Source organism: Pseudodesulfovibrio sp. zrk46 (assembly GCF_012516435.1).
Classification (GTDB): Bacteria; Desulfobacterota; Desulfovibrionia; order Desulfovibrionales; family Desulfovibrionaceae; genus Pseudodesulfovibrio.
Genome location: NZ_CP051216.1, coordinates 2,630,199 through 2,745,541, shown reverse-complemented (window position 1 = coordinate 2,745,541; position 115,343 = coordinate 2,630,199). Strand labels below are relative to the sequence as shown.

101 protein-coding genes and 1 pseudogene (2 of these 102 cut by a window edge) are annotated in these 115,343 nt (G+C 54.4%); 52 read left to right on the top strand and 50 right to left on the bottom strand.

Going from position 1 to position 115,343, the window contains the following annotated elements:
* Together HFN16_RS12420 and HFN16_RS12415 are read right to left on the bottom strand one after the other, a co-directional pair.
* On the bottom strand, positions 1-87 hold the 5' portion of the coding sequence (locus HFN16_RS12420; protein WP_168891059.1) for a transporter substrate-binding domain-containing protein. Its footprint begins 807 nt before the window's first position; 87 of the gene's 894 nt are visible here — the first part of the coding sequence; its start codon is at positions 85-87; the stop codon falls past the left edge of the window.
* Positions 88-275: 188 nt separating this feature from the next.
* Positions 276-1,535 (bottom strand): glutamate-5-semialdehyde dehydrogenase, encoded by a 1,260-nt coding sequence (locus HFN16_RS12415; protein WP_168891058.1) that lies wholly within the window; start codon positions 1,533-1,535, stop codon positions 276-278.
* A gap of 334 nt (positions 1,536-1,869) precedes the next feature.
* Between HFN16_RS12415 and HFN16_RS12410 the strand changes: the two genes are divergently transcribed.
* The 6 genes from HFN16_RS12410 to HFN16_RS12385 all read left to right on the top strand — a co-directional run bounded on the left by HFN16_RS12410 (position 1,870) and on the right by HFN16_RS12385 (position 10,366).
* The gene (locus tag HFN16_RS12410) at positions 1,870-2,523 is read left to right on the top strand and encodes a transcriptional regulator (RefSeq protein ID WP_168891057.1); all 654 of its coding nucleotides are present in this window, start codon (positions 1,870-1,872) and stop codon (positions 2,521-2,523) included.
* A gap of 124 nt (positions 2,524-2,647) precedes the next feature.
* Positions 2,648-4,483, top strand: coding sequence for an indolepyruvate ferredoxin oxidoreductase subunit alpha (gene iorA, locus HFN16_RS12405; protein WP_168891056.1), 1,836 nt, complete (start codon positions 2,648-2,650; stop codon positions 4,481-4,483).
* A gap of 1 nt (position 4,484) precedes the next feature.
* Complete coding sequence (locus HFN16_RS12400) at positions 4,485-5,081, top strand: indolepyruvate oxidoreductase subunit beta (protein WP_168891055.1); 597 nt, start codon at positions 4,485-4,487, stop codon at positions 5,079-5,081.
* Positions 5,082-5,096: 15 nt separating this feature from the next.
* Positions 5,097-6,674: a sigma 54-interacting transcriptional regulator gene (locus HFN16_RS12395; protein WP_168891054.1), complete on the top strand. Its 1,578-nt coding sequence runs from the start codon at positions 5,097-5,099 to the stop codon at positions 6,672-6,674.
* Between the two features lie 98 nt (positions 6,675-6,772).
* Positions 6,773-8,419: a glycosyltransferase gene (locus tag HFN16_RS12390; RefSeq protein WP_247648331.1), complete on the top strand. Its 1,647-nt coding sequence runs from the start codon at positions 6,773-6,775 to the stop codon at positions 8,417-8,419.
* Between the two features lie 132 nt (positions 8,420-8,551).
* Positions 8,552-10,366 carry a methyl-accepting chemotaxis protein gene (locus tag HFN16_RS12385; protein ID WP_168891053.1) on the top strand — a complete coding sequence of 605 codons (1,815 nt, stop codon included), beginning with the start codon at positions 8,552-8,554 and terminating at the stop codon, positions 10,364-10,366.
* A 73-nt stretch (positions 10,367-10,439) separates the two neighbouring features.
* Here the strand turns inward: HFN16_RS12385 and HFN16_RS12380 are convergent, their stop codons facing one another.
* Positions 10,440-10,988: a hypothetical protein gene (locus HFN16_RS12380; protein WP_168891052.1), complete on the bottom strand. Its 549-nt coding sequence runs from the start codon at positions 10,986-10,988 to the stop codon at positions 10,440-10,442.
* Positions 10,989-11,136: 148 nt separating this feature from the next.
* A complete protein-coding gene (locus HFN16_RS12375) occupies positions 11,137-12,741 on the bottom strand; it encodes a glycosyltransferase (protein WP_168891051.1) in 1,605 nt (534 codons plus the stop codon).
* Between the two features lie 83 nt (positions 12,742-12,824).
* Between HFN16_RS12375 and HFN16_RS12370 the strand changes: the two genes are divergently transcribed.
* Both HFN16_RS12370 and HFN16_RS12365 read left to right on the top strand, forming a co-directional pair.
* The gene (locus HFN16_RS12370) at positions 12,825-14,519 is read left to right on the top strand and encodes a glycosyltransferase family 2 protein (protein WP_168891050.1); all 1,695 of its coding nucleotides are present in this window, start codon (positions 12,825-12,827) and stop codon (positions 14,517-14,519) included.
* 41 nt (positions 14,520-14,560) lie between these two features.
* Positions 14,561-14,884: a hypothetical protein gene (locus tag HFN16_RS12365; RefSeq protein ID WP_168891049.1), complete on the top strand. Its 324-nt coding sequence runs from the start codon at positions 14,561-14,563 to the stop codon at positions 14,882-14,884.
* 474 nt (positions 14,885-15,358) lie between these two features.
* Here HFN16_RS12365 and HFN16_RS12360 read toward each other — a convergent pair whose 3' ends face one another.
* The gene (locus HFN16_RS12360; protein ID WP_168891048.1) at positions 15,359-17,416 is read right to left on the bottom strand and encodes a ribonucleoside triphosphate reductase; all 2,058 of its coding nucleotides are present in this window, start codon (positions 17,414-17,416) and stop codon (positions 15,359-15,361) included.
* Positions 17,364-18,047: an anaerobic ribonucleoside-triphosphate reductase activating protein gene (locus tag HFN16_RS12355; protein ID WP_168891047.1), complete on the bottom strand. Its 684-nt coding sequence runs from the start codon at positions 18,045-18,047 to the stop codon at positions 17,364-17,366. Before HFN16_RS12355 ends, HFN16_RS12360 begins: the two co-directional genes overlap by 53 nt.
* Before the next feature lie 912 nt (positions 18,048-18,959).
* Between HFN16_RS12355 and HFN16_RS12350 the strand changes: the two genes are divergently transcribed.
* Complete coding sequence (locus tag HFN16_RS12350; protein ID WP_247648330.1) at positions 18,960-20,144, top strand: metallophosphoesterase; 1,185 nt, start codon at positions 18,960-18,962, stop codon at positions 20,142-20,144.
* Between the two features lie 83 nt (positions 20,145-20,227).
* On the opposite strand, the gene argC is transcribed toward HFN16_RS12350, so the two are convergent.
* Positions 20,228-21,283 carry an N-acetyl-gamma-glutamyl-phosphate reductase gene (gene argC, locus HFN16_RS12345; protein WP_168891045.1) on the bottom strand — a complete coding sequence of 352 codons (1,056 nt, stop codon included), beginning with the start codon at positions 21,281-21,283 and terminating at the stop codon, positions 20,228-20,230.
* A gap of 49 nt (positions 21,284-21,332) precedes the next feature.
* Positions 21,333-21,620, bottom strand: a complete 288-nt coding sequence (locus tag HFN16_RS12340) for a DUF1844 domain-containing protein (RefSeq protein WP_168891044.1) — start codon at positions 21,618-21,620, stop codon at positions 21,333-21,335.
* Between the two features lie 364 nt (positions 21,621-21,984).
* Between HFN16_RS12340 and HFN16_RS12335 the strand changes: the two genes are divergently transcribed.
* The 3 genes from HFN16_RS12335 (at position 21,985) to HFN16_RS12325 (ending at position 27,093) form a co-directional block, all read left to right on the top strand.
* Positions 21,985-23,058: an efflux RND transporter periplasmic adaptor subunit gene (locus HFN16_RS12335; RefSeq protein WP_168891043.1), complete on the top strand. Its 1,074-nt coding sequence runs from the start codon at positions 21,985-21,987 to the stop codon at positions 23,056-23,058.
* A gap of 3 nt (positions 23,059-23,061) precedes the next feature.
* Positions 23,062-26,193, top strand: a complete 3,132-nt coding sequence (locus HFN16_RS12330; protein WP_168891042.1) for a multidrug efflux RND transporter permease subunit — start codon at positions 23,062-23,064, stop codon at positions 26,191-26,193.
* Positions 26,194-26,310: 117 nt separating this feature from the next.
* Entirely contained in the window at positions 26,311-27,093 is a 783-nt protein-coding gene (locus HFN16_RS12325) for a transporter substrate-binding domain-containing protein (RefSeq protein WP_168891041.1), read from the top strand.
* 84 nt (positions 27,094-27,177) lie between these two features.
* On the opposite strand, the gene HFN16_RS12320 is transcribed toward HFN16_RS12325, so the two are convergent.
* The 6 genes from HFN16_RS12320 to HFN16_RS12295 all read right to left on the bottom strand — a co-directional run bounded on the left by HFN16_RS12320 (position 27,178) and on the right by HFN16_RS12295 (position 36,371).
* A complete protein-coding gene (locus HFN16_RS12320) occupies positions 27,178-29,262 on the bottom strand; it encodes an HD domain-containing phosphohydrolase (RefSeq protein WP_168891040.1) in 2,085 nt (694 codons plus the stop codon).
* 55 nt (positions 29,263-29,317) lie between these two features.
* Positions 29,318-30,034 (bottom strand): transglutaminase-like cysteine peptidase, encoded by a 717-nt coding sequence (locus HFN16_RS12315; RefSeq protein ID WP_168891039.1) that lies wholly within the window; start codon positions 30,032-30,034, stop codon positions 29,318-29,320.
* A gap of 7 nt (positions 30,035-30,041) precedes the next feature.
* Positions 30,042-31,370 carry an HlyD family type I secretion periplasmic adaptor subunit gene (locus HFN16_RS12310; protein ID WP_168891038.1) on the bottom strand — a complete coding sequence of 443 codons (1,329 nt, stop codon included), beginning with the start codon at positions 31,368-31,370 and terminating at the stop codon, positions 30,042-30,044.
* Between the two features lie 7 nt (positions 31,371-31,377).
* The gene (locus HFN16_RS12305; RefSeq protein WP_247648329.1) at positions 31,378-33,921 is read right to left on the bottom strand and encodes a type I secretion system permease/ATPase; all 2,544 of its coding nucleotides are present in this window, start codon (positions 33,919-33,921) and stop codon (positions 31,378-31,380) included.
* Positions 33,922-34,170: 249 nt separating this feature from the next.
* Entirely contained in the window at positions 34,171-35,178 is a 1,008-nt protein-coding gene (locus HFN16_RS12300; protein ID WP_168891037.1) for a zinc-dependent alcohol dehydrogenase family protein, read from the bottom strand.
* A gap of 53 nt (positions 35,179-35,231) precedes the next feature.
* Entirely contained in the window at positions 35,232-36,371 is a 1,140-nt protein-coding gene (locus HFN16_RS12295) for a GAK system CofD-like protein (RefSeq protein WP_247648328.1), read from the bottom strand.
* 453 nt (positions 36,372-36,824) lie between these two features.
* On the opposite strand from HFN16_RS12295, the gene HFN16_RS12290 reads away from it, so the two are divergent.
* Positions 36,825-38,129: a (Fe-S)-binding protein gene (locus HFN16_RS12290; protein ID WP_168891035.1), complete on the top strand. Its 1,305-nt coding sequence runs from the start codon at positions 36,825-36,827 to the stop codon at positions 38,127-38,129.
* Positions 38,130-38,406: 277 nt separating this feature from the next.
* Complete coding sequence (locus HFN16_RS12285) at positions 38,407-39,549, top strand: iron-containing alcohol dehydrogenase (protein WP_168891034.1); 1,143 nt, start codon at positions 38,407-38,409, stop codon at positions 39,547-39,549.
* A gap of 74 nt (positions 39,550-39,623) precedes the next feature.
* Here HFN16_RS12285 and HFN16_RS12280 read toward each other — a convergent pair whose 3' ends face one another.
* From HFN16_RS12280 to glpA, 6 genes are all read right to left on the bottom strand, one after another.
* A complete protein-coding gene (locus tag HFN16_RS12280; protein WP_168891033.1) occupies positions 39,624-40,751 on the bottom strand; it encodes an acyltransferase family protein in 1,128 nt (375 codons plus the stop codon).
* A gap of 327 nt (positions 40,752-41,078) precedes the next feature.
* Positions 41,079-42,590, bottom strand: coding sequence for a glycerol kinase GlpK (gene glpK / locus HFN16_RS12275; RefSeq protein ID WP_168891032.1), 1,512 nt, complete (start codon positions 42,588-42,590; stop codon positions 41,079-41,081).
* 69 nt (positions 42,591-42,659) lie between these two features.
* Complete coding sequence (locus tag HFN16_RS12270) at positions 42,660-43,517, bottom strand: CoB--CoM heterodisulfide reductase iron-sulfur subunit B family protein (protein WP_168891031.1); 858 nt, start codon at positions 43,515-43,517, stop codon at positions 42,660-42,662.
* Entirely contained in the window at positions 43,517-45,115 is a 1,599-nt protein-coding gene (locus HFN16_RS12265) for a 4Fe-4S dicluster domain-containing protein (RefSeq protein WP_168891030.1), read from the bottom strand. Before HFN16_RS12265 ends, HFN16_RS12270 begins: the two co-directional genes overlap by 1 nt.
* 31 nt (positions 45,116-45,146) lie before the next feature.
* Positions 45,147-46,412 carry a glycerol-3-phosphate dehydrogenase subunit GlpB gene (glpB, locus tag HFN16_RS12260; RefSeq protein ID WP_168891029.1) on the bottom strand — a complete coding sequence of 422 codons (1,266 nt, stop codon included), beginning with the start codon at positions 46,410-46,412 and terminating at the stop codon, positions 45,147-45,149.
* Complete coding sequence (glpA, locus tag HFN16_RS12255) at positions 46,412-47,992, bottom strand: anaerobic glycerol-3-phosphate dehydrogenase subunit GlpA (protein ID WP_168891028.1); 1,581 nt, start codon at positions 47,990-47,992, stop codon at positions 46,412-46,414. Before glpA ends, glpB begins: the two co-directional genes overlap by 1 nt.
* Positions 47,993-48,251: 259 nt before the next feature.
* Here glpA and HFN16_RS12250 point away from each other — a divergent pair, with 259 nt between their 5' ends.
* The 8 genes from HFN16_RS12250 to HFN16_RS12215 all read left to right on the top strand — a co-directional run bounded on the left by HFN16_RS12250 (position 48,252) and on the right by HFN16_RS12215 (position 56,589).
* Complete coding sequence (locus tag HFN16_RS12250) at positions 48,252-49,085, top strand: DeoR/GlpR family transcriptional regulator (protein WP_168891027.1); 834 nt, start codon at positions 48,252-48,254, stop codon at positions 49,083-49,085.
* Between the two features lie 113 nt (positions 49,086-49,198).
* Positions 49,199-50,278: an ABC transporter ATP-binding protein gene (locus HFN16_RS12245; protein ID WP_168891026.1), complete on the top strand. Its 1,080-nt coding sequence runs from the start codon at positions 49,199-49,201 to the stop codon at positions 50,276-50,278.
* Between the two features lie 12 nt (positions 50,279-50,290).
* Positions 50,291-51,376, top strand: a complete 1,086-nt coding sequence (locus HFN16_RS12240; RefSeq protein WP_168891025.1) for an ABC transporter ATP-binding protein — start codon at positions 50,291-50,293, stop codon at positions 51,374-51,376.
* A 12-nt stretch (positions 51,377-51,388) separates the two neighbouring features.
* Positions 51,389-52,258: a sugar ABC transporter permease gene (locus tag HFN16_RS12235; protein WP_168891024.1), complete on the top strand. Its 870-nt coding sequence runs from the start codon at positions 51,389-51,391 to the stop codon at positions 52,256-52,258.
* Between the two features lie 6 nt (positions 52,259-52,264).
* On the top strand, positions 52,265-53,062 hold the full coding sequence (locus tag HFN16_RS12230) for a carbohydrate ABC transporter permease (RefSeq protein WP_348771086.1): 798 nt from the start codon (positions 52,265-52,267) through the stop codon (positions 53,060-53,062).
* A 15-nt stretch (positions 53,063-53,077) separates the two neighbouring features.
* Complete coding sequence (locus tag HFN16_RS12225) at positions 53,078-53,356, top strand: DUF2160 domain-containing protein (RefSeq protein ID WP_168891022.1); 279 nt, start codon at positions 53,078-53,080, stop codon at positions 53,354-53,356.
* 109 nt (positions 53,357-53,465) lie between these two features.
* A complete protein-coding gene (locus tag HFN16_RS12220) occupies positions 53,466-55,202 on the top strand; it encodes an ABC transporter substrate-binding protein (protein WP_168891021.1) in 1,737 nt (578 codons plus the stop codon).
* Positions 55,203-55,302: 100 nt separating this feature from the next.
* Entirely contained in the window at positions 55,303-56,589 is a 1,287-nt protein-coding gene (locus HFN16_RS12215; protein ID WP_168891020.1) for a 4Fe-4S dicluster domain-containing protein, read from the top strand.
* Between the two features lie 79 nt (positions 56,590-56,668).
* On the opposite strand, the gene HFN16_RS12210 is transcribed toward HFN16_RS12215, so the two are convergent.
* The 4 genes from HFN16_RS12210 to HFN16_RS12195 form a co-directional block, all read right to left on the bottom strand.
* Positions 56,669-59,767: an efflux RND transporter permease subunit gene (locus tag HFN16_RS12210; RefSeq protein ID WP_168891019.1), complete on the bottom strand. Its 3,099-nt coding sequence runs from the start codon at positions 59,765-59,767 to the stop codon at positions 56,669-56,671.
* Positions 59,768-59,770: 3 nt separating this feature from the next.
* Entirely contained in the window at positions 59,771-60,856 is a 1,086-nt protein-coding gene (locus HFN16_RS12205; protein ID WP_168891018.1) for an efflux RND transporter periplasmic adaptor subunit, read from the bottom strand.
* Positions 60,856-61,539 carry a CerR family C-terminal domain-containing protein gene (locus HFN16_RS12200; RefSeq protein WP_168891017.1) on the bottom strand — a complete coding sequence of 228 codons (684 nt, stop codon included), beginning with the start codon at positions 61,537-61,539 and terminating at the stop codon, positions 60,856-60,858. The genes HFN16_RS12205 and HFN16_RS12200 overlap by 1 nt, the downstream gene beginning before the upstream one ends.
* A 204-nt stretch (positions 61,540-61,743) precedes the next feature.
* Entirely contained in the window at positions 61,744-62,358 is a 615-nt protein-coding gene (locus HFN16_RS12195) for a flavodoxin family protein (protein WP_168891016.1), read from the bottom strand.
* Between the two features lie 153 nt (positions 62,359-62,511).
* Here HFN16_RS12195 and HFN16_RS12190 point away from each other — a divergent pair, with 153 nt between their 5' ends.
* Both HFN16_RS12190 and HFN16_RS12185 read left to right on the top strand, forming a co-directional pair.
* Positions 62,512-63,420: a LysR family transcriptional regulator gene (locus HFN16_RS12190; protein WP_168891015.1), complete on the top strand. Its 909-nt coding sequence runs from the start codon at positions 62,512-62,514 to the stop codon at positions 63,418-63,420.
* Between the two features lie 88 nt (positions 63,421-63,508).
* Positions 63,509-65,806 carry a GAF domain-containing protein gene (locus HFN16_RS12185; protein ID WP_168891014.1) on the top strand — a complete coding sequence of 766 codons (2,298 nt, stop codon included), beginning with the start codon at positions 63,509-63,511 and terminating at the stop codon, positions 65,804-65,806.
* Here HFN16_RS12185 and HFN16_RS12180 read toward each other — a convergent pair.
* The 11 genes from HFN16_RS12180 to HFN16_RS12130 all read right to left on the bottom strand — a co-directional run bounded on the left by HFN16_RS12180 (position 65,803) and on the right by HFN16_RS12130 (position 75,730).
* Positions 65,803-66,123, bottom strand: coding sequence for an MGMT family protein (locus HFN16_RS12180; RefSeq protein ID WP_168891013.1), 321 nt, complete (start codon positions 66,121-66,123; stop codon positions 65,803-65,805). The genes HFN16_RS12185 and HFN16_RS12180 overlap by 4 nt on opposite strands.
* 63 nt (positions 66,124-66,186) lie before the next feature.
* Positions 66,187-66,471, bottom strand: a complete 285-nt coding sequence (locus HFN16_RS12175) for a ribbon-helix-helix domain-containing protein (RefSeq protein WP_168891012.1) — start codon at positions 66,469-66,471, stop codon at positions 66,187-66,189.
* A gap of 34 nt (positions 66,472-66,505) precedes the next feature.
* Positions 66,506-67,069 (bottom strand): DJ-1/PfpI family protein, encoded by a 564-nt coding sequence (locus HFN16_RS12170; protein ID WP_168891011.1) that lies wholly within the window; start codon positions 67,067-67,069, stop codon positions 66,506-66,508.
* A 140-nt stretch (positions 67,070-67,209) separates the two neighbouring features.
* Entirely contained in the window at positions 67,210-68,442 is a 1,233-nt protein-coding gene (locus HFN16_RS12165) for an NAD(P)-dependent oxidoreductase (protein WP_168891010.1), read from the bottom strand.
* 352 nt (positions 68,443-68,794) lie between these two features.
* Positions 68,795-69,799 (bottom strand): substrate-binding domain-containing protein, encoded by a 1,005-nt coding sequence (locus HFN16_RS12160; protein WP_168891009.1) that lies wholly within the window; start codon positions 69,797-69,799, stop codon positions 68,795-68,797.
* A 6-nt stretch (positions 69,800-69,805) separates the two neighbouring features.
* A complete protein-coding gene (gene rbsK / locus HFN16_RS12155) occupies positions 69,806-70,726 on the bottom strand; it encodes a ribokinase (protein WP_168891008.1) in 921 nt (306 codons plus the stop codon).
* Between the two features lie 261 nt (positions 70,727-70,987).
* Entirely contained in the window at positions 70,988-71,863 is an 876-nt protein-coding gene (rbsB, locus tag HFN16_RS12150) for a ribose ABC transporter substrate-binding protein RbsB (protein WP_168891007.1), read from the bottom strand.
* 24 nt (positions 71,864-71,887) lie between these two features.
* The gene (gene rbsC, locus HFN16_RS12145) at positions 71,888-72,859 is read right to left on the bottom strand and encodes a ribose ABC transporter permease (RefSeq protein WP_168891006.1); all 972 of its coding nucleotides are present in this window, start codon (positions 72,857-72,859) and stop codon (positions 71,888-71,890) included.
* Positions 72,856-74,358 (bottom strand): ribose ABC transporter ATP-binding protein RbsA, encoded by a 1,503-nt coding sequence (rbsA, locus tag HFN16_RS12140; protein WP_168891005.1) that lies wholly within the window; start codon positions 74,356-74,358, stop codon positions 72,856-72,858. The genes rbsC and rbsA overlap by 4 nt, the downstream gene beginning before the upstream one ends.
* Positions 74,359-74,368: 10 nt before the next feature.
* Complete coding sequence (gene rbsD / locus HFN16_RS12135; protein ID WP_168891004.1) at positions 74,369-74,788, bottom strand: D-ribose pyranase; 420 nt, start codon at positions 74,786-74,788, stop codon at positions 74,369-74,371.
* Positions 74,789-75,049: 261 nt separating this feature from the next.
* Positions 75,050-75,730, bottom strand: coding sequence for an outer membrane protein (locus HFN16_RS12130; protein WP_168891003.1), 681 nt, complete (start codon positions 75,728-75,730; stop codon positions 75,050-75,052).
* Positions 75,731-76,091: 361 nt separating this feature from the next.
* On the opposite strand from HFN16_RS12130, the gene HFN16_RS12125 reads away from it, so the two are divergent.
* The 3 genes from HFN16_RS12125 to HFN16_RS12115 all read left to right on the top strand — a co-directional run bounded on the left by HFN16_RS12125 (position 76,092) and on the right by HFN16_RS12115 (position 80,810).
* On the top strand, positions 76,092-77,537 hold the full coding sequence (locus HFN16_RS12125; protein WP_168891002.1) for a DNA-3-methyladenine glycosylase 2: 1,446 nt from the start codon (positions 76,092-76,094) through the stop codon (positions 77,535-77,537).
* A complete protein-coding gene (locus HFN16_RS12120; RefSeq protein ID WP_168891001.1) occupies positions 77,537-78,016 on the top strand; it encodes a methylated-DNA--[protein]-cysteine S-methyltransferase in 480 nt (159 codons plus the stop codon). The genes HFN16_RS12125 and HFN16_RS12120 overlap by 1 nt, the downstream gene beginning before the upstream one ends.
* A 289-nt stretch (positions 78,017-78,305) precedes the next feature.
* Entirely contained in the window at positions 78,306-80,810 is a 2,505-nt protein-coding gene (locus HFN16_RS12115; RefSeq protein ID WP_168891000.1) for a bacteriohemerythrin, read from the top strand.
* A gap of 271 nt (positions 80,811-81,081) precedes the next feature.
* On the opposite strand, the gene HFN16_RS12110 is transcribed toward HFN16_RS12115, so the two are convergent.
* Positions 81,082-81,363 (bottom strand): ArsC/Spx/MgsR family protein, encoded by a 282-nt coding sequence (locus HFN16_RS12110; protein WP_210772192.1) that lies wholly within the window; start codon positions 81,361-81,363, stop codon positions 81,082-81,084.
* Positions 81,364-81,609: 246 nt separating this feature from the next.
* Here HFN16_RS12110 and HFN16_RS12105 point away from each other — a divergent pair, with 246 nt between their 5' ends.
* The 6 genes from HFN16_RS12105 to panF all read left to right on the top strand — a co-directional run bounded on the left by HFN16_RS12105 (position 81,610) and on the right by panF (position 85,979).
* Positions 81,610-82,182 (top strand): TetR/AcrR family transcriptional regulator, encoded by a 573-nt coding sequence (locus tag HFN16_RS12105; RefSeq protein ID WP_168890998.1) that lies wholly within the window; start codon positions 81,610-81,612, stop codon positions 82,180-82,182.
* On the top strand, positions 82,179-82,559 hold the full coding sequence (locus HFN16_RS12100) for a DUF6463 family protein (RefSeq protein ID WP_168890997.1): 381 nt from the start codon (positions 82,179-82,181) through the stop codon (positions 82,557-82,559). The genes HFN16_RS12105 and HFN16_RS12100 overlap by 4 nt, the downstream gene beginning before the upstream one ends.
* Positions 82,560-82,641: 82 nt before the next feature.
* Complete coding sequence (locus HFN16_RS12095; RefSeq protein WP_168890996.1) at positions 82,642-83,079, top strand: YqaA family protein; 438 nt, start codon at positions 82,642-82,644, stop codon at positions 83,077-83,079.
* Positions 83,080-83,147: 68 nt separating this feature from the next.
* The gene (locus HFN16_RS12090; protein ID WP_168890995.1) at positions 83,148-84,044 is read left to right on the top strand and encodes a phosphatidylserine decarboxylase; all 897 of its coding nucleotides are present in this window, start codon (positions 83,148-83,150) and stop codon (positions 84,042-84,044) included.
* Positions 84,045-84,219: 175 nt separating this feature from the next.
* Entirely contained in the window at positions 84,220-84,516 is a 297-nt protein-coding gene (locus HFN16_RS12085; protein ID WP_168890994.1) for a YhdT family protein, read from the top strand.
* A complete protein-coding gene (gene panF / locus HFN16_RS12080; protein WP_168890993.1) occupies positions 84,513-85,979 on the top strand; it encodes a sodium/pantothenate symporter in 1,467 nt (488 codons plus the stop codon). Before HFN16_RS12085 ends, panF begins: the two co-directional genes overlap by 4 nt.
* A gap of 78 nt (positions 85,980-86,057) precedes the next feature.
* Here the strand turns inward: panF and HFN16_RS12075 are convergent, their stop codons facing one another.
* Both HFN16_RS12075 and HFN16_RS12070 read right to left on the bottom strand, forming a co-directional pair.
* Positions 86,058-86,768, bottom strand: a complete 711-nt coding sequence (locus tag HFN16_RS12075) for an HAD family hydrolase (RefSeq protein ID WP_168890992.1) — start codon at positions 86,766-86,768, stop codon at positions 86,058-86,060.
* A gap of 82 nt (positions 86,769-86,850) precedes the next feature.
* Positions 86,851-87,795, bottom strand: coding sequence for a LysR family transcriptional regulator (locus HFN16_RS12070; RefSeq protein ID WP_168890991.1), 945 nt, complete (start codon positions 87,793-87,795; stop codon positions 86,851-86,853).
* A gap of 124 nt (positions 87,796-87,919) precedes the next feature.
* Between HFN16_RS12070 and HFN16_RS12065 the strand changes: the two genes are divergently transcribed.
* Both HFN16_RS12065 and HFN16_RS12060 read left to right on the top strand, forming a co-directional pair.
* Positions 87,920-88,618, top strand: a complete 699-nt coding sequence (locus tag HFN16_RS12065) for a 5'-methylthioadenosine/adenosylhomocysteine nucleosidase (RefSeq protein ID WP_168890990.1) — start codon at positions 87,920-87,922, stop codon at positions 88,616-88,618.
* 8 nt (positions 88,619-88,626) lie between these two features.
* Complete coding sequence (locus tag HFN16_RS12060; protein ID WP_168890989.1) at positions 88,627-89,106, top strand: S-ribosylhomocysteine lyase; 480 nt, start codon at positions 88,627-88,629, stop codon at positions 89,104-89,106.
* Positions 89,107-89,118: 12 nt separating this feature from the next.
* Here the strand turns inward: HFN16_RS12060 and HFN16_RS12055 are convergent, their stop codons facing one another.
* The 9 genes from HFN16_RS12055 to HFN16_RS12015 all read right to left on the bottom strand — a co-directional run bounded on the left by HFN16_RS12055 (position 89,119) and on the right by HFN16_RS12015 (position 99,069).
* On the bottom strand, positions 89,119-90,114 hold the full coding sequence (locus HFN16_RS12055) for a diguanylate cyclase (RefSeq protein ID WP_168890988.1): 996 nt from the start codon (positions 90,112-90,114) through the stop codon (positions 89,119-89,121).
* Positions 90,114-90,704, bottom strand: coding sequence for a chemotaxis protein CheB (locus tag HFN16_RS12050; RefSeq protein ID WP_168890987.1), 591 nt, complete (start codon positions 90,702-90,704; stop codon positions 90,114-90,116). The genes HFN16_RS12055 and HFN16_RS12050 overlap by 1 nt, the downstream gene beginning before the upstream one ends.
* A gap of 2 nt (positions 90,705-90,706) precedes the next feature.
* A complete protein-coding gene (locus HFN16_RS12045) occupies positions 90,707-91,540 on the bottom strand; it encodes a protein-glutamate O-methyltransferase CheR (RefSeq protein WP_168890986.1) in 834 nt (277 codons plus the stop codon).
* Position 91,541: 1 nt separating this feature from the next.
* Positions 91,542-95,741 carry a response regulator gene (locus HFN16_RS12040; RefSeq protein WP_168890985.1) on the bottom strand — a complete coding sequence of 1,400 codons (4,200 nt, stop codon included), beginning with the start codon at positions 95,739-95,741 and terminating at the stop codon, positions 91,542-91,544.
* Between the two features lie 317 nt (positions 95,742-96,058).
* Positions 96,059-96,211, bottom strand: a complete 153-nt coding sequence (locus tag HFN16_RS12035; RefSeq protein WP_168890984.1) for a hypothetical protein — start codon at positions 96,209-96,211, stop codon at positions 96,059-96,061.
* Between the two features lie 96 nt (positions 96,212-96,307).
* Complete coding sequence (locus HFN16_RS12030) at positions 96,308-96,574, bottom strand: RNA-binding protein (protein ID WP_168890983.1); 267 nt, start codon at positions 96,572-96,574, stop codon at positions 96,308-96,310.
* A gap of 91 nt (positions 96,575-96,665) precedes the next feature.
* A complete protein-coding gene (locus HFN16_RS12025; protein WP_168890982.1) occupies positions 96,666-97,895 on the bottom strand; it encodes a DEAD/DEAH box helicase in 1,230 nt (409 codons plus the stop codon).
* A gap of 230 nt (positions 97,896-98,125) precedes the next feature.
* Positions 98,126-98,491: a cupin domain-containing protein gene (locus HFN16_RS12020; RefSeq protein WP_168890981.1), complete on the bottom strand. Its 366-nt coding sequence runs from the start codon at positions 98,489-98,491 to the stop codon at positions 98,126-98,128.
* Positions 98,491-99,069, bottom strand: coding sequence for a TetR/AcrR family transcriptional regulator (locus HFN16_RS12015; protein ID WP_247648327.1), 579 nt, complete (start codon positions 99,067-99,069; stop codon positions 98,491-98,493). Before HFN16_RS12015 ends, HFN16_RS12020 begins: the two co-directional genes overlap by 1 nt.
* A 146-nt stretch (positions 99,070-99,215) precedes the next feature.
* On the opposite strand from HFN16_RS12015, the gene HFN16_RS12010 reads away from it, so the two are divergent.
* Positions 99,216-99,998 carry an EFR1 family ferrodoxin gene (locus HFN16_RS12010; RefSeq protein ID WP_247648326.1) on the top strand — a complete coding sequence of 261 codons (783 nt, stop codon included), beginning with the start codon at positions 99,216-99,218 and terminating at the stop codon, positions 99,996-99,998.
* A 93-nt stretch (positions 99,999-100,091) separates the two neighbouring features.
* Here the strand turns inward: HFN16_RS12010 and HFN16_RS12005 are convergent, their stop codons facing one another.
* The 3 genes from HFN16_RS12005 to HFN16_RS11995 form a co-directional block, all read right to left on the bottom strand.
* A complete protein-coding gene (locus HFN16_RS12005; RefSeq protein WP_168890978.1) occupies positions 100,092-100,940 on the bottom strand; it encodes a GyrI-like domain-containing protein in 849 nt (282 codons plus the stop codon).
* A 242-nt stretch (positions 100,941-101,182) separates the two neighbouring features.
* Positions 101,183-101,449 (bottom strand): hypothetical protein, encoded by a 267-nt coding sequence (locus tag HFN16_RS12000; protein WP_168890977.1) that lies wholly within the window; start codon positions 101,447-101,449, stop codon positions 101,183-101,185.
* Entirely contained in the window at positions 101,450-102,529 is a 1,080-nt protein-coding gene (locus HFN16_RS11995) for a hypothetical protein (protein ID WP_168890976.1), read from the bottom strand.
* Positions 102,530-103,170: 641 nt separating this feature from the next.
* Between HFN16_RS11995 and HFN16_RS18920 the strand changes: the two are divergent.
* The 16 genes and pseudogenes from HFN16_RS18920 to HFN16_RS11920 form a co-directional block, all read left to right on the top strand.
* Positions 103,171-103,374, top strand: a pseudogene (locus HFN16_RS18920) (BMC domain-containing protein); the annotation flags it as partial.
* 126 nt (positions 103,375-103,500) lie between these two features.
* A complete protein-coding gene (locus HFN16_RS18915; RefSeq protein WP_247648503.1) occupies positions 103,501-103,785 on the top strand; it encodes a BMC domain-containing protein in 285 nt (94 codons plus the stop codon).
* Positions 103,786-103,833: 48 nt separating this feature from the next.
* A complete protein-coding gene (locus HFN16_RS11985) occupies positions 103,834-105,336 on the top strand; it encodes an aldehyde dehydrogenase family protein (RefSeq protein WP_168890974.1) in 1,503 nt (500 codons plus the stop codon).
* Between the two features lie 30 nt (positions 105,337-105,366).
* Positions 105,367-107,907 carry a choline trimethylamine-lyase gene (gene cutC / locus HFN16_RS11980; RefSeq protein ID WP_168890973.1) on the top strand — a complete coding sequence of 847 codons (2,541 nt, stop codon included), beginning with the start codon at positions 105,367-105,369 and terminating at the stop codon, positions 107,905-107,907.
* Between the two features lie 61 nt (positions 107,908-107,968).
* Positions 107,969-108,898: a choline TMA-lyase-activating enzyme gene (cutD, locus tag HFN16_RS11975; protein ID WP_168890972.1), complete on the top strand. Its 930-nt coding sequence runs from the start codon at positions 107,969-107,971 to the stop codon at positions 108,896-108,898.
* 44 nt (positions 108,899-108,942) lie between these two features.
* Positions 108,943-109,551 (top strand): BMC domain-containing protein, encoded by a 609-nt coding sequence (locus tag HFN16_RS19000; protein ID WP_168890971.1) that lies wholly within the window; start codon positions 108,943-108,945, stop codon positions 109,549-109,551.
* A gap of 4 nt (positions 109,552-109,555) precedes the next feature.
* Positions 109,556-110,995: an acetaldehyde dehydrogenase (acetylating) gene (locus HFN16_RS11965; RefSeq protein WP_168890970.1), complete on the top strand. Its 1,440-nt coding sequence runs from the start codon at positions 109,556-109,558 to the stop codon at positions 110,993-110,995.
* Between the two features lie 62 nt (positions 110,996-111,057).
* Entirely contained in the window at positions 111,058-111,336 is a 279-nt protein-coding gene (locus HFN16_RS11960) for a BMC domain-containing protein (RefSeq protein ID WP_168890969.1), read from the top strand.
* Positions 111,337-111,484: 148 nt separating this feature from the next.
* The gene (locus HFN16_RS11955) at positions 111,485-112,159 is read left to right on the top strand and encodes a phosphate propanoyltransferase (protein WP_168890968.1); all 675 of its coding nucleotides are present in this window, start codon (positions 111,485-111,487) and stop codon (positions 112,157-112,159) included.
* Positions 112,160-112,171: 12 nt separating this feature from the next.
* Complete coding sequence (gene eutJ / locus HFN16_RS11950) at positions 112,172-112,990, top strand: ethanolamine utilization protein EutJ (protein WP_168890967.1); 819 nt, start codon at positions 112,172-112,174, stop codon at positions 112,988-112,990.
* 13 nt (positions 112,991-113,003) lie between these two features.
* Complete coding sequence (locus tag HFN16_RS11945) at positions 113,004-113,600, top strand: hypothetical protein (RefSeq protein ID WP_168890966.1); 597 nt, start codon at positions 113,004-113,006, stop codon at positions 113,598-113,600.
* A 12-nt stretch (positions 113,601-113,612) separates the two neighbouring features.
* Entirely contained in the window at positions 113,613-113,879 is a 267-nt protein-coding gene (locus HFN16_RS11940) for a EutN/CcmL family microcompartment protein (protein WP_168890965.1), read from the top strand.
* Between the two features lie 17 nt (positions 113,880-113,896).
* A complete protein-coding gene (locus HFN16_RS11935; RefSeq protein ID WP_168890964.1) occupies positions 113,897-114,445 on the top strand; it encodes a BMC domain-containing protein in 549 nt (182 codons plus the stop codon).
* Between the two features lie 3 nt (positions 114,446-114,448).
* On the top strand, positions 114,449-114,766 hold the full coding sequence (locus HFN16_RS11930; RefSeq protein ID WP_168890963.1) for a hypothetical protein: 318 nt from the start codon (positions 114,449-114,451) through the stop codon (positions 114,764-114,766).
* Positions 114,767-114,788: 22 nt separating this feature from the next.
* Positions 114,789-115,061 carry a BMC domain-containing protein gene (locus HFN16_RS11925; protein WP_282097912.1) on the top strand — a complete coding sequence of 91 codons (273 nt, stop codon included), beginning with the start codon at positions 114,789-114,791 and terminating at the stop codon, positions 115,059-115,061.
* 106 nt (positions 115,062-115,167) lie between these two features.
* A protein-coding gene (locus HFN16_RS11920; RefSeq protein WP_168890961.1) for a 1-propanol dehydrogenase PduQ crosses the window boundary here: on the top strand, positions 115,168-115,343 show its beginning. 934 nt of this gene lie beyond the right edge of the window; the window shows 176 of its 1,110 coding nt (coding positions 1-176); the start codon lies at positions 115,168-115,170; its stop codon lies off the right edge, out of view.

Genomic DNA, 115,343 nt, shown 5'->3' with positions numbered 1-115,343 from the left:
ATGGGCCTTTGTAACCATAGCTACACAAATGGAAAGACTCAAAGCAATACGCAGAATCCACATATAGCAACCTTTATCTATTTTCATTTGAATCATACTCATGTAAAGAAATACTCGATAGAATTCATATATAAAATCTTTCATAGTAGTGAAAAACTACATCTGTAAAGTATATATTATAGACTTACATTCAATATGCCTACACTCATCCCGCATTATCTCACAAAAAAAGGCCGCTCCTAGGAGCGGCCTTTAATGTATTCCAGCTAGTTAGTTTATTCGCGAATCTGGCCTTCACCCAGTAATACGAACTTGGCGCTGGTAAGCTCCTTGATACCCATAGGGCCGTAAGCATGCAGCTTGGAGGTGGAGATACCGATCTCAGCGCCGAGGCCGAGCTGGCCGCCGTCATTGAAACGGGTGGTGGCGTTGGAAACCACGAGGGAAGCATCCACTTCGCGGATGAAGCGCATGCAGTGCTCATAGTTCTCCGACAGGATGGACTCGGTGTGGTTGGAGCCGTGCTCGGCGATGAAGTCCATGGCCTCGTCCAGGGAATCCACAACTTTGACTGCCATCACCAGATCGAGGAACTCGAAGCCCCAATCAAGCGGAGAGGCGGCTTCAGCGTACTCACCCATGAGAGGCAGGGAGCGATCACACGCCTTGAACTTCACGCCCTTGGCCCCGAGGGTGTCGGCCACCTTGGGGAGCAGGACGCTGGCCACGTCCTTATGAACCAGCAGGCACTCCAGCGCGTTGCAACCGCTGGGGTACTGCATCTTGGCGTTCTCAATGATGAGAACGGCCTTGGTAATATCGCAGGAAGCATCGGCAAAAATGTGACACACACCCTTGTAGTGCTTGAGCACAGGCATGGTGGCCTGCTCGGTGACGGCACGAATGAGGCCTTCACCACCGCGCGGGATAACCACGTCGATGTAATCAGCCAGTTTGAGCATCTCGCTCACGGCTTCTCGGTCCGTGGTCGGCGGCACCTGCACGGCACCCTTGGGCAGACCGGCCTTTTCCAGTGCCTTGTGCATCAGTTCAGCCAGACACTTATTAGAATGAAATGCTTCGGAACCACCGCGAAGGATAACGGCGTTACCTGCCTTGAGGCAGAGGATACCGGCATCAACAGTGGCGTTCGGACGAGATTCATAAATCATGGCGACGACGCCGAGGGGAACACGCATGCGGCCTACAAGCATGCCATTGGGACGCTTGACCATGGACTCGATCTCACCAACAGGATCGGCCATGGCTGCCACTTCACGGCAACCCTGAATCATGGAGTTCAGTACCTTTTCACTGATGGTCAGACGCTGTACGCGGGCCTTGTCCAGCCCACGCTCGGCTGCGGCATCGAGATCCAGCTTGTTGGCTGCGGCAATAGTTTCTGCCTCGGATTCAAGCATCTCAGCCAGAAAAATGAGGGCATCCTGTTTGGCTTTGCCAGAAGCTTTTGCCAATTCTCGGGCCGCATCTTTGGCCTGCTTTCCCATGTCGATCATCTGCTCACGTATATTCATAATCTCTCTCCTTGAAATCGTTGCTATTTCAGCCGCCGAATATTATTCATTTCCGACAGGAACATTGTGCTAAACCGGGGCGGGGGAAAAAGTCAAACAGCTCCGTGACGCATTTTCTTCTCTTTTGGGACTTTAGCCCCGCATTTTTACACATTTTGTCATTTCCCAACAATACTCATTTAGAAAATGCAGCGGTTTTGTCGAAATCCCTACTTCCATACAAAAATTGTTTTGACCTTTTTTACAATTTTGCTTATCTAGCGCTTTGCGCTGGCGGGCCTTATTTCCCGGCCCGCAGCACTGTATATACACCTTATGGAGGACAAGAAAAGCAATGGCTGAAAATAAGACCACTGAACAGGCTACTCTGGACGATATCGAATCTCACGTTCCGGAGCAGCTCCATCCCATCCTCGAAGCCGCTTTCAAACACCAGAAGCAGATTATCGTCGGTGTGGTCGCCATCATTGCCGTGGCTGCCATCTACGCAGGAATGACCTCTTACAACAAGAAGGCCATGGCTTCTGCTCAAGCTGAACTCGGCGCCATCCTCATCAAGGACTCCGGCAGCGACAAGATCGCCAAGCTGGAAGCTCTGCTGGGCAATGCTCCCTCCGGTGCCAAACCAGCCGTCCTGTTGGAACTGGCACAGGCCAGCATGACCAACAATGAATTCGAGAAGGCTGCCGGCTACTGGAACCAGCTGTCCGGTGAAGCCGACGCCGACCTCAAGGTTGTTGCCCGTCTCGGTAAGGCCAAGAGCCTGACTCTGGCTGGCAAGCCTGGTGAAGCGGTCACCATCCTGAAAGATCTGGCCGGCACTGTTGCCACTGCCTTCACCATTCCCGTAAACCGTCAGCTCGCCGTGGCTGCCGAAGCTGCTGGCGACACCGGCACCGCACTCACCGCATACAAGAAACTGGCCGACAGCCAGATTCCTGACAAGCCGTTCATTGACTACAAGGTTGCTCAGCTCGAAGCCAAGTAACCTTCATCATAGTGGATATTAGACAGTTCCTGCGGCATCCGAAGGGTGCCGCAGGTTTCGTCGTAACAGCGCAACCGGTCAAAAACACACGACCGGCTGTGCAGACCTAGAGAGAGAATACCATATGGCAAATCCGCTCTTGGCCGACAATCCCGGCGAAACCCACCTCCTGCTCGGCAATGAAGCTATTGTCCGTGGAGCAGTAGAGGCGGGCATTCAGGTTGTGACCTGCTACCCGGGTACCCCGTCATCCGAAGTTCCCGACACGTTTTACCGCATCTCACCTGAGGGCAAGTATTACTTCGAGTACTCCGTCAACGAGAAAGTCGCCCTGGAAGTCGCAGGCGGCGCCACCCTTTCCGGCGCCATGACCCTCTGCACGATGAAGCACGTCGGCGTCAACGTCGCCGCTGACCCCCTGCTCACCCTCTGCTACACCGGCGCTCCCGGTGGCCTGGTTCTGCTTTCCGCAGACGACCCGGGCTGCCACTCCAGCCAGAATGAGCAGGACAACCGCTACTACGCCCGCATCGCCGGTCTGCCCGTTTTCGAGCCCGCAACGGCTCAGGAAGCCAAGGACATGACCCGCGACGCTCTGCTCCTTGCCAAGAAGCACGGCGCCCCCATCCTGCTCCGCACCACCACTCGCGTGAACCACCTTCGCGGCGCAGTGGAATTCGGTCCTGCACCGGATCCGGGCAAGCCCGAAGGCTTCAAGCGCGATCCCTCCCATTTCGTACCCATCCCGGCTTTTGCGCGCCCCATGCACGTTCGCCTGATGGAACGTATGGAAGCCATGCGCAAGGAAGCTGAACACTCCGTATACAACACCGTTTCCGGTGAAGGCGATTTCGGTATCGTCTGCTCCGGCATCAGCCGCGCATACGTGGCCGACGCACTGGAGAACGCAGGCCTGACCGGCAAGGTCAAGGTCCTGGAACTTGGCTTCTCTCACCCGATGCCCGAGAACCTCTGCCTCGACTTCATCAAGTCTGTGTCCAAGGTACTGGTCATCGAAGAGCTGGAGCCCATCGTCGAGAACGAACTGCGCGTGCTTGCTCAGAAAGAGAAGCTGGACGTGGAAATCCTCGGCAAGGACGTTCTGCCCCGCAATGGTGAATTCAATGTCACCATGGTGGAAAACGCCATCCGCGAACAGTCCGGCCTCGCTGCTGTGGAAGCCTGCGACTGCAAGCTGCCCGAACTGCCCATGCGTCCGCCGAACCTCTGCGCCGGCTGCCCGCACCGTGGCACCTATTTCGCTGCCAAGAAGGTCTTCGGCGACGACGCCGTTTACTCTTCCGACATCGGCTGCTACACCCTCGGTCTCCTGCCCCCGCTGCAGGCTGCCGACTTCCTGCTCTGCATGGGTTCCTCCATCTCCGCAGGCGGCGGCGCCTCCAAGGCTGCCGACCAGACCGTCGTGGCCTTCATCGGTGACTCCACCTTCTTCCACTCCGGCCTGACCGGTATCGCCAACGCAGTCTTCAACGAACATGACGTGCTGGTCGTTGTCCTCGACAACCGCACCACCGCCATGACCGGCCACCAGCCGCACCCCGGCGTGGACAAGACCGTCATCGGCGACAACGATCATCCGCTGGACATCGAATCCGCTGTTCGCGGACTCGGCGTCACCGAGATCATCGAGGTCAATCCCTTCAACCAGAAGAAGACCCTGGCTGCTTTCGAAGACCTCAAGGCCAAGAAGGGCGTTCGCGTGCTCATCGCCAAGGAACCCTGCCCGCTCTACTCCCGCCGCGTTTACAAGAAGGTTGCCCCGCAGGTTGCCTACGTGGCCGAGTCCTGCACCGGCAGGTTCGAATGTCTGGACAAGCTGGCCTGTCCCGCCATGTACAAGGAAGGCGACAAGGCAGCAGTGAACCCGATCCTCTGCAACGGCTGCATGCTCTGCCTGCAGGTCTGCGGTCACATCAAAGCAAAGAAGAGGGGCAGCTAATATGAGCGATACCAAGAAAATCCGCATCTTCATGACCGGCGTAGGCGGCCAGGGAACCCTGACCGCCACCACCCTGCTCGCAAAGACCGTGCTGAGCCAGGGACTGCCCGTCACTTCCGGCGAAATCCACGGCATGGCCCAGCGCGGCGGTGTCGTCGAATCCACCGTTCTCATCGGCTGCAAGTCGCCCAAAATCGGGCACGGCGAAGCCGACATCCTGCTCGGATTCGAGCCCATGGAAACCATGCGCGCACTGCCCTACCTCAAGCAGGGCGGCCTCGTGGTCTCCTCCATCGAATTCATGCCCCCGCTCTCCGTAGCCATGGGCAAACAGGAATGCCCGTCCATCGAGGACATCAAGAAGGCTGTCTCTGCCTGCACCGACAAGGCCTACTACATGGCCTCCCAGACCATCGGTTTGGAAGCTGGTGCTGTTCAGGCTGGCAACATCGCCATGCTGGCTGCTCTTTGCGCCGCTGGCGAACTGCCCTTCGGCCCCGAAGCCCTCGAAGCGACCATCAAGGCGAATCTCCCCGAGAAGATTCAGGCCGTTAACCTCAAAGCCCTGGAGCTTGGCGTCAAGGCACTCGACGCCTAAGCAGCACAAGGAAAAATGGCAAACAATACACAGGACACCTCCGATCTCACCTATCTGGTCACACTCAAGACCATTCAAGAGACGCTGAAGCGGGATACACCGCTTGAGGAGTCGCTGAACGCACTATTGAAGATCCTGGCTCAGGATATGGAATACGTGCGGGCGTTCATGGTCATCATGGATCCCAAGACCGAGAACCTCAAACTCTCGCTCACGTACTCTCCGACCCAGATTGAGGATGTGACGTACTCGCCCGGACGCGGTGTCATCGGACGCGTGTTCGACTCCGGCGAATCCATCACCATTCCCCGACTGTCTGACGACCAGGAATTCCTCAACAAGGCCTTTGGCCGCAGCGAGGAAGAGCTGCGCAAACTCGGCTTCATCTGCGTACCGGTCATCAACCGTCGTGCAGAAGATCAGGAAGTCATCGGTGCACTCTCCGTAGACGTCCCCCTGATTCCGGCGGACGATCTGGCAGCACACTGCCAGTTCCTCGAAGTCGTGGCAGGCATTATCGCCGGTCACGTTGCCCAGTTGCAGGAAGAAATGGCCGCTCAGGACCATCTCTTTACTCAGGGCATGCTGGCAGGTGGCGCCGACGCTACACCGCCCAAGGACTTCGTGGCTGCATCCAAGGCCATGCGCCTTGTCCTGCGCCAGTCCCGCCAGGTCGCCCCCAGCCGTGCCACCGCACTTCTGCGTGGTGAATCTGGTACTGGTAAGGAACTCCTGGCCGAGGCCATCCACAACTCCAGCCCGCGTGCCGACAAGCCGCTCATCAAGCTCAACTGCGCGGCTCTGCCGTCCGAGTTGATTGAGTCCGAGCTTTTCGGTCACCAGAAGGGAGCCTTTACCGGCGCCTTCCAGAACAAGCGCGGTCTCTTTGAGGTTGCTGATCAGGGAACCCTCTTCCTTGATGAAATCGGCGAACTCTCCATGGATGCACAGGCCAAGGTACTGCGCGCCATTCAGGAAAAGGAAATCCAGCGTGTGGGCTCCGAGCAGTCCATCACCGTTGATGTCCGCCTCATCTGCGCCACCCACCAGCCTCTCGAGGAGTTGCTGGAAAAAGGCAAGTTCCGCGAGGACCTGTACTACCGCATTAACGTCTTCCCCATCTTCATTCCGCCCCTCAAGGAACGTCGCGAGGACATCCTGCCCTTGGCAGAACATTTCCTCACCGAGTTCTCCGAGGAGTATGGCAAGGAAGTGAAGCGCATCTCCACGCCCGCCATCGAGCTGCTGGTCATGTACCACTGGCCCGGCAACGTGCGTGAACTCAAGAACTGCATGGAACGTGCGGTCCTCCTCTGCGAAGAGCAGGTCATCCGCACCTACCATCTGCCGCCCACCCTGCAGTCTGCCGAATCCTCGGCCACCGGCACCAACCTTTCCTTTGGTGAAGCCGTGGCCAAGTTCGAACAGGAGCTGCTGGTGGATTCGCTCAAAAAGACTGGCGGCAACATGCTCCAGTCCGCGCGCGATCTCCGCGTCTCGTACCGAATCGTCAACTACAAGGTGAAGAAGTACAATATCGACGTAAAGAAGTTCTCCCAAGCCAAGAAGAAGTCGAAGAAGAAAGAAATGTAATATTAAAGCGGGGCCCAACGGCCCCGCTTTTTTTTTGCTTTCAATCGCCCCGTGTCACTCAAATCGGGTTCCTCACTGCTGCCTATTCTGGTATGAGCATGTCTATGTCCAACGCCTCCAGATTGACGCAGCAAATCATCACCCTTGTCCGGAATTCAGGCTACCTCGCTCCTGACCACGCAATGGCAGTGGCTGGAAACATCCTTGAAGCACAGCCCCTGCCGGACGCTTTCGCCCACCTCGCTCCCGCGCTCATTCGCCACGCCGCCATTTTTGATCCCTTTGACCGGGAAAAGATCAGGCTGGCAGAAGATGTAAACAGCCGAATCGCGCACCAGCCGTTTACAGAATGGCTACAAGTAGCGAAACGCCTGGTGGAACAGGAGCCGGTACCGGAACTCATTCCATTTCCCAATAACGAGACCGCTCAGGCATCGGAATATGTCGAGTACATGCGGCAGCAGTCAGCCAACGACAACCGTCTGCCAGTGTTACTGCACTTGTGGCAAACCGGCGCACGAGACGAATTGCTGGAAGGCATTCGGATCATGGCAGCCTCGCCCGCTGGCTTGTTGGCCGGGCCAACCATGGCATGGGGAGCATATTCGGCAGGAGAAAATGAACTTGCCCAAATGCTGTTGGACGAGAGCGTTACCAATTTCCTTTCGCACAATCTTCGCGCTCGCTTCGCGATGGATGCAGGAGATACCGATGCGGCAAGGGAGCACTTACATGCCTCTCTTGAAGCTGAACCGTTCCAGCCAGCAATCATCGAGCAACTGGCAGCGCTGCATGAAGCCGATAACACGACACCACCGGGCCAAGACACCCACATATGCCTGTACACATGGAACAAGCCGGAATTACTGACCAACACGCTGGCCAGCTTGGCAGCGACCAATATCGGCGACGCCCACATTACCGTTCTCAACAACGGCACGACTGTCTGCACTGCTGACGAGTTGGAAGACTTGGTGCGCAAGCGAGTTCCTGACCTTCCCATTCACTGGATACACCTGCCCATCAATATCGGCGCACCCGCCGCCCGCAATTGGCTGCTCGCCCTGCCTGAGGTCCGCGCTGCACGATACGTAGCCTTTCTGGATGATGATGTACTGCTACCCACCGATTGGCTCACTCGCTACATCAACACACTTTCGGCCCATCCCGAAGCTGCAGCCGTTGGCCCCAAATGCGTCAATCAGGGAGTTCGTACTATCCAGTATGCTTTCCGCGGGTTCGATGAGATCGGTGAAAGCAAGATTCGTTTCACTGCCAACGCCCCAACTCTCATGGATATGGGCCAATTCAATGGACGCCGCCCTTGTCTGACTGTGATGGGCTGTTGTCACCTCTTTCATATGGAAAGGATGAGCTCACTGAATGTCCCTGCCTTTGACATTCGTTTCTCCCCGTCACAGGTGGACGACATCGAGCACGACCTTCAGGTCTGGAAGGCTGGCGGACAAGTCGTCTATGACGGGGGCGTTGAGGTCATTCATCTACAAGATACCGGCAAGGCCAAGAGTCGGGCCGCGCTTGGGCAGGCCTACGCCAACCATTACAAGATGGAAGCCAAATTCGATCTGGCTGAGCTTGAACAGATGGCCCAAGCCGTAAAAAAGGCGGACCACACTCATTTTGTTTCCTCATTTAAATCAATTCGCTCTTCCATATACGGAGCCGCGCGCGTTTTCTGGGACACAATGGGCATCCACTCCCAACAACTACAGAAGCCCTTTTAAAAGAAGTTGACATCTGCAATCATTTTTTCTTGCCGACAAACCTGCCATTGAATATGGTAAAAATTATCAGATAGTGATATATTTTACGAAATTGGGTTATGACTTCAAACGTTTTTCCGCGAGGTACATTTCATGTTGCGAAATGTTTCAATAGGCAACCGGATCATTTTTCTCATCACATCTATTGTCATTTTTACACTTATTACCGGAGCCGCTCTTCTCTGGAACACATTGACCGTCAAGGACATCGGTATCCAAAAGGTCAATGAGCTGATGTTGGAAGGTCAGAAAGCCAAGCTCAAAGTGGCGTCCGACAGCATTGCCACTTCTCTGTCAAAAATCATCGCCGACGCACAGACTGAAACAGAACGTATTGAAATCATCCGTAAGGCGCTGAACGACATTCGTTTCGAGGAAGACGATTCCGGCTACTATTTCGTCTTTGAAGGGACGAAAACCATTGCCCACGCAGCAAAACCCTCACTACACGGCAAGGATCTCGGCAGCCTCAAAGACAAAAACGGTGTCTTCATGATTCGAGAGCTCTCGGATATTGCCCACAAAGGCGGCGGATTCGTCCAATACATTTGGGCCAAGCCTGAAGCAGGCGACCAGCCGAAGCTCAGCTATGCAACTCTCATCCCCGGGACCAATTACACTCTGGGCACAGGCGTATACATCGACAACATCGCGCACGAAGAAGCGCTTATATCCACAGCAATTGACGCCACCGTTCGACACAACACCCTTGTTATCCTTGGAGGGCTCACAGCCGCACTGTTAGGACTTATCCTGCCGTTAAGCCTCTACATCGTTCGCAGCATTACGCGCCCCATCTCCGAAGCAACCAACGCTGCGAAAGAAATCGCGGACGGCAATTATGACGTTGAACTGGACGCCCGCGGCAAAGACGAAGCTGCAATGCTCGAAAAAGCACTCAACACCATGGCCACCACCCTCCGCGACAATATCAAAGAGATCTCCGCCAAAACCAAGGAAGCGGAAGAGAAGGCGCAGGCCGCAGAAAAAGCCATGGCAGAGGCAGATGAAGCCAGAGCCGAAGCAGATCAGGCTCGCAAGACAGGAACTCGACAGGCTGCAGAACGGATCCAAACCGTTGTAGACAAAGTTCAGTCCGCGTCAGAGATGATATCCAGTCAGGCTCGAATCATCGACGAAGGCACGACTATCCAGCGCGACCGCGTTCAGGGTACCGCCACGGCAATGGAAGAAATGAACGCCACGGTTCTGGAGGTCGCACGCAATGCCTCCGAGGCTTCAGCCATGGGAAATGAGGCAAAAGACAAGGCAATCGCAGGTGCTGAGATTGTCAGCCGTTCCGTTGGAGCCATGAATACCACATACAAGGCTGCAGAAGGTCTTCAAGATGGCATGAACCGTCTTGGCGAACAGACAGAAGCCATCGGCAAGGTCATGAATGTGATCACGGATATCGCAGACCAAACCAACCTCCTCGCCTTGAACGCTGCCATCGAAGCCGCTCGTGCCGGCGAGGCTGGTCGAGGCTTTGCAGTGGTCGCCGACGAAGTCCGCAAACTGGCGGAAAAGACCATGCAAGCCACCAAGGAAGTTGGTGATTCCATCGCTGCGGTACAGCAAGTAGCTCATCAGAACATCACCGGCATGGGGAAAGCGTTGTCCGACTTGACCTCTGCCGCAGACCTCTCCAATCAATCCGGAGAAGTCTTGAAGGAAATTGTTCAGGGAGTCGAAGAATCAGCTATCCAGATTCATAGCATTGCCACGGCTGCCGAAGAGCAGTCTGCTGCTTCCGAAGAAATCAATATGGCGATTGATGAGATCAACTCCATCTCAGCAGAAACGTCCCAGGGAGTAACCGAAGCTGTAAACGCCCTCCGAGAATTGGCTTCACAAACAGAAGAACTCCAGGCTGTCATCGACAACCTGATCCGGGACGCGCAATAACGCCCAGCGATTAAACAATAAAAAAGGCGGCCAGAGGAATCTGGTCGCCTTTTTATTTCGTATAGCTGTAAGCTTACTTGAAGGAACGAGCGAAAAGCTCTTCAAGAGCCTTTTTGCCGTTGGCTTCGAGGAAACGGGTACCGGTGCCAGTGAAGTGCTGGCTAGTGATGACCGGAGCTTCAACATCAATCCACTTGCCGTGTTCCCACTTAAACCAACCGTCTTTGACTTGGCCGAAGACGTAAAGCTCCTTGTTGCAAATCTTGGCAAATTCAGCACCCCAACCGGTGCCGCCCTTGACGGTACCGTCTTCGAGAATAGTACCAACAACAAAGATCTGATCGCCGGATTCAATCTGATGCATAATGGTCTGCAGGACCTTGCGCATTTTTTCGGCGTTGGTGAACTTACGGTTCAGGAGTTTGGCCACGTAGGTCAGGCTGACATCCTTGCGGGTCAATTCTTCATCGGTAAGGACACGAACGCCGCGAGTGCGCTCGATGCGGTGACCTTCAAAGGTGTAGTTAACTTCGGACAGACCGTGGTACTCGGCGAGTTTGCCGAATTGGCTCTCGGCGCCCTGAGCGCCGCCGCTGAACAGAGTGAACATAGAATTGGGCATTTATCTCTCCTTAAAATGTGGTCTCGAAATGTGATTCGCGGCCTAAGTGGGACTCATACTGCACTACTCACGCGAACCGAGCAATGGCATCTGCATTATTTTTTCCCAAAAAGCCAGCCCTTAGTCGTTATAAATTTGCAAATATCCGCTATTTGAGCGCATCACGCTTGCTCAAATAATCGGCCAACAACACCTTATCCATAACTGAGGCCATGGCCTCGAATTCCTGTGCCGTGTACTTGGTCATGAGCTTGTGCATATTAGCTGCTGCCCCGACGGATTCCGGCTTTCCGGCATCACTTGCCGCGCCAGACTTGCGCTTGTGCCGAATGGCAAGGTGGCCGGTGTAGACGGCATGTCCCCCACCAAGCACCATCCGAAGATCACGCTCCAGATCGTCATACTGTGTGGGCGAAAAGCGTAAATCAAAATCGCCATTTTCCATAAGGCGGTCAGTTCGGAACAGATGAACACACCCTGTCACCGAAGTACAGGGGCGGATGTAATCTGACTGCCCAAAATCGCCATCTTGCAGCATGATGGTAGACATGAGCACCTGCTGCCGCTCCTCGCCATCAGGCGTCATGTTGTGTTCGCCACATTGCATCCGTGCTGGACCATCGTAGTTCACGACCTTGCAACCCCACACCCCGGCATCGGGATAAAACTCGGTTGCCGCGCCAAGCCGGGACAACCAATCCTCAGGCAGGGAAATATCGTCATCAATGTATGCCACGTAATCGGCAGCCTGCGTTTCCGGCAAAGCCTTGAGCCAATTGCGTGCAGCAGGAGCACCGACATTGACCGGCATGGTCACGGCCGCTGCCCTGTCGGAGCCGAACTTGTCAATGAACTGCCTAATGACCTCAGGCGTCCGGTCCTGACTGCCGTTGTCCAGAATGCGGACATGGACATCGCCAAGATCAGAACGTACCAAGGAATCCAACGTCTCGGCCAGGTCGTCCGCCTTGTTCCAACTATACCCAAGCACCATGGTTCGGCCTTGCGGCTGTTCAAGCCTGATATCGCGCTCGTTGACGAGATCGAACAGTCGAAGCCAGAGATTCACATTCCACGGACGAGCCTCAGCGCAACTACGCAACAACTTCGCGGCACTTTCACTGTCATGGATTCTTGCCCGGCCAGCGGCTTCGCGCATGAGAACCGTTGGTAAAGCCAACGAACAAGAAGCGTATAGATCGGCCGCCCTTTCAAATTCGCCCTGACCAAACAGGCAATTGGCAATAACATAACGATAAAGCGGAGCTTCCTGCTCGCTCGATGGCATGCCTTCCACCACTCGCATCAAGGGACGCCAGCTGCCGTTGATACGACAATGCTCATAGATTTGGTGAAGCCAGAAAGCATTCCCCTGCTCGCCTCGCATCCGCTCCATGAGATACGCCAATTGCTCTTTGGGCCCCTGCTCCATGGCAGCCTGCGCCTCGGGCGTCACTTCCGGTCGCCAATGCATGAGTAGAGATTTGATGATGGGTAAGAGTTCCGGCGAGACAGGAGGCAGTTTTTCCATGCTTCCAGCCAGAGCTGCGGCGCAATTGCCGTCCAATGGGTTTTCACCCCATGCGGTCAGGAGTGCATCCTGCGCGATGTGCGAGAAGACATCGCCCGGGCTACTACTATATGTAAGGGCCAACGCGGCAGAGGCATGCAGATGCGGTCTACCGGAAAAGCCAAGCAGCAACCTGCGTTGGAGGTCTTCGGGCAACGTAACGAGATCAAAGGAAGGGTTCATGATATCCAACTATGCGGCAACTGAAGGAAAGTCAATAAAGGCCACTTTCACGGGGTCGGTTTTTCTGCTAGCTTTCAGCCATCATGAATGAACTGAACTTCACCCAAGTCCTTCCTGCCTGTGCTGGCATTCAGCCCGAATTCAAGAACCGTTTTTCCGGCTGGCCGCTGGGTATGGGGCAACCCGACAATCTCGCCGCCATGCTCAAGGGACTCAACCTGCTCGGAAAAGAACATCCCGGTTGTCGCGCTGCGGCAGTAGGAATGTCACTTTGGGGATTTCAGTCGCATCCATTGAACCCAAACATGCCTCACTGGGCGGCCAATTCATATGGTAATGGTCTCACCACATCGCCAAAGCTGAAGGCGCTCATATTACGCCTGACAGCCGCACTGGCAACTGTTGAGCTTGATCCAGAGCATATGGACACATGGTACGCACTAGCCCGCCAGGATGATCGTTCTCTCATTCTGCGGTTTCTTACTGTCATGCTTAGCCAGCCGACAAATGGCATCGCTTGGCTCGCTCACTGCTGGCAGGATCTAATCCATCTGGGCAAACCAGAGATTCCCAAGGCCGCTTTGGACATGGTCTCATGGGATGAAACAACGCTCGAAATCAAGGAACGGATGCACGCGGAATGGGCCTTTCATTGTCTGCCTGCGGAAGAGGCTTTACCCGTTGTTCAATCCCTCAACGAGGAATGCTGGGGGCTATGGCGTGCCTACGCCGGGGCAGAACTCCTGCAACGAATGGGCAAGAAAGGTGCAGCCAAGGGCGTGCTTGCCACTCTTTGGAAAGCGATTCCGTGGCATATCAATCTCACGCTCAAGCTCTACGATCTGTTCCACCCTGTTCAACTGGCTGATGACACGGACACACAAGGCGTAGCGATCCTTGCCTACTCATGGAACAAGGCTGACCTGCTTGCTGACACCCTCGCCAGTCTGGCGGACAGCGACATTGGCAACGCCAAGGTTTTTACTCTGAATAATGGGTCCACGGATCACACCGCTGATGTTCTTCGCGCGGCACAAGACCGTTTTGGTGCAGATCGATTCCACATCGAGACATTGCCCATCAACGTGGGTGCACCCGCTGCGCGCAACTGGCTTCTCGCATTACCAGAGGTACGGGCCTCGCGTTGGGCCGCATTTCTGGATGACGACATTGTGCTTCCGCCGCACTGGCTCAAGCATCTTTTGGGAGCAGCCAAGGGCCAAGAGAATCTTGGTGTGGTGGGATGCCGCATAACTGCTGCCACGTCGCCTTTCGGCCTTCAATCTGCCGACTATAATCTTTTCCCTGCCCCGCCTGCGCAGCCAGAGCCGGGCAAGCTGCCCAACAGGGTTCTCGTGTTCGACAACTGTGCGGGCTCTACTGACACCGGACTGTTTACCTACACCCGCCCATGTCTGTCGGTTTCCGGTTGTTGCCACATGATCAACATGCAGGCCGTGGAAAAGGCTGGCGTCTTCGATCTGCGCTACACGCCTTCTCAATTTGATGATCTGGACCGTGATTTGCGCAGCGCCCTTGCCGGGATGCCCGCTCTATACACAGGCTCCCTCGCCATTCGGCATGTGCAGCACTCCAGTCTTGCCAAGTCCCAGACATCCAAGCAGATCGGCCATGTCATGGGCAACAAATTCAAGCTCGACACTAAGTACACGGACGACGAACTCGCCACCCTCGCCAGCTCGACAATTGTACGACTTTGGGCCGATTTTCAGATGAAGCACGATTTCCTTGTTGACCACCTCGGTCACCGTGCTTAATTCTTTTCTGACCAAATCAATACGAATTCGAGAGGGATTCAATGGACGTTAGAATATACGGCGATTTTCACCGCATTACCCCGGAAATTTACGAGCAGCTCAAGGATTCCATTCCCCTTGAGCAGATAGACTATGACGGCAAGGATGTGCTTCGCATCGATCACGAAGGCAAGTACATCTACATGGATGATTTCATCGAACTGGTCAGCAAAGTATTGCCCGAGAACGGATACGGCCATGTCGAGTTCATCGACAACCTCGATTGGGAAGTGACCCGATACACCATCACGCCCGGCAAGATCGAAGAAAAGACCGTTAAGGTCGACAACGTACTCGACGCACACATGCGCGACCACGGTTTATAAGCCCAAAGGTTTGAAACCTCTGGCGGCCCTGCCGGGGGCCACCTCGCCGGTGAGGCGTCTCCGACGGGCAGGACGCTGTCCTGCACCTGCCAAAGGCCGAGGGCCTTTGGAATCCCATAGCTCGTTTCGCTCGAGGTCTCTTAATATCAACGACCATACTTCTTTATTAAAAAGATGCATCAACTAAAGAACTTCCCGGTTTTCTACAAATAGAAAACGGGATTTCTTTTTTTCTTACCCACCACATCCGGCTTTGAAGAGTGGTGCAGCCGCTAGGCGACGAGCACAATTGAAGCAGAGGCGTAGCAACGCTGCGTTGAGCATTCAATTGCGCTCGGCAACGACGCGGATGCGCAGCTATCCAAAGCCGCCACACGAAGCACAATGCGTGAGGCCCTCGACGCATCGCGCCGAGGGCCTCACATTCCCATTATCCTCAAATCCTGCTTCCTCAAACAGGATTGGAGAAACTATCTAATTGCAGAGACAATCGCTGAACACCACACGATCGGTGTATTCGGCCTGCTTACCCTTGTTCCAGCGGGAAACTGGGCGGTAGTAGCCGACAATGCGAGTATAAACCTCTGCTTCTTGTCCACAAGTGGGGCACTCGAAGTGCTCGCCGAGAACGTAACCATGCTCCTTGCAGATGGAGAAGGTCGGCGTGACCGAGATATACGGGATCTTGGTCTTGGAGAACGCCTTGACGATGAAGTTCTTGAGTGAGGCAGGATCAGTGACCGCTTCACCCAGGAAGGTATGGAAGACGGTACCGCCGGTGTAAAGCGGCTGGAGTTGATTCTGATGCTCAAGAGCATACAACACATCTTCGGAGATGCCGACAGGCAGCGCCGTGGAGTTGGTGTAGTACGGAGTACCATTGCCCTGGGCCTGAATGTCCGGGTAAAGGGACTTATCAATCTTGGCCAGACGGTAGCTGGTACCTTCGGCAGGCGTGGCTTCGAGGTTGTAAAGGTTGCCGGTCTCCTCCTGGAAACGGGAGGTGATGCGACGCAGGTGATTCAACACACGACGCATCAGGCGGATACCGCCCTCGGTCTCGATGCCGCGACCGATCAGGTTCAGGCAAGCCTCATGGCCACCGAGCAAACCGATGGTGGAGAAGTGGCCCTTATAGCCATTCTTCAGGTAGCGCTTGGACCACGGGAACATGCCAGCTTCAAGGTTGTTGTTGATAACCTTGCGCTTGTATTCCAGAGAATCCTTTGCCAGTTCTGCATATTCTTCGATCAGTTCAAGGAAGTCATCCTCGGACTGAGCAAGGTAGGCAAGCTTGGGCAGGTTCAGGGTGACAACACCGATAGAACCGGTGAGGTCGCCAGCGCCGAACAGGCCGCCAGTCTTGTTGCGCAGCTCACGAAGGTCCATCTGGAGACGGCAGCACATGGAGCGCACATCTTCGGGATTGAGATCAGAGCTGATAAAGTTCTGGAAATAGGGAACGCCGTATTTGGCGGTCAGCTGCATCAGCGTTTCACCGATGGGCTCTTCCCAAGGAAAGTCTTCGGTGACATTGTAAGTCGGAATCGGGAAGGAGAAGATACGATCGTGGTGGTCGCCTTCGAGCATAACCTCGATGTACGCCTGATTGATCATGTTCATCTCTTCCTGGAAGTCGCCGTAGGTCAACTCGTCGTCGTACTTGCCACCGACAATGATGGGCTCCTGAGCGATATGCTTGGGAGCAACGAGATCGAAAGACAGATTGGTAAACGGAGACTGACCACCCCAGCGGGAAGTGGTGTTCAGGTTGAACACGAACTTCTGCATGCACTGGCGCACCTGATCATAGTTCAGACCATCATGACGAATGAACGGAGCAAGGTATGTATCAACGTTGTTGAATGCCTGTGCACCGGCCCACTCATTCTGAAGGGTGCCGAGGAAGTTGTTCATCTGACCAAGCGCGGTATCAAAGTGCTTGGCAGGACCGGCAGAAGCGCGGCCTTCCAGATTGAAACCTTCCAGCAACAAATCACGCAGGGACCAACCGGCGCAGTAACCAGCCAAACCAAAAGAAAGGTCATGAATATGGAAGTAACCGTGGTCATGAGCCATACGGATTTCTTCCGGGTACTTCTCCAAGGCGTAGCGAGCCTGAACAGTACCGGACAGGTGCAGCATGAGCCCCTGGAAAGAGTGGGTCATGTTGGCGTTTTCGTTTACACGCCAGTCAGCCTGATCAAGGTAATTGTCGATGACTTCCTTGATGTCGAGGTAGGCTTCCTTCTGAGAACGAAGCTGACGACGCTGCTCCCGGTAAAGGATGTATTTCTTTGCGATCTCGAACTGGCGGGACTCCATCAGCACCTGTTCAACGGTGTTCTGGACATGTTCCTGCTCAGGGATGTCGAAATCAGCCAGCTTCTTCTCAACCTTCTGGCCGAGGCGCTTGGCGAGGAGCGGATCTTTGATGCCGCTGGCGGCGAGTGCTTTAAAAATGGCCTGGGCGATGCGATCAGTTGACCACGTCTCCAACCGCCCGTCTCTTTTCATTATCTGGCTGGGCATGCTGCTGCGTCCTCCTTGGGGGCACATACTTTTGAATTTTCAGTTCATATTCGAGCGGCAGATAGCTCTGAGCCGTTTCGATATCGGCATCGGTGAGACCAGGCACCCGGGTGGTGCGGAAGTAGAAGGCCTCGGGTTTGGCTTTGGCCATCTCGAAGATACGTTCGAGGTTGGCTTTGGCCGCGATTTCGGAAACGGCGTGTCCGGTGAGAGCGGGATACTTTGCGTACGGACCTTTCACATCCACGGCAAACGTATCCACCAGCTTATACTGAAGGAGATCCTTGACCACCTCGGGGCGCATGCCGTTGGTGTCCATTTTGACCGGCAGACCGGACTTACGGATCTCGAAGAGCAACTCCCCTACGCCCGGCACCATTGTCGGCTCGCCGCCGGTCACAGTGACCCCGTCGAGCCAGCCGGCTCGATCACGCAGGTATGCTTTTATACGGTTTTGATCGATGACGGGCAGCGATTGCATGTCCCAAGCCAGGTCAGCATTGTGACAGGTCGGGCAGTGCAGGTTGCAGCCTCCCAGAAAGATGATGCATGTGGTGCGGCCAGGCCAATCGCATAGGCTCATGTTCTCAAAACCGCGCACATAGTTCCAGACCCCTGCGGGCTCATTCATCCTTTCATTCTCCCTTTACGGATGCGGCTTGATTACCGCGTTGAAGCGTAACCGGCCTTCCGCCTTGAACTTCCCCCGAAGTGCGGTCCAACCGGTCTTTTTCGGACTTCCATTTGCACAGTTGGAAGTAGCCGAAACGTGTTTCTAGATTTATATTAAGATCAGTTTTTTGTACAGGGGGGATTCAAAAATTATTTGGTTAATCAGGCTATTTACAGTCGTATTCGCCGATTATCAGCGATTATAAAAACTGAGGAAAAGTTTTCCACATTTGTACTACGTACGTAAACACCATAATATCTAACTTTTTTCTAAAACTAGTTTAGAAAAAATATTTTTCAATTCTAGCGGGATTCGTTTTCGACAGATATGGAGGGTGGCGATTTAGGAAAAAAGCGTCGCCAAATGATTAAACTGAACTAGCACAAGGCCTCTCGCTTGGGAATCATTTTTTGGACGCTTTCCACAGAAAAACGAACATTAAAAACGTGAAAATCTCCCGGCTTCGGGGTAGCCCATGAGGCTCTAAGCCTGCCCGGTGTCAACCCCGAATCAGGACCTTTTTCAGAAGGAATATTGGCATGACTCTTGCCGTTTCATAATCGTAAAAAAGCAACACACAAAAAAGTTACCTTTCCCGCTCTCGACTATCCTCTTGATGACCAAAATCATCTACACCAGCTCCCTTCACTGTCATTTCTTATCCCGATATCCAATCGAACCCACGTGCATTTAAAGCGACAGCGAAGCCGTACTGGTTTGTGAAAAGGATCGATCTCAATCGCCACCTTTAAGCATGTCGGGGCAAACTAAAGCACAGCAACGGTTGCGCAAAATCGCACACATTTGACAATCAATCGTTTAAGCCCCATTTCATAAGGAAAGTATAACGGAGAAACCACGAGAATGATCATGTGGCTTATTATAGTATTATCCGTCGCAACCTTTCTGACTTTGTACCTCGGGTTGCGGCTCATCAATCCCGCACCGCTCGCGCGAAAGTGGAAGGTAGCGTCATGGCTGTTGGTCATTACGCTGCTCTTTGCCCAGCGTCTTTCATGGTATCTTTGGCGCGGTGACCGTACGGATACTCTGCTCCAGGTGTTCGACTGGGCAGGCTTCACTTTCCTCGGTCTGGTCTCGTTTATCGTAGTGCTTATGCTGTTACGAGATGTGCCAATCCTGTTCCAAGGCATCATGAGTACTTTGACAAAGCTTTTCGTACGCCGGAGCAAGCGCCCCTACTTCATCAAGCCGAACAGGGAACGTCGACGCTTCATGCTCAACGCCACCAACGGCGTAATAATGACAGCCGCCCTGCCTCTTTCCGGATATGCAGTCTATGGTGCCCGCCGCAAGCCGGAAGTCGTTCACAACGACCTGCCGGTCATCGACCTGCCGGAAGGACTCGAAGGGTTCACCATTGCGCAGATCACGGACACCCATGTAGGGCCGACCATTCGCGGGGCCTGGGTGCAGCAGGTGGTTGATGAGATCAACTCCCTGTCTCCCGACCTGATCGTCCATACAGGTGACATGGTGGATGGAAGCGTTGCATCCCTCAATGGCGCAGTCCGCCCCTTTGGCGATTTATCCGCGCCCCACGGCGTGTTCATGTGTACCGGCAACCATGAATACTATTCCGGCGTCCACGAATGGATAGGAGAGGCCAATCGCCTCGGCATGCGCCCACTCCTCAACGAGAACACCCTCATCGACACTGGCAATGGCCGCCTCCTTCTGGCTGGTGTCACCGACTACCGCGCCGACCGCCTTGTTCCGGAACACGCTTCATCCCCCAAGCAGGCCATGGCCAACGCACCGGACCACGATGTATCCATCCTACTGGCCCACCAGCCCAAGTCCATCTATGCGGCCAGCAACGTCGGATTCGACATCCAACTCTCAGGACACACTCACGGCGGCCAGTTCGCCCCATGGACATGGGCCATCGACCTCTTCCAGCCTTATGTGAAGGGGCTCCATCTACACGAGAAGACGCTCATCTATGTCAGTGTCGGTACCGGCTATTGGGGCCCGCCCATGCGCCTGGGAACCAAGCCTGAAATCACGCTTCACACCTTGCGAAAGGCCTAGAAGACAACGTAAACCACACCCAAAAAATGGCCCCGGAAGCACATGCTTCCGGGGCCATTACTATCTATATATCCGATCTGCGATTACGGCATGACCGGAGCCATGGGCAATCCTTCGTCGATGTCGAGACCACAAATGAGGTTGGCATTCATGAGGGCCTGCCCGGATGCGCCACGACACAGGTTATCGATAGCGGACAGAATAATCAGACGACCGGTGCGGGGATCGATGACCAGTCCGATGTCGCAAAAAACGGTACCGCGCACAAAACGGGTTTCTGGCAACTGGCCCTTGGGCAGCACGCGCACCATGGGCTTGTCAGAGTAGAAATCGGCGTAAAGCTCATGCACCTCGTCAAGGGTCTTCTCGCCCTTGAGCTTGGTGTAGATGGTGGAGAGAATTCCACGATCAATGGGCAGAAGGTGCGTGTTGAAAGACACGGTAATGTCTTCACCCGCCACCTTGGAAATTTCCTGCTCAATCTCCGGAGTATGACGGTGAGTAGGCAGCCCATAAGCGCGGAAAGAGTCATGCACTTCGCAGAAGAGTGTACCGACATTGGCACCACGCCCAGCTCCGGAAGCACCGGACTTGGAATCAATGACAATGTTCTCGGTCTCAACCAAATTATTGGCGAGGGCCGGAGTCAGCCCGAGAATTGCGGAAGTGGGATAACAACCGGGGTTGGCGATCAGGCGCGCCCCCATGATCTGATCAAGGTAAAGCTCCGGCAGACCATACACGGCTTCGGACAGGAGATCGGCCTTGGTGTGCTCGGTGGCATACCATTGTTCGTAGGTAGCCTTATCGTTAATACGGAAGTCGGCAGACAGGTCCACCACTTTCACGCCCTCTTCCAACAGGGCAGCGGCGATCTCCATGGCGGTCTTGTGCGGCACGGCCAGAAAGACCACATCACATTCGGCAGCGAGATCTGCCGGATCAGGCTGAGTGATTACCAATTCGCCAAGGGGCAGCCGGTTCAGGAAGGGATAAATGTCAGCCAGCGTCTTGCCCGCTTCGGAACGGGAGGTGGCCCGCACCAGTTCCATGGAGGAATGATGCGTCATGAGACGGGCCAGTTCCATGCCGGTGTAGCCGGTAACGCCGACCAGACCCGCCTTGATGGTATGGGACATGTAGAAACTCTCTCTTTGTTTCCGCAACCGGCTACATGAGCCGCCTGCGTTATTTGGACTTATTCACGTAAGCCATGCGGAGATTGTATACGATCTCGCACAGCAGCTTCTTCTCGTCCTCGTCCAACCCGTTTTCAAACTTGTTCTTGAGCATGCCAAGCACGTCGATGGTGTGTTTGGCCATCTGGGGCTGGAACTCCACCTTGCCGGTGGTAGGATCGGCTGCCTCGCCAAGGGCGACCATGGCCGACGAGGACAGGGAATAGATGAAGGTGGAGAAATTGATATCCAGGGGAACGCCCTTCATGGGGTTCTCTTTGCACGTCTTGTCAGCCATCTTCGCCTCCGCGGTGAAATGCGTTAAATCTGTTGGCAACTTAAGTAAGGTCTGGAGGATTCGGAGTCAACATTTCAGCGTCATTCTCGTCACACTTCGCATACCCGATCGACGTTATATATATTTCTTAACCTTAATATTATTGTTTGAAAATCTACCTGCTTTCTGATTACTATGCGTAGTTACTTAAGTTATGGTGAATGTCACTGACCCCAACGCAATCTCAAAGGCCTGTCTTATGTTTAAAAAAGAGTTCAATATCAAGGTGTTACCACTTTGCCTTCTTGCAACTGTCTTTCTTATTCTCCCCGGATGTTTCGGAGAGGATCAAAAGGAAGCTGCAAAGACACAGGGTCCTGTACCCATGAAAGTGATGAAGGCCGCCAAAAAGGACATGCCCTATTGGGGTGAATTCGTAGGCACGATCAGCGCGGTTGAATCCGTGGATGTTCGCGCTCGCGTTGCCGGCTTCCTGCTGGAGAAAAGATTCGATGAAGGCCGCAAGGTCAATAAGGGCGACCTGCTCTTTGTCATCGACCCCAAGTCCTTTCAGGAAGATCTCAATCAGGCCGAATCCGGACTCGAATACAATCAGGCCTTGTTGGCAAAAGCCAAGAAGGACTACGAACGATTCAAGAAGCTCTATGATGACGGCGTGGTCAGCCGCGAAGAATTCGAAAGCTACCAGACCTCTCTGGCGACCTACAAAGCTCAGGTCCGCGACAACGCTGCTCAGGTCGAGAACGCCCGTATTCAGCTCGGCTACACCAAGATTTACTCTCCCATCGACGGCATCATTGGCCGCGTGAAAGTGGACCTCGGCAACCTCGTTGGTCAGGGCGAAAACACCCTGCTCGCCACTGTCTCCACCGTGGACCCCGTCTACGTTTCTTTCAGCATTCCTGAAAGCGACTATATCCGCGCCCGCCGTAATCCTGAAATGCAGGAAACCCGCGAAAAGGAAATTGAACTCATTCTGGCCGATGGCAGCAAGTACGATGTCAACGGATCGTTCAGCATGATCGACCGCGCTGTCGATCCTCAGACCGGTACCCTCGGCATCCGCGTTTCTTTCCCGAACCCTGACGGCCTGCTCCGTCCCGGCCAGTACGGCAAGGTCCGCGTCCTCATCGAGAGCCTCAAGGACGCTGTAGTCGTCCCGACCCGCGGTGTTCAGGATACTCAGGGTATGAAGTCCATCTATAAAGTAGGCGACGACGGCAAGGTCGTTAACCAGCCCATCAAGATCGGCTTTGAAGCGGACAACATGGTTGTAGTGACTGAAGGCCTCAACGCCGGCGACACCGTCATCATCGACGGCATTCGCCGTGTACGTCCCGGTATGGAGATCAAGCCTATCGTGGTTCCCATGGATACGCCCCAAAACGAAGCAGCTTCCATGGGCAATCCTCAGGATACTGAACAAAAGGAAAACTAAGCCATGGTCAGATTCTTCATTGACCGCCCGATCTTCGCATCGGTTGTGGCCATTATCATTCTATTGGTCGGTGTTCTGAGTGCCCTGTCGCTCCCCATCGCCCAGTATCCGGAAATCGCGCCGCCGTCAGTCAGCGTTAGAGCCACCTACACCGGTGCCGATGCCCAGACTGTTATGGAATCCGTGGCTACTCCCATTGAAGAGCAGGTCAACGGTGCGCAGGACATGATGTACATGTCCTCCATTTCGTCCAACGACGGCTCCATGTCCCTGTCCGTGACCTTCGAATTAGGGCGCGATCTCGAGCTGGCAACCGTTGACGTTCAGAACCGCGTCAACCTCGCCACAGCACAGCTCCCGCAGGAAGTCCGCAACACAGGTGTCTCGGTACAGAAACAGTCCCCGGACATCGTTCTGATCATTAACCTGACATCCGACCTGCCTCAATACGACTCTCTGTTCCTGAACAACTACGCCAAGATCAATCTGTATGATGCGCTTCGCCGTATTGAAGGCGTTGGTAATGTTTCCCTGTTCGGTGACAAGGACTACGGCATGCGCATCTGGCTCGACCCCGACAAACTGGCGAGCTACGGCCTGACCGTATCCGACGTTATCGGTGCCGTGCAGGAGCAGAACATTCAGGCCCCGGCAGGCCAGATCGGCATGCCGCCCGCCCCTGTGGGACAGCAGTTCCAGATGTCTGTGCGCGTCAAGGGCCGCCTCGCCGATCCTGATGAGTTCGGCAAGATCATTCTCAAGGCCAATGAGGACGGCAGCACAGTCCGCGTGGAAAACGTGGCCCGTGTCGAGCTCGGCTCCAAGAACTACTACACTTTCTCCCGCCTCAAAGGGCAGGACACCGCCTCGCTGCTGATCTACCAGCTGCCCGGCGCCAACGCCCTCGACGTTGCTGACAACGTCCGCAAGACCATGGACGAATTGTCCACATACTTCCCGGACGGCATCAAATATCAGATCCCCTACGACACCACTCTGTTCGTCACCTCCTCCATCGACGAGGTGCAGGATACACTTGTCGAGGCACTCATACTCGTGTTCCTCGTGGTGTTCATCTTCCTGCAAAACTGGCGCACAACCATCATTCCCATGGTCACGGTGCCCGTTTCTCTGATTGGTACCTTTGCCCTGTTCCCGGTCCTCGACTTCTCCATCAACACATTGACGCTATTCGGCCTTGTCCTCGCCATTGGTATCGTTGTTGACGATGCCATCGTTGTTGTTGAGGCGACGCAGCGCATTATTGATGAAGAAGGGCTGTCACCACGCGATGCCACGAGAAAGGCCATGGACGAAGTAACCGGACCGGTCATTGCGTCCACGCTGGTGCTCATCGCGGTGTTCGTGCCGGTAGCATTCATGGGTGGGATCACGGGCCAGCTGTACAAACAGTTCGCCTTGACCCTGTCAGTGTCGGTGTTCATCTCATCCATCAACGCATTGACGCTCTCACCGGCACTCAGTGCCTTGCTGCTGCGTCCTTACACGCCCATCAAAGGCCCCTTGGGTTGGTTCTTCGGCAAGTTCAACTATGTATTCGAAGCCGTGACCAAGCGATACAACAAGGGCGTGGCCGCTCTCGTGCGCCGCTCTGTCATGGGTTTGCTGGTCATAGCCATTTTCGCAGCCGGTTGTGGCGGCCTGTTCAAGATCCTGCCTTCCGGCTTTGTGCCTGACGAGGATCAGGGTTACTTCATCGTCAACTGCATGCTGCCTGAAGCAGCCTCGCTTGAACGGTCGGATGCCGTCATCAAACAGGTTGAAGACTACCTCGACAAGGCTCCCGGTGTACGCAGCTATGTCTCCCTTGGCGGATTCAATCTGCTGACCGGTTCATACTCTTCCTACAGCTCTGCCCTCTTCGTCATTCTGGACGACTGGTCCGAGCGAGAGTCACCCGAGCTGTCTCTGGAAGCGATCATGGGCAATGCCCAGAAGGCATTCTGGGGGATTCAGGAAGCCATCGTCATGGCCTTTGGCCCGCCGCCTATCCGCGGTCTGAGTTCCACTGGCGGTCTGCAATTTGAACTGCAGGACCGCACAGGTGGAACCATTGAGGAGTTGGACGCCATCGCCCACCACTTCATGGAAACCGCGAACAAGCTGCCGGAGGTCGCCTCGACCTTCACCACCTTCTCGGCAAACGTTCCGCAGTATTACGTGGAGATCGACCGCGACAAGGTCAAAAAGCTGGGCGTGCCCGTCAACGAAGTATTCCAGACCATGCAGACCTATCTGGGTGGTTACTACATCAATGACTTCAACAAATACGGCCGCACCTTCCGCGTCATGGCGCAGGCAGAGTCCAACTACCGCACCAAACTCGAAGATTTGAGCCGCTTCTACATGCGGTCCAACGAAGGCCAGATGGTGCCGCTCTCCACTCTCGGAGAAGCCTCACGCATCACCGGTCCGGAGTATGTGCAGCGATACAATGTATTCCGTACTGTCGAGGTCAATGTCACTCCTGCTCCCGGCGTCAGCTCGGGTCAGGCAATGGCAGCCATCGAACGCGCTGCGGCAGAGAACCTGCCCACCGGCTTCGGCTACGAGTGGACAGGTATCGCCTATCAGGAAAAAACAGCGGGTAGCCAAACAGGCCTGATCTTTGCCCTGGCTATCGTCATGGTATTCCTGGTGCTGGCAGCTCAGTATGAATCATGGGCCACCCCGTTTGCGGTCATCCTGTGTATCCCCCTCGGCATCTTCGGCGCCATGGCGTCCCAATGGGTGCGAGGACTGGACAACAACGTGTATGCGCAGATCGGTCTGGTCATGCTCATTGGTCTGGCTGCCAAGAACGCTATTCTCATTGTTGAGTTCGCCAAGGAGAAACACGAGAAGGAAGGCATGTCCTATGTGGATGCGGCACTGGAAGCAGCACACCTGCGCTTCCGCCCCATTCTCATGACCTCCTTCGCCTTCATCCTCGGCGTCATCCCGTTGGTCGTTGCCACTGGCGCAGGCTCTGCCAGCCGCCACGCCCTGGGCACCTCGGTGTTCGGCGGCATGATCGCGGCCACGATCCTCGGTGTCATCGTTGTACCTTCTCTGTACACAGCCATCTTGAGCTTGGCTTCCAAGGTCCGCGGAAAGAAAGAACAAAAGGAATAGCCAATTACATGCAGTAGTAATCCAGGCCGCCCACACTAAGTGGGCGGCCTTTTTTAGTGTCCACCAAGAGATTATAACGCCCTTCAACCCCTCGTGGTTTTACAATAGTATGCTCTAATGTCGAAAAATCCCCACCAGACAATCCTCCTACTACTGATGGCAATGTTGCTTTGCATGATCAGCGTTCCTACACACGTCGAGGCCAACGCCGATGACAAGACCATCATCATGTTCATTCCCGATACGGATTGGCCGCCATACCTCATAAACGACCCGCGCTATCCCGGCGGAGGTGTGCTGCTCGAAGTCATGCGCGCTGTTGTTACGCCACTTGGATACGAGGTGAAGACGTGTCGTCTTCCTAACAAGCGAGGCTGGGAGTTATTGAACTGCCGTGAAGTGGATGCACACGCCAAGGCTAAAGAATGGGTCAGAGATCCCGACAACTACCAATGGACCGCCCCCTTCATGCTGCATGAAGATGTGCTTCTCTATCGTATGAACAGCAATTTTGAATACACCGAACCGAAAGCACTGTATGGCAAGACGCTCGTAGGCATCAAAGGGTTCATCTACCCAACTCTTGAACCACATTTTGGCCCGGGGAAAATTCATCGCATTGACGTTTCCAACCCGTTTGCCATGCTGGAGTTGCTGAACCTCGGCCGTGTGGATGCTGCCATCGTCAACAGGAACGAAACCCTTTGGCTTTTCAAGAACCGCCCTGACCTCAATCCCGAACGGTTCCGACTTGATTCCAAACCATTCGGCTCAGCCGGATATCGTTACGTCTTCAACAACGACAAACGGTGGGCGCCTTTAATTGAAAAATTCAACGCACGACTTGATGAAATGAAGCGAAACGGAGATCTCGACAAGATCCTCGATCAATATCGTTAATATTACTTTCCCCTACGCATAGAAAAAGGCCCCGACGCACACGCGCCGGGGCCTTCGTTTTACCAGATGGATAATATGACTACACTATGCCTTCTTCTCCAGCAGCTTTTCGCCCGCAGGAGTCTTAATGACGTTACCCAAGGCTTCGACCACAGAGGCGTCAAACTTGGTGGATTCGCTGGCCAGGATTTCCAGGGCCTGGACAGGTTCCTTTGCACCGCGATAGGCACGCGGACGAATCATGGCGCAGAAGACGTTTAACACGGACAGGATGCGAGCCGACAAGATGATCTCATCATACTTGAGATTCTTGGGATACCCCGAACCGTCGATACGTTCGTTCATCTGATAGATAGCCTTGAGAACGCCTTCCTCAATGTCGATATCCTTGAGGATGCGATAAGCGTGTTCCACGTGCTCTTCCATGGCGGCCATCTCTTCATCAGTAAGGCGACCCGGCTTGGTCAGGATCTCGTTGGGCACGAACATCTTACCGATCTGAGAGAGGTTGGCGGCAGTTTCGATCTCGGCGATCTCCATTTCAGGCAGGTTCATGGCACGGGCCACTTCCATGGAAAGGCCAGCCAGCAACTTGGTGTGACCGCCCAAATATGGATCAGCCGCTTCAATGGTGGAACCAAGCGCTTCCATGGCTCCCTTGATCAGTCGCTTGTTCTGCTCCTGCACCGCAATGAACTGAGTAATGTCGCGATACACTTCGACAATACCCACACATGCTCCGGCAGTATCACAATAAGGCGACTTGGAGATCTGGAACTGGTAACGCTGACCACGCAGGAAGATCGGCTCATTGATCGTAATCTTGCGCTGTTCAATTGCCACCTTCTCGTCCGGAGAAGAGAGACGCTTGGCCGTATCAAAGCCGAACAGGGCCGGTGCATCCATGCCAATAAGCTCTTCCTTGGAACGTCCCACAGCTTCGGCAAACGCGTCGTTGACGTATGTATACTTACCCTCGGAATCCTTGAGAGTGATGAACTCGTCGATATTGGCGTTAATGGAGTCGATGAACCGCTTCTGGTCATCGATCTTGTTGGCGAGATTGCGGAATTCCTCGGCCACACGCTGAGACTGAACCCCTGCCAGCACCCACCAGGCGAGGCCTGCAATGAGGAGCGCGGTCAGGATACCAAGCCCAGCCACCACGTAAACTGTGTTGGTGAAAGCGGCAATGGGAGCCATGGCGTTATCGTAATCAGCTTCCTGCACGACCCACCACTGTGGCCCCTGCACACGAATACCAAGGGAGAAGACTTCCTCATCATCTTCAGAAAGACTGAAACGATCACCGAACGGAAGGTTGCCCTCTTTGTTCAGCTCAATCTCGGCTGCAACGTCGGTGAACCCTTCGGTGGTCCACGGCGTGACCTGCTTATAGGTACCGTTCATCTTCTGCATCAAACGGGTACGTTCCCCCTTGGCCGACAACGTCGAGTTGGAAAGCAATTCAGTGATCTTGCCGCTCACCTGACGAGTCATCATCAACGCGCCAACAGGCTCGTCGATGTTCTCACGGGCATCGGGAGAATAGATGGGGACATACACATCCAGTTCCACACCCTGCAGAGTTCTGCGCAAGGGGGAGAAGCGTGCTTCCCTGTGCTTGATGGCTGCAGTAGCCTGCTCCAACTGCTCTTCCATCATGGGAGGCAGATGACCATCGGTGGCGATATAGGCATCACCATTGCGGTTAAGGATACGGGCATTGATGAAACCGGAATACGTAGAGAATTCCCTGAGCATATTCTGCATCATGGGCAACTGGGCAGCCAATTCGGAGCCCTCTCCGTCGTACTCTCCTTCATCCAGGGCAACAGCGCCAAAAATGGCGGCCAGGTCGCCCTCGATGTTGTCCACCTCGGCTGCATAGAGTCGGAACAGGTCCGACTTGATGAGCCTGTCGCCCTGACGGGAAAGATTCTTGAGCCATGCCTGGAACATCTCGGCCCTGCCATGAGCGAGCAAGCCAAGACGCTTTTCCTGATTCTGCAGCCCTTCAGTGTGCTTGTCGCTCACTGCCTTGCCGGCTAGGAACAGGATACCTGCCGAAATGATCAGCACGAAGGCAAGAACAACGCCAATCTTGACGCCCTGCTTGGCTCCACCGATGCTGACCGGCACGTCCGCGTTACTGTTTGTTTGTGCCATAATTTACTCCATCTGGTTTGTCTTTATATGCCTCCCGGAAAAAGGAAGCACATGATTACTTCTTCTTCCGTTTCACTTTTTTAAATGTTGTTCGCTTACTCTTGGGCACGTGCATCCAACGAAACTTCTCATTAACTGAATATTGCGGGACATAGTGCTTGTACTTGGTGTGCGGCAGAACCATGTTTGTCTGGTTGTCCAGAATATACACCTCGTTGCCGACAAACACGGCAAGCACTGCGTGACCAATGTTTCGGATTTTATCCTTGAGAGCGACCACTCGCAGATTGTCACCGGAAAAGCCGAGTTCTTGCAGTGCATAGAACTTGGCAATGGAATAGTCCTCACAGTCTCCTGACTTTTTGAGAAATTCCAATGGCGTGGCCCAGTAATCACTTTTACCGTAGTTACCCGAGTCCAAACGATATGGCCACTGATTGAAGAACTTGTTTACAGCCTTAAGTTTGCCAATATCATCAAGCCCGGCAGCCTCGCTTTTCAGTTTGTTCCAACCAGCCTTGGAAGGCAGCTTGGCCATGGCCGGGCTATTGAAATACCCCTTCCACGCCTTCATTTTTTCCAGCACTGCCGTCCACTTGGGAAGCTTTTTGATCTTACCCTTAAACTCAAGGGTACCAAACAATTGTGGTCCCTTTGGCTTCTTTTTCTTGGCCGCGTCAGCCTGCACCGGAATGAGCGCAATACACACCGAAAGGATGACCGCACTAAGTACGGCCATAATATTACGGCGTATGGCGCGAGTCCGGCGCATGGGCCTCCTAGCGTTCTCTCAGGGCGTTCTGCTTGGCCTTGAGAATGGGCTTGAGCAGATAATCCAGCACGGACTTCTCACCGGTAAGCACGTCCACCTGAGCAGTCATACCCGGAATGATGGGCAGCTTTTCACCATGATATTCCATGGCGTTCTTGGTGGTACGCACCTTGACGAGGTAGAAGCTCTCGCCCCGCTCGTCTTCAATGGTGTCCGCACTGATATGCTCCACGGTGCCTTTCAGCCCTCCGTAAATGGAAAAGTCATAGGCTGTAATCTTGACCATGGCATCCTGGCCAGGATGGAGAAAGGCGATGTCAGCAGGCTTGATTTCAGCCTCAACCAACAACGTATCATCCAGCGGGACAACTTCCATGATAGATTCGCCCGGTTGGACGACACCGCCCAGTGTGTTGATGTAAATTGATTTGACGATTCCATGAACAGGAGAGCGTACGTCCGTACGGGTAACACGGTCGCTACCCGCTGCCATGGTCTCGCGAATGGAGATAAGTTCCTGACGGCGTTCGTTGATCTCTTCCAACGCTTCGGATCGGTGCTCTGCCTTGCGCTGCTCAATACGGCCCTGCGCTTCTTTAACAGCGGCCTCTACGCGAGGAATACCGAGAGCCAACGCTTCCACGTCACCACGCAGTTCGAGCACCTTCTGCTCCAGCGCGAGATAGTCGAGCTCGGAGTGAATCTGCTTCTCCACGAGTGGTTTGGCGATGTTGCGCTGCTTCTCTGCCACTTTGAGACTGGACTGAAGTTGCTTGCGGCGCCCTCTCATCTCGCGGACTTCCTGCTTCTTCTGCTCCATCTGGTCCGTGAGCAATTCCAATTCGATATCAAACTGCCTGAGCTGCGCCTTGAAAATCCGCATCTGGTCATCCACCAACTGCGGCGCCTTTTCCCTCAATTCTTCATCAAAAACAGGATCGATGCCTTCAACAATGGCGATAAGGCGGGCAATGGCAGCCTTGTGTTCCAAAGCCTTGGCAAACGCGTCGCGATAAAAGCTGGCGGCCTGCTCGTTACGCAGACGGCAAAGCACGTCACCCTTCTTGACCACCTGACCTTCGTTGACGAAGATCTCGCTCAAGATACCACCTTCCAGGTTCTGGATTTCCTGAACACGCTGAGAGGGAATAATACGCCCGAATCCTCGTGTTACTTCATCCAACACAGCAAACTTGGCCCAGACCAGAAAACCGATCAGCATCAACAAAATGCTGGTGGACATCATGTAGGCGAACTTGCGGCCCTTGCCATACATGGCCTGGTCCACCTCGGACATGAACAGCAGTGTTTCTCTTTCGTATTTATCCTGACTCATGCCCACCTCACATGGAAACCTTGATCTTACCGGACCGGAGACCATCGAGCACAGCCTGCTTGGGGCCGTCCACAACGATGCGTCCCTTGTCCATGATCACCAGCCGGTTCACCAAGTCGAGCATTGAGTGGCGGTGGGTGATAACAATAACCGTCTTGTCCTTGATGAACGGCTCGAGCTTCTGCTTCAGCCGGTACTCCGACTGGTTGTCCATGTTACTGGACGGCTCATCCATGATCAGGATTTCCGGGTCGGGCAGGACTGCACGGGCAATGGATACCGCCTGTCGCTGACCGCCTGACAGGGACGAGCCGCGCTCGCCCACCATCATACCGTAACCGGCCGGGTGATCCTTGACGAAATCCGTAACGCCAGCGATGTCCGCCGCCATTTTGATGGACTGGTCATCCGCCTCGGGCAAGCCGAAGGCGATGTTGTCCTTGAGTGTTCCGTAAAAGAGCAAAGAGTCCTGCGACACATACCCCACCTTACGGCGAAGGTCGGCCACATCCATCTGGCGAAGGTCAATATTCCCCACCTTCACCGCGCCCTTAACCGGCTGATACAGACCAACGCACAGCTTGCCCAAAGTGGACTTACCCGCACCGGTACGTCCCACGATGCCAACCTTGTCGCCCGGATTGAGCATCAGGTTGACGTCAGACAGCACCGCCTTGTCCGTACCGGGATAAGCAAAACTCACGTTCTCCAACTGCATGGAGGCTTCCATCTGCCCGTAGTGGAAGGTCTCCTTATCGTCGGGACGCTCACTGGGCATATCCATGAGCAAATCCAGGGCGCTCAGCGCCATGCGAGACTGCTGGAAGCGGGAAAGGAGTCCGGCCACCGCACTCAGGGGCGCCATGGCGCGGCCCGAAAGGATATTACAGGCAATAAGTCCACCCACGGTAAGCTCACCCTTGGAGATGAGGAACACGCCGATAATAATGATGGCCACCGACACCATCTGGGTGACGAACACCGAGAAGGTAATGGACAGATTCGCGAAGACCTTGGCCCGACTGTTGGACATGGCGGACATACCGACCACATTCTCCCAGCGAGCCTGCATGCGGCCCTCGGCCATGGAGGTCTTGATGGTCTCAAGACCGTGCACGATCTCGAACAGAAGCGCGTTCTTCTGCGTTGATTCCTTGTAGTGGTTTTCGATGATGTGTTGAAACGGCATCTGCAGGAACAGTCCGAACAGGATGACGACAGGCACCGCCACCAGAATCGGTATGACCAACGGCCCACCGATGAAGTAAACCACACCAACGAACAGGAACAGGAACGGCATGTCGATGAGCGCCACCAGCGAACTCGAACTGAAGAACTCCCGTAGCGACTCAAACTCCCGGACGTTATTGGCCACCGCACCCGCAGACTCGGGCATGTGGTCAAGCCGAGCAGACATCAGGTGCTGCATGATACGCGAACCAATGAGTACGTCCGCGTTTCGCCCTGCCACGTCAACGAAGTATGAACGAAGATTCTTGAGCGCGAAGTCGAAAATGTAAGCCAACCCGATACCGATGGCCAATGCCCACAGAGTGTCTACCGCATTGTTGGGTACAACCCTGTCATACACGTTCATCACAAAGAGCGGCGATGCCACCACGATCATATTGGTCATGATGGAAGCTGCAATCACGTGCCGGTAGATGGGCCAGAACTTGAGGATGGTTCCCCAGAACCAGCGTTTAGTCTTGACGAGCTTGATCTCACTGGCGCGCTTGTCTAGCTTGGACTGACGATGACAGAGGATGGCGTAACCGGTGTATTCTTCTTCTAGCACCGACAGCTCCATCTCAGTGGAGTCCATGCCGCGCCCAGGGACCATGACCGTCGCCTTGTCGTCCTCAATGTCCACCAACACACAGGCATTGCCGCCGCGCATAAGCAGGATGCAAGGAAATACCAGCTTGGAAATGTCCCAGACCTTGGGTCTGTGTACGGTCTTTGCCTTGATGCCGATACGCTCTGCCGCGCGAACGATGGAAGAGGCGGTAATAACGCCCTCCTGCTGCGGAATACCAGCCTTGAGGGTAGCCGAGGATACTGGCTTACCCAGCAGACGACTGACGATGGACAGGCAGATGACCAGCGGGGGCTGGAAGTCGATATCCTTGGGGGTCAAACGCTCATCCCCCAGAAGCTCGCTAGGACAGGAGCCTTCAGCGGGCGCAGCTCCTGCAGGAGGTGTTGCCGCATTGGGAGTCGCATTCTGTGCGGCATTTTCCATGGCCGGACGATTCGCTTCTGCAGTCTGTGCGGGTTTGACAGGAGGCTTTTTGACAGGAGCAGGCTTCTTCTTGGGCTGACCATCGTCCCCGAAAAGATCATTTATGGCTTCGGCCTGTGAAATATCCTTGTTCACGGCGTTTTGGGATGCAGCTTTACGGGCCGCCTTTTCCATGGCTGCCCGCTTGGCGGCATCATTGCCGGACACCGACCCGAGAGAAGCCTCGCCCGATTTGTCCGGTTTGGCCGCATCAGGCTTGCCGTTCGCCGGTTGTGGTTTCGAAGATGTATTATTGTCTGAAGACATATTCTCGCCTTGCTGAGAATTTCGCGGTTCGCCAAGGCCTTAAAACTGCCCACGGAACACACCGCATCACTATACCATAATTAAGTATTTCACCTTTTACCGACCAAGGCGTTTTGTCAAGATACAACTGTGAATTAAAGCCAACCATATCGCTGGTTTTCGACCTTTTCCACAGCCTTGAACTCGGGTTTTACATGAATTATTTCCAACGAGGTGAAAATAGGCGCATTTGTTTCATTTTTGGTAACGTCAAAATGTTTTTTCACCCGGAACATCGATAACGATCTTGCCCAGTGCATTACCACCTTCCCAGTAGCGATGGACCTCGGCGATATCCGTATAATCGAACCGCTGCTCATCCAGCAGCACGGCAAGCCGATCCTTGTCCACCAACCGCGCTACCTGATTGAGAATTTCATGAAAAATGCCGCGCCCCTCCCGGGTTATCAACGGAAGTAAAACAAACACAACATGCAGGGAAAGGCCCTTGGCGTGCATGGTACTGAGATCATGAGAGGATCGGGCAACCGTAGTTACGACATCGCCCTCTGGTATGGCAGCCCGGAAAGATTGATCAAGGGTCGCACCGCCAACGGTATCAAAGACCACATCGAAACCGTCGCCGAAAGTATGATCTGAGACATACTCGTAGACACTCTTCTCGCGATAATTGATGGGGGTGGCGCCCAGATTTTCCACCACCATTTCCTTCACGGAATCTGAGACTGTGGCATACACCTTGGCACCACTGTATACACCAAGCTGCACGGCAATATGCCCCACTCCACCAGCACCGCCGTGCACCAGCAAAGTCTCGTCCGCTTCCAGACGCGCCTTGCCAAACAATGCAATCCATGCAGTTAGTGACACCAGGGGCAAAGCCGCCGCATCGGTCAAATCCATGCTGCGCGGAGCACGGGCAATGAGGCGTTCGTCCGCCACCATATACTCAGCCAGAGCACCCGGCATATTGCTCAAGCCACCGGCCAACCCGAACACCTTGTCTCCCGGCTCAAACCGCGACATGCCGCCCCCGACATCTTCCACAACGCCGGAAACGTCCATGCCAAGCACTGCAGGCAAGGTCGGGGCGAACCCAAGTTGATCACCCAACGTGGCTATCTTGTTATCTATGGGATTGAAACTTGATCCGGCAACCCGGATCAGAACTTGTCCGGGCATTGGGGACGGTTTTTCGACTTCGCGTTGAACAAACGCATACTCGTTCCCGAAACGTTCCAACAGCATGGCTTTCATGGCAGACACCTCCAGATAGGACACACCATAGCCCGCCACATTTTTTTTGTAAATTAACAGGCAGGAAAAAGGAGCGCCTTGGCCAACAATGTCGGCGCAAACATGGGCTGCGAATCCTCAGTGAATAATGGCAGGTCCCGAACGGTCACACCAAGTTCTTCCAACGCAGCGATATCCAGCCCGCCTGGGTACTCGGCGCGACTATCCACGAGTACCGTTGTCAGTACAGAACTCCCCACCGGCGCTCCGCTTTGAAAGAGATACCTACGAAGGATCTTCACCTGATCGAGCACAGTATGCCCAAGCAGTTCCGGATCCCCTCCGGGATTGGGCACGAACATCTTGGGTCCGGGGTTGGCAGCAACGGCTTCACCGACTCCCATGGGCAGCAGGTTGGCCACTACGCTGGAGTAGAAGCTCCCCACCGGATAGCAGATGCAGTCGGCACGCTCGATCATGATGCGCACCTCGGGATCGACCTTACGCACCACGGGCTCGGCAGAATCAAGAGAGTCCGTCATCCAGATACGCTTGATGGGCGAGGAAAGCGGCGGCGCCTCTTTGCCGGTCAGCAGATGCTGCCCAACCACCACTGAACCATCCTCAAGCTCTGCGGCCATATGCAGGTCCGCATCCACGACGGGCCGAACCACACCACGCACCCGGGCCAAGCTGGAAAAGGCATCGATGACCGGCGCAAGATTGCGTTCGGTATCCAGATATCCGGCAGTAAGCACAAGATTACCTATGCTCGCACCACGCAGGTCGAAATCTTCGGGCATTCTCTGCAGGAAGAATTCCAGATGCGCACAAACGACCCTTCGGAGGTCATCAGCAAGATAGTCCACCAAGACATGACGGCCTTCCACCATCCGGCGAAGCTCATCAAGCAATTCACTCTGCGGCTCTTTCTTGGAAAAACGATAGGTGAACAGTGCAAAGATGGCCCGCCCTCCCGGTCGAGAGAGATCTGCCAATGCCATAAGACGGTTACGAATATCCCCGACAGCAGGCATGTTGAAGGCACGTCGAATCACTGCGGAGCTACCGCCCGAATCAAACGGCGTGATCACATGCACAGATTCGGACGTATACCGAATCAGTTCACGGGAAGTCGCACGCAACGCCGTTCCGCCGCTGAAGAAGAGTATGCGCGGACAGCCTGTCTGAGGTATCACCTTGAGTTCGCTCATTTCCATATCCCGACGATTACACTCTTTTCCGAACGGAATTCAACAACAAACGACACAACTTGGGTGGAGAAATTTCTACCCAACACCACGATAAACACAATGCAACTGTACCAGTCATAATCTGTTTGTCGCAATTCCTACTTGATCACGTTTCTGCTTCAAAATTCTTCTTGTGCCATGTCCCACACACTCTTCCATCATTTCAACATAAACACATTGTAAATATTACAGCAGCTTACGCATTTAACATCGAACACATTTCGCCTTCGACACAGTATTGTACGCACCTACTCGTCTTATGGCCGTCACCTATATATTATAGGCTTTGACTTCCCGGGCAGTCTTATGTACGACCCGTGTTCGTGCCGTTGATTTTCCCCCGGGAATGCGCGGCCACCAACGAAATAACCCATCGGCGGAGTCCACAATTTCGACCCGCCAAGCGAGGGGATAATGACCAACTCCGACAACCGAGATCTTTCGTTTCTGGACGACTACGATTTTTCCAACTGCCTTGTCTGCGGCTCCTGTGCCAACGGCTGCCCGACCACGGGTGCACCGGGCATGGACGGCTGGGACGCACGCAAGGTGATGCGCATGCTCGCCAACGGCCTCATCGATGAGGTTGTGGCCTCCAACTTCCCGTGGCTCTGCACTGGCTGTGGCCGCTGTACTTCCACCTGCCCCGGCGGCATCGACATCACCGCACTCATGGGTCATCTCAAGAGTCTCCGCCCCCGCGACGAGGTTCCCGGTTCCCTGCACAAGGGTATGGTCAACAACATCGAGACCGGCAACAATCTCGCCATCTCCAAAGAAGAATATTTCGAAGGCATGGCTGATCTCGGTCAGGAACTGGCCGAAGAGTGCTGTCCCGGTTTCTATGTGCCCATCGACAAGAAAGATGCGGACATCCTCTTTTTCCCCAACTCCAAGGAAGTTTACGGCGACTTCGAGGACCAGTTCTGGTGGTGGAAGATTTTCTACGCTGCCAAGGAGAACTGGACCGTTCCCGGCGAAGGCTGGGAGGCCGTCGACTGGGCGCTCTTCACCGGCAACGATGAAGGCAACAAGAAGCTCGCCCAGCGCAAAATCGACTTCATGAAAGAGTACAACGTCAAGCGTATGATCATGCCCGACTGCGGTGGTGGTTCCTACGGTTGCCGTAAAGGCATGACCAAGCTGGCCCATGAGAATCCCGACAACGAGATCGGGTTCCTCTATCTCTACGACTACCTCGTCGAGCTTTTCGAGCAGGGGCGCATCAAGGTCGACAAGTCTGTTCACGCTGGCAAGACTTTCACCTTCCACGATTCCTGCAAACACGGCCGTGAACTCGCACGCAACTTCGGCAAGGGCTTTTTCGACGAGCCCCGCTGGATCGTGCAGCAGTGCGTCGATGATTTCGTCGAACTCACGCCTAACCGCGAGAAGAACTACTGCTGTGGTGCAGGCGGCGGAATGTGGCCCATGCCCTTTGAAGTGGAATCCGCATGGCATGCACGCTACAAGCAGCGTCAGATCAAGGAATCCGGTGCCAACGTAATTGTTGTCGGTTGTTCCAACTGCCGCGATCAGATTCAGAAGCGTATTCCCAAGCACTTCGAGGGATGCGATTACGAGGTCAAGTATCTCTGGCAGCTCGTGGCCGAGTGTCTCGTTATCGAGCCTTGGGATGAGGCAGACATCAAGGCTGGCGAAGAAGCCGCCAAAGCCCAGTGGGAAAAGCTGGGTGTTGATCTGGACGCCGAGTATTAGAAGCAGGGTGGGAACCGTCCTATCGGGCGGATGAAGAATGGACAAGCAGGGCTTTCCGCCCTGCACCCGACCAAAGGCCGAGGGCCTTTGGGATCCCATCTGCGGCTTTCGCCGCAATAATTATTCAAAGAGCCTTTCCATGCTCGCATAGCTTCAAGCGAAGCGAACTATATAAAGTTTCGGAGGGTGTCGGGAACCCTTTACAAAGGGTTCCTGACCCGTCAGAGACGCCCGCCCGGCGAAGGCTCTGCCGAAGGCATTCAAAAAGGATTCAGGCATGCAATTCAATTTTGCGACTGCAGCAAAGATCGTTTTCAAGAACGGCGTAGCAACCGAAGTTCCGACCATGGCAGCCAACCTTGGTTCCAAACCCTGCCTTGTTATCGGCTCCAATGCCGATCGCGCCCAATGGCTCATCAATGAGCTGGATGCACCCCACGTCGTGCAGGTCACGGGTGAACCGGACACCGACTTTGCAGCACAGGCCTCCCAACAAGCTCGTGAAGCCGGATGTGATGTGGTCATCGGCATGGGCGGTGGCAGCGTCATGGACGCGGCCAAAGTCATTGCCGCATTGATCACCAATACTGCTGATATTTTCGACTATCTGGAAGTGGTAGGCAAAGGCCAGCCTCTGACCGAAAAGCCGATGCCGCTTATCACCGTTCCGACCACGGCCGGGACCGGCTCTGAAGTCACGGCCAATGGTGTACTGCTCGCCAAAGGACATGACGTAAAGGTCAGCCTGCGCTCCACGGACATGATCGCTGACATCGCGGTCATCGACCCGGAACTGATGATCTCCATGCCGCCCAACGTCACTGCCGCCACAGGCATGGACGCCCTGACGCAGCTTATGGAGGCATACGTTTCCCACGCAGCCAATCCCATGACCGACGGCCTTTGCCGTGAAGGCATGATGCGCGCCGCAACCTCGCTGCCCATCGCCTTTGAGGATGGCAGGGACATTATGGCGCGTGAAGACATGGCCATGGCTGCCCTGTTCTCCGGCATCGCTTTGGCCAACGCCAAACTCGGTGCTGTTCACGGCTTTGCTGCTCCGCTCGGTGGTCAATTCAAGGTACCGCACGGCGAAGTCTGCGCCACACTTCTTCCCCATGTCATGCGGGCCAATATCGCTGCCCTGCGCGAACGCGATCCAGAATCCCCTTCCCTGTTCCGCTACAACGAAATCGCGGTCATGCTCACCGGAGACGTAACCTGCGGCCCCGAAGATGGCGCAGACTGGGTGGAACAGCTTTGCGAAGAGTTGGTAATTCCCAGACTCTCCGACATGGGTGTCACGGCTGATCACTTCGAAGAACTTGTGGAAATGGCCGCAAACGCCAGCTCCATGAAGGGCAACCCCATAGAGCTGACCAAAGAAGAGCTCATGGCGATCCTTGAAGCAGCCAGCTAACCCCGAATAGACCAAACAAAAAGGGCTTCCCGCAGACAATGCAGGAAGCCCTTTCTATTTTAGTCAATCAGATATTAGCGGCTTCTTCCGCTAACACCCAGCTTGGCATTTCCGGGCCTGAGCCGCTTGCCTACCAATACCGGGGTCCAGCGATTGAAGGCGTAAATAAACGGGATGCACGCAGCCATGCTGACCACGGTAAAGGCGATGCCTGCGGCAGTCACAGACCACCATTCTCCCGGGAACGTCTTCACGAACCAATCAGCAAACGGTCCGTTCAGGAAGTGATAGAATACACCGTTCAAGCAGAAGAGGATCAATGCATTCTCGCCCATGAACATGAAGAAGCGATTTGCTCCGGCGCTTCTGGCTGCCAGCAGCACAAACAAACTGCCTGCCAGAGCGGTGAGCGGGAACAGCAGCATATTGCCATGCCCGGACAGGACAATGACCACTGCCTGAATCAACTGGAACGGTCCCTGATTCATGTCCCAGGTGAAGACTACCACCAGCAGGCAGGCGGCACTCGCAAGCATCAGCCGCCAGCGGGGATGACCGCCCAGCAGCATGGCCTCGCGGCGCATGACGACGCCTATGAGATAGAACGCATAGACCACCAGCGCCTCATGCAGGAGCCAGTAGGTAGCACCGCCAAGCAGATGCACCTTCTGTGTCAGGTAAAAACCAGCAACATAAAACGCCATCGCGGCCATCAGCAATTTGATGTTGTTATCCAAAAAACGCCCAACCGCATAATGGATGAGCTCTACGGATACGAGACAGGCCATGAACCACAACGGGATGTTGAAGACCGGGAAGCCCAACAACGTTGAAACGGCGCCCTTGAGATACCCGGCGGAAGTGGAGACATCCACCACAGTGAACCATCCTGCAAAGCACAGGCTCAGCAAGGCCAACACAATGGTGAAAAAGAAATAGGGAACCAGTCGCGATGTCGCCAGTTTCTTCAGATACCGCCCCATGGGTACGAGTGTTTTCTCTGGCGCGATGGTGAATCCAGCGAGCAGAAAGAAGAACGGCATATGGAAGGAGTAGATGAACTTGTACTGTGCCGCTGCGACTGGATTTTTCAGGTACATCATCCGCTCGATGATATGGCCGTAATAGACCAGAATCATGCCGAAGAACCGGGCCACGTCCAGCATGGGAATGCGCCCGGTAGAAGTTAAGGACGTCTTCACAATGTGCTCCTTGAAAGGGGGCTGACTCCAATTACAGGTATATGATGCCTCCGGCGGCCCCTCGCCGGAGTGGCGTTTCCAAAACTTATTATCGGTCGCTTCGCTTGAAGCTGTGCCGTTACTTTAAGGCAACTTCCTTAAATTACAACCCCTGCATCTATGTTGCACAATGGGATTCCAACGGATCATTGGCCTTTGTCCGGATGCCAGGCAGGAAGCCCAGCTCGTCCAATCTTAATCGCGCCAAAGAGGCATCCACCCTCTTCTTACCCCAAAAAAAGGCGACCCTGATCGGGGCCGCCTTTGGTTGTCTTTGTTTGGACAGTCTTAGTCGACCCAGTCAAAGGTTCTTTCGACGGCCTTCTTCCAGCCATCGTAGCCCTCTTTGCGAGTCTCCTCGTCCATATCGGGCTGCCAGGTCTTGTCCTCTTCCCAGTTGTTGTACAACTCCTCACGGCCAGACCAGAAGCCAACGGCAATACCGGCAGCGTAAGCCGCACCGAGGCAAGTGGTCTCTGCCACTTTGGGGCGTACAACAGGAACATCAAGGATGTCGGACTGGAACTGCATAAGTAGCTCGTTGTAAACCATGCCGCCGTCAGCCTTGAGGGTCTTGAGCTCTACGCCGGAATCCTTGTTCATGGCTTCGACGATATCCTTGGTCTGGTAGGCTGTGGCCTCCAAGACTGCACGGGCAATATGATTGCGGTTGATGTAGCGAGTCAGGCCCACCATGACGCCGCGGGCATCGGGACGCCAATACGGAGCGTACAGACCGGAGAAGGCAGGTACGATGTACATGCCACCGGTGTCCTCGACCTTGGAGGCCAGAGCCTCGATCTCGGGAGCGGACTCGAACATCTGAAGATTGTCGCGCAGCCACTGAACCAGCGCACCAGCAATGGCGATGGAACCTTCAAGGCAGTAGGAAGGCTTACGGCCAGAGAACTGATACGCCAGCGTGGTGATGAGACCGTGCTTGGACTGGATAGGCTCGTGACCAGTGTGCATCAACAGGAAGCAACCGGTGCCGTAAGTATTCTTGGCCTGACCGGGAGCGAAACAGGTCTGGCCCACGAGGGCAGCCTGCTGGTCACCGACCGCACCGCAAACCGGTACACGTGCACCGAGCGGTCCATTTTCGGCGGTGGGACCCCACGTATCTTCATCGGAGGAAGGCACAATTCGGGGCAGACCCTGACGGGGTACGCCCATGATGTCCATGATCTCCTGATCCCATTCCAGCGTCTTGAGATCCATGAGCATGGTACGGCTGGCGTTGGTTACGTCAGTAACGTGTGCGCCGCCCTTGGGACCGCCGGTGAGCCACCAGATGATCCAGGATTCGATGGTGCCAAACATGGCATCACCGCGCTCGGCGGCAGCCTTGGCCTCAGGCACATTTTCGAGAATCCACTTGATCTTGGGGCCGGAAAAATATGTTGCGATGGGCAGCCCGGTCTTTTCACGGAAACGGTCCTGACCGCCGTCAGCCATGAGGTCCTTGCAAATCTCGTGAGTACGGGTGCACTGCCAGACAATGGCGTTGTAGAACGGCTTACCGGTGTTGCGATCCCAAACGACAGTAGTTTCGCGCTGGTTGGTGATGCCGATGGCGGCCAGCTCGGAGCCCTTGATGCCAGACTTGGTCAAAGCACCCTTGATGACCTCGCAGGTGTTGTTCCAGATTTCCATGGGATCATGCTCGACCCAACCCGGCTTGGGATAGATCTGCTCGTGTTCCTTCTGGTCCAGTCCGACGATGCGGCCCTTCTCGTCAAAAATGATGAAGCGGCTGCTGGTGGTTCCCGAGTCTACGGCTCCGACATATTTCGCCATGTGCGTCTCCTTATAAACTGAAAAGTTGTGTGTCGCTTTTATCAGGCCCGTGTAGCACAAAGCCGGGCGCTACAAAACAGGTGCATGCCAGGGAATGTGATTTTTGTTGAGGCCCACCTCATAGGCATCCAACCCGAGCGCTTTGCCGATGAGCTGCGTCACCAACACCGCAGGCGGAGCCTGATAGGCAAGGTCGGTACGCGGCAGTTTGGCCCGCTCGCGATCGAACTGAAGCTGACAATAGGTACAGGCTGTGACGATGATGTCTGCGCCCGCTTCCTTTGCCCCTTCCACCTTCTTGCGCATAAGCGCCTGGGAGATAATATCGTCACGCCCGCGCAGGGGGTGACCACAGCACTCCAGGCGCAGATCCCAATCAACGGTTTCTGCGCCCAGAGCCTGGATTATCCGTTCAAACAAGGTCGGAGCCAATGGGTCGTCAAACCCGGTGACGTTGCCGGGGCGCAAGGCATGGCAGCCGTAATGGCATGCCACCTTGACTCCGGACAATGGGATTGCGGTCCGTCGTCGGAGGAATTCGGCCCCGACCTGTTCGTCCAGAATGGTCAATAGATGAAATGCGTCCATGCTCTTGGGCATGGAGAGCCCGTCCTGTGCCAACAGATACGCAACTGACTCGGAGAGCTTGGGGTCTTCCGCCAACCGATGGGAGGCGTATTTGAGATTGCCGAAACAGCATTTGCACGGCGTCATGATAGACAGCCCTGCCGCTTCAGCCTGCGCAAAATTTCGCACTGCGGAGTAGATGGAAGCCAGTTCGTTTTCGTGTCGCACCGGCCAACCGCAGCAGTTGAATTCCAGTTTGACCAGCTCGATATCAAGCGCGTTGCAAACAGCCTCTACAGAAGAACCGTATTCGGGCAAATGATGTTGAATCTTGCAGCCGGGAAAGTAAGCGAATCTCATTAGCATTCCCCCTTGAAGCGGTCACGCCCGATGCGGGCGGCAGCAGTGTTGCGAAGTTCATACAGGATATCGGCTACTTTGATATTTTGTGGGCAGTGTTCCTGACACTTGTAGCAAGTGGTGCAGGACCAGACCATGCGCGCGCCGAGCGTCTCGTCTTTAAGGCCCATGCGCAGAAGATTCATGATCTGCTGAGGAGTGAGATCGAGGTCGGTGGACGGATCTTCACTCACAGCCACCACCGGACAGACACTGGTGCAGGTGGTACACTGCACGCAGCCGTGGAAAGATTCCTTGTTGTCAGCCAAGCCATAGACTGGCGGCAGACACGGCTCCTCACCAAGCCCTGAAGAACGCGTTACCGCATCCATGGCACGAACAGCCTGATTCGGATCAGGAGACTCGGCAGCCACTTCAGGCTTGGAGGTCAACCACAGGTCTTGCAAATTGATGCCGACCGGACAGATATCAGTACATTGCAGGCACTCGGTACAGATACGACTGCCTTGAGCAAAGTCCTCCAGATCATGACCAGACAGCGAACCTTCTGAACGGTATTTGCCAAGAGATACGAGCTTTTCCGATGGCAGAATATCCTTGTTGCCCAGCACGGCGTAACTCGGTGCCACGCTGCAACGGACACTACATTCGCCGCAACGAGTACAGGCATCCAGCCCCACCATCTGCGCAAACGGCCCGGCAGGAGCACCATCACGACGACCCTGACGTGCAGCCAGATTCACGGGAGCGGACAAAGGATGGAAAAACTTGCCAAATGGCAGCGTTGCCAACCCTATGAAACAGAAAACAATGTGGAGATACCAGAAGACCTTATCTGCTCGACTGACATTCAGCGAATTGGCCAGCGGCATCATTGCCGTTGCCAGCGGGCGGGAAACAAATGCGGATTTGGTATTGGAATGACAATCAGCACAGCTATCCTGGTTCAGCTCTGCACCCTTCTCTAACGTATCCTCATCCATGGGGAGCGTTTCCGGGAAAACGACCCCGTACTCGTCAGCCCAATAGGCTTTCAACGCGGTCATGTCTCCAGCTTCGTCAGGCACAAAGAACTCATTTGTCATGCGGGTGAAAACGGCTGGGGAAATGATCTTGGATGCTTCGAGAAAGAAGCCGGACAGGATAATGCCGGCCACCAACAGGATGGCTGCCCAGTCTTGAAAGCGGGACGTGTCGCGAACAGTGCGTGTGTGGAAGCGGCGATGCCCCATGTAGGCAAGGCCCGACAAGGTCATGAGACCAAAGAGATTACGCAGCCACTGCCACGGATCAAGCGTGGACTCAAAGGCAGGAAAGAATGCGGCGGTCACATAGTCATCAAGGGCGTGGAAAAGCAGCAGCCCCATGAAGCCAAAGAAGACCAATGTATGAGAAATCCAGCGCAGCTTGTCGGTGCGGCCGGTGCGGGCAAGCAGGAGACCGTCAAAGATCAACGCCCAGACAGCCTTTATGGGGTTCAGCGAATTACGGTCTGGAGCCGTGGATTTTCCAGCGGCAAACCACCGCACAATGCGCCGGGCGGCACCGGCGATAAAAATCACTGAGGCGAGAATCAAACCGAAATCGAAGAAATCCATACCCGCTCCTCTTTGAACAGTTCCTACCTCTTTACTTCGCCAACTCCACAACAGCCTTGTACGCGGTGGCAATCGCCAGCCCTGCACCACACTTCATGCGCATCCAGTCATGGTGGGCCAGCACGGCTCCTGCGGCATAAAGATTGTCGTGCATTGGCGAGCCATCAACGCCCAGCGGACGAAGGTGAGAATCCACCTCGACGCCCGCCAGGTTCACGGGGTGCCCTCCCTTGTCAAAGAATGCCTCGCCGTGCCACTCGTCGCGAGCTTCAGGCTGGCATACAGGTACCCCAAATACAGGTTCGATGATCTTGTCACGCTGCGCCTTGAGCCCCTTACCGAAGAACCGTCCTGTCGCCAGAATGCAGCTCTTGGCCGAGACCGTATTGGCAGCTTTGCCTTTCCCGACGGTGAAATGAATCACACCGCCATCCATGGTGGCCCCGGTGATCATCTTCTGAGACAGAGTTTGCACGCCCAGCGCGGGCAGGCCTCTGTCGAAGACGGCACGAAGACGGGGACCTGCGATGGACGGAGGCATGGTCGGAATCTCGAAAATATGTTTGCCGGTGAGTTCTTCCAGGTGGTCGACGATCTTCTGCGGATCAATGAGGCCCAGCACCGCGGGAAAGCCGATGTACTCGGCATCTCCAGCGTGTTCCATCACTGTCTCGGCCAGCTTCACACGATTGGCGGGATCAGCCAGAGCCCAAGCCATATGCTCAGGGTACAGCTCACCTTTCCCGTTAGGAAAGTCCACCCGTACGGTGCGCAGCTCAGGCCAACGCTCCTTACGATTCTCAACCAGCTGGTTGCCACTGAATCCCTTGAGACCGTTAAAGTCCACAATAAGGGTCGGAGCTTTACTCTCGAAAGCCTCGGCCCCCTTCCATGCGGACTTGGGAAGACGGTACGTGCGTTTCACGGTTCCGGCAGAGGTCAGGGTACAGGTGTTGCGGTCATCGTTCCCCACATACTCCAGCCCTTGCTCAGCAAGAAAATCGGTAAACCCGTCGATAGAAGCGGAAATTTCATCAGAGGTCATCAAACCATAAGGATGCTTGGGATGATCAGCTACCACAGCATCAATAGCTTTCCACGGATTCATCCACCGCTTGCCTTCGCTGATGGGGTGTACGCCCATGAGATCAATGAAGCCTGTGGAAAAGTCGATACCACCGGTGGAGCCTGCCTGCACGACCTTGAGACCGCGCTTGGCAGCGAACAGAGCTGCGGCCATGCCCGCGAAGCCCGAGCCGATGACCATGACATCATAAAGTGTATTGTCTTGCGTCATTATTCGTCTCCGCAGGTTTCGTCGTCATCATCCAGTTCCAGATCCAGCGCGCCGCAATACAGTGCCTCCTGCAGGTCGGCCTGAACCATGCCCAGCCCCCAAAGGACCGGGGAGAAGCCGCGCCAACGGCGTCCCACGAACTGACGAAGTTCGTCCATACCCTGCTGGCCCTGCTGATGACCTTCATCGTAGAGATGGCCGGTAATGCGCAAGCCGCAGAAGCCGCCCTGACACGGGCCCTTGCCAACTCGGCTGCGCAGGCCGATTGCCTGCAACATTGATTCGCCACGCATCTCGCCCATGTTTTCGACGATGGTATTTACCGCGGTGCGGGAGACCATCTCGCACTCACAGAGAACGAGGTCGTCGGCGTTACGATCCTGAATCCAGGACTTGGGTCCCAGACCGGGTTCGGTCCAGCGGCCCATGGTGGAAGCCGGGAGCGGCTCCACAGCGGTGAGGCACGGCGCTGTCACGCCGAGCTTTTTACAGACCATGTCTGCGGTTCGCTCGGCCATCATGCGGTAAGTTGTCAACTTGCCGCCGGTGATGGTGACGAAGTTGTCCACGTTGTCACCGGCGTGATCGATGAGAGAGAAGCCACGACTCACGTTGCGAGCATCTCCCGCATCGCCGGAAAGCACCAACGGGCGAACCCCGGCGTAAGCGCGGATGTAACGAGTGGTCTCCAATACAGGCATCATGGCCTTGGCATCTTCAATGATGCGGTCCACTTCGCTGACGGTCGGCTTGCAGTGGTCCGGGTCGTCCACGGTAACAGAGGTGGTACCGAGAACCGACACGGTGCCGCCGGGCACGAGGATATCCGCATCAGCAGCCTTGCGAAGACGGTTGACCACTCGTTTGGTCAGCCTGTCCTGGGTAACGATGAGACTACCTGCGGAATAGAGGATGTTGATCTTGGCCCCGGCAAGTTCAGCGACCTGTCCGGCCCACGCGCCTGTGGCGTTGACCACGATCTCCGCCTCGACCAGAAATTCTTCACCCGTGCGCTCATTGCGGAGCCGGGTACATTTGATGTCGCCGTTCTCGACGTCGAAGCCAACAACTCTGGCGTTACGCACATACTCGGCGCCGTGGTCCATGGCGTGGGCAAGGTTGTCCAGTGAAAGCATGAAAGGATCGACGGCAGCGTCTTCTACCTCGTAGGCAGCGATAAGCTTATCGGACAGAACCGGCTCCATGGCGCGGGCTTCATCCAATCCCAACTTGCGGGCCGGGACCTTGCTGCGGTCGCACATGGCCTGAAAATCAGCGATGTACTGCTCGTTGTCGCCTTCCACGGCCACGAACAGGCCGCCCGTGTCCTCGATACACTGGGGCGCCAGTCGTTTGAGGATTTCCCCCTCTTCACGACACTCGATAGCCGCTTCCATGTCCGACGCCACATAACGGGCACCACTGTGAAGCAGCCCATGATTACCGCCCGAAGCGCCCGCATTGATGTCGCGACGCTCGGCCAGGATACATTTGACCCCGCGCAGGGCGAGATCCCTGGCAAGACCGGTACCTGTGGCTCCGCCTCCGAGAATAAGGACCCTGGTCTGTAAAACCTTCATTGGATTCAACCTTTATGAAAATGCTTTGTTGGCTTCTTTCGCAAACCGACACGCAATCGTCATTATTTCTTTTCCCTTGTAACAAAAAAGTGAAAGTGATATGAACAAAAAAACACACTTTTGTCGTTTTTTTGCTGAGCAAGGGAGGCTCAAGCTAACGAAAATCGGCTGACGCGTCACTCCTTTTTTCACTTCCGAACACAAAACCACCCCTTTTTATTTTCACTATCGAACGTTTTGACCGCTCAAGGAAAGGACCATGCAGGGCACTGAATCCGCAAACACTGAAGATCATGGAGGTAAACATGCCTCCGTCCGCACACGCCACGCCCAGATAATCAAACTGGTCAGAGAACAGGGATTTGTCGCCATCGGCACCCTGGCTGATCGCTTTCAAGTGACGCCCCAGACTATCCGCCGAGACATTAACATTCTCAGCAAGCAGGGTCACCTCCAACGCCACCACGGCGGCGCAGGTCCCACTTTCAGCACAGAGAATGTGGACTACACCGACCGCAAGGTGCTCTGCCTGCAAGAAAAGCAGATCATTGCCCAGCTTGTCGCCAAACAAATCCCAAATCGCTCATCCCTGTTCATCAACATGGGCACCACCAACGAAGAAGTGGCCAAAGCCCTGATCCACCATCAAAAACTCCGCGTCATCACTAACAACCTCAATGTCGCTAAAACATTAAGCGGCAACTCTGACATGGAAGTCATCGTCACCGGCGGACTGGTTCGGCCCAAGGACGGCGGCATTGTTGGCGAAGCGGCCATCGACTTTATCCGCCAGTTCAAAGTGGATTACGGCATCATTGGCATCAGCGGCGTGGATCTGGATGGAACCCTGCTCGACTTCGACTACCGCGAAGTAACGGCTGCACGCTCCATCATCGAGAACTCCCGCAACGTATTTCTGGTCACAGACCACACCAAATTCGGCCGCAATGCCATGGTCCGTCTTGGCAGCGTCCAGGAAATAGACGCCATGTTTACTGACACCATGCCACCCGCTGAACTGGTGGACATCATGAAACAGAGCAAAGTGAAACTTCATGTACCCGAGAAATTCCTACTGGATGAATCCAGATAGAAGCGACTCATAATGTATTTTCGCTTGCGAACATAATATGACAATGATAGGGCAAATGTGATTAACTGGCGGCAACTTTTTGACCGGAATCGACCACCCGGGAGTTAACATTTATGGGTCTTAAACTAACTGGCATCAACAAACTGGTTGGACAGGAAGTCCACCTCAAAGACATCGATCTGGATTTCGAATCCAGTTCCCGTTACGTGATCCTTGGCAGGACACTGGCGGGCAAGACGTCTTTGCTCCGCATCATGGCAGGACTCGACCGTCCCACCACAGGCACGGTGGAGTCTCAGGATACCGACGTTACAGGCGTATCCGTACGCGATCGCAGCGTAGCCATGGTCTACCAACAATTTATCAACTACCCCTCGCAGACTATCTACGAGAACATCGCCTCGCCCCTTGTGATCGCAGGCGAGAAAAAGGATGAGATCGAGCGCAAGGTGCAGGAAGCAGCCCAAATGCTTCACATTGAACACCTGCTTGATCGTCTGCCCGCAGAGCTTTCCGGTGGCCAGCAGCAGCGCACCGCCATTGCCCGCGCTCTGGTCAAGGACGTTGACCTGCTCCTCCTCGACGAGCCTCTGGTCAACCTCGACTACAAACTCCGCGAAGAGCTGCGCGACGAATTGCAGAAGATCTTCATCGAGCGTGATTCCGTAGTCGTCTACACCACCACGGAACCTACCGAAGCCCTCATGCTGGGCGGCAACATCGTGGTCATGCACGAAGGCCGCGTCCTGCAGGTTGGCCCGACAGCCGAGGTTTACGCCAATCCCGCCAACATGGAAGTGGCCAAGGTCTTCAGTGATCCGCCCATCAACTTCCTGACAGGCTCCGTCAAGGACGGCACGGTCACCATCGGCGATCAGCTGAATTTCGCAGCTCCGGCCTCCATGAAGGACCTGGGCACTGGCGATTATACCTTCGGCATCCGCTCCAGCCAGTTCAGTCTCAACAACGAAGACGGACAGGAAGTATGCATCAAGGGCGAAATCAATCTGACCGAGATCAACGGTTCCGAGACCTTCGTCCACTTCAAGTACTGCGACGCATCCCTCGTTGTGCAGGAGAACGGTGTCCACTCTTATAAGGTTGGCAGCGAAGTTTCGGTCTATGCCCATCCCGGCGCATTCTATGTTTTCAACGAAGCAGGCGATCTGGTTGCATCGCCCGCCAAGGCCTAGCAGGGAGCCATCATGGCGCGTATCGAGTTAAACGAAATCAAGCACAGCTACCGCCCGAATCCGCAGAGTGAGGACGACTTCGCCCTGAAGCGTATTCACACTGTCTGGGAAGACGGCGGCGCATATGCATTGCTCGGCCCTTCCGGCTGCGGCAAGACCACCATGCTCAACATTATTTCCGGGTTGCTCAAGCCGTCCCACGGTTCCATCAGCTACGATGGAACGGACGTCTCGGCCATGCAGCCCGAAGAACGAAACATCGCTCAGGTGTTCCAGTTCCCGGTTCTCTACGACACCATGACCGTGTACCAGAACCTCGCCTTCCCCCTCGTCAACCGAGGCGTGGACAAGGCGGCCATCGACAAGCGTGTCCGCGAGATTGCCGACGCTCTTGACCTGACCGATGACCTGCAGAAGCGTGCAGCCGGACTCTCCGCTGACGCCAAGCAGAAAATCTCCCTCGGTCGCGGCCTGGTCCGCAGCGATGTGGCAGCGATCCTCTTTGACGAACCGCTGACCGTCATCGACCCCCACCTCAAGTGGGAACTGCGCCGCAAGCTCAAGGAAATCCACCAGGAATTCAAGCTCACCATGATCTACGTCACCCACGACCAGGTGGAGGCCATGACCTTCGCTGACAAAATCGTGGTCATGTACGAAGGCGAGATCGTGCAGATGGGTACCCCGGAAGAACTCTTCGAGACTCCGGAGCACACCTTTGTCGGTTACTTCATCGGTAGCCCGGGCATGAACTTCCTCGAATGTACCATCGACGGCTCCAAGGCCAAGGTAAAGGGTGCGGAAATCGAGCTCGAGCCCGAATACGCCAAGAAAGCCATCAAAACCGGCGGCAACCTCAAGATCGGTATCCGCCCCATGTACGTGGGATTGGAAAAGGACGAAGTCGCCGGCGGCGTAAAAGCCACAATTACCGGTGTCGAAGATCAGGGCTTCTGCAAGATCATCACCGTCAAATTCGGCGAGAACATGCTCAAAGCCCGCATCAAGGACGACCGCGAACTTCCTGAAGGCGAATGTTGGATCGTCTTCCCGCCGGAAAAAGTCAAAATCTACAGCGACGAACGTCTGGTGAAATAGGGGGAGAAACTAATGAATAAATGGCAAGACAATAGAGCCTGGTTTCTGATCCTTCCGGTCTTCATCATCGTTGCATTTTCCGCAGTCATCCCGCTGATGACCGTGGTAAACTACTCGGTGCAGGACATTTTCGGTCCGGGCGAACGTTTCTTTGTTGGCGTTGAATGGTTCCGCGAAGTCCTTCAGGACCAGCGACTCCATGACGCTCTGTTCAGACAGCTGACATTCTCCATGCTGGTACTTCTCATCGAAATGCCGCTGGGTGTTGGCATTGCACTGACCATGCCCAAAAAAGGCTGGGCATCTTCCGCCACACTGGTACTGATCGCCCTGCCGCTGCTCATTCCCTGGAACGTTATTGGCACCATCTGGCTGATCTTTGCCCGTCCTGATATCGGTCTCTTCGGAGCATTTATCAACGGCTTGGGATACAGTTTCGACTACACGGCGACGCCCATGAATGCATGGGGAACAGTCATGCTCATGGAAGTATGGCACTGGACGCCGCTGGTAGCACTGCTCGCTTACGCAGGTCTGCGCTCCATCCCTGAAGCATACTATCAGGCTGCCAAGATTGATGGCGCTTCCTCGTGGTCCATCTTCAAGTACATTCAGCTGCCCAAGATGCGCGGCGTGCTCACCATCGCACTCCTGCTTCGCTTTATGGACAGCTTCCTGATCTACGCCGAGCCCTTCGTCCTCACCGGCGGTGGCCCCGGCAACTCGACCACATTCCTGTCCATCTATCTCGTTAAACTCGCGGTAGGCCAGTTCGACCTCGGTCCGGCAGCAGCCTTCTCACTCGTCTACTTCCTTATTGTCCTGCTGTTCTGCTGGTTGTTCTACAACGCATTGCAAGCTGCAGGGGCGGAGGATAATTAAATGAAGATTCAAAAACGACGCCTTGCATTGATCTTTTATCTGGCCCTGTTGTTTCTCCCCATCTACTGGATGATCAACATGTCCCTGAGGACCAATGCGGATATCATGGCTAACTTCAGCCTGATCCCCACTGACATCACGTTTGAGAACTACTTGAAGATTCTGACGGACCCCTCCTGGTACTCCGGCTACATCAACTCAATCATCTACGTAGGTATCAACACCACCATCTCTTTGTTGACTGCACTGCCTGCTGCTTACGCGTTTTCTCGCTACAGCTTCATCGGCGACAAGCATGTCTTCTTCTGGCTGCTCACCAACCGCATGGCTCCGGCCGCGGTCTTCCTGCTGCCCTTCTTCCAGCTCTACTCCACCTTCGGCCTCATCGACACGCACATCGCGGTGGCTCTGTCCCACTGTCTGTTCAACGTGCCGCTGGCTGTCTGGATTCTGGAAGGCTTCATGTCCGGGGTACCGCGTGAGATTGATGAAACCGCCTTTATTGACGGCTACTCTTTCCCGCGCTTCTTCATCCGGGTCTTCATTCCGCTCATTCGCGCTGGTATCGGCGTAACGGCATTCTTCTGCTTCATGTTCAGCTGGGTTGAGCTGCTGCTCGCCCGTACGCTGACCACCACGGCAGCAAAGCCCATCGCCGCCACCATGACCCGTACGGTATCCGCCACCGGCCTCGACTGGGGACTGCTGGCCGCAGCCGGCGTCCTGACCATCGTGCCTGGAGCACTGGTCATCTACTTTGTCCGCAACCACCTCGCCAAGGGCTTTGCCCTGGGCCGAGTATAAGAGGGGAGGATCATTATGAACTTCGAATGGATGGCATGGACCCCGATTACTGCCGGGTTCTTCATCACCATCGTCCTCATCCTCATTGGCATGACCATCTGGGAAATCAAGTCGCCCTGTACTGAGCGTCGCGGATTTCTGCCCATGAAAACTACCCGCGGAGACCGTCTTTTCATCGGTCTCCTCGGCAGCGCCTATATACACCTGGCCTGGGTTGGCCTCACCACCTTCCCTGTCTGGGTAGCAACGGTAATTTCCGTTTGTTTTCTTGTCATTATCATGCGTTGGGGGTAACATCGCATGATCCCTTTGCTGGGTAGACAAGTCAAACGGGATAGATACGGTACTGATTGATTGTACTAGAGGTAGAGGTGTTATTCTTAAACAGCATACGGAGGTACGTATGAAGTTGCGGCGTTTAGTGATGACCGGGATGCTCACGCTGGCATTCCTCAGCCTCGCCAGTGTCGGTATGGCCGACATGAAGGCTGCCAAAAAATGGGTCGACAACGAGTTCCAGCCGTCTACTCTGTCCAAAGCAGAGCAGATGAAGGAAATGGAATGGTTCATCAAAGCTGCTGAACCTTTCAAAGGCATGGAAATCAAAGTTGTTTCCGAAACAATCCCCACTCACGAGTACGAATCCAAGGTACTCGCAAAAGCTTTCTATGAAATCACCGGCATCAAGGTCACCCATGACCTGATCGGCGAAGGTGACGTCATCGAAAAACTGCAGGTCCAGTTCCAGTCCGGTGAGAACGTCTTTGATGCTTACATCAACGACTCTGACCTCATCGGTACCCACTTCCGCTCCGGTAAAGTTGTCAACCTGACCGACTGGATGGCAGGCGAAGGTAAGTCCGTTACCCTGCCCACCCTGGACATCGACGACTTCATGGGTAAGTCCTTCACCACCGGTCCTGACGGCAAGCTCTACCAGCTGCCTGACCAACAGTTCGCGAACCTGTACTGGTTCCGTTACGACTGGTTCCAGAAGCCTGAACTGAAGAAGGCTTTCAAAGCCAAGTACGGCTACGAACTGGGCGTTCCCGTGAACTGGTCCGCTTACGAAGATATCGCTGACTTCTTCACCAACGATGTTCGTGAAATCGACGGCAAGGCCATCTACGGCCACATGGATTACGGCAAGAAAGCTCCGGACCTCGGCTGGCGTTTCACTGACGCATGGCTGTCCATGGCTGGCGCTGGCGACAAGGGTATCCCCAACGGTAAGCCCGTTGACGAATGGGGCATCCGCGTAGACGGTTGCCGCCCTGTCGGTTCCACCGTTGCTCGTGGTGGCGCCACCAACGGCCCCGCTGCTAAGTACGCTCTCCGCAAGTACATGGAATGGCTGCGTAAGTACGCCCCTCCGGGTGCTCTGGGCATGGACTTCTACCAGTCCCTCCCGTCCCTGGCCAAGGGTAACGTTGCCCAGCAGATCTTCTGGTACACTGCCTTCACCGCTTCCCTGGTTGAGCCCCAGTCCAAGGGTAACAACACTGTGGATGCCGCTGGCAAGCCGCTGTGGCGTATGGCTCCGTCCCCGCACGGTCCTTACTGGGAAGAAGGCCAGAAGCTCGGTTACCAGGACTGCGGTTCCTGGACCCTGCTGAAGTCCACCCCGCTGAAGCGTCGTCAGGCTGCATGGCTGTTCGCACAGTTCTGCGTTGCCAAGACCACTTCCCTGAAGAAGACCCACGTCGGTCTGACCCCCATCCGCAACTCCGACATCAACGACAAGTCTTTCACCGAACGTGCTCCCATGCTGGGCGGCCTGGTGGAATTCTACCGTTCCCCCGCTCGCGTTGCATGGACCCCCACCGGCACCAACGTTCCCGATTACCCCAAGCTGGCTCAGCTTTGGTGGCAGAACATCGGTGAAGCCGTTGCTGGTGAAGTCACTGTTTCCACCGCCATGGACAACCTGGCAAAGGAACAGGACAAGATCCTCATGCGTCTCGAACGCGCCGACATCCTCGGCGAATGCGGTCCCAAGCTGAACAAGCCCCGCGACGAGGCTTACTGGCTCAATCAGCCCGGTTCCCCGAAGGCCAAGCTGGCCAACGAGAAGCCTCAGGGCGAAACCGTCGACTACGATCAGCTGATCAAGGCCTGGAAAGCAGGCAAGGTCAAGTAGTCTGACCCGCTGAAAAGCAATCCAGGGGCGTCCCATTCGGGGCGCCCCTTTTCTATGGCTTTCATTGTCAATTCCAGAACTCGGGTGTAGGGACTTCTGCATGGGACACATCATAGGTAAAGACGTCTATCGGCAACTGGGAAACACGCTCGACAACACGCCTGTGCGCATGCCTTGGTCAAAGGCCATGCGCGACATGCTTGAAGCCCTTTACACACCTGGAGAGGCCGAGCTCATCACACGGATGCCCTACCGCCCCTCAACTATCCAGCGGGTGGCCAGAGTCACGGGGATAAACGAGCCCCGACTCCACAAAATGCTGCCGGAGATGTGTCACAAGGGCCTCATCTGCGACATCCACGACGGCGAGCAGTACCAGTACATGATCGCTCCTTTTGTCATCGGCTTCTTCGAATTCTCCATGATGCGCACCCGCGGCGAGCTTCAACCCGCCAAGTGGGCTGAACTCTTTCAGGCGTATATGTTCGGCGACAACGCTTTCATGGAAGCGAACTTCGGAGATGGACAGCAGGTATCTGTCATGCGCGCTCTTCCCTATGAGGAGACAGTGCGCGATGTCGACCATGTGGAAATCCTCGATTACGAGAAGGCTTCCGCTCTCATTGAAGACCAAGATCTTTTCGCTGTCAGCCTATGCGCATGCCGCCATGAAAAGCACCACTTGGGCACACAGGGTTGCGATGTTCCATTGGAGACTTGTACCTCCATGGGCTCATCCGCCGAATTTCTCATTCGAAACGAGTTCGCCCGTCAGGTGGACAAAAGCGAATTTCTGGACATCTTCGCCCGCTCCAAGGACATGGGGTTCACCCTGTCCACTGATAACGTAAAGCAGGGAGCTGGCTTCGTCTGCCATTGCTGCGGTTGCTGCTGCAATCTCATGCACGGCATCAAACACAGCGGCTATCCCGGAATACTGGTCACTTCATCATTCATTGCCAAATGTGATGAAGACTCATGCAACGGCTGCGGCAAGTGCGTTCGTGCCTGCCCGATTGATGCTGTCACCATGCAGGAACGCCCCACTTCCCCCGGAGAGAAGAAGCGCAAATACGCTGTCGTAGATCAGGACCTCTGTCTCGGTTGTGGAGTCTGTGCTTTGAAATGCAAACCGAAATCAATGGAACTCCATAAACGAGACCAGAAAGTATTCCATCCCGAAGACTCTTTTGAACGCGTCATCATCCAGTCGCTGGAACGTGACACCTTGCAGAATCTCATCTTCGATAATCCCAACAGTCAGGTTGAAGGATTCATGCGCGGCATTGTCGGCGGTTTCCTCAAAATCAGCCCTGTCAAAAAGGCTCTCATGGGCGAAAAACTTCGCTCACGTTTCCTCAACGCCATTCGCAACGCATCGGGCTAATCTCACTCCGTATATCAATGAAAACCGCCTTGCCATCATCTGACGGCAAGGCGGTTTGTTTTAGTATTGTCTGTGCTGACTAAGCGGACGGAACCGGGATGTCACTTCCCTGCTCTACCACTTCAGGGTTCCACACATATTCCTTGAATCGCTGGCCAAAGAAGATGGAATACAGAACCGGGCACAGTACCAATGTCAGGACAGTGGCGAATGCCAGACCCGACATGATCAGGTTTGCCATGGGCCGCCACATTTCACCGCCCTGCAAAGACAGCGGAATCATGCCGATGATCGTGGTGGTTGCCGTCATGATGATGGGCCGTGCGCGCTCCATGGAGGAAAGCACAATAGCGTCGGCCAGATCCATGCCGCGACCGCGCTGAATCTCAATGCGGTCTATGAGCATAATCGCGTTATTCACGATGATGCCGAGCAATGAGATCATACCAAGCATGGGCATGAAGCCGAACGGCGCATTGGTACTGATCATACCCGCCGTGATGCCGATCATCATAGGTGGCAAAGTCAGCAGAATGATGAGCGGACGCCGGAAGGAGTTGAACTGGAAGATGAGGACCAGCACGAGAAGGCCCATGGCCAGCGGCATGTTGGCGTTTATCGCTTCCTGAGATTCCACACTCTTCTCGAATTCACCGCCGTACTCGACAGTGTAACCAAGTGGCCAGTCTTCCCCCTTCATGAGAGCATTGATCTCAGGGCGAACCTTGCCGAGAATGGACAGGGCAAAGAAGCCGTTGGCAACGTCTGCCTTGACGGTCATGGTGCGCGCCTGATCGCGCCGACGGATATCCGAAGGCTGCCAGTCGAGCTTGGAAGTCGCCACCTGACTCAGAGGCACATTAGTACCCTCTTCGTAAGAATAGACATTGATGGAATCAATCTTGTCAAGGTGGTCGCGGAAGCCTTCATCGTTACGAAGAACAATGGGAATATTAGTGTCGCCCTCGCGATAGGTAGATGCCTGAAGACCGCTCATGGAGGTCTGGAGGCTGACAGCCACGTCGAAACTGGTGATGCCAGCTTCACGAGCCTTGTCCTGATCCACCTGCACCATCATCTTCTTGGTCCACTGACCCCAGTCGTCCCATACACGGGTGATACCCTGCTGAGCCTCGACGATTCCAACCACTTTGTCACGCAACGTATACAACGTCTTGATATCCGGTCCGCTAATACGAATCTGCAACGGCGCGCCAACCGGCGGACCATTCATGAGCTTCTTCAGACTGAAGTCGGCATCTGGAAAGTTGGACTCCATTTCATGGCGTGCACGCTCGATGAGAGGATCAACAGATTCGACAGACTTGGTGTTGATGATGAAGGTGGCAAGGTTGGAGTTCTGCTGCTCAAGGTTAAGGGGCAGATACCAACGAGGGCCACCGTGACCAACGAATACGGCCACGCCATCCACATCTTTATCGGCCAGCAAGAAGTCTTCAAGCTTGGCCACACGGTCACGAGTGGCCGTGATGTCAGTACCGTAAGGCTGCCAGAAGTCGATGGTAAACTGTGCGCGTTCGTTGGGAGGGAAGAACATCTTGGGCACAAACTTGAAACCCCAGAGTGCAACACCGCACAAGAGCATGATGCTGACAACGCACACGGTACGATTGCGCAGGCTAAGCAGGAGCAATCTGCGATACCAGCGATACATACGGCTGGCATAGGTCTGAACCTGAATCTTCGGTTTGAGGATGTAGTAGCACATCATAGGAACCATGGACATGGACAGGCCCCAGGAGCAGGCCAGCGCCAAGGTCACAACCACGAACAGTGAGAAGCAGAACTCACCAGTTGCGTTCTCTGCCAGCGGAATAGGCAGAAAGGCGAAAATCGTGGTCAAAGATGCTGCCAAAAGCGGCATCCACAGCTCACTGACAGCTCCGGCCACCGCTTTCAGACGTTCCTCGCCAGAGGCAAGACGCACCAGAATGGCCTCGGACACAACCACGCCGTTATCGACGAGAATACCGAGGGAGATGATAAGCGAAGCAATGGAAATGCGCTGCAACCCAACATCGAAGAACGGCATGAGACCGATGCAGCCAAGCATGGCCATGGGCACCAGCGAACCTGCGATGATACCAGTGCGCAGCCCTGCGAATACCAAAATAACGATGACGACGAAGCCGAAGGACTCAAGCAGGTTGATCATAAAATCCGTGATGGCGGCATTGACGTAATCAGGCTGGAACACCACCACGTCCATGTCGAGACCGTGGTAGAGATTCTTGTTGATCTCGCCCAGCTTGGCGCGCACGCGCTCACCCAACTCAGTGATGTTACCACCGTCTTCCATTGCAATGGCAAGGAAGAGACCGGGCTCACCGTTGAAACGGGCCATGGTGGACGGCGGATCAGAGAAACCACGGGTGATGGTGGTAACATCAGCCAAACGCACGGAGCTTTTCTGGCCCGGAGGGCGAATGGCGATGGAATAGATATCTTCCAGCCCTTTGAACTCACCAGTGGGCTCAATGACGATGCGCTCGCTACCCACCTGACTGGAGCCGGAAGGCTGAATGGTGTTCTGGCGATCGATGATCTGGGCCAGTGCAAACGGAGACACGCCAGCAGAAGCCATACGGGAGTTGGAGAACTCAACAAAGATGCGCTCGTCCTGCTCACCCCACCGCTCGACCTTGCCAACGCCATCGACCTTCAAAATCTGGTCACGCACATCATCGGCAACATCTTTCAGCTCTCGGTAGGAAAAACCGTCACCAGTGATAGAGACCACCATGCCGAAGACATCACCAAACTCGTCGTTGACGTAGGGCTTGGAAGCTTCAGAAGGGAGATCGGTTTCAGCATCGGTCACCTTGTTGCGAAGCTTCTGCCACGTAGGGCCCATCTCCTTGATGGCATCGAGAAATTCCACCTCAATGAGGGAAACACCGGTCATGGACTGGGAGCGGACCACCTTGAGGCCATCCAGTTCACGAATCTTCTCTTCGAGCTTGTCAGTGACCTGTTCCTCCACACGCTGTGGAGAGGCACCGGGGAACTGGGTCATGACCAGAGCCGTACGAATGGTAAAATCCGGGTCCTCGTCCTTGGGGATATTGATGAACGTCATCACGCCGCCCAAGGCGATGATAAGGAAAAGGGCTATCGAGGTGCGATTGTTCTCAATGCACCATTTGGCGAGATTCACGGCCTAGCCCTCCGTCTTCTTGACGCGGACCTTCAGGCCCTCTTTCAAATGGTGTACGCCGCGCACCACAACCACGTCTCCGTCCTTGACGCCATCCAGCACCTCAATACCGAGCGCGCTGAGACGTCCCACTGCGATGCGCTGCTTGCGCACGGTGGAAGTGGCAGGATCAACAATCCAGACGGCACGGGTCCCATCGGACTCGCCCAATATGGCCACGCTGGGCAGGTAGTAGGCGGCGGCATCAGAGCCTTTGCCGATGAAGCTCACATGGCCGGACATACCGGAGCGAACCAGCTTGTCTTCGTTATCCAGATAGACCTTCACTGGATAGGTGGAACCAACCGTGGAATCAACGCTGACTTCCATGACCTTGCCCAGCATGGTGCGGCCCGGCAGGGCGTCAAAGCGCACTTCCACTTCGTCACCTTCATGGACGTTGGAAATAAGCATGTCGGGAACGGAGATGTACATCTTCATCTGGCGACCCGCGTTAAGCGAAACCACGGACTGACCGGCATTGACATTCTGGTGAATCTTGGTCTCCACCTTGCCGATCCAACCGTCAAAGGGAGCATGCAGCGTAGTGTAGTTCAAGTGCTTGCGGGCAATATCGAGTTGCTTGGCAGAGGCGGAAAGCTGCGCTTCGTAGGACTTGAAATCAGCCTCAATCTGATCCAACTCGCCACGAGAGATCACGTTACGTTCAAACAACTGGGAGTTACGCTCCATGTCAGCCTTTGCGCGAACATAGTTGGCGCGCACCTGCTCCAGATTGGCCTTGGCCTGACGGAGTTCCAGCTCGTAGTCGGCAGGATCCAGACGGGCAATGACGTCCCCCTTGGAAAAACGACGACCAATCTGATCACCTGGAAAGGAGATGATCTTGCCGCTGACACGGAAGGACAGGTCGGTCTCAAGAGCGTCTTCTGCAGTACCGGCAAAGGTCCACTGACGGCCCATGTCACTGGAACTCACCACCACAGTCTTAACCGGACGGATGGGAACCTCCACCGTAGCAGGGGCATCATTGCAGGCATGCAGCAACGGCAGGGCCAGCAACGCGATCAAAAGGATATAGCGTTTCATTATGCGTTCTCCATAGGGAGGCCCAAAGAGCCTCGGATTCGTTTGCAAACTACTGTGATAATTTTTTCAAGGCCGTGGCCTTCATAACTTTCCCACTCCATGCGCTTGCAGATGATGTCATGGCCTTCCAGAAATTTGGTCAGAGTGCCGATGATGGTGTGGGCGGTGATGACGTATTCTTCTTCGTCAGTGTCCTCAGGCAAAACGCTTTTGACGAGCGCCATGAGGGATTCGAACGAAGGATCAAAAAATTCTTTTTCTAACTTGGGATAAGACTGAGTAGGTTGGGCCAACTCACGGGAAAGGAGAAACGAGGGCCAAATGTGCTTTTTCATGCCCAGAATACCACGGGTCAAAGCATCCACATACCAGGATACGCCCTCACCCTTCTCTTCCGGTGTCTTGAGGTCGGCAAACCGCTCGCGAACCTGCTCCGCTGTGGGGAAGAAATCGTCCCGCACTTCGATGATGGCATCCATGATCGCTTCATACAGTCCCTGCTTGCCACCGAAGTGATAGCCGACTGTGGCGAGATTCACCCCGGCCTCGGCCGCCAAGGTCCGCATGGACACACCATGAAAACCGTTCTGGGCGAACAGGCGCGCGCCAACGTCGATCAGGACAGCGCGAGTCTCCTCACCCTGCGCTTTTCGACTCAATGCTTTTTCAGGATTATTCGTCATACCCTTCCTCTTTGAACCGGATTAAAACACGCGATTTAATCCATCGCATGAGGCATCTCTATGCCCCTTGCTCATCTAAGTCAAACGTTCGTTCAAGATAATAACAAGAAAGTTGCATAGTCAACAAGAAAGTTGCATGGTCAACAAAAAAAAGGGCCCCGCCAATGCGACGGAGCCCTTTGAAAGCGAATGATTATTTATACTTTAGCCAAAGAAATCGTTATTTTTCGGGAAGGTACCCTGATGCGGCTTCATTGCCCTGCCAAGCCAGTCAATGGTCTCGGCCATGGTTTTCATGTTGTCCAGACCTTCGGGATCATCCAGCACTTCCCCCTTGTCCAGCCCACGACCAAGATTCCAGTATGTAGCACCGGGAACGATCATCTGGGACATCAGGTACATATGATTGATGGTGTCAAAGACATGAATGCCTCCGCCACGACGAACGGCAACAACAGCGGTGCCGATCTTTCCGGCAAAGGCGCGATCATTGGCCAAAGCGACCATACCGGAACGGTCAAGGAGCGCCTTGAGTTCTGCGCTGACATCAGAAAAATAAGTGGGAGAGCCAAGGATGATGGCGTCAGCCTCAAGCATCTTCTCCATGATTTCATTGAAGATGTCGTTGTTGACGATGCACTTGAAGTCCTTGTTTTCCCAACACTTGCCACACGCCATACAGCCACGGATGTTGCGACCTCCCAGTTGCACGAACTCGGTTTCCCAGCCCGCCTTTTCCATATGATCCAGCGCGTGCTTGAGCATATTGTCAGTATTTCCGCCCTTTCGTGGACTACCGTTCACAGCGATCACTTTCATGATGTTTCTCCTTGAAAATATGAAATGTCGTTTAATCTTTCCTATTACGCAGTGCATTTCAGCCCTGCCTGTTGACATCAATTAGACCAAGACTATTTATGAGTGAAATAAGACAAATCATATTTTGTCATCATAATTATAATAGGAGTAGCCATGATCAATCTAGAATGGCTCAGAACCTTCAAAACCGTATACGAAAAAGGGAGCATGACCGCAGCCGCAGAAGCGCTCTTCATCTCTCAGCCGGGCGTAAGTCTGCACCTCTCCTCCCTGGAAGACCATGTTGGACACAAACTATTCGAGCGTGCACCCCGCCGCCTCATCCCGACGGAGCGGGGAAAACTCCTTTACAACTCGGTGGTAGACATCATCAATCAACTGACCGAGGTGGAAAAGAACTTTCAAAAATCCACCCGTGAAGACACACCGTCTGTCACGGTGGGCATGTGTTTCGAAACCTACCGGGAAACCCTTGAGAAGCATGTTCAGGACTTTGATTTCAACCTGATTCTCGAGTTCGGCGAGTATCGCGAACTGCTGCAAAAGATGGCGCAGGGCATCATTGATCTGGTGGTCACCCCGCACAAACAGGATGAGCCAAACATTCTTTATCGTTCTTTCTCTCAGGAACACATCGTCCTTGCTGCCGGACGCGATGTTGACGCGAACGCTTTCCACGACGCACTCGGTACCGGATACAGGCAGAAAGTAATGGATTGGCTCCTCACCCAACGATGGTACGGCATCACTGGTGACAACGAACACCTACGCCGTTTCTGGCAACTCAATTTCGGAGCATACCCGGACTTTCGCCCCAACTACATCGTACCCAACATCCATTCCATCGTGACAAGCCTTTCCAAAGGGACTGGTGTGGGAGTCATCCCCGACTTTCTCTGCCGTCGTGAAGTGGAACGAGGCGACCTTCAAATCCTGTGGCAGGGCTACAAACCGCTGACCAACACCCTCTATATTGCCCGCCGCAAAAACGAACTACACCCTGAAATCATTCAGCACATCGAAGCACTGCTAGAGGCAGAAATGCCTGATTTTCAGAACTGACCAGAGAACCTTCGGGTTATCATTGCCTCAAACAAGACAGCGTTTATGCTTTAACAAACCGCATGAACAGACTGTACTGAGAACTCCAATGCGAGACATAACAAAACAATCATACAACAGCCTGCCGTTCCAGACGGAGCTGAGCTTTGCTCCCCTGTATCGCAAGATCAAGGAGATGCTGGAACAGGAAGACACCGTTTTCGCTGTTGCAGCACGAAAAATCATTCAACTGCTGGAGCGCGATGGCGGCATAATTGATCGCCCTCTGACGAACGAGGACCTTGTCGCCCATGCGGCAGATGTCCGACTGCTCATGCAATTCGTTTTTCCGGGGCTGGAAGACGAGGATGCCCTATGCAAGGCTTATGAGCCCTACAACGCAACCCCGTTTTTCTCCACAACCCGGTTCAAGAACCTTCTCGAATCAGACGACGTAACACTGTCACTCAGCGAAAGCGTACTCCCTCAAGGCGAGACCCTGCGAAACGAAGACGAACTCTTTGCGTACACCATGCTCTACGACATTCACTACGAAGTGGAGCACACCATCCGTGAGCTGGTTCTGAAAGCCCACAACAAAGTCACCCGGCTGGACCGTTATTTCACCATCAATTACTCGTTCAACTACGTGGATGTTCGGCTCAATGGATTGGAAATAATCCCCAAAGAGCAGTTTACCCGCCTGCTAATCATGAGCGACCTGAAAACGCTCAAAGAACTCATGCCTCTCAATGGGGTGACCTTCTCCGGTTTCATTTTTGCGCGCTATCAGGAAGTGACTGAACGAGCCAACATTTCTCAACTCAAATCCGAACTGGTTGAACGAGACGCTCTCAACGATCCAATCAAATTTGAACGAATCGTCCAACGTATCCGCTCAGTGCTGCAGCTTGAAGACCTGAATGCCGGTCTGGGCTTCCACTACCGGGCCATCCGCCAAAACGACAACTGCATGTTGCGCAGCCTGTTTCGAGACTTTCCTGGTGGAATGGAAGAGATGATGGGCACAGTATACGGCACCGTCTTCAAGACAGGCAATCCGCTCTTTGTCCCCAACGTCTCCGAAAAGAAAATTGATACGGAAATTTACGAAATTTTGGAGCAATCAGGCATCAAAAGTATGGGTTTCATTCCGCTGAAGGAGAATGGGAAGACAATTGCCACTCTGGAACTCACTTCAAGCCGCCCGGAAATGATCAACTCGAATTCCATATACAAGCTGGCGGACTTGCTGCCAGTCCTGAGCATCGCCGTCCGTCAGGAGATGGACGAGTTCGAGTCACGCATCGAGCGCACCATCAAGGCCCACTGCACAGCAATCCACCCCAGCGTTGAATGGAGGTTTGTGGAAGCTGCAACCCGTTACCTCAATTCACCTGGTGATGACGCCCGATTCGAAAACATCGAGTTCGAGGAAGTATACCCACTATATGGCTCCATGGACATCCGCTCTTCCTCGGAGCAACGGAACAGGGCTATTCAGGCAGACCTGCTGGAGCACATCCAACTTGCCTCTGAAACACTGCAGAAGATCATATGCAGCAAGTGTCTCCCCTTGGCAGACTACCATCATAGCAAACTGCAAAAAATCCATGATCAGATCAGCAGCGAGATGGATTCCGGCGATGAGATCTCTGTTCTGGAATATCTGCACACGCAGGTTGAGCCTTTCCTTGAAAACGTGCGCGATAACGAGCCCGTCTCCTCGGCTCCCATCAACGCCTATTTCGAGGAAATGAATCCGCTCTTGGGGACCCTATACCAACGCCGCAAGGACTATGAGGCATCCGTAACCCTTATCAATGAGAGCCTGTCACGTTTTCTTGACGAAGAAGAAGTCGATGCACAGGATATCTTCCCACACTATTTTGAAAAATATCGCACCGACGGCGTGGAGTACAACGCATACGTTGGCCAATCCATGGTCAAGGAGCGCCATTTTGAATCGGTTCAGCTCATGAATCTGCGTCTGTGGCAGCTGAAGATGATGTGCCGCATGACAAGACTCGCCGAATCATTGACCAGTTCCTTGCCTAACCCCTTAGCCTGCGCTCCTCTCATATTGGCTCATTCCACCCCCTTGACCATTCAGTTTCGCGTGGACGAGAAGCAATTCGAGGTCGAGGGCTCCTACAATGTGCGCTACGAGATCATCAAAAAGCGCATCGACAAATCCACTATCCGGGGGACCGACGAGCGCCTGACCCAACCCGGCATGTTGGCCGTCATCTATACGCAGGAAAAAGAACGTGAGGAGTACGAGGGATATCTCGAATATCTCACAGACAAGGGGTACGTGAAAGGCGAGGTAGAACACCTCATGCTGGAAGATCTTCAGGGCGTCCACGGTCTGCGTGCCCTGCGGGTAAATGTAGTGCTGGACTAGAACTCGTCAGGCCGCCAGAGAAAGCGATCCAAATCGACTTTGCCGGATGCATCAAAGGCAATGCCTTCGTTTTCAAGGTGTTGCCTTTGCTCCTCGTAGCCTTGCATCGGTTTCAGTGAGATGCGTCCCTGACTGTTGATGACGCGATGCCATGGCAGCCCTTCCTTACGAGTGAGGGAATGCAGAACTCGTGAAACCTGCCTTGCGGCGCGGGGATTGCCAGCCAAACGGGCCACGTAGCCATACGTAACCACATATCCAAACGGGACACTGCGGATGGTATTAACAATGCGTTGAGTCAGTTCACTAAGCGCCATTTCAATCCTTGAAAAACGGTCAACCACCCTCTTGGGCGATTGACCGTTCTTTATTCATTCGCTCTAAACAGCCTGCTTCAGGCCGGGAGCAACTTTTCGCAGATAGGTGGTACAGACCACCCGGAGGAGTGAGGCGAAATTACTGATTTCGCCATGATGATTCATGGCCTCCTCATGGAGATTCTCCAGGAACTTGGCCAGGGAGACACCTTCCGAAGCAGCAATTTCCTCCAAGATGTCCCAGAATCCACGTTCCAGGCGGACACTGGTCACTCCACCATACAAACGCACGGATCGAGTCACAGCTTCATACCGGGACGGAGGTGTCGAAGAATATATTTCGCACATGGGACAATCGTCCTTCCGCCCGCTTCAGTTATTACTAACCCAGAAGTTCGGCAATCTTACGAATCCACTGCGGATGAGCTGGCCAGGCCGGGGCGGTTACCAGGTTGCCATCAACAATGGCGTCGTCCAGCTCGATGGCGCAGTATTCACCGCCAGCCTGAACAACGTCCGGGGAGCATGCAGGATAGGCAGAGACTTTTTTACCGTCAAGATTGATGGCAGCGGTGAGCAGCTGAGGGCCATGACAAATAGCACCGATGACCTTGCCCTTCTCATCGAAATGGCGAACCATATCGAGGACCTTCTCATCCAGTCTCAGGTATTCCGGAGCACGACCGCCAGGAATTACCAAGCCGGCATAGTCATCCAGATTTACGGAATCGAAAGAAGCATTGAGCGTAAAGTTGTGGCCCGGCTTTTCGGTGTAGGTCTGATGGCCTTCAAAATCATGAATGGCGGTTGCCACCTGATCACCCATTTTCTTGCCGGGGCAGACGGCATCTACTTCGTATCCCATGGCCTGCAACGCCTGAAACGGCACCATGAGTTCGTAATCTTCAACAAAATCACCACAGATGATAAGTACTTTCTTGGACATATGTTCTCCTTATTTTTGGAGGCTACCCTACACCGCCATAAGGAGAGAGTGGTATTATCGACATACTACGTTGGGTCGCTCCAACAAAAAGGCCCGCGTCATTCCTGACGCGGGCCTTTGCATTTCCTGATTCAGCGAGCCTAATCGAGACTCGACACGTAATCCATAATCGCCTGAGCAGACTTCTTGGACTGGCTCACGGCCTCGACAACAGTCTTGGCGCCGGTAACGACATCACCGGATGCGAAGATGTTTTCGCGGTTGGTGCGACCCAGCTCGTCAGTAATCACCAGACCGGTCTTGCCGATCTCAATACCGGTCAGGTTACTGCGCGGTGCCTGACTCACGGCGATGAACACAGAGTCGGCCTCATACAGCTTTTCGGAATCTTCCACAGTGACCATGCGGGAGTTGCCCTCGTCATCCGTTTCCAAACGGGTTTCCTGACAAATCACGCCCTCGTCCACGATTCTGACCGGGGAACGGAAGAATTCAAACTGCACACCATCCAGTTTGGCGTAGTCATACTCATACTTGGTGGCGGTCATGTTTTCCTTGCCGCGACGGTAGAGGACGATCACTTCCTGAGCACCCTTTCGCAGCGCAGTACGCGCCACATCCATGGCCACATTGCCCGCACCGATAACGGCCACGCGCTTGCCCACATCATAGCTGTCCGGATTCTTCAGGTAGTTGATGGCATAATGGACATGTCCCAAGGTCTCGCCAGTAAGGCGCAACGGACGGGGGTTCCACACACCGGTGCCGATGAAAATGGCTTTGTAGTCATCGCGCAGCAGGTCATCCAGGCTGATGACCGGACCGATCATCATATTGGGACGGATTTTCACGTTCAGTTGCAGCAGCATTTTACGCAGCTTTTCCAGCAGGTCCTTGGGCAGACGGAATTCAGGGATACCATACTGCAGGACGCCACCAATGCGTTCTTCGGACTCGAACAGGGTTACGGAGTAGCCGTTCAGCGCAAGGATGAACGCCACGGTGATACCGGCCGGACCAGAACCAATGACCGCGATCTTTTTGTCGGCGTTGCCGTTGTCTTCCGCCTCAGGCTTATACTGATCGAGATAGTAGCGGGAGATATAGTTTTCGATGTCGCTTGTCTGAACGGGTGAGCTCTTCTTGCCCAGAATACAGTGGCCTTCACAGAAATTCTCATGCGGGCAGATCATGGAACAAACCACGGACAGCGGATTGTTCTCGAACAGCATGGCCCCGGCTTCCAGCATTTTGCCATCCAGAAGGAGGGCAATGACTTTATTCAGCGGCGTGCTAATCGGACATCCCTTGCTGCACAGGGGCTTTTTACATTGCAGACAACGACTGGCTTCTTCGATGATATGTTTTCCCATAACTCTCTCTGTTGCGTAAGTGCATACAATATATAGTCGATTCAAAATGCTGAATCGATAACAATGAGGATATGAATTGCTGCGGGTAAGCCGTGACGGTAATCACGGGATGGCAGACATAGCAGGCACAAGCCCAGAGGTCCACCCCAACGTATGTTTGAAGGCTGATTGAAACGGTATGAGAGGAGAGGAAACCGCCTACGGCGGGATTAAGAATGAGCTAGCAGGGCTTCCTGCCCTGCACCCGGCCTAAGGCCGAGGGCCTTAGGAATCCCATTCTGCGGCTGTCGCCACAAAATAAGTATACAAACAAATACATGGAGAGATTGACGCAACCTCAAGCGAAGCTTCCCTAGCCGAGCTTTTTAACGGACTCGCGCTCCATGAGCTGGGGCTGAACGATAATCATCTTGCCCTTGGTCCGCTTGGAATCAAGATGCTCGATAAGCGTATCCACGGCCTTGGCGGCCAGCTCGGTCTTGGGCTGCTTCACGGTGGTAAGGGGCGGCGCAGCGTAACGCACGAGATAGATATCATCGTAGCCGATAACAGAAAGATCATCCGGAATACGAATACCCTGTCGTCCTGCCTCGGAAAGCACACCAAGAGCCATCATGTCATTAGTTGCGAACACGGCAGTCGGGCGCTTGTCCATGGCGGCATACTGCACCATGGCCTGCACTCCGCCCTCGCAATCATAATCTCCAGCAATCATCCACTCTGAACGAACAGGCAACCCAGCCTCTTCCATGGCCTTGTGATAGCCATCGACGCGCTCGCGGGAAGAGCGACGTTCAATGGGGCCGTAGATGCACCCAATGTCAGTGTGACCATTGTCGATCAGATATTTGGTGGCGAGATAACCACCATGACTGGAGTTGTCATAGATGCGATCAACATTGTCGGATTCCGGTCCCCAATCGAAGACGACAATGGGCACGCTCCGCTCTGCTTCAAGAAGTCGGATAATATCGTCATTCACCTCGGCGCAAAGAAGAAGCAAGCCGTCAACGCGCTTCTCTTCCAACGCATCAAGGCTGGTCTCCATGCGTTTGACGTCCCCTTCGGTGTTGCTCAGGAACAGCGTGTACCCCTGCTCATAGCAGCGACGCTCAACACCATGCACAACTTCAGCGAAAAATGGGTTGCGGCTGGCGGTAACCAGCATGCCGAAGGTTTTGGTGCGTTGAATCTTGAGGCTGCGCGCAATGGAAGACGGACGGTAATTCAGTTCACGCACGGCATCCTCAACGAGCTTTCGCCGCGACTCACTGACGAAGCGAGTGCGATTAAGCACGTGAGAGACAGTTGAGGTCGAAACCCCGGCCAGTTTTGCTACATCCTTGATGGTTGCCATGAAATCCTAACCGTTGTTTTCCAAAAATTCGTCCACTTCCGAACGGGTCGGAATGGAGGTCTGGGCACCCAACCGAGTAACCGAAAGAGCTGCTGCGGCATGGGCAAAGCGGATCGCCTCGTCCATAGTGCCGCCCTCCTGAAGACCGGCCATCAGCGCACCGTTGAAGGTATCGCCAGCCGCCGTGGTATCCGTGGCCTCAACCTTGAAGCCAGACACCATGCGAGAGCCGTCCGGGCCGCAATAAAAAGCCCCTTGTGAACCCATCGTGATTATTACTATTTCAACACCCTTGTCACGCAAAATATCCGCAGCTTTCTGGGCGTCCGCCTCGGTCTTAACCACCACACCAGTCAACAATTCGGCCTCGGTTTCGTTTGGTGTGATCATTGTCAGGCACGAAAGCAATGCATCAGATAAAGGCTGGGCCGGAGCCGGATTCAAGATCACTTCCACTCCCGCCGCTTTTGCTTCACGCGCCGCAGTCTCAATTGTCTCAATGGGGGACTCCAGCTGCATGAGCAGGGTTTGCGCATCGCGCAGAAAATCAAGGTGCGGACGCAAGGCATCCACTGTAAGGCACGCATTGGCCTCGGCAGAAATGGCGATGGAGTTCTCGCCCCCTGCCGCCACCTGAATCAATGCGATGCCCGTGGGCATATCATCAACAGCCATGACCGCACGGGTGTCCATGCCATCCTCTTCAAATGCCTTGATCATGCGTTTGCCAAAGTCATCATCCCCCACACAGGCGATAAAGCCGATATCGGCGCCCAGTCTCGCGGCAGCAACAGCTTGATTGGCACCTTTGCCGCCCGGCAGAACCTGGTAACCGTGGCCAAGCACGGTTTCGCCGGGACGGGGAAAACCATCCACCTGAAGGACATGGTCGGCATTCACGCTGCCAAGGACTATGAGTTTGGACATATAAAGGCTCCGTACGAAAATCAGAATTTGAGGTCGGCCTGCGGCCTCCTGTGACGGGTGATTTCGCCTCCGGCGGCCAAGGACTCGCGCCCTTGGATCCCCCTTTTGCGCCTTTGGCGCAGGTTGGGATTCCAAAGGGCCTTTCCCTTTGGCCGCCGGAGGCGAAGTCACCTGACAACTCCGCCCGCAAGGACGGCTTCCTCTCCTCTTATTGAAACGAGGTGCGCCGGGAGAGGCCGGCGCACCTCGTGAATAATATCGTTACTTGACGACCATCAGCGGAACCGGGATGTACTCTTCGACCTTCTGGCCCTTGAGCACCTTGTCAGCGGTCTCAACACCGAGGGAACCGATCAGAGCAGGCTGCTGAGCAATGGTACCAGCCATGACACCACGCTTGACTGCGGCCACACCGTCATCAGTACCGTCGAAGCCGACAACGACAACCTTCTTGTTGGCTGCCTGAAGAGCGCGGATGGCACCGAGAGCCATCTCATCATTCTGAGCAAAAACACCCTGCACGTCGCCGTGGTTGGCGAGCAGGTTTTCCATGACATTCAAACCCTTGGTACGGTCGAAGTCAGCAGGCTGGGAAGCGAGCACCTTGAAATCGTTGGCCTTGACTGCTTCAGCGAAACCAGCGCCACGGTCACGGGCTGCGGAAGTACCGGCCAGACCTTCGAGCTGGATAACCTTGGCGCCCTTGCCGAGCTTTTCAGCCATGAAGTCACCAGCCATCTTACCACCTGCGACGTTGTCGGAAGCGATGTGAGCTGCGACCTTACCGCGGGAAGCGCCACGGTCCAGAGTCAGAACCGGGATACCAGCGCCGTTGATCAGACGAATGGCGTTGGAAACAGCATCGGAATCGGTGGGGTTGATGAGGATGGCCTTGACGCCGCGCACTGTCAGGTCTTCCACGTTGGCCAGTTCCTTGGCGGGATCGTTCTGGGAATCCAATACGATGAGCTCGTAGCCCATTTCGTTAGCTTTCTTCACGGCACCATCTTTCAGGGTCACGAAGAACGGGTTGTTCAGGGTGGAGACAACCAGGGCGATGGTGTCCTTGGCCTGAGCGGACACACCGAGGGCCAGGGTCAGAACCAGAGCCATGGTGAGAGTCAGCAGTTTTTTCATCCTACACTCCTTAATGTTGTTTATTTACTCACTTTTCGTATCCACCAGGACCGCGAGCAGAATGACAAGCGCCTTGGCTATCATCTGATAATAGGAGGACACATCCAGTAAATTCAGTGCATTGTTCAAGAACCCGATTATAAGCGCGCCGAGCAGTGTCCCCATGATGGTACCCTTGCCTCCCATGAGAGAGGTACCGCCGAGAACGACCGCAGCGATGGCATCCAACTCGTAACCGTAACCGGCAGTCGGCTGGGCCGAAGAAAGACGGGAGGTAACGATAAGACCTGACAGCGCAGACAAAAAACCGGCTATGGAATAAACCGAAATCTTGATCACATCGACGTTAATGCCGGAGAGTTTCGAGGCTTCCTCATTACCGCCCAGAGCGTAAATGTAGCGGCCCAGACGGGTATGATTGAGAAGATACCAGGCAGCCGCAAAGGTAACGGCCATGATCCAGATAGGCATAGGGATACCGAACAAATATCCGGTGCCGATAAAGGCAAAGGAATCTGCGATATCAGTAAAGCCCGTAGAGATAGGTCGGCCATCGGTATAGACCAGTGTCAGACCACGCACCATGGTCATGGCGACCAGCGTGGCGATGAAAGCCTGCACCTTACCCTTGGCAATGATGATACCTGAGGTCGCACCGAGCAGCGCCCCCGCGCCAAGTGCTGCGCCAACGGCCAGCACCACAGGCATTTCAGCCGCGATCATGCTCGCACCGATTGCGCCACAGAGGGCCAACACCGAACCTACGGACAGGTCAATGCCCGCCGTCAAAATAACCAGTGTCATACCCACGGCCATGATGGCGTTGACAGCCGTCTGCCGGAGAATGTTCAGGATATTGCCCGTAGTGAAAAAGTTAGGGTTCAAGAAGGAAACGATGATGATCATCACGATGAGCGCGATGAGAGATTTCTGCTGAATGAGACGTTCCTTGATGGACACGGATGTCACTTCCTGAGTCGCTGTTTTGCTGCTCATGCCCGAGCCTCCTCCTGCACCCGGCCAATGGCACAGGCCATGAGTTTTTCCTGATCAGCCTCTTCCGCCGAGTATTCGCCGCAGACTTTGCCCTCATGCATGACGAGGATACGGTCTGACATGCCGAGCACTTCGGGCATTTCGGAGGAGACGAGAATGATGCTCACCCCTTCAGCTTTGAAGGTATTGATGAGCTGGTAAATTTCCTTTTTAGCCCCAACGTCCACTCCCCGCGTGGGTTCATCGAGAATCAGCACCTTGGGTTTGGCCATGAGCCCCTTGGCAATGGCCACCTTCTGTTGATTGCCGCCGGACAGATTGCCCACCTGCTGGGAGCGTGACGGGGTGCGAATATTAAAGGCATCGATATAGCCGTCCACGGCCCCGCGCTCTTCATCCTTGTGCACATGCCCTCCAGTGGAAAACAGACGCAGTGCGGTCAGTGTCATGTTTTTCTTCACCGACATTCCCAGTACCAAGCCGTCAGCCTTGCGGTCCTCGCTGATGTAAGCGATCCCCGCATCGAGAGCATCTTTGGGACGTTTGATGGAGAGCGTTTTGCCAAACATTGAAATTTCGCCATCCTCCAAAGGGTAGGCTCCAAAGATGGCCTTCATCAATTCAGTACGTCCCGACCCCATGAGCCCTGAAACGCCGAGGATTTCACCTTCATGAAGTTCCAGGGATACGCCGTTGAGACGAGGAGCGGTAAGGTCACGTACCCGCAAGCTCACCTGCCCGGGGTGCACATCGATCCGAGGATACTGTTCTTCTAGCTTGCGCCCCACCATCATCTCAATAAGCTTGTCCTCGTTGAGGCTGGCAACGGGCTGCTCACCGATGAACTGGCCATCACGCAACACAGTAACGTCATCACAGATCTCAAAGATTTCCTTGAGTCGGTGGGAAATATAGACAATGCCGTGACCGGAATCGCGCAGTTCGTTGATAACGCCAAACAGCGCGCGGGTCTCGGTTTCAGTCAGGGTATCGGTTGGCTCATCCATGATGATGACGCGCGACTCGAAGGAAATGGCCTTGGCGATCTCCACCATCTGCTGTTCGCCGATAGAGAGTTCGCCGAGTCGAGTGCGGGAGGAGCGCGAAACCCCAAGTTTAGTCAGCAGCTCATCCGCGCGCTCGTACATTTCCTTCCAGCGGATGCGCCCCATGAATCCGGAAGGCTCGCGGCCAAGAAAGATATTCTCTGCAATGGAGAGTTCCGGCAGCAGGTTGAGTTCCTGATGAATGATGGAGATACCTGCTTCCTGAGAATTGCGAGGCCCTTTGAACTTACGCTTTTCCCCGAGATAGGTGATGGTTCCCACCTCGCTCTGATAGATACCAGTCAGCACCTTCATGAGCGTGGACTTACCCGCGCCATTCTCACCGACCAATCCCATCACACGACCGGAGGTGACGCTGAGACTCACTCCATCCAGTGCTTTGACGCCGGGAAAGGATTTCTCGATGTTTTCAAGACGAAGCAGTTCTTTCATGACGACACCGCTAGAAAACCACGCCGGACTTCAAAGTAATGTTGGCATACGGGGTATGCTCACCAGTACGAACAACAGCAACGCTCTTTTTGGTGCTGTCCTTGTAAAGATCGTGCACCATATACTCTTTGGGAATCTCGCGACGACGTTCCTTGCCAACCTCGTCCAAATAGACAACGAGTTCATTGTGAAGTTCCGGGCTCACCTCAACAAACTCAGTAGCCAGTTCCACTGATTCAATCTCGAATTCCGAAACCACGGCTTTCACAACATCCATGAAGGAAGGCACGCCCTCGGAAACGGCCAGATCAATTCGCTGCACTCCCGGAGGAATCGGCAAACCAGCATCAGCAATCGTGATGGCATCAAAATGCCCCATTTTCGCAAGCACATAAGACAGCTCTGAGTTAATGAGCTTGGTACGTTTCATCGTTTTCCATCCCTTAATTTGAAGACGACCACCCACGTCGTTTCATCCCCGTAACACAAATCGAAACGTTTGCGCAATCGTTTCGACGAGTGCCCATTATCATATATAAAAAAGCCAAACTGCTGGGACAATTATTATCGAAATACGGGGTAGATCAGAACGTCCATGACGTGTCATTTTGATCGCACACAGTCATTCCGAGGCACAAAAAAAGCCCCGCCAAAAGGCGGGGCTTCTGAATTGCCGTATCAGGCGTTGCTACTAGAACTGGTAGCGAAGGCCCAGAAGGACATTGTGAGTTGCGAGATCCTTGACCTGAGACGTCACAGACTTGCCAGTACTCGTCCCAGTGACCTTCTGACCATCACCGTAGTAATCGTAACGATATGCGAGATCAAGAATGACGGATTCAGTGATGCTCCAACCTACACCAGCACCAACGTTCCAAGCAAAGTTGGTATTGGTCTTACTGGAAGGCTCGCTCAGAGAAACAGTGCCACCAGTCTTGAAGTCTTCCTTAACCCAAGCAAAACCGACACCTGCGTTGATGTACGGAGTGAATGCTGTGGAATTATAGAAATCCCAATAGCCATTCAGCATAAGTGTTTGGATATTGATTTCATCAGTAAGGGTGGAGTTAGAGTCTTCATACTTGTACTTGAAATCACTGTGGTACATGTATTCAACTTCAGTACGGATCGGCAGATCCATATCCATCCAGTTGTAACCAACCGCCGCACCAATGACACCGGCGCTATCGGTAGAGAACTTGCTCTTGGTAACCGTAGCAGTGGTTGCGTTGGTGGAATGAGTCTTGTCAGCATCCAAGAAAGACCCACCAGCTTTGATGGCGCCATAGAAACCACCATCACCAGCAAAGGCAACACCAGAAATGAGGAGACTCATGACCATGACAGCCAGAGCCAAAGAGATTTTTTTCATACCCATTCTCCCTAAAAGTTATTTGCACACTTTGATTACATATCCCCCCAGGCAAACCATGTCAACGAGTCTATAAAAAAACAATCGCACGTTTTATTCCATGCCTTTCAGCAGCAACCAATTGAAATCATATAGACAAACCTTATTCTGCGTCATGATACTTTTAATAAGCCAACTCACCAATAAAAATGAAGGTTGCTCATTACTACTTTGCATCTCCCCTCCTTATCATATCTGGCCAATCTCAATTGTCGACTGGCCTTGTATCTGATTCAATGCGATAACCGAAAACCGCCAGCATGAGCCGCAGCAATGAGGCATTGAAAAGACATCGTCACCACTTTCTTTCAGGACAATGACAATGCATACGGAATACAGCCGGGCCAGACGGGAAAAGGATAAGAACTTTGATGGCACCTTCTTCTTCGGAGTGAGAACCACCGGGATTTTTTGCCGCCCATCCTGCCCTTCCCCCATCGCCAAAGAAGAGAACGTCGAGTATTTCGGCACAATGTTCGAAGCCTTGGATAGGGGATTTCGCCCCTGCCTGCGCTGCCGTCCAGATGTGGAAGTGGACTACTACAACGGCAATGTTGACGGCGCATCAGTAGTGAATGCCGCCCTCCAACTCATCTACGACGGCTATCTCAATGACCGCTCTCTCGCAGACTTGGCCGGGGAAGTCGCAGTTTCCGAACGCCATCTTCGCAAGCTGTTCGTAGACAACCTGGGCGTTCCGCCCATCAAGATAGCCCGCTACCACAAAGCGCTGTTTGCCAAAAAGCTGCTAGTTTCATCGGGAAATTCCATGGCCGACATTGCGTTCGCCTCCGGCTTCGGCTCCATCCGCCAGTTCAATGATGCAATCAAAGACATTTTCGGCTACACACCCACTCAACTCCGCAAACAGGCAGATGTTTCCGATAGTGGTGACAACACAACACTGCTGCTCCGTTATCAACCGCCGTTCCACTTCAATCGAATACTCGACTTCATGCGACTGCGCGCCATCAAAGGTGTAGAGCTCGTAACGGATAAAAGCTACAGCCGCACATTTCGCACCCATAACACCAAGGGATATTTCACAGTAGGTGACAATCCGGCCGCATCCGCTTTGGAACTGTCCATCGTTTGCGACGATATCAAGTGCTTCATGGAGGTACACAACCGGGTTCGTAGAATGTTCGATCTGGACACGAACTTCTCGACCATCAATAAAAGATTTGCCAAGGACAAATTGCTCTCCAAAGGGCTTGAGGACGGTCATGTTCCCCGTCTGCCCGCTGCGTTCAATCCATTCGAATTTCTGATTCGGGCCATCCTTGGCCAACAAGTTACCGTCAAGGCCGCTACGACCATGGCGGGTCGCATTGCCGAACGGGCCGTGCTTCCAACGGACGACACGTTTCCAAAAGGTCTCGACTGGTTCTTTCCCAATGCCGAGGAACTGGATTTCATGGATCTGGAAGGCCTCGGTATGACGAAGACACGTTTGCAGACTGTACGCACAGCCACTCGAGCGGTATTGGACAAGACAATCTCCCTGTCAACGAACCAACGATTTGAAGATTTCCATGAGCGGTTAACCGCCCTGAAAGGCATTGGCGACTGGACTGCCAATTATGTTGGCATGCGCGGACTGGGAATGATCGACAGTTTCCCGGCCAGCGATCTTGGAGTAATAAAAGCCATGACACAAAATGATGTGAAGCCGACTCTCAAAGAGATTGAGAAGCGCAGCCAGATGTGGCGTCCTTACCGTGCTTATGCCGCCCTGTGTCTATGGAACTCTCTGGAGGATAAATAATGACATATTATACTGCCTTTAAAACTCCATACTGGGAGATCATTTTGGTGGGCGACGAAAACGGCATCACCCACCTGCACATGGTCACCAACGAAGGGAAACGGGATTTCATAATCAAAGAGAACTGGCAACGAGACGATGCCATGTTCACCGAGGCACGAAAGCAGATTCTGGAGTACTTCGACGGCAAACGTACCCAGTTCGACCTTCCGCTCAATCCCCAAGGTACGGAATTCCAGAAAAAGGCTTGGAAAGCCCTGCGCACCATACCTTTTGGGGAAGTCAGAACCTATAAAGAAATGGCTGAATCCATAGGCAACCCCAATGCATCACGGGCTGTGGGAACAGCCAATGCCAAAAACCCCATTCCGCTGATTATTCCCTGCCACCGCGTCATAGCTACGGGCGGCAAATTGGCAGGTTTCGCTCTCGGAGTTGATGCCAAGGAGCGACTGCTTCGTCTGGAAAAGGCAATCTGAACAATGCGAATCGAGAGCAGACTCAGACAGTTAAAACAAGTTTTGGATCTGAGCATGGACAGCCAGACAAGAAAAACCAAGGGGTTCCGATCATTTCGGACCCCCTTTTCTCTTTAGTTTTCTTTCGGTGACGATAGCAATTATCAGTTGAAAAGCCGCCCTCTCCTCTGGTATTTATCCAGTCCCAGCGCAGCATACGCTAAGAACACATCCATATATCCCGACGACGCATCCGCTCACTTCGGTTTCGCCGCCTATAAAAACGACGCAGTAAGAAGAGAACCTCACAATGACCAAGACATTCCGCGGGTATTTGATACCCCGAATCGCCACGTTTATCGTTATACTGGTGGCCGGTTCCATCGCTTTCTATTTCTACAGGGCATCCACCATCGAAGCCCATCTCCGTGAAGGACGTTCCCAAATCCTGAAACATCAGGTCAATCAACGTCTAGAAAAGATAATGGACGTTGGCATCACCAACGCCATCTCCATGGCATCCGGTGGCAATATGGCCTCTCTGACCGCCGAAGGGAATCGATATCAGGCCGAATCCGAAATCAAGCGCATTGGGCAGATATTCAAGGCGCAATCCAATTTCAAGGATATCAAGATCCAACTCTTTGATACTGATTTCCGAACCTTCCTTCGAAACTGGATGCCGGATACATATGGCGACAAGAGTGAGCAACTGGTTCCCATGCTCAAGGAAGTCCGCGATTCTGGCAAAGCCCTGGCCGACTTTGTGGTCAATCAAAACGGCTTTTTCCTTCGCGGCACCGCCACCATGTCTCAAGGGGGGCATACCGTAGGTTACCTCCAGTTCCTGCAAGGTGTTGGCAGTGTCTCACGCAATTTTGAAAACGAAGGCAAGCATTACGCCCTGCTCATTGCTGAGAGAGCAGCAACGGCTTCCAAGAGTTTTGGCAACGCTCCCAAATACGGGGGACTTCCGTTGGCCCAAGATGCCTGGTTCTCAAGCAAAGTGAAGAAGACTCTTTCCGGTTTGGATATTGCGGCTCTGCTCAAACAAGGCAGCATGCTCACCGACACACAGTTTGTCATCGCTCTCCCCCTCAAAGATATCCAGAGCAAGCTCATCGGTTATCACATCCTTGCCGAGCCTCGCTCCATTCTTGACGCCGAAATCGATCACGCCATGTCCACCGCCATGCATTTCATTGGCATTATGATACTGGCCTTCATCGTACTGGGAGGACTGATCTGCTTCCTGCTTAATCGGGCGCTGCTCACCCCCATGTCTGAACTGGCGGAGTACGCCAATGACGTTTCCAAGGGAGATACGGAAAAGGAATTCAAGGGCTCCCCTCGCTTTGAGCTGGATGTTCTTGCCAAAACCATTGTCACCATGGTCGGCAACCTGCACGAACGGACCACGCAGGCACAGATGCAGGCCAAACAGGCTGCGGAAAAGGGTAAGGAAGCCGAAGATGCCATGAAGCTGGCCCACGAGGAAGAAGCCCATGTCAGTGAACTTCTCAAGGCCATGCAGATCGCTTCCTCCAAGGCAGAACGCATTTCCCGCGACGTGCTCGATTCAGTCAACGCCCTGTCCGTGGAAGTGGACCATGTCGCCGAAGGTGTGAAGATTCAGAGCGACCGTATGACGGAAACCGCCACTGCCATGGAGGAGATGAACGCCTCGGTAGCAGAGGTCGCCCAGAATGCCTCCCACGCTGCGCGCAACGCCATGATCTCCAAAGAGAACGCCACCACCGGCGCACAAGGTGTTCGCGCTTCCGTGGAATCCATCAACCGCATCGGCACCCGCGTCAACGCGCTCAAGGACACCATGACCCAGCTCGGTCAACAGGCGTCCTCCATCGGTCAGGTGCTCAACGTCATCACCGACATCGCAGACCAGACCAACCTGCTCGCCCTCAACGCTGCCATTGAAGCGGCCCGTGCTGGCGAAGCCGGGCGTGGCTTTGCGGTCGTTGCTGACGAAGTACGCAAGCTGGCAGAGAAGACCATGGACGCAACCAAGGAAGTGGCCAAGGCCATCGGCTCCATTCAGGAAGCGGCCGAGGAGAATGTTCAGGCTGTCATCGAAACTGCCGACGACATCAATAAGTCCACTGAAGCCGCCAACGAGGCCGGACAATTCATGGACGAGATCGTCTCCATCGTGGACGAGACCTCCGGTCAGGTGGAGCTCATTGCCACCGCTTCCGAAGAGCAGTCCGCCACGGCCGAAGAGATCAACCGCGCTGTCACCGAAGTCAGCAGCATCGCCTCTGACACAACCGAGGGCATGATCCGTTCCGCCGACAATCTGGGCAGCATCACCGCCCTTATCAGCGAGCTCAACCAGACGGTTCAATCCATGGCCTCTGCTGACGACGTTGCAGCCGTCAACACCAGCGATGATCTCGTCAGCTGGACCAACAAACTCGCCATGGGCATCGATTCCATCGACAATCAGCACAAGACCTTGGTCAAACTCATCAACGAGTTGAACCGGGCCATGCGCAACAAGGAATCCGCATCAGTCATCCAACGGATCGTGGCAGGCCTCAAGGACTACGTGGTCACCCACTTTGCTTACGAAGAGAAACTGTTTGCCTTGCATCGTTACCCCGAGACCGAGGAGCACAAGGCCATCCACACCCAGTTCGTGGAGAAGGTCGGCGATTTCGAGCTGGCGCTTCAGTCCGGAAAGGCAGTTGTGTCCATCGAGGTAATGAACTTCCTCAAGGACTGGCTCGTGGAACACATCATGGGGACCGACAAACAATATGTCGCCTTCTTTAAGAAACGTGGTGTGAAATAAAATCAGAAGGGGATGCCGCTCTGCGAGCGGCTATTGTCGGGTGATTTCGCCTCCCGGCAGGCTTAAGGCCGAAGGCCTTAAGAATCCCACATGCGCCTTTGGCGCGGTTAAGTATAAAAAGGCCTTGGAGAAATGGATCTCCAAGGCCTTTTAATTATTTATTTTCGCCGAAGGCGAGAAAGGGATTCCAAAGGGTCATAGCCCTTTGGCCGCCGGAGGCGAAATCACCCGACTATTCCGCCGAAGGCGGTTTCCTATTCTATCTCACCTCTTACCACTCGCGGGTTTCCCACTCGGCTTTCTTGAAACCGATGAGCACGAAATCGTCTCCCACGAGAATGGGGCGCTTCACGAGCATACCGTCGTTCTCCAACAAGCCGAACAACTCTGCATCAGACATGGAATCAATGGTCTCTTTCAGACCCAGATCCTTGTACCGCTTGCCGTTGGTATTCACGAACTTCTTCTTATCCACACCGGCGATACCCTGCCACGCGAGGAACTCCTCCTTGGTGGGCGTCTCCTTGATGATGTGACGAATCTCAAAATCCACACCTTTCTCTTCAAGCCAAACCTTGGCATTGCGAGCCGAGGTTCAACTGGGATAGTGAACTAAAATCATTGATCTACTGACTCCATTTATTGTGTTTAACAGACGATTTGTCCAAGTGAGTATTTAGCATAAACAGGAAATACTCTCAAATGGTCAAGCAACGGCTTCCCCACACCCTGTTGACATGATTCGATCTACAAGCTATCAATACCATACCTTATGGTATGTTTATTTGAAGGAGATAACATGGCGGAAAAGAAACCCCGCAAAAGGCGTTCCCGCACCGACTTGCTCGAAGCCGGTCTGACCATACTGGCCAAGCACGGTGAACGCGCTCTGACCATCGACTCCTTGAGCAAGCGTCTCAAGGTGACCAAGGGATCGTTTTACCATCACTTCGGTTCTCGCGACGAATTCTCCCGACAGTTGCTGGAGTACTGGGCCGAGATGCACACCCAGCAATTCATTGAAGTCTGCGAACAGGCCGACACCGTGGAAGACAGTTACTGCACGCTTGATGCCCTCGCACAGGAAATGGACGATGACATTGAAGTTGCAGTGCGTTCATGGGCCCTGCGCGATCCTCTGGCCAGAGAGTATCAGGAGCAGGTGGACCGGGCGCGCATGGAATATCTGCGCAAACTCTATCGGGATATGCTTGGTAATGACGAGCAGGCCGAACTGTTCAGTCAGCTTGAATACGCTACGTTCGTGGGATCACGTCAGATCATGCCGCGCCCGGACAAGGAGCGGATTGGCGAAATGATCGACCTGTGGACCGCCATGCTCAAACAATTCCTCAAAGGAGAGAAGCGATGAAAATGCTCAAAGGTTGTGCCTGGTATTTACTGTTCATGGCCACGCTGCACACTGTGGTTGGCCTGATTCTCGATTTTGATTCCCTTGCTGCCATGCTGCGGGACGGCGTGGGCACCATTGACCAACCGCACGAAGATCGTCTGGCCGCCCTCTGGTTCATGTTCAGCGGTGCGCTCATGTTCATTGTGGCCGGATTCACATTCTGGTCCGTGCGCGTGGCGGGTTCCCTGCCCACCTTCCTCGGCCCGGTATTTCTGCTCATGGGGGCTGTCGGTGGATACATCATTCCGGATTCCGGCCTCTGGCTGTACATCCCCATTGGCCTCTTCCTGCTCATCCGCAATGCGCCGGGGAAGAAGACTGCCGTACACGCCTGATTCCAAGTCGTACTTTACTTGCCCAGTTGTCCCATCCATGCCATAGGAGGACCGACCCGCGCACGGCGCGAAGGACCACCGCATGGAGTTTCTCGCACAATACGGATACCTCGGCCTGTTCACGGCTTCCTTTCTTGCAGCAACCATTCTGCCGCTGAGTTCGGAGGTGGTGCTGGGCGCGCTGTTAGCGGGTGGACTTGATCCATTCTCACTGGTTGGCGTGGCCGCCACGGGCAATGTCCTGGGCGCGGTGGTCAACTACTGGCTGGGATACGGCGGAGGCGAACTGTTCAAACGCAAATTCTCAACGGCCAGCGAAGATGAAGTGAACGCTTCACTGGCCCGGTTTGAAAAATATGGCGCAGGCTCCCTGCTCTTTGCGTGGGTGCCTGTCATTGGCGATCCGCTCACTGTGGCGGCTGGTGTATTGCGGGTCAATTTCCCGCTGTTCCTGCTGCTGGTCACCATCGGCAAGCTCGGACGATACGTGGCCATCGCCTACTTCTTTCCTGCAAGCTGATCCTTCCCATCTTTCCAATAAATCTGATACCAACGGCATGGGCGGCGCGACACGCCCGGAGAAACATCATGAAATACATCGAATACAAAGACCGCACATCCGGCGCACTGCGCAAAGAGATCGTGCCGGGAGAAAAGTGGCTTCAGTGGCTGTATCACAACCCAGTGGGCAAGATTGCCCTCAGCGCTGTGGTGAAGAGGAAATGCTTGTCCGAATGGTACGGCGGCCGCATGGATCTGCCTTCTTCCACGGAGCGTATCCCCGAGTTCGTACAGAACCTGAACATCAACATGGGCGAGGCCACTCGCCCCATGGACGACTACACCTCGTTCAACGACTTCTTTATCCGTGAGCTCAAGCCCGGCGCCCGTCCCATAGATGAAGACCCGAACAGCGTAGTCTCTCCGGCCGACGGCAAGGTGCTGGCCTTCGACGGCATCACCGGCCTCGACTCCTTTTTCGTGAAGGGACAGGAGTTCAATCTGGACAGCTTCCTGCGCGACCCGAATCTCACCCGCCAGTTCGAGGGCGGCACTCTGCTCATCATCCGGTTGGCCCCGGTGGATTATCATCGTTTCCACTTCCCGGCTGACGGCATCGTCTCCGAGTCCCGCATCATCGACGGCGACTACTACTCTGTCTCGCCATATGCCGTGAAGGACCGCCTGAGCGTGTACTGGGAGAACAAGCGTGCCCGCAGTGTGCTGCGTACCAAACACGCCGGGGCAATGGTCCTCTGCGAAGTGGGCGCCACCATGGTCGGCTCCATTGTCCAGACACACAAGGCGAACACCGAGGTCGAAAAGGGACAGGAAAAGGGCTGGTTCAAGTTCGGCGGTTCCACCGTCATCATGCTGCTGGAGAAGGGCAAGGTTCGCATCGACAAGGACCTGCTCGACAACACCAGGCAGGGATATGAAACCAGCATTCGCATGGGCGAACGGGTCGGATTGGTCAACGGCTAAAAAAAGTCCGACGACTGCCAACGGATGTTTGAATGAAATCAACCCCGTGCCATCCTTGAAGATGGTGCGGGGTTTTCATTTGAAGTGCGAATGTTACAGACTTTCCCAAGACTTGACAAAAATTGATTGAACGATCAAAAGCCGCTCAGTCAACCTGAAAAAGGAACACCTCATCATGAAAAAACAAACTGACCGGCGATTCCGCCAAGCCAACCGGGAGGCGTTGATAGCTCTTGTGGCATACGGCGTCTATTTCGTCTGGTGGTATGTCTTCGGCTACGGCATGGGCGATACCGATCCCGACACATACTCCTATGTCTTCGGTTTCCCGGCATGGTTCTTTTATAGCTGTATCGCGGGCTATCCCGTCATCACCGTCCTGCTCTGGGTGCTGGTGCGCAAATTCTTCAAAGAGATGCCCCTTGATGCGGAAGAACCGGAGTCCATGAGCAATGAGGAGATCAATCGATGACCGCCACCATGGAAACCGTTATCCCGGTTATCGTCTACCTGCTCGCCTCCATAGGCATCGCCCTGTGGGCACGAAAGAAGGCCTCGGACGGCACCTCTCAGGGCTTTATTGAAGACTATTTCATTGGTGGCCGCTCCATGGGCGGGTTCGTACTCGCCATGACCATCATCGCCAGCTACACCAGCGCCAGCAGCTTTGTTGGCGGCCCGGGCGTGGCTTACCGCCTCGGCCTGAGCTGGGTACTGCTCGCCATGATTCAGGTGCCCACCACCTTCCTGACGCTGGGCATTCTCGGCAAGCGCTTTGCCATCATGGCGCGTAAGACCCAGTCCGTGACCATCACCGACTTTCTGCGGGCCCGGTTCAAGAGCGACACCGTAGTCATCCTCTGTTCCCTCGCCCTGATCGTCTTTTTCATGGCCGCCATGCTCGCCCAGTTTATCGGCGGCGCACGCCTTTTCCAGACCGTGACTGGCTACCCCTATGCCGTGGGCCTCGGCCTGTTCGGCATCAGCGTGGTGCTCTACACCGCGGTTGGAGGCTTCCGCGCCGTTGTCCTGACCGATGCCATTCAGGGCATCGTCATGGTTGTGGCCGTGGTCGTTGTCCTGCTGGCTGTCATCAACGCTGGCGGCGGTGTCGAGAAATGCATCGCCACACTCAAATCCATTGACCCGGGATTGATCACACCCACCGGACCAAAGAACGCTGTGCCGCAGCCCTTCACCCTTTCCTTCTGGGTGCTGGTCGGTATCGGCGTGCTGGGACTGCCACAGACCACCCAGCGCTGCATGGGATACCGCGACTCCCGCGCCATGCACAATGCCATGGTCATCGGCACCCTGCTCATCGGCTTCATGATCCTCTGTGCCCACCTGGCCGGAACCATGGGCCGCGCGGTCTTCCCTGACCTGCCCGCAGGCGACCTTGCCATGCCCACCATGATCGTGGAGCTGCTCTCCCCAGTCTGGGCTGGTATCTTCATCGCCGGACCGCTGGCTGCCATCATGTCCACCGTGGACTCCATGCTCCTGCTGGTCTGCGCTGCCATCATCAAAGATCTCTACATCCACTACCGCCTCAAAGGCGACGCATCCAAGATGCCGGTGGTCTCTCTCAAGAAGATGAGCCTCATCACCACGGTGGTCATCGGCGGAATGGTCTTCCTTGCAGCACTGGAACCGCCGGACCTGCTGGTCTGGATCAACCTGTTCGCCTTCGGCGGTCTGGAAGCCACCTTCCTCTGCCCCATGGTAATCGGCTTGTACTGGGAGAAAGGCAACGCCACCGGGGCCATCGCTTCCATTGTCTGCGGCGTGGCCACCTTCATTGCCCTGACCATCATGAAGCCCGCCATGGGCGGCGTTCATGCCATCGTGCCCACGACAATTACTGCTGCCACCGCTTTCGTGACCGGTTCATACATCGGTATATTGAGAGAAGATGGTAAGACGGCATCCTAGGTATCCGACTGACACCAAATCAAAGGCCTCCAGACGATTGTCTGGAGGCCTTTTGCTTTAAACAGAATCCTAAACTGGTTAGTCGCGATCGCTCAGCAACACCGGCAACAGTTCACAGGCATGGGACATGGTCACGAACTCCTTGCCCTCCAAATCACAGCAGTCAACGGTCTCGTGACACCATGTGGTATGAAACGGGATATGGACAGCCTGCGCGCCGATGTTGATAACAGGCAGGATGTCCGATTTGACGGAATTGCCCACCATAAGGAATTCCTCCCGGTTCACGCCATGATGCCCGAGACATTTGGCGTAGGAGGACTCGTCCTTTTCGCTGAGCACTTCGATACAGGAGAAGTAATCGGCCAGACCCGAATTATGAATCTTCCGCTCCTGCTCCACCAGATCGCCTTTAGTGATCATCATGAGCTTGAAACGGTCGCCTAATTGCTGCAGCACTTCTTCGACACCATCAATCAGTTCGATGGGGTGACGGTTCATATCCTTACCCATGTTCACGATCTGCTGGATAAGATCGCCACCAGCCTTTCCACCGGACACCGCCAGCGCAGTTTCGACCATGGAGAGAGTGAAGGATTTCGAACCGTAACCAAAGACGTCAATATTGCCGACCTGTGTCTTCTGGAGCACAGACTCAATGGTTTCTGCATCACCATATTCGGCCAGCATTTCGCAGATCTTGCTGATATTATTCGTAAACATGGGTTCGTTGACCCACAGCGTATCATCGGCATCAAAGGCGATGACATTGATTTCATTGTGTAGCATGGCTACCCTCCGTCTGCTGACGTTGTAGAATCAGACCAGACACAACGCAACCCATAGGACAGCTGTCCGCTATCTTTTTCGCCTATTCCCCCAACAACCGCAGCGCCGATACCTCGGCCAATTCAGCGCGCATATGCTCCTTGAACGCGCTCTCGGTCACGGTCTCCGTCTTATTCTTGAACTGCACACAGGCAATCGTGTTCTCCAGTTTCTTGTCGCTGACCCGAATGGGAACAATACTCTGGTCGCTGATCTGATCACTGACAAGGTGGCTGACTATAATACCGATACCCATTCCCTCCTCAACGGCAGCGATGATGGCCCCGGTATTGTCTGCCACCAGAGTCATATCCAACGACGACGGCGCGGCACCATAATGACGCTTGAACCAGCTTGAGAACAGGGCAATATCATCCTTGTAGCCGATGTACTGGAGACGGGTCAGTTCATCATATCCGGCTCCGGCAACATGCTCTTCATAGTAACGGCCTGAGCAGGCAAGGACGAACTCCTCTTTCACGATGGGCTCAATGGTGTAGGTTGCCCGACCACCGGGGGTATCCATGAGGATGGGAAGGATGTCGATGTATGCGAAATCAAGCTCTCCTTCAGAGACCAGCCGGAATAATTCGGTGGGGTCACTCAACTCCAGGTGAAAGGAGACCTTTGGATACTTGCGATGAAAGGAAGCCATGATGCGAGGGAGGTAGGTCTTTCCGAACTCGGATGGTGCACCAATACGCAGATTGCCCGAGGGCGCTTCATCTGTCTCATTGATGTGCCGCACGCCGACTTCCAGTTCTTCCACGAAACCAGAGACGATATTGTACAGTTTTTGCCCTGCCGAGGTTGGCACCAGCCGTCTGTTCACACGGGTGAACAGGGACACCTGCATTTCATCTTCCAGCTTCTTCAAATGTTGGCTCACACCGGACTGAGTAATATGCAACACTTTGGCTGCGCCCGTACTGCTCTGCTGGTTAAAGATATGATAAAAAATCCGTAATCTATTGAAATCAGGCAGCATCTTGTCATCCTCGCCCTATCAATTAGTAAGACTAATCTATTTTGGTAAAAATAGTAATTTTACTAACTAATAGGTTCCGCTCTATTTTGCAACCAGAGCCGACGATTTCGGCGAAGGAGAGACAATGAAAATAGGAATAATCGCCGCAATGGAAGAGGAGCTGGTCCTGCTCAAAGAGAAACTGGACCTGAAAGAAGAGGTCTGCTGCGGTCAATTCACCTTTCATGTGGGTAGGATCAACGGTGTGAACGTCGTCCTTTCCCGATGTGGCATCGGCAAGGTCAACGCCGCAGTGGGGGCCACCATGCTGCTGGAAAATTTCAAGCCCGACTACCTGCTCAACATTGGCGTTGCCGGCGGCTTCTCCGAACAGGTCGAGATTGGCGATGTGGTCCTTTCCACGGAAGCTCGCCACTATGACGCGGACGCCACCCCCTTTGAATACGAGATCGGCCAGATTCCACAAATGCCGCCCAACTATGAGGCGGACACCAGACTTCTCTCCCTTGCACGGCAGGTAACTCTCGAAGGCGACGACGTTGCCGTCCACCAAGGCGCGATCCTTTCCGGTGATGCCTTCATCCATACTCCCGGTCAGGTCTCCTATCTTTCGGACAAGTTCCCCAATGCCATGGCTGTGGAGATGGAAGGCGCTGCCATTGCCCAGACAGGATTTCTGTTCAATGTCCCCTTCCTGCTGATCCGTTCCATCTCCGACAAGGTCAGAGAGGCGGGCAATCCGGCCGCATATAGTCAGAGCCTGGACAAAGCGGCTGCCAACTCCGTCCAGATGGCCCTCGGCATCCTTGAAAACATCCACTAGGAGAGACCATGAAACCCATCAAGAGCTTCCAGATCGATCATACCCGCCTGAACCGCGGCATTTATGTTTCCCGAAAAGACCGTGTGGGCGACGCTACAGTCACCACCTTTGACCTGCGCATGAAGGAACCCAACAACGAAGCCGCTCTGGACCCGGCCGCATCTCACACCATCGAGCACATCGCGGCCACATTCCTGCGCAATCATGCGGAATATGCTGACACCACCATCTACTTCGGCCCCATGGGCTGTTTGACCGGCTTCTATCTGCTCCTCGGAGGCGAACACGAATCCCGGACCATCGTTCCTCTGATCAGGGAACTGTTTCAGACTGTGGCCGATTTCACGGGAGACATTCCCGGCGCGTCCCCTGTGGAGTGCGGCAATTACACACTGATGGACCTTCCAACGGCAAAAGCCGAAGCAAGGAAGTATTTGGAAGAAGTTTTAAAAAATATAGGTGAAGAGAACCTGGTTTACCCAGACTAGAAAGGGAATCGCCTACACAAACAACATGCTTCGGCAGCAGTTTCTTCCGTCAGTCTTGGCTTGGTACAATGCAGTGTCTGCGGTCTTGATGAGGTCCCGCACGATCTGCTCCTTTTGAGGGATGGTGGACGATGCCCCGACACTGGCGGTCACACGCTCCGAAATACTAGATTTGGTGTGCGGAATACCGAGCTTTTCTACCTGCTTTCGAACCTTTTCGGCCACGAACTCCGCGCCCTCCAGATCAGTACCCGGCAGAATGATAGCGAACTCCTCACCGCCGACTCGTGCAACTTTATCCACGTCACGTTTGACCACGTCGGAGATGGCATGGGCCACCTTGATGAGACAGTCATCGCCCAGCGCATGACCATAGGTATCGTTGTAGGGCTTGAAGTGGTCGATATCCAGCATGATCAATGACAGAGAGGATTTGTTCCTCAGTGCCCGATTCCACTCGTCCGCAAAGATAACGTCAAACTGGCGCTTGTTCAGAAGCCCGGTCAGGCCGTCCGTGATCGACAGCAAGAGCAACTGCTCGTTGGTTTCCTCCAACTGCTGCTGCAACTCCTCCAGTTCGACCAGCTTCATATCCAATTCAACAGTCTTTCTGCGCAGCGCGTCCTTTTGCCGGAACAAGTCGAGAAACACGCCGACCTTGCTCTGAAAGACCATGGTATTCAGCGGCTTGAACAGGTAGTCTACCGCGCCACATTCATATCCTTTAAAGAGGTGGTGCTCGCCGCGAACCTCGGCGGTGACAAAAATGATGGGGATATTCTTGGTCTTCTTGTTACCACGCATGAGCTCAGCAACCTCATACCCATCCATTCCGGGCATCTGGACATCCAGAAGCACCAGAGCGAAATCGTGATCCAGAATTTGCGCCAACGCCTCTTCGCCGGAATTCGCTTTCACAAGCTCGACATCCGGTTCATCCAAGAGGCTTTCCAAGGTCAGCAAGTTTTCTGGCCTGTCATCCACAATGAGTATCTTAGCAGCAGCCATTACAATCCTTCGTCATTTATATCATTCAAAAAATTTGCAATATCTTTCAATGGAACCACATGATCGGGCTCCACTGCTTCCAAGGCGGCCAGCGGCATGGCGTCCACCTCGGCGGTCTCGGGCGACTGAACAACAGTCAGTCCTCCCAGCTTCTTGATCTTGGCCAGCCCCTTGGCCCCGTCAGAGTTGCCGCCCGTCAAAACCAGGCCGACCAGCTCGTCACAATAGGCATCGGCAGCTGTTTCAAAAAGCACATCTATGGATGGACGGGAGAAATTGACCTTGGGGTCTATAGATAAGGCCACAGTTCGATCGCACTCCACCATCAAATGATAATTGGGCGGGGCAATATATATTGTCCCCTGTGCAATAGGTTCCTTATCCTCGGCCTCTTTGACCTCTTGTGCGCACCGTACGCTAAAATGCTGGGGCAGATAGTTCTCGGAATCGGCGCTGATGTGCTGCACCACGAGAATGGGAATGGAAAAATCCGAGTTCAGCTTGGGCAGAATACGGTCGAGTGCGGCAAGTCCGCCTGCGGACACGCCGATCACAATCGCTGAATATTTCTTTCCCGTGCTCTGGATCATTTCTAGCGCTTCTTCCTGTAGATTTTCTCACGCTCTGCAACGACCTCAAAATCCTTGGCCACATCAGAGAACTTCAGGCTTTCCTTTGAACCAAGGCAGAGGAAACCGCCAGGGCAAAGGCTGTCACGGAACAACTTGAGAACCCGGTTCTGCAAATCACGATTGAAATAGATCAGCACATTACGGCAGAAGATGACGTTCATCTCACCAAAGACGCCATCAGTCACCAGGTTATGAGACGAAAACAGCACTTGATCCTTGAGAGAGCGCTTGATGACCACATGTTCGTAGTCGGCCGTATAGTAATCGGAAAGAGAATACTTGCCGCCCGCCTTCTGGTAATTGGCCGTATAGTCGCGGACGAGATCCATGGGGTAGATACCGTCCTTGGCCTTGGCAAGAATACGCTCGTTGAAGTCCGTGGCGTATATCTGACAACGCTCCTTCAAACCTTCCTCTTCAAGGAGGATGCCCATGGAATAGACTTCCTGTCCGGCGGAACAACCGGCATGCCACACCTTGATGAACGGATACGTCATGAGGTGAGGAATAACGAAATCACGTACCCGGTTGTAGACCCACGGGTCGCGGAACATCTCGGTCACGTTGATAGACAGATCCAGGAGCAGTGTATTGAAAAAGTTCTCATCGTAAATGACGCGATGCATCATTTCCGAATAGGAGGAAATGTCCTCCAGCGAGCGACGATGATCCAGCCGACGCTTGGTATGGGCGCAGGCGTATTCCCTGAAGTCATACCCATACTTCTGGTATATGGCTTCCAGAAGCAGCTTGATTTCAAGCCGCTCGTTATCGATCTTTTCCGGATTCTGCATATTAGTACAACCAGACTCTCATCATCGAAAGGAGTTTGTCGGTGTTGACCGGCTTGGCCAGATAATCGCTGGCTCCTGCCTCGATGCACTTGCTTCTGTCGCCCTTCATGGCCTTGGCGGTCAAGGCAATGATCGGCAGCTTCTCATATTTCCGCTGCTTCCTGATCTCGGTCATGGCTTCATAACCGTCCATCTTCGGCATCATGATATCCATGAGAATGCAATCGATGGAATCATCCTTTTCCAACTTTTCAATGCACTCAAGACCATTTTTGGCGATCTGCACTTCCATGTTCCTCTCTTCAAGGACACTGGAAAGAGCAAATACGTTTCGCATGTCATCGTCAACAAGCAGGACCTTTTTACCGCTCAGCACCGCTTCCTTGTCGTGGACCATTTTCAGCATCTTCTGCTTATCCGCAGGCATGTTGGCCTCAACACGATGGAGGAACAAGGCCGACTCATCAAGCAAGCGTTCGGGAGATTTCACACCCTTGATAATGATGCTCTCTGCGTATCGATTCAGCTTGTTCTCTTCTTCGCGTGACAGGTCACGACCGGTATAGATGATGACAGGGACTCGCGCAGCCCGGTCACTCAGTCGAATCTTTTCGAGCAGATCGAAGCCGGACATGTCTTCAAGACCCAGGTCGAGAATCATGCAGTCGTAGCTGCCGCGCACCAGCTCATCAAAGGCCTCTGCCCCTGTGGCCACGGAAGTCGTTTTGACATCGCCGTTGCCGATAAGCTCCTCGATGCTCTCGCGCTGCACCTTGTCGTCTTCTACCAGCAGCAGGTTGCTGACCGGCTTGGAGATGATGTCCTCCAATCGAGAGAAGGCATCATCGACCTTTTCCAGACTCACCGGCTTGGAGAGGTATCCGATGGCGCCCATACGCATGGCATCCAGCGAGCTGTCGTCAGCCGACATAAAATGAACTGGGATGTGACGCAGCTTGGCGTTGTCCTTCAATCGCTCCATGACGGTCCAACCGTCGATACCAGGCAGGCCGATATCCAGAATAATGGCACTGGGCTCATAGTAATCGGCAAAGTGCAGACCGGTCTCGCCGTCCTCGGCCACGAGGCAGAGGAAGCCGCGCTCCCGCCCGAAATCTCGCATGATCTTGGCAAAGTTCCGGTCATCTTCAATGATAAGAAGACTGCGTGAATCCGGAGTGACGTTTTCCCGGTCATCATCAAGGTATTCCTGATCACACGGCGGAATCTTTTTGCCAGCCAGAGTCACACCGGCGTCCTGGGCTATCTCTTCACTGGGGGCGCAGGATTGGAAATCCTTACCCTTGCCAGATCGACCCTGTTCAGGCGTTTCGGCAAGTTCAGCGGTTAACGGAGCAGTATCGTTGACCGGTTCCTCAGAAGCCTCTTCCATCAAGAGTCCTTCCGGCAGGACACTCTTATCGGCCTTCTTTTCGGTATATTCTTCCGGAAGAATGACAGTGAATGTACTGCCTTTGCCTTCCTCACTTTCGAGACGAATCGTACCACCCAGCAGATGGGTCAATTCCTTGGAGATGGACAGCCCCAGCCCGGTGCCGCCATAGGTACGGCTTGTGCTGCCGTCCGCCTGCTGGAAAGCGTTGAAGATAGCGGCCTGTTTGTCCTCCGGAATGCCAATGCCGTCATCCTTCACGGCAAAGGCAACGGCCTTGGCCGGGTCAATACCGTTGTCGGAAACGAGCTCAAGAGGTGGACGTTTCACGAATAAAGAGACGCCTCCCTCAGAGGTGAACTTGAACGCATTGGTCAACAGGTTGCGCAGGATCTGCTGCAAACGCTGGGAATCGGTTTCGATGGTCTTGGGCAGCCCTTCTTCGACTTCAATGGCAAAGCCTACCCCTTTGTCCTCAGCGACATCCTTGAACAGGCGATTCAGGTCGGTTGCAACGGAGTCCATGCTGACGTTTTCGACCAGCAGTTCGATCTTGCCCGCCTCCACCTTGGAGAGGTCAAGGATCTCATTGATAAGTGCCAGCAGATCGGAACCGGAAGAATGGATGGCATTGGCAGATTCGATCTGCTTCTTGGTCAGGTTGCCGTCCTTGTTGTTCCCAAACAGTTGGGAAAGGATCAGAATGGAGTTCAGTGGCGTCCTCAGCTCATGAGACATGTTGGCGAGGAATTCGGATTTGTACTTGCTCGCCATTTCGAGATCACGGGCCTTCTGGCGCACAATGTCCTGCGCCTTGACCAGATCATTATTCTTCTTGGCGATCTCATCCTTCTGCTCTTCAAGGGCCTGTGTCCGCTCTTCCAACTCCTCGTTGGTAACACGCAGCTCTTCCTGCTGCGCCTGCAGTTCGGCTTCGGAATCCTTGAGGGCCTTTGTCTGCTCTTCCAGCTCTTCGTTGGTGACACGCAGTTCTTCCTGCTGTGCCTGCAACTCGGCTTCGGATTCCTTGAGCGCCTTGGCCTGCTCTTCCAACTCTTCGTTGGTGACGCGAAGCTCTTCCTGCTGCTGATGCGCCTTTTCCAAAAGTTCCCGAATGATCTGACGGGATTTGGCCGCATTCATGAGGATAGCGGCATTCTCGATGTTCTGTTCTATGAAGCGACGCTGCAGCGGGGAGACAGAGTTGACCGTTCCCAGCAAAAGGACGCCGAGAACAACACCCTCAAAGGATAGCGGGATAGTAACGAACGTACCGGGTACCTTTTCCCCTGCTCCATAGTTAATGGCAGGGGCATCGCCCTTGACGTCGTTGAAAAAGATAATCTCGTCTTCGAGCGCAGACTGGCCAACCATTCCTTCGCCCAGTTTGATCCGGTTGAAATTGCCGCTGCGGTCGGTAAAGGCATAGCTTGCCGTCAGGGTCAGTTCCTCATCCTCAAGCACATACAGGGCGCCAAGTTGCGCGTCCATGTGCTTGGTAACAAAGGAAACAAATCGTTTGGCAAGTTCGTCGGACTCATGTTCGCCACGCAAGGCGTCATCCAACCCTTCCTTGCCGCGCTTGAGCCAATCCAGCTCCTGAAGGTTACGGGCCATACTGTTCAGGGCGTGAGCCAAGTCGCCCAGTTCATCTTTCTGATGAACCGTAAGCTCCATGTCGAGCTTGCCCTCAGAGATTCCTTTGGCGAATTCCATATCCGCCAGAATGGGCCTGGTGATGGATCGAGAAAAGTACACTGCCAGCAAGATGATAAGGAACAGCATCACACCAGCCACTGTGCCAATGGTCCGGTATGTTGCCCTCACAGGAGCTGTCACTTCGTACTCATCGATTTTCGAAACGAGGTACCAATCAAGTCCCGGGATATCCAACTGGTTGTATGCCACCAGCACTTCTTTGCCAGCACTGTCTATGTAGAGGGAATGCCCGCCAGCCATCTCTGCCTGCACGGCATCGGCCCAGTAGTTGAGCGGATTGTCGAAGGAGAATCCGACACGATATTTGCCATCGCCCAACGTGCGGATATCGCTGCGCAGTTCGTATTTTCTGGTAATCGAGCTAATACCGAAAAGATAGGATTCGCCGGTCTCACCCATGCCCTGCCGGGAATCAACCGCTTTGGTTATCATTTCCGAGGTCAGCTGAATGGCGATGACGCCAATGAGCGTCTCGGATGCGTCTCGAATGGGATGAGCGATGAAGGCAGCCTGCAAGCCGTTACTGGGGGCATATTTGCTGAAATCAACAAGAGCGGGTTGGCCGGTGTCCATGACCGAACGCCACGCCATGGCAAGACCGGAATTCCTGTACCTGCCATACCGGAGACTCCTTCCGAGGTCGTCCTCTCCAGCGACAGAAAACAATACATGCCCGTTGTTCCCTTCCATGATGAGGATGTCATGATAGCCATACGACTCTGCGTACTCTTTCAAAGGACGGGCATACGGCTCAATCGCCTCCAGATACGCTCTGGAGTTCACATTCAGATTGGTTCTCTGGTCCGCCCCGGCGATCTCCTTCATGCTTTCGAGAGAGTTTACCATCTTCTCTACACGTTCGGTGCGAGCCAGTACGCCGACATCCGCTACGCATTTATTGAAGAATTCCTCGATCTGCCCCTTGCGGATGGATTGTACGGTCAGCAATTGGTTGAACGACTTCTCCATCAATGAATCGGTCGCCAGCTTAGTGCCGAAAAAGCCCACCACCATCAGCGGAAGGATACCAGTGACAAGAAACAGAAAAATAAGTTTCGGACGGATACGAATGTCAGAAAGACGAATCATCAAGGCTCCCCCACAAAGCATTGAACGATGAAAAACAAGAATATAGGCAGGTTTCTAGTCAGATAGTCGAGGCCCATTTTTTTAGTTGCAATGCGCATCAAAATCAAGACAATTATACTATAGGGGTAAACCTATCTCCGTTAATGAAATACATTACAGGAAACTAGTCGAGTCTCGACTCATATTGGTAATAAAAAAAAAGGTTATCCAAATCCATGGACAACCTCTTTTGTTGGTAATGCCTTTAGTTCAAAATGAACTGGCACATACGTACCAACCAAAAACCTTTTTCGGGTACAGAATTTACAACCGGAAGGTTACTCTTCCTCATCGCTCTCAGGAGCATTTTCTTCTGTTCCGTCTTGATTCTCGAGTTTTCTTGCCATCTTGCGCCGCCGTTTTTCTTCTTTCTTTTTCTTTTTGGCCAGTTCTTTCTGACGCTTTTCAAATGAATAATTCGGCTTTGCCATGGCAGTCTCCTGTTCGGTTATATAAAATCTGAAAGAGCAAAAACCGCTCCCCATAAAGAGGAGCGGTTCATAATACCTGTTACCAGGTTGGTAAAACTACCAGCGGGGGCGTTCGACGCGAGGCTTGGCTTCGTTGACCTTGAGGTTACGGCCACCGAAGTCTTTGCCGTCCATGTCGTCGATAGCAGACATGGCAGCGGAATCGTCGCTCATTTCAACGAAACCGAAACCACGGGGGCGACCGGTTTCACGATCTTCGATCAGCTTTACGGAAGTGACTTCACCGTGGGCTTCGAATGCATTGCGGACTTCTTCTTCAGTGGCGGACCAGGGCAGGTTACCAACGTAGATATTCTTGGACATAATTTTCTCCTGTTACTTTTTGTTGTTGCGGCGTCACCGACCAATACCGATGACAACTCATTTTCTACTTGTTTAACTGTATATCTATTAATCAGGCTGCCGAGCGTTGTGCTCGACCAGGCTTGCGCCTACGTCTTTGACCAGCCGTCTTTGCGGGACGCTGAGCAGAAGCTGTTGCCTTTTTTCGCGGTTTATTACTGGATACATCAGGGGTTCCGAAAGGGTTCTGCTCAATGGATACATCCATAACCCTTTTAATGGCGCGCAATTGAGATGCGTCTTCCTGCGTTACCAGGCTTATCGCACAGCCCAACCGACCAGCCCGGCCGGTTCTACCAATGCGGTGCGTATAAGTTTCAACGGTATTGGGCATGTCATAATTGATGACATGGGTTATCCTGTCACAATCGATTCCACGTGCAGCAATATCAGTTGCCACCATGATGGAGAACTGCCCTTCGCGGAAGCCATTCAAAGCCTTCTCGCGTTGGTTCTGACTCATATTCCCTTGCAGGAACGTGGTGTCATACCCGGTCTTGGACAGCTTTCGGGACAGGTTTTTGGCCTTGTACTTGGTCCGGGTAAAAATCAGCATACTCTGATGTTCACCCCGGGAAAGAAGGTCATCCAACAATTCGCCTTTACCCTTGTCACTGGTCTTGTAGAAGACGTGCTTCACAGTAGACACAGGGGACTTGGTGTTGATTTCCACCTTCTTGGGGTTAACAAGAATGCGCTTTGCAAAGGTCAAAATGGACCTTGGCATGGTTGCGGAAAAGAGAAGATTCTGTCGCTTGCTCGGAAGACAGGCGAGAACTCTCTTGATGTCCGGCAGAAAACCCATGTCGAGCATGCGGTCTGCCTCATCAAGAACCAGAGTGTCAATCGCTTTGAAATCGACGGCTCCTCTATTGATAAGCCTGACAAGTCGACCAGGGCAGGCAACAATAACATCAGACCGGTCGAACGCCTTGATCTGAGGATTCATGCCTACGCCGCCGATGACGACATTGCTGCGGATACCGGTTTTCCGTGCCAGAGCACCGAAACTGTCATTGATCTGAATAGCCAGTTCCCTGGTCGGGGCCAGAACAAGTACACGCGGGCCTCTTTTCGAGGATTTTGTTGTGAGGAGTTTCTGTAAAATAGGCAACGCGAAAGCGGCAGTCTTGCCTGTGCCAGTCTGTGCCAATCCCAGAACATCATGTCCATGCAGGATCAGCGGAATAGCCTTGCCTTGAATGGGGGTCGGGGTGTCGTAGCCACAGAATTTGATACCGGCGCCGATCCGCCGATCAAATGAAAATTCTGTAAAGGTCATTAAAAGCCTTGGAAAAAAGAAATGTAAACGACGACGCGTGACAGCAGTCGAACCCGTATATACGGGAATAAACTTTGAAGGCTCTGGTACGTGGGAGTAAATCTTTTTTGCCTTACGCGAAACGTGAGTGCCCAATTGGGGCTAAGAAGTAATCGTGCGTCCAGTCACGCTGAGTTACCCACCATTGAATCATTCAAGAGAAGAAGTAAAGACATTTTTACAAAAAGTTTCTACACCCACCTATCATTTTCCGCCTGCAATTCACTTTCAGATTCTCCAGTATTCACAACCCCCCGGGGCTCAACGATGAGTATTTCGCATTCATCTTTGGCAAAGGGCTTGTGCTCTGCCCCCTTCTCAACCACATACATTTCGCCCGGACCGATCTCGACTTTACCGTCGCGAAACTCGATTTCCATCTTCCCGCTTATGACGATAAAGACCTCATCCGTGTCTTTATGATCATGCCAGACAAATTCACCCTGAATCTTTACCACCTTGAACTGATAATCGTTCATCTCGGCGATCACTCGCGGAGCCCAGTGGTCATCGAACTTGGACAACTTATCCTTGAAGTTGATTGATTCCCGCTTCATCACTTCTCCTCACAGTATCCCATGACCACCGCGGTCAGTTCATCCGCAAAAGCTTCATCCAGTGGAGAATGCCCCACGAGCAAGCGATACCACATGGCACCGAAAACGATATCCACCAGCAAGCCCGTTTCGTGCTTGAATTTAATCTGCCCACTCTCCGTTGCCTGTAACAGAATGGAACTCAACACCGCACGACGTTTCTCTACGAACTGCTCGCGAAATCTCGCGCGAAAAAGTTCGTCCTGCTGCGCATATGCCATCAGATAACGAAGATAGACATCGCCACCATCAGCGATGGACAACATGGATCGCGAGAGAAATATGCGAAACGTCTCTTCAAAGGACTTCTCGGCAGGAACTGGAATACTCTTGGCAGCCCGCCGCAATCCTGCTTCCAGCACGATGTCCGCAATGGAGGGCCACCAACGATAGATGGTCTTTTTCCCTACCTTTGCCCGACTTGCGATGGCCTCAATACTCAGCCCTGCCCCGCCCTTCTCCTTGAGAAGAGCGTCAACGGCATCCAATATCGCTCCCTGTGACTTCTCACTTCTGGGACGTCCAATCTTTGCCTTCAATGTATCCACCTTTGTTTTTGGCACAAAGGCCTTATGCCACGCTTGACACAGGTTGGCAAGTTTAGATACGACACGGGTCGTATCATAAGTAACAATCATTCAATGACGCACATTCATCGAAGGCATACATTCAGGGAGGTATGATAATGAGAGATATAAAACTGGTATACTTTTCACCAACAGGAACAACCAAAGCGGTGGTTCAGGCCATCGCGAATGGCATTGATTCCAGCAAGGTGGAATTCATCGATATTACCAAACCCGAAGCGAGACGGCAGGAATTGAAGACGTCGGAGAACGAGCTGTTGATTATCGGTGTTCCCGTATACATGGGCCGAGTCCCAGCTCTATTGGAAGAATGGTTCAATGCCTTGAAGGCAGACAACACTCCCGCAATCTGCGTCGTGGTGTACGGCAACCGGGCCTATGAGGACGCTCTTCTTGAACTCAAGGATATCATCAAGGAGCGCGGCGGCCTCCCCATTGCTGGCGCCGCGTATATAGGAGAGCACTCTTTCTCCAACTCCGAAACTCCTTCCATCGGTCGACCTGACAGAGATGACCTTGATCATGCCGCCGCTTTCGGAGTCTCTATCCGTAAAAAACTCCATGCCGCCAAGGAAATTCAGGAAGTCGAGGTACCCGGCACACACCCGTATGGCGGTATTACGGAATTATGGGACGTGGATTTCATCGCCGTGAATGACGACTGCAAACAATGCGGGGCATGTGCGGAGCTGTGCCCGGTTGATGCCATCGATCCCCAGAACAGCTCCGTCATAGATAAGGATAAATGTATCACCTGTTGCGCCTGTCTCAAAAAGTGCCCGCAACATGCCAGAGAGATGAAGCCCGGCCCGGTAAAAGATGCCCAAGGAAGAATCAATACGCTCTTTGTCGATCGCAAAGCCCCTGAGTGTTTTCTTTGATCGGAATGGGCGACCAAGCCAGATCCATCTTAACGAAAAAGGGCTTACGACATTCATCGTAAGCCCTTTTCCTATTATTGATCATAGATAAATCTAGTTATTCACATTCGCCCGCGAGACCTCTATCAGGATCTCGGTCACATGCTTGGCGCTGTTGTTGGTGGTCCAGTAATCGGTGACGTAGCGCTCGAAAGACTCTTCGCTCACATTGTACTGGTGCTGACGGGCCCAGCGACGCATTTTCTCATACGTTTCGCCAAGATCCTCATGATTACCTATATGGTAGCAGGAGAGCATGGTTTTCCCGCCCATCGTGTAGGTGTGTTCGGGTTTCGTGGGAATGAGGGTTTTCTGAAGGATCTTGACGGGCTGGTCCAATCCTTCGACTCGGTCGCTGATGGACGAGAAGTTGATCAGGACAGGACCGGTGATTTCATTACCGAGAGACTCCACGTAGTTGGTGAACTCGATATTGATGATGGAGCCACGCATATCATCTTCAAAGGTCTGATCCATGAAGAGAAGCTGACTTGCTTCCACATACTTCACCGAAGGTTCGGTCACGTCATGATCGATGACGTTCTCGGCTTCCTGAATGAGATGAGACCAATCCATGATGGCAACCTGCTTCCTGCGGATTGCTTCCTGCTGCTCTTCCAGCTCTTCGGCCTTGGCCTGAAAGCTCCGCTGGAGCGAGCGGTACACATTGGTCGTATTGCCCTCAATGTACTCCTTCATCTCATCAAGAGTGAAGCCCATCTGTTTATAGTACTTGATGACAGGTACGCAGAGCTGTGATTCGTAAGTGTAGTAACGGTAGTTGTTGTAGTCGTGGCGTTGAGATGGAATGAGGCCTATTTCGTCGTAATAGCGCAGGGCTTTTTTGGAGATGTTGCAGATCTTGCTCATATCTCCGATAAAGATTTGTCCCTTGGGTTTCATGCCTTTCCCCCTTGCATCGTCTTTCGTCGGCGCCCTCTCTCACTTGGACCATAACCAAAGTAATGTTTTTGCCGGGGAGCGACACAGCCAGTTGCCGCCCTAACCGCCCCGGTTCAACACCGATGCTTTTCAAAATCAGTTATTCGCTTCTGATACGCGTTCCACTTCCTTAGCTGCGAGAAAAGGGGAAGGCATTCTTCGCGAACGCCTCCCCCTTATACGGTAGATAGAATTGGGTCAATCTACCCCTTGATGTACTTGTTGATGGTGGCTGCGCCCTCTTCGTGGGCACGGAAGTACACCCGCAACTCGTTGTTTTCATCAAGATCGAAACGGGTTTCTTCAAGCAAGCCGTTGGCTTCTGCTGTCATCAGAGATTCGATGATCGCAGGCTTCTTGAAAGCCTTGAAGGAGCCGTAGGTGCCGCGCAGTTCGTCCATGACGCAATCCGCGCAAGCTTCCTCAACCTTGGTGAACATCTTCAGGATAGCGTAGTTAAGAGGAATCATTTATGCCTCCTGCTTTTTGAACAGATCCATGGGATTCATGGAAATGAAGAAGATACCGATGACCATGACAACAGCGGCAGCCCAAGCAATGGGAGCCATGTTCCAGCCGTCGATACCCATTGCTACACCCAGAACGATCCAGCAGCAGAACGGTCCCCAGAAGGAGAAGGTGCCGTTGCAGGCCATGCCGAGAGCCGCACCGCACATGGCGTTACCCTTGTACCAGTACATGAAGGTCAGGTAGGCGGACAGGCCGGCTGCCAGGAACCAGGGCATTGCGGAAGCGTCGGTGAAGGACTGAGCAACCATGCCAACGGTGTCGACACCGGAGATCATGCCGAACAGGGGCACAAGAATGATCAGGTTGGAAAGACCGGAAGTGACCTGACGAATGGTGATGCCGATCTCAGGGTCAATCATGGAAGTACCGTAGCCGCAGACGCAGCCTTCAATACCCCATGCTAAAGCAGCGAGGAAACCGAAGAACAGGCCAACCATCATGTTGTTGCCGCCTTCGAGGCTCAGAGCATCCCAGCCGATCATGACGGAAGCACCGAAGCAGATGGCGATACCCATGAGCATGCGGGCGTTGAGTTCCTGCTTGAACCAGACACGGCCGAGAATTGCACCGATAGCCGGGCAGAGCGCGGCGATGGGCACAACGATGGAACCGGCCAACTGCAGACCAACTACATAGGAAGTGGATGCCACAGGTCCGCCAATAATGGCGGCAGTGACCATTACCATTCCGGGTTTGGTCTTGATGGTACGAAGGAAATCGGCAAAACGGCCGCGGAAGCCAGCGATACCAACGGCCCACAGAGCACTACAGGTATCAGTGGTTGCTGCACCCAGCGCCGCCAAAAGATAGGTGACAGCAAAAGCGGACAGGCCGGATTCTGCGCCGTACCAGACGACCCAGATACCTTCGGACATGCCCATGGTCATGAATGCAGTGTAAAAACCATACAAGAGGCCGGACAGCAGAGCTGTAATAATACCTCTTGTTTTGAAGCTCGCAGCGAGCTTCTGTTTGGCGGAAAATGCCGCCGGGTCAATTGCGATGGAGACGTTCCCCATATTTCTCCTCCCGTAGGAATGATAATAACTAAAGGCCATAACCTCCTGGCAGGAATTGCCGCGATATTTCACCCGTCACGACAACCCCAAGAGCTTCGCCATACAAAGAAGCTCACCTCTTATAATTTGTAGGCCTTCCCGTAAGGGGAAGGTCAACAGACTATCTCAAATCAGGCGGTTTCCAGGCCTTCAGCGACAAGGAATGGCGGGGATCTCCACTCCTCTTTATCCCTTGATATCCAAGGGTTACCGCATGGGGAAGATTCTTACAAACTTGTTACATTTTTCCCAAGCCGTAACTGAATTGTCATTTCTCCATGGCAACCCCAATGAAACCCGCACTGGCTGTAGGTTTCCGGCTTTCACACGCATACGACAGCCCCCTTTTGGCAGAGGTTGCCCCCTATGTCGACACTAATTTTCTCCAAAAATGTAATTTTCACGTCAATTCAATAAAAAGACCTCATAAAAACAGTGCAATAGACCTAAGAAGTCACTTTTTTCACAAAAGGGTGTTGACCTTCCCCTTTGGAGGAAGGGCTAAGGTGAAAATCAGGCTGAGGACTAAGAATCGTTCTTAACTCTTCGCCACCAAATTGCAGTAACGCTTTGTACGAAACGCCAGCTCAATGGGAGATCACATGAGGTATAACGGCGAAGAGGCTCTGGGTCTCATCGAAACAATTGGAATGGTCCCGGCCATTGGCGGTGCCGATGCCATGCTGAAAACCGCTGATGTCGAACTCGTATCCTACGAGAACATCGGTTCCACCCTGGTCTGTGTCATGGTCAAGGGTGATGTGGCTGCCGTTCAGGCATCCGTTGCCGCCGGTTCCACCGCTGCTGCCGAAACCGGCAAGCTGACCGCAAAGAACGTCATGCCTCGCCCCATCCGCGGCGTCGGTGACATCGTCAACGTCCACGGCGTTGAAGAAGGTCCTGCCAACGAAAACGGCGAACGTCCCCGCGCAATGGGTCTCATCGAAACCTTCGGCATCGTCTTCGCCATGGAAGCAGCCGACGCAATGATGAAGACCGCCGACGTTGAACTGATCGGCTACGAGAACGTTGCTTCCGGTTACATCTCCGTACTGGTTCAGGGCGACGTCGCTGCCTGCAAGGCCGCTGTCGAATCCGGCGTTAAGGCCGTGGAAGCCATGGACGCAGAAGTCTACGCTTCTCTGGTCATCCCCACCCCGCACCCTGATCTTGAAAAAATCACCAAGCTCTACGCTATTGAAAACCTGCTCCCCTAACCCGGCAGCAGATAACGACACGTCCGGAAACAGCAAAAGGGATTGACCATGATTATCGACAACGACCTGCTCTCCATTCAGCAAGCCAGAATTCTGGCGGAGAACGCTTTTGAGGCACAGAAAAAACTGGCCGCCTTCCCGCAAGAGAAGCTGGATGCAATCGTGGAGCACGTAGCCCAGGCAGTCGAACAACACGCCCAGTCCCTTGCGCTCATGTCCCAAGAGGAAACGGATAGTGGCATTTGGCAGGACAAGTTTGCCAAGAACACCTTCGTATGCAAGCACGTTTGCGAACATCTTCGCGGCATGCAGTGCGTCGGCGTCATTGGCGAGGACAAGGAGAATGAACTTATGGATATCGGCGTTCCCGTCGGTGTCATTGTTGCGGCTTCTCCCGTCACCAGTCCGGTTTCCACCACCATTTACAAGACTCTGATAGCCATCAAGTCCGGAAACGCCATTGTCTTCACTCCGCATCCCCGGGTCATGAAGAGCATCAGCCATGTGCTGGACATCATGATCGAAGCGGCCCACGCCGCAGGGCTTCCCGAAGGCTGCCTTGCCTACCTGGATACAGTCACCAAGGCTGGCTCCCAGGAGCTCATGAACCATCCTTCGGTTTCCCTGATCATGGTTTCCGGTGTCCCCGGCATGCTGCGACTCGCCCAATGTTCGGGCAAGGCCATCATCTACGGGGGAACCGGCAATGGCCCTGCGTTCATCGAACGCACTGCCGATCTGAATCAGGCCGTCAAAGACATCATCACCAGCAAGACCTTCGACAATGGCATGGCCCCTTCGGCCGAACAGTCCATCGTCGTGGAATCCTGCATCGCTGACGATGTCGCCCATATCCTCGAAGGACACGGAGCCTACTTCATGTCCGAAGAGGAATCGCTGAAGCTCGCCGACCTCTTCTTCTGCCCCGCCGGGCAGCGCAAGAAGGGAACGGTAGGCGTTCCGGCGGCCACTCTGGCACGACGCGCAGGCTTCCACGTCCCCGAAGACGTGAAGGTTCTCATTGCCCGTCGCAAATACGTCTCCGAAACCGATCCCTATTCCCGCGAACTCCTTTCTCCGGTGCTCGCTTTCTACGAAGAAGACGACTGGATGCACGCATGCGAAAAGTGCATCGAGCTGCTCCTGCACGAAAGGAACTCTCACACCCTGTCCATTCACTCCGGAGACAAAGAGGTCATTCGTCAGTTCGCGCTGAAGAAGCCTGTGGGCAGGCTGCTGGTAAACACACCCGCCTCTTTCGGCGGCATGGGCGCCACCACCAACCTTTTCCCGTCCATGACGCTGGGCAGCGGCTCGGCCGGACGCGGCATCACTTCCGACAACGTCTCCCCCAAGAACCTCATCTACGTGAGGAAAGTGGGCTACGGCGTCAGAACGGTGGAAGACGCCCAGTGCGCAAAGACAACCGTCGAGCACAGCGGCCACCCGGACAAGACAAACACACAAACAAACGATTCCAAGGCGTTGCATGCCCTGCAACATATTTTGAAGGAAGCGATCAACGTCATTAACGATCCCTCGGATCGATAGACGGCGAATCTCTACATGGAGGAACATACTGTGGATCTTCAAGCATTTTCCGATAAACTTGCCGAAGCTACCAAGAATCTGAGCCCCGAGGACCGCTCCTCTCTCAGAAAGATCTTTGAGGGTGTTTCCGCTGAAGTGTTCAGCGCTCAGCCCGAAGCAGCCAAGCCCGTTTGCACCAAAGGTGCCGGCATCCCCGACGGTCCGACCGAGCGTCACCTGAAGCTGAAGGAGGCCTTCCTCAAGGTCGTCCCGAGCGTGAGCATCCACCGCGCACGCACCATCACCCAGGTCGCCAAGGAAAACCCGGGCCTGCCCCCGATCCTGATGCGCTCGAAGTCCTTCAAGCGCTGCTGCGAAACCGCACCGATCGTCATTCAGGACAACGAACTCATCGTTGGCGCTCCTAACGGCGCTCCTCGCGCCGGAGCCTTCTCTCCGGACATCGAATGGCGCTGGATGAAGGCCGAGCTGGACACCATCGCAACCCGTCCTCAGGACCCCTTTTATGTCTCCGAAGCAGACAAGAAGGAACTCCGCGAAGAGATCTTCCCCTACTGGGAACACAAGTCCGTTGATGAGTACTGCGAAGGCCAGTACCGCGAAGCAGGCCTGTGGCAGATGTCCGGTGAATCTTACGTTTCCGACTGCTCCTACCACGCAGTGAACGGCGGTGGCGACTCCAACCCGGGTTACGACGTCATCCTGATGAAGAAGGGCATGCTCGACATTCAGGCCGAAGCAAAAGCCCACCTCGAGGAGCTGGACTACGCCAACCCTGAGGATCTGGAGAAGATCTACTTCTACAAGTCCCTGATCGAGACCGCGGAAGGCGTCATGATCTACGCCAAGCGAATCTCCGCCTACGCTGCCGAACTGGCTACCAAGGAGACCGATCCCGCACGCAAGGCCGAGCTGCTGAAGATTTCCGAAGTCAACGCTCGCGTCCCGGCCCACAAGCCCTCCACCTTCTGGGAAGCCATCCAGGCTGTCTGGACCATCGAGTCCCTGCTGCCCATGGAAGAAAACCAGACCGGCATGTCCATCGGCCGTGTCGACCAGTACATGTACGAGTTCTTCAAGGCTGACCTTGAAGCGGGTCGCATGACCGAGTACGAGGCATTCGACCTGGCCGGTTGTATGCTGATCAAGATGTCCGAGATGATGTGGCTGACCTCCGAAGAAGGCTCCAAGTTCTTCGCCGGTTACCAGCCCTTCGTAAACATGTGCGTCGGTGGTGTCACCCGCAAGGGCCAGGACGCTACCAATGACCTGACCTACCTGCTTATGGACGCTGTCCGTCACGTGAAGATTTACCAGCCTTCTCTGGCAACTCGCGTGCACAAGAACTCCCCGCAGAAGTACCTGAAGAAGATCGTCGACGTCATCCGCTCCGGCATGGGCTTCCCCGCCGTTCACTTCGACGAATCCCACATCCCCATGATGCTCGCCAAGGGCGTAAGCATGGAAGATGCCCGCGACTACTGCCTCATGGGTTGCGTTGAGCCGCAGAAGGCCGGCCGCCTCTACCAGTGGACCTCCACCGGTTACACCCAGTGGCCTATCTGCATCGAGCTCGTCCTCAACCACGGCGTACCTCTCTGGTACGGCAAGCAGGTGACCCCGGACGCAGGCGATCTGAGCCAGTACGACACTTACGAGAAGTTCGAAGCTGCCGTTAAGGACCAGATCAAGTGGATCACCGAGAAGACCAGCATCGCTACCGTCATCTCCCAGCGTGTCCACCGCGAGCATGCTCCCAAGCCGCTCATGTCCATGATGTACGAGGGCTGCATGGAGACCGGCCGCGACGTTTCCGCCGGTGGTGCCATGTACAACTTCGGTCCCGGCGTCATCTGGAGTGGTCTGGCCACCTACGCCGACTCCATGGCCGCCATCAAAAAGCTGGTCTTCGACGACAAGAAATACACCCTGCAGGAACTCAACGCTGCACTCATCGCCGAATTCAAGGGCTACGAGCAGGTCCAGAAGGACTGCCTCGCCGCACCCAAGTACGGTAACGATGACGACTACGCAGACTCCATTGCCGCTGATCTGGTTCACTTCACCGAAGAAGAGCACCGCAAGTACAAGACCCTGTACTCCGTGCTGAGCCACGGCACCCTGTCCATCTCGAACAACACCCCGTTCGGTCAGCTGCTGGGCGCCTCCGCCAACGGCCGCGACGCATGGATGCCTCTCTCCGACGGTATCAGCCCGACTCAGGGCGCGGACTTCAAGGGCCCCACCGCCATCATCAAGTCCGTCTCCAAGATGCCCAACGAAGACATGAACATCGGCATGGTTCACAACTTCAAGCTGATGTCCGGCCTGCTGGATACCCCGGAAGGTGAAAACGGCATCATCACCCTGATCCGCACCGCCTGCATGCTCGGCAACGGCGAAATGCAGTTCAACTACCTGGACAACGACACCCTCCTGGATGCTCAGAAGCACCCTGAGAAGTACCGTGATCTCGTCGTCCGCGTGGCTGGCTACAGCGCCTTCTTCGTCGAACTCTGCAAGGACGTTCAGGACGAGATCATCAGCCGCACCATGCTGCACGAGATCTAACCAACAGCCATCAGCCTACTTACCCCGGGATTCGAGTAACCCAAACAACAGAGAGAACATCGTGATCGAAAGAAAAGCCCAGATATTCAATATCCAGAAATACAATATGTATGACGGACCGGGTGTGCGGACGTTGGTGTTCTTTCAAGGCTGCCCCCTACGTTGTGACTGGTGCTCGAATCCCGAAGGTCAGTATAAAGGCTTTCAGATTCTCCTGAAAAAGGACCAGTGTGCCCACTGCGGCGCATGCGTCCCGGTCTGTCCGGTGGGAATCCACCGGATGGACGCAGGAGGCAAGCACATCGTCGATCGCGACATCGACTGTGTTGGCTGCCGCAAATGTGAGCACGCCTGCCCGGAGTCCGCACTGGCCATCGTGGGCGAATCCAAGACCATCGCCGAAATCGCAGACATCATCGAAGAGGACCGTCCCTTCTACGAGACCTCCGGCGGCGGCGCCACTCTGGGCGGAGGCGAAGTCCTCTCCCAGCCTCAGGCTGCTTCCAGCCTGCTTCAGGTCTGCAAGCAGCGTGGCATCAATACCGCCATCGAGACCTGCGGCTACGCCCGTCCCGAAGTCATTGAGAAGGTAGCCGACTACGTCGACCTCTTCCTCTACGACGTCAAGCACATGGATTCCGACAAGCATCACGAGCTGACCGGTGTTCGCAACGAGATGATCCTCGAGAACCTCAAGTGGCTGCTGGACAATCGCTACAACGTGAAAATCCGCATGCCGCTCCTCAAGGGCGTCAATGATGGCGAGAAAGAGATTCTCCAGCTGGTCGAATTCCTCAAGCCCTATCAGGATCTCAACAATTTCAAGGGAGTGGATCTGCTTCCCTACCACAAGATGGGCGTAAACAAATACAACCAGTTGGGCTGGGAATACCCCATCGAGGGCGACCCCAAGCTGAGCGATGCCGATCTTGAGCGCATCGAAAACAGCATCAAGAAATACGATTTTCCGGTTTCCGTGGTCCGTCACTAACCGTGGCACTGTCGGAGCACCTTTAACTCACAGGGAATGAAACCATGGCTGCAATAGGATTCATCGAAACACAAGGGCTGGTAGCCGCCATCGAAGCGGCGGACGCCATGCTCAAGGCTGCGGATGTCCGCATGCTGGAGAGGACACAGGTCGGCAGCGGCCTCGTGACCATCACCGTCACCGGCGAAGTGTCTGCCGTGCAGGCCGCGGTGGACGCTGCGGAAGCTACGGTCAAGCGCATCGAAGGTGCCACGCTGGTCTCCAAGCACGTCATCGCCCGTCCTGACGAAGGAATTTCCTCCATCATCGCCACCGAGCCTGTGAAAGCAGCACCCAAGGTGGAAGAACCGATGGAAACCGCTCCTGTCGAAGAACCGGCAGAAGTCACCCCGATCATGGAAGCTCAGGCTGAAGCACCGGTAGAAGAGGCCAAGACCGAGGAAACTCCGGCTGAAGAAGATGCAGCCGAAGAGCCTGCCGCATCTGTTGCGCGTCACTCCATCTCCCAGATGAAGAAGATGAAGGTCGCCTCCCTGCGTCAGATCGCCCGCTCGCTGACCGGACTGTCCATGACTCATGAAGAAATCAAGAAGGCGAACAAGAAGAGCCTTATTGAATCAATAGCTAATGCTTACAAGAACATAGAGGAGTAGCATAATGGTCGATAAAGATCTGCTGTCCATGCAAGAGGCCCGCTCCCTGGTACGCGCAGCAAAAGTAGCTCAGGCTGCTTTTGCCGAGTACGATCAGGAACGCGTCAACGCCATTGTCGAAGCCATTGCCAAAGAGGCCGTGGCTCAGGCTGAATCCCTCGCCGCTCTCGCGGTTGAGGAGACCGGCTTCGGTAAGGTGCAGGACAAGAAAACCAAGAACATTCTGGCCAGTGAGAAGCTCATCGCAGCCACCAAGGACATGAAGACCATCGGTGTGCTCTGCGACGACAAGGACAGAAAGGTTGTGGAAGTGGCCGTCCCCATGGGCGTCATCGCGGGTATCATCCCCTCCACCAACCCGACCTCCACGACCATCTACAAGACCATCATTTCCCTGAAATCCGGAAATGCCATTGTCTTCACCCCGCACCCCAGCGCCAAGAAGTGCATCGGCAAGACCGTTGAAATGATCCGTGGCGTACTGGCCAAGTGCGGCGTGTGCGAAGACATGGTTGCCGTCATGAGCGTTCCCACCCTGCAGGGCAGCGGCGAGCTCATGAAGGCTGCCGACCTGATCCTGGCTACCGGCGGCCCCGGCATGGTCAAGGCTGCTTACAGCTCCGGCACCCCGGCTCTGGGTGTGGGCGCAGGTAACGTGCCCGCCTACATCGAACGCAGCGCCGACATCGAGGACGCCATCTCCAAGATCATGGCATCCAAGACCTTTGACAACGGCACCGTCTGCGCATCCGAGCAGTCCATCGTTGTTGACCGCGTCATCGCGGACAAGGTCAAGGCTACCCTCATCGCCCACGGCGGTTACTTCCTCGAAGGCCACGACCTGCACAAGGTCAAGGCTGTCATGGAGCGCGGCAACGGTTCCATGAACCCGGATATCGTCGGCCGCGACGCCCAGTACATCGCCAAGCTGGCTGGCATCGAGATCCCGCAGGGCACTCGCCTGCTGGTTTCCGATGAAGAAGGCATCGGCCCCAAATATCCCTTCTCCAAAGAGAAGCTGACCCAGCTCCTCGGCTTCTACGTCGTCGAAGACTGGAAGGAAGCCTGCGAAACCTGCTTCGCCCTGCTGGAAAACGGCGGCGTGGGTCACTCCCTGGCTATCCACTCTCACAACGAAGAAGTCATCTGCGAGTTCGGCATGAAGAAGCCCGTCTCCCGCATGCTGGTGAACACTCCGTCCACCCACGGCGCAGTAGGCCTCTCCACCTCCCTGTTCCCGTCCTTCACTCTGGGCTGCGGAACCGTGGGCGGCAGCTCCACCTCTGACAACGTCACTCCGCTGAACCTCATGAACGTACGCCGCATCGCTTACGATCTGGGCAACACTCAGTGCGCTTCCGCTTGTGAGAAGAACGAATCCTTGAATCTCGATGTTCAGGCAATCACTGCCATGATCGTCGATCAACTGAAACAGATGGCTTAATCTCACCCGGGATAATGGCTGGCTCAACGAGCTTAATAACAAACATTTAAAGGAGAAATCTGATGTCCAACAACGCTCTCGGAATGATCGAGACCAAAGGCCTCGTCGGCGCTGTCGAAGCTGCTGACGCTATGGTTAAAGCTGCAAACGTTACCCTCGTGGGTAAGTCCAAGGTCGGTGGCGGCCTCGTGACCGTCATGGTCCGTGGTGATGTCGGCGCTGTCAAGGCTGCTGTCGATGCAGGCGCTGCTGCTGCCAAGAACGTTGGCGAACTGGTCAGCATCCACGTCATCCCCCGTCCGCACGGCGAAGTGGAAGCTATCCTGCCCACCGCTGAATAATATGACGGCGCGGAATCACTTCCGCGCTGTAGGCAAAGTGGAGGCGGGAGCGCCACGCTCCCCCTCCACTGCCAACAAGTTTGAATGACACGCATCGCAACGCCGATGCTCGGACAATGAGCCGGATACAAATTGAAGTGAAACGAGCATGAACGAAAAAGTCATCAACGAAATTTTGGGTGGAGTCATCCAGTCCGTTCTGAACGAACTGAAAGACAATGCCCCTGTAGCTGCTCCGGAATGCGTCGTGTCTGACGACACCATTCCCGTGGAACTGTCCGCACGTCACGTCCACCTGAGCGAAGCCGATGCCATTGAGCTGTTCGGCCATCCCCTGACTCCGGCACGCGATCTGTCCCAGCCCGGTCAATTCCTGGCAGAGGAGCGCGTCCGCCTCATCGGTCCCAAGGGCGTCATGGACAACGTGGCCGTGCTCGGTCCCTCCCGCGGCAGCTCCCAGATAGAAGTCTCCAAAACCGACGCACGCATCCTTGGCGTCAACGCCCCTGTTCGTCAGTCCGGCGACATCAAGGACACGCCGGGCATCATCCTTGCCTCCCAGACCGGACTTGTGGGCCTCGAAGAAGGTGTGATCGTAGCCTCACGCCACATCCACATGTCCCCTGAAGATGCCCGCCGTTTCTGCGTTTCCGACAACGACAAGGTGTGCGTGCATCTCGACTCCGAGCGTCCGGTCACCCTCGAAGATGTGCTGGTCCGCGTAAATCCCCAGTTCAAACTGGCCATGCACATTGACCCGGACGAAGGCAACGGTTCCGGCTGGAACAAGAAAGTCACCGGCCGCATCGTCGCCAAACAGTAAAAGGAGAGCTCCATGGACTTCGCATCTGTCGACCAGAAGATCAGTGATCTGGAACGTTGCCTTGAGCATACCGTCAAGGTCAGCCACGACGAAAAGCTCCACGTTGGTGTTGACCTCGGCACCGCTTACATCGTGGTGGTGGTCTTGAATGATGCCAGGGAACCGGTCGCATGCGCCATGGAGTTCGCCCAAGTCATCAAGGACGGCCTCGTGGTGGATTATATCGGTGCAACACGCATCGTTCGTGAGTTGGTTGAAAAGCTGAGCAAACGCCTCGGTCGGGAACTGACTCACGCCGCCATTGCCGTTCCTCCGGGCACCGGCGACAAGGACTGCAAGACCCACCGCTACGTGGTGGAAGGTGCAGGCCTTGAGGTAACCGGAACGCTGGATGAGCCCACCGCGGCCAATGCCGTGTTGGGCCTCCAGAACGGCGTCATCGTCGACATCGGCGGCGGCACCACCGGCCTCTCCGTACTGGAAAACGGCGAGGTCACCTACGTGGCTGATGAAGCCACTGGCGGCACACATATTTCTCTCGTCATTTCTGGTCACTACGACCTGACTTTCAGGGAAGCGGAAGATCTGAAAAAGGATCCGGAACGCCAAGCCGAAATCCTCACCATTGTCCGCCCCGTGGTCCAGAAGATGGCCTCCATCGTCAAAAAGCACATTGAGGGACGTGACGTCTCCGGCATCTATCTTGTCGGCGGCACCTGCTGCCTCAAGGACATGGAGCAAGTCATGGAAAAGGAACTGGGTGTCCCTGTTCTCAAGCCTGCCAACCCCTTCCTGGTCACCCCGCTGGGGATCGCCATGAACTGCGCATAAGAAGGTCGCTCCCATGAAGACGAACGACATGAACGAACTGGTCCAGGCCATCGCCCGCGAGGTTGTGCGCCAACTCAAGGGCGCCGAATCCAAGCCGTGCGCTCTGATCCTCGCCGAACGGGACTGCTTGCTGGCCGAAAAGGTTCGCGGCTGTCTTGGTGACGAATACAATTTTTACTTCCTCAACGAAGACATGCAGGGACAGACTCCTTGCCGACACATTCTTCCCCTGCTCCCCTGCGCCTCCATGGCATCCCTCGCCACTGGCGGCGCTTGCGATGCTGCCACGTCGTGCATCCTGAAGCTGCTGCTTCAAGGCACCAAGGTCGAAGTGCTCGAGTTCGAGTACGAGGCATACGCTGACACCATGCCGGGAGCACTGTTCAATACTTACCAGTCCCATGCAGAGAAGCTGGCGGCCTACGGGCTGACAGCCTTCAAGGCAGAAAAGCCGCACACGGTCATGTTCCGGGAAACCCTTGTCACCGAAGCAGTCATCAACAAGATGGCTGGTTCTTCCGTACTCATGGTCCCCGGCAATGCGCTGGTCACACCGGCTGCCGTTGAGGCGGCCAAGGCCATTGATCTCAATATCCAAAAAGAATCGTAAGGATGGTGGCGTATGATTATCGGTAAAGTCATCGGCAATGTCTGGGCCACGCGCAAAGAAGATTCCCTGTGCGGCCTGAAGCTCATGATCGTCGAGAAGATCGATCCGGTCAGCGAAGGTCGCCGCGAAAGCATCGTGGCCGTGGACTGCGTGAGCGCAGGCATCGGCGAGCGTGTCCTCGTCTCTCTGGGCAGTTCCGCCCGCAAGGCCCTGCAGAATCAGGAAGCCCCGGTTGACGCCGCCATCGTCGGCATCATCGACGGCTCTGACGAAGGCTAGGACACACGGAGAATCCCATGGATACCCTTGGTGTTGTCGAGTGCAGAGGTATTGCCGCCGGAATCGAGCTGGCGGATGCCATGATGAAGACCGCTGATGTGGAACTGGTCAAAGCAGGCACCATCTGCTCCGGACGCTACATGATCTACGTCTCCGGCGACCGCGCAGCCGTTGCCGCTTCGGTGCAACAGGCCGAAGAGTCCGGTCGTTCCCTCAAGGGCAGCTTCGTCATCTCCAACATTTCCCGTCAGCTCATGGCCGCCCTCAAAAGGGAAAACATCGAGCCACAACCCGGCGCTATCGGAATCATCGAATGTCGCTGCGTGTCCGCAGGCATTGCGGCTGCCGACGCGACCGTAAAGCGCTCGGACATCACTCTTGCCAAGCTGGTGACCGGTCAGGGCATCAACGGCAAATCATATTTCGTCATAAGCGGCGACGTGGCCTCCGTTCGAGAAGCGGCAGACACCGCGGAGCACGCTTTGGGCAAAGATCTTATTGAGGCGGTGGTCATCCCCAGACCGGACGCCTCCATCGTAAAAAACCTTATACGGGGTGTGAGGTAACCAATGAAAAAGCAACTCGTGGAAGCGGGCGACATCGCCGCCCACCTCAGCCAGGACGGCAAAACATTTTATGCCAATAACAGCATGATCCTGACCCCCGGGGCCAAGGACGCGCTGAGCAACAAGGGCATTGCCATCGTCTGCGGCGAAAAGCCGGAACATGACGAAGCATGCTGCTGCGAAGCACCGGCCGTTGCCGGTGGCGAAGAGCTTCTCATTGCCGTGGGCGCAATGATCAAGAACGAATTCGGAATCAACGATCCGGAGACTCTGAAGGCCCTGACCTGTCAGGCCGTGAAGACTATTCGGGACAACATTTAGTCGTTAACCACAAAAGGAGAATATCATGATGAATGCACTGGGTATGATCGAGACCAAGGGACTGGTTGGCGCGGTCGAGGCCGCAGATGCCATGGTCAAATCCGCCAACGTTCAGCTGGTGGGTCGTGAGCAGGTAGGCGGCGGTCTGGTGACCGTCATGGTCCGCGGCGACGTAGGTGCCGTCAAGGCAGCAACCGACGCTGGCGCAGCTGCTGCTGACGCTGTCGGCGAACTGCTGAGCGTCCACGTCATCCCCCGCCCCCACGACGAAGTGGAAGCAATCCTTCCCAAATAGCATGAATAACGGGTCTCAGCCGGACACACGGTTCGGCTGAGACCTGACATGCACTGAATTACAACCAACTAAACGAACTGAATTTCAAGATATATCGGAGACTCTGGTGACACATTTCTACGGGAAAACCAAAATCTGCTACGGCGAAGATGCATTGGCAAACATTGAAGACCTCCCGGCAAAGCAGGCTTTCATCGTAACTGATCCGTTCATGGTTAAAATAGGCTTCGCTGATCGCGTAAAGAGCCACCTTGACCGTGCGGGCATCCCTCACAGGACGTT

Bases quoted from the DNA above. Each gene is read 5' to 3' on its own strand.
- HFN16_RS12415 (WP_168891058.1), bottom strand. From the start codon at position 1,535: ATGAATATACGTGAGCAGATGATCGACATGGGAAAGCAGGCCAAAGAT.
- HFN16_RS12410 (WP_168891057.1), top strand. From the start codon at position 1,870: ATGGCTGAAAATAAGACCACTGAACAGGCTACTCTGGACGATATCGAA.
- iorA (WP_168891056.1), top strand. From the start codon at position 2,648: ATGGCAAATCCGCTCTTGGCCGACAATCCCGGCGAAACCCACCTCCTG.
- HFN16_RS12400 (WP_168891055.1), top strand. From the start codon at position 4,485: ATGAGCGATACCAAGAAAATCCGCATCTTCATGACCGGCGTAGGCGGC.
- HFN16_RS12395 (WP_168891054.1), top strand. From the start codon at position 5,097: ATGGCAAACAATACACAGGACACCTCCGATCTCACCTATCTGGTCACA.
- HFN16_RS12390 (WP_247648331.1), top strand. From the start codon at position 6,773: ATGTCTATGTCCAACGCCTCCAGATTGACGCAGCAAATCATCACCCTT.
- HFN16_RS12385 (WP_168891053.1), top strand. From the start codon at position 8,552: ATGTTGCGAAATGTTTCAATAGGCAACCGGATCATTTTTCTCATCACA.
- HFN16_RS12380 (WP_168891052.1), bottom strand. From the start codon at position 10,988: ATGCCCAATTCTATGTTCACTCTGTTCAGCGGCGGCGCTCAGGGCGCC.
- HFN16_RS12375 (WP_168891051.1), bottom strand. From the start codon at position 12,741: ATGAACCCTTCCTTTGATCTCGTTACGTTGCCCGAAGACCTCCAACGC.
- HFN16_RS12370 (WP_168891050.1), top strand. From the start codon at position 12,825: ATGAATGAACTGAACTTCACCCAAGTCCTTCCTGCCTGTGCTGGCATT.
- HFN16_RS12365 (WP_168891049.1), top strand. From the start codon at position 14,561: ATGGACGTTAGAATATACGGCGATTTTCACCGCATTACCCCGGAAATT.
- HFN16_RS12360 (WP_168891048.1), bottom strand. From the start codon at position 17,416: ATGCCCAGCCAGATAATGAAAAGAGACGGGCGGTTGGAGACGTGGTCA.
- HFN16_RS12355 (WP_168891047.1), bottom strand. From the start codon at position 18,047: ATGAATGAGCCCGCAGGGGTCTGGAACTATGTGCGCGGTTTTGAGAAC.
- HFN16_RS12350 (WP_247648330.1), top strand. From the start codon at position 18,960: ATGTGGCTTATTATAGTATTATCCGTCGCAACCTTTCTGACTTTGTAC.
- argC (WP_168891045.1), bottom strand. From the start codon at position 21,283: ATGTCCCATACCATCAAGGCGGGTCTGGTCGGCGTTACCGGCTACACC.
- HFN16_RS12340 (WP_168891044.1), bottom strand. From the start codon at position 21,620: ATGGCTGACAAGACGTGCAAAGAGAACCCCATGAAGGGCGTTCCCCTG.
- HFN16_RS12335 (WP_168891043.1), top strand. From the start codon at position 21,985: ATGAAAGTGATGAAGGCCGCCAAAAAGGACATGCCCTATTGGGGTGAA.
- HFN16_RS12330 (WP_168891042.1), top strand. From the start codon at position 23,062: ATGGTCAGATTCTTCATTGACCGCCCGATCTTCGCATCGGTTGTGGCC.
- HFN16_RS12325 (WP_168891041.1), top strand. From the start codon at position 26,311: ATGTCGAAAAATCCCCACCAGACAATCCTCCTACTACTGATGGCAATG.
- HFN16_RS12320 (WP_168891040.1), bottom strand. From the start codon at position 29,262: ATGGCACAAACAAACAGTAACGCGGACGTGCCGGTCAGCATCGGTGGA.
- HFN16_RS12315 (WP_168891039.1), bottom strand. From the start codon at position 30,034: ATGCGCCGGACTCGCGCCATACGCCGTAATATTATGGCCGTACTTAGT.
- HFN16_RS12310 (WP_168891038.1), bottom strand. From the start codon at position 31,370: ATGAGTCAGGATAAATACGAAAGAGAAACACTGCTGTTCATGTCCGAG.
- HFN16_RS12305 (WP_247648329.1), bottom strand. From the start codon at position 33,921: ATGTCTTCAGACAATAATACATCTTCGAAACCACAACCGGCGAACGGC.
- HFN16_RS12300 (WP_168891037.1), bottom strand. From the start codon at position 35,178: ATGAAAGCCATGCTGTTGGAACGTTTCGGGAACGAGTATGCGTTTGTT.
- HFN16_RS12295 (WP_247648328.1), bottom strand. From the start codon at position 36,371: ATGAGCGAACTCAAGGTGATACCTCAGACAGGCTGTCCGCGCATACTC.
- HFN16_RS12290 (WP_168891035.1), top strand. From the start codon at position 36,825: ATGACCAACTCCGACAACCGAGATCTTTCGTTTCTGGACGACTACGAT.
- HFN16_RS12285 (WP_168891034.1), top strand. From the start codon at position 38,407: ATGCAATTCAATTTTGCGACTGCAGCAAAGATCGTTTTCAAGAACGGC.
- glpK (WP_168891032.1), bottom strand. From the start codon at position 42,590: ATGGCGAAATATGTCGGAGCCGTAGACTCGGGAACCACCAGCAGCCGC.
- HFN16_RS12270 (WP_168891031.1), bottom strand. From the start codon at position 43,517: ATGAGATTCGCTTACTTTCCCGGCTGCAAGATTCAACATCATTTGCCC.
- HFN16_RS12265 (WP_168891030.1), bottom strand. From the start codon at position 45,115: ATGGATTTCTTCGATTTCGGTTTGATTCTCGCCTCAGTGATTTTTATC.
- glpB (WP_168891029.1), bottom strand. From the start codon at position 46,412: ATGACGCAAGACAATACACTTTATGATGTCATGGTCATCGGCTCGGGC.
- glpA (WP_168891028.1), bottom strand. From the start codon at position 47,992: ATGAAGGTTTTACAGACCAGGGTCCTTATTCTCGGAGGCGGAGCCACA.
- HFN16_RS12250 (WP_168891027.1), top strand. From the start codon at position 48,252: ATGCAGGGCACTGAATCCGCAAACACTGAAGATCATGGAGGTAAACAT.
- HFN16_RS12245 (WP_168891026.1), top strand. From the start codon at position 49,199: ATGGGTCTTAAACTAACTGGCATCAACAAACTGGTTGGACAGGAAGTC.
- HFN16_RS12240 (WP_168891025.1), top strand. From the start codon at position 50,291: ATGGCGCGTATCGAGTTAAACGAAATCAAGCACAGCTACCGCCCGAAT.
- HFN16_RS12235 (WP_168891024.1), top strand. From the start codon at position 51,389: ATGAATAAATGGCAAGACAATAGAGCCTGGTTTCTGATCCTTCCGGTC.
- HFN16_RS12225 (WP_168891022.1), top strand. From the start codon at position 53,078: ATGAACTTCGAATGGATGGCATGGACCCCGATTACTGCCGGGTTCTTC.
- HFN16_RS12220 (WP_168891021.1), top strand. From the start codon at position 53,466: ATGAAGTTGCGGCGTTTAGTGATGACCGGGATGCTCACGCTGGCATTC.
- HFN16_RS12215 (WP_168891020.1), top strand. From the start codon at position 55,303: ATGGGACACATCATAGGTAAAGACGTCTATCGGCAACTGGGAAACACG.
- HFN16_RS12205 (WP_168891018.1), bottom strand. From the start codon at position 60,856: ATGAAACGCTATATCCTTTTGATCGCGTTGCTGGCCCTGCCGTTGCTG.
- HFN16_RS12200 (WP_168891017.1), bottom strand. From the start codon at position 61,539: ATGACGAATAATCCTGAAAAAGCATTGAGTCGAAAAGCGCAGGGTGAG.
- HFN16_RS12195 (WP_168891016.1), bottom strand. From the start codon at position 62,358: ATGAAAGTGATCGCTGTGAACGGTAGTCCACGAAAGGGCGGAAATACT.
- HFN16_RS12190 (WP_168891015.1), top strand. From the start codon at position 62,512: ATGATCAATCTAGAATGGCTCAGAACCTTCAAAACCGTATACGAAAAA.
- HFN16_RS12185 (WP_168891014.1), top strand. From the start codon at position 63,509: ATGCGAGACATAACAAAACAATCATACAACAGCCTGCCGTTCCAGACG.
- HFN16_RS12180 (WP_168891013.1), bottom strand. From the start codon at position 66,123: ATGGCGCTTAGTGAACTGACTCAACGCATTGTTAATACCATCCGCAGT.
- HFN16_RS12175 (WP_168891012.1), bottom strand. From the start codon at position 66,471: ATGTGCGAAATATATTCTTCGACACCTCCGTCCCGGTATGAAGCTGTG.
- HFN16_RS12170 (WP_168891011.1), bottom strand. From the start codon at position 67,069: ATGTCCAAGAAAGTACTTATCATCTGTGGTGATTTTGTTGAAGATTAC.
- HFN16_RS12165 (WP_168891010.1), bottom strand. From the start codon at position 68,442: ATGGGAAAACATATCATCGAAGAAGCCAGTCGTTGTCTGCAATGTAAA.
- HFN16_RS12160 (WP_168891009.1), bottom strand. From the start codon at position 69,799: ATGGCAACCATCAAGGATGTAGCAAAACTGGCCGGGGTTTCGACCTCA.
- rbsK (WP_168891008.1), bottom strand. From the start codon at position 70,726: ATGTCCAAACTCATAGTCCTTGGCAGCGTGAATGCCGACCATGTCCTT.
- rbsB (WP_168891007.1), bottom strand. From the start codon at position 71,863: ATGAAAAAACTGCTGACTCTCACCATGGCTCTGGTTCTGACCCTGGCC.
- rbsC (WP_168891006.1), bottom strand. From the start codon at position 72,859: ATGAGCAGCAAAACAGCGACTCAGGAAGTGACATCCGTGTCCATCAAG.
- rbsA (WP_168891005.1), bottom strand. From the start codon at position 74,358: ATGAAAGAACTGCTTCGTCTTGAAAACATCGAGAAATCCTTTCCCGGC.
- rbsD (WP_168891004.1), bottom strand. From the start codon at position 74,788: ATGAAACGTACCAAGCTCATTAACTCAGAGCTGTCTTATGTGCTTGCG.
- HFN16_RS12130 (WP_168891003.1), bottom strand. From the start codon at position 75,730: ATGAAAAAAATCTCTTTGGCTCTGGCTGTCATGGTCATGAGTCTCCTC.
- HFN16_RS12125 (WP_168891002.1), top strand. From the start codon at position 76,092: ATGCATACGGAATACAGCCGGGCCAGACGGGAAAAGGATAAGAACTTT.
- HFN16_RS12120 (WP_168891001.1), top strand. From the start codon at position 77,537: ATGACATATTATACTGCCTTTAAAACTCCATACTGGGAGATCATTTTG.
- HFN16_RS12115 (WP_168891000.1), top strand. From the start codon at position 78,306: ATGACCAAGACATTCCGCGGGTATTTGATACCCCGAATCGCCACGTTT.
- HFN16_RS12105 (WP_168890998.1), top strand. From the start codon at position 81,610: ATGGCGGAAAAGAAACCCCGCAAAAGGCGTTCCCGCACCGACTTGCTC.
- HFN16_RS12100 (WP_168890997.1), top strand. From the start codon at position 82,179: ATGAAAATGCTCAAAGGTTGTGCCTGGTATTTACTGTTCATGGCCACG.
- HFN16_RS12095 (WP_168890996.1), top strand. From the start codon at position 82,642: ATGGAGTTTCTCGCACAATACGGATACCTCGGCCTGTTCACGGCTTCC.
- HFN16_RS12090 (WP_168890995.1), top strand. From the start codon at position 83,148: ATGAAATACATCGAATACAAAGACCGCACATCCGGCGCACTGCGCAAA.
- HFN16_RS12085 (WP_168890994.1), top strand. From the start codon at position 84,220: ATGAAAAAACAAACTGACCGGCGATTCCGCCAAGCCAACCGGGAGGCG.
- panF (WP_168890993.1), top strand. From the start codon at position 84,513: ATGACCGCCACCATGGAAACCGTTATCCCGGTTATCGTCTACCTGCTC.
- HFN16_RS12075 (WP_168890992.1), bottom strand. From the start codon at position 86,768: ATGCTACACAATGAAATCAATGTCATCGCCTTTGATGCCGATGATACG.
- HFN16_RS12070 (WP_168890991.1), bottom strand. From the start codon at position 87,795: ATGCTGCCTGATTTCAATAGATTACGGATTTTTTATCATATCTTTAAC.
- HFN16_RS12065 (WP_168890990.1), top strand. From the start codon at position 87,920: ATGAAAATAGGAATAATCGCCGCAATGGAAGAGGAGCTGGTCCTGCTC.
- HFN16_RS12060 (WP_168890989.1), top strand. From the start codon at position 88,627: ATGAAACCCATCAAGAGCTTCCAGATCGATCATACCCGCCTGAACCGC.
- HFN16_RS12055 (WP_168890988.1), bottom strand. From the start codon at position 90,114: ATGGCTGCTGCTAAGATACTCATTGTGGATGACAGGCCAGAAAACTTG.
- HFN16_RS12050 (WP_168890987.1), bottom strand. From the start codon at position 90,704: ATGATCCAGAGCACGGGAAAGAAATATTCAGCGATTGTGATCGGCGTG.
- HFN16_RS12045 (WP_168890986.1), bottom strand. From the start codon at position 91,540: ATGCAGAATCCGGAAAAGATCGATAACGAGCGGCTTGAAATCAAGCTG.
- HFN16_RS12040 (WP_168890985.1), bottom strand. From the start codon at position 95,741: ATGATTCGTCTTTCTGACATTCGTATCCGTCCGAAACTTATTTTTCTG.
- HFN16_RS12035 (WP_168890984.1), bottom strand. From the start codon at position 96,211: ATGGCAAAGCCGAATTATTCATTTGAAAAGCGTCAGAAAGAACTGGCC.
- HFN16_RS12030 (WP_168890983.1), bottom strand. From the start codon at position 96,574: ATGTCCAAGAATATCTACGTTGGTAACCTGCCCTGGTCCGCCACTGAA.
- HFN16_RS12025 (WP_168890982.1), bottom strand. From the start codon at position 97,895: ATGACCTTTACAGAATTTTCATTTGATCGGCGGATCGGCGCCGGTATC.
- HFN16_RS12020 (WP_168890981.1), bottom strand. From the start codon at position 98,491: ATGAAGCGGGAATCAATCAACTTCAAGGATAAGTTGTCCAAGTTCGAT.
- HFN16_RS12010 (WP_247648326.1), top strand. From the start codon at position 99,216: ATGAGAGATATAAAACTGGTATACTTTTCACCAACAGGAACAACCAAA.
- HFN16_RS12005 (WP_168890978.1), bottom strand. From the start codon at position 100,940: ATGAAACCCAAGGGACAAATCTTTATCGGAGATATGAGCAAGATCTGC.
- HFN16_RS12000 (WP_168890977.1), bottom strand. From the start codon at position 101,449: ATGATTCCTCTTAACTACGCTATCCTGAAGATGTTCACCAAGGTTGAG.
- HFN16_RS11995 (WP_168890976.1), bottom strand. From the start codon at position 102,529: ATGGGGAACGTCTCCATCGCAATTGACCCGGCGGCATTTTCCGCCAAA.
- HFN16_RS18915 (WP_247648503.1), top strand. From the start codon at position 103,501: ATGGGTCTCATCGAAACCTTCGGCATCGTCTTCGCCATGGAAGCAGCC.
- HFN16_RS11985 (WP_168890974.1), top strand. From the start codon at position 103,834: ATGATTATCGACAACGACCTGCTCTCCATTCAGCAAGCCAGAATTCTG.
- HFN16_RS19000 (WP_168890971.1), top strand. From the start codon at position 108,943: ATGGCTGCAATAGGATTCATCGAAACACAAGGGCTGGTAGCCGCCATC.
- HFN16_RS11965 (WP_168890970.1), top strand. From the start codon at position 109,556: ATGGTCGATAAAGATCTGCTGTCCATGCAAGAGGCCCGCTCCCTGGTA.
- HFN16_RS11960 (WP_168890969.1), top strand. From the start codon at position 111,058: ATGTCCAACAACGCTCTCGGAATGATCGAGACCAAAGGCCTCGTCGGC.
- HFN16_RS11955 (WP_168890968.1), top strand. From the start codon at position 111,485: ATGAACGAAAAAGTCATCAACGAAATTTTGGGTGGAGTCATCCAGTCC.
- eutJ (WP_168890967.1), top strand. From the start codon at position 112,172: ATGGACTTCGCATCTGTCGACCAGAAGATCAGTGATCTGGAACGTTGC.
- HFN16_RS11945 (WP_168890966.1), top strand. From the start codon at position 113,004: ATGAAGACGAACGACATGAACGAACTGGTCCAGGCCATCGCCCGCGAG.
- HFN16_RS11940 (WP_168890965.1), top strand. From the start codon at position 113,613: ATGATTATCGGTAAAGTCATCGGCAATGTCTGGGCCACGCGCAAAGAA.
- HFN16_RS11935 (WP_168890964.1), top strand. From the start codon at position 113,897: ATGGATACCCTTGGTGTTGTCGAGTGCAGAGGTATTGCCGCCGGAATC.
- HFN16_RS11930 (WP_168890963.1), top strand. From the start codon at position 114,449: ATGAAAAAGCAACTCGTGGAAGCGGGCGACATCGCCGCCCACCTCAGC.